Here is a 107,245-nt window from a genome sequence, read left to right as displayed (position 1 = left end):
GGTGGCCCGTCCGTTCCACGGAGTACCGTCTCGAACGGCTCCTCCCAGTCAAGCAACTCGGCGGCCTCGCGCCAGCAACCGGGCCACTTCCGTTCGAAGCGGTCGTAGACAGCCGGATCCGTCACGTTCGCCTGTTCAACGAACCAGTCCGGTGGTTCGACTGTCTCTCGCCCCGTCTGGGACTGGCCCCGATCCGGTTCGTCACCCCGTGTCATCAGTTGACAGTACATCGCCGCACTCAAAAAATATCCTATCTAATTGTGTACGACTTCGCTGCGAGAGCCCTACCGGTGCGGCCGGCCGTTCTCACTTTCGACATTGGCGACGGAACTTATATTGAGTCCTGTGGACAACGAGTGTACAAGAGGCCGGTACGGGGTATGAGCGACACCGAAAAGAAGATCGCCGATACGAAGGGGCAGTTCCTTCTGGCGGTCTCACAGGGCCAGCGGCTGACTGACGCCGAGTGGCGAAACTGTCGCATCGTCCTCACTACCGAGCGGGTCGCCCTGCTGGGCGACGACAAGCGACAGATTTCACTGACCGATATCGACCGTATCGCCGACCGGTTCGACGTGAACCAGCAGAGTGCCGGGGTCTCCGACTACGTCGCACTCTACGTCGGCGAAGACGTTATCCTCGTGTCGGCATCGGACCACGGGACGTTCGAGACCGACTTCTACCGGGCGAGTCTCGACGGCGCAATCGTGCTGGTTCAACACCCGGCACTGAAAGGCGGCGTCGTCCAGTCCGCCGAGTGGACGAAAGGCCGACTTAAAGTGACCGACGAGGCGCTGAAACTCGCGATGGCCGACGGGCAAGCCGTCGTCATTGACCGCGCCGACATCGGTGACCTCGCTGTCGAAGAGAAGCAGGTCAGCGGCGAGGAGCGGACTGTCATTCAGGTCGAGCACAGCGAGGAGGATATCAGCGTCGAAACACACCTCGCGGGCGAGGAGTTTCACGCGACTGTCCTCCGGACGATGCTCGAAGAGAGCGCCGAACAGAACCAGGCTGATCTGGACCTGAGCTCGACGGAGAAACGGGTCATCATGGCGCTGCACTCCGGCGTATCGCCGTTCGACATCCCCAATTTTGTCGGTATCGACGTCGAGAAAACCGAGGAGATCTTCGACCGACTGATCGAACTCGACGTGATAAGCGTGCTCCGGGAACGGACCGAAGTGAACCTGACGACGAAGGGCCGTCGGGTCGCTGGCGAGCGGATGGGCGAGCAGTAGTCCGTACCCGGAACTAGCGAAGCGTCGCGAGGTCCGAATATCTCGGGTTCCTGATTCGTTTGGTTTCGACGTCACAAACTGGATATGTGTGGCGAGTAAACACCGACCAATCTCGGTAAGGCCGCCATATTGAAGCCCCTCCTCCGTCTGCAATATGTATGCACATCGATACGGCTGTAGTCCTCGCTGCGGGTGAAGGGACTCGCCTCCGGCCGTTGACGCGAAACCGGCCAAAACCAATGTTACCGGCCGCGAACCGTCCGATCCTCGAACACGTCTTCGACGCGCTGGTCGAGGCAGGCATCGAGAAACTCGTCGTCGTCGTCGGCTACAAGCGCGACCGCGTTCAGGACCACTTCGGCCCAACGTACCGTGGCGTTCCTATTTCCTATGTGAGCCAGACGAAACAGCTCGGTAGCGGGCACGCACTCCTCCAGGCACGGCGCGTCGTCGACGGCCCGGTTCTGGTGATGAACGGTGACCGTCTCGTCGACGCGGCCACTATCGAGGCGGTAGATACCTCCTACGCGGAGACTGGGCACACGAGCATCGCTGTCATCGAACGACAGGACACCAGTCGGTACGGTGCCGTCAAGGTACAGGACGGCGATATCGTCGATATCGTCGAAAAGCCACAACACGACGATTTCAGGCTCATCAACGGCGGCGTGTACGCCTTCGACGGCGACATCTTCGAGGCTATCGACGAAACGACGCGGCACGCCGGCGAGCTGGCGCTGACCGACACTATCGAACTCCTGCTCGAATCTGATCGCATTCAGGCAGTCGAGGTCGACGGAATGTGGGTTGACGCGACCTACCCGTGGGACCTGCTGACCGTCGCCCGAGAGGTGCTGGCGCGGGGACGGGTCGTCGAATCGGCCCGAGACGAACAGGTCTGGGTCGACAACTCCGCACGCGTCCACGACGAGGCGACCCTCCAGTCGCCGGTCGTCATTGGCCCGGACTGTGAAATCGGACCGGACGCTGTCATCGGTCCGAACGTCGCGCTCGGACGCAACGTCACTGTCGGGGCCAACAGCGTCATCCAGCACACTGTCCTCGACGCTGACACGCGTGTCGACCCCAGTTCGACCCTCGTCGACACTGTCACCGGCCAAGACGTGAACCTGGGCGTCAATACGGTCGTCCCCGGCGGCCCGGCCGACGTGCAGGTCGGCACGGAAGTGTTTGAGGACCAGCGGCTCGGTGCCGTTATTGCCGACCGCGCCGTCGCGCTCGGGGACGTGAGCTTCGTCTCCGGGTCGCTCGTGGGCCCCAACGCTCAGCTCGCCACTGGCGTGACAGTCGATGGAACCGTCCGCGAGGGCGCGGAGGTGGTCCGCTGATGTGTGGTATCATCGGCTGTGTCGGCCGCGGCGACGAGACGCTCGACACGCTCGTCCACGGCCTTTCGAAACTGGAGTACCGCGGGTACGACTCTGCCGGCGTTGCGCTTGCGAACAGCCACATCGACCTGTGCAAACACTCCGGAAAAATCGCCGACTTGCGCGAGGCGCTGTCGGAACGGACGCTCTCGGGCTCGGTCGGCATTGGCCACACCCGCTGGAGCACACACGGCCCGCCGACTGACGAGAACGCTCACCCCCATCAGGACTGCACCGGTGATGTCGCAGTCGTCCACAACGGTATCATCGAGAACTACCAGTCCCTGCGAGACGAACTCGTGAGCGCCGGCCACACATTCACGTCTGACACCGATACCGAGGTCGTCCCCCACCTCATTGAGGACGCGCTAGAGGCGGGAGCTGACCCTGAAGACGCTGTCAGAGAGACGGTCGACCGACTTGAGGGAAGCTACGCCGTCGCTGTCGTCGTTGCCGGCTGTGACTCGGTATTTGCTGCGCGAAACGACTCGCCGCTCGTGCTAGGCATCGACGACGACGCGACGTATCTGGCCAGTGATGTGCCCGCCTTCCGGGACTTCACTGACAAGGTCATCTATCTCGCTGACGGCGAGTTCGCTCGACTCAACGGTGATGGATGGACCGTCACTGACACCGACGGCAATGTCGTCGAGAAAGACATCGACACTGTCCAGTGGGACCCAGAAGAGACCGGCAAAAGCGGCTACGACCACTTCATGCTCAAAGAGATTCACGAGCAACCTCGCGCGCTCCGGCAGTGTCTGCGGGGCCGGGTCGACGAACTCGCCGGCACGGTCGATATCGGCGACCTCGGTGGACTCTCCCCGACCGGCGTCCAGTTCGTCGCCTGCGGGACCTCCTACCACGCTGCCCTGCATGGCGCGCAACTGTTCCGCGAAGCGGGCATCCCCGCCCAGGCATTCCTCGCCAGCGAATACGCCACGGCTACGCCACCTATCGGCGACGCGCTCGTCGTCGGCGTCACGCAGAGCGGCGAAACCGCAGACACGCTTTCGGCACTTCGGGCGGCCCGCCGCCGCGGCGCGCGGACGCTGGCCGTGACCAACGTTGTCGGCTCTACCGCAGCCCGCGAGTGCGACCACGCGCTGTACATCCGTGCCGGGCCGGAAATCGGCGTCGCCGCGACCAAGACCTTCGCCTCACAGCTGGCCGCGCTGAACCTGCTCGCGCTTGGAACGTCCACCACCGGCGACGCCCGGCAGGTCATCAGTGCACTCCGTGACCTCCCCGGCCACGTTCAGGAGGTTCTCGACGAATCTGCCGCTCAGGAGGTCGCCGAGTTGTATCAGGACGCCAACGCCTACTTCTTCATCGGCCGGGGCTATCAGAATCCCGTGGCGCTTGAAGGCGCGCTGAAAATGAAGGAGATCACCTACAAGCACGCCGAGGGCTTCGCTGCGGGTGAGCTAAAACACGGCCCGCTGGCGCTGGTGACCGAGAACACGCCGGTGTTCGCTATCGTGACCGGTGACGACGAACGCGCCCGCAAGACGATCGGGAACGTCAAAGAGGTCGAGGCACGGGACGCGCCGGTGGTCGCGATTACGGATGGACAGAGCGACGTTGAACGATACGCAGACCACGTGCTCAAGATTCCGGAGACCCATCCGCGAGCCGCCGCGGTGCTGGCGAACACGCATTTGCAACTGGTGTCGTATCACACGGCTGCGCTGCTGGAGCGGAACATCGATAAGCCACGCAACTTGGCAAAAAGCGTCACGGTCGAGTGAGAATAGCGAGTAATTGACCGGCAGTGTGTGTTTCGCGTGGGCCGGTGACAATGACCGCTGATCTCGACGCTACTGTGAGCCACAACTTTCCGCTGCCCTGTTACCTTGCCGCTATGACTGTCTCTACACCGTTTACCGAAACCCGAGATAGCAGCGTCGCAGTGTGGCGATCGTGGTTCTCACGTTTAGTGCCGCACTACTCCCATGCTGGAACGTTTGCTTGATACCCAGCGGCTCTCTACGAACGATGGACTGTGGTCGAATACTTGGCAGATAATATTCAACCAACCAACAGTTTTCAGGAGTCCTTGGATGCGTTTATGATATCAACAACAACGCCCCAGACCTGCCTCGAAACGAGTTTCATATCGTAGCTAAACGACTGGTCACGCACGTATTCGAGGTCGTATCGCAGCTTTTCGCTCGGCTCTTTTCCAGTCACATGATTAATCTGGGCAGGCCCGGTCAGGCCTGGCTTGACGAACCATCGTTTCTGCCAGTCAACGACACCGCTCTGGATATCCGAGTCCAGTTCCGGCCGTTCGGGTCGTGGGCCAACGACGCTCATATCACCCCGTAGTATCGACCAGAGCTGTGGGATCTCATCCAGATGCGTCTGTCGCAGCACTCGACCAACCGATGTCACGCGTGGATCGACCCCACCCGCATCCTCGTCACTGATTTTCACGCCGGTCTCGTCTTCGGCGTTCTCGATCATCGACCGGAACTTGTAGATGGAGAAGGTTTCACCGAAAACTGCTGTTCGGTCTTGTCGGTACAGTATTGAGCCACCGTCTTCTGCTTTTATTGCGACTATAATCCCAATAATCAGGGGCGATAGCGCGACCAGCCCAGCCGATGCAAACGTGATATCGAACGCACGCTTGAGAATATAGTCCTGTATGTCCCATGGCTCTACCTCCACGTCGATCAGGGTTCCGACGCCACCGCTGGCGGTCAACACAGAGTCTGTATGGTCGCGATGGACTTTCGCGTTGACACCATACTCGTAACAGGCGTCGAGAGCGCCGAAGAACTCCGCCCGGTCGGCATGTTCAAACGCCAGCACAACAGTGTCGATATCATACTCGACGAGTACGTCCTCGATTCGCGAGAGGCCACCCAGCCGTTCCAACCCACTGGTGTTAGTTCCGCCGTCAGCGATGGCTTCGGTCCGTTCGACTGTCGTAATGACACTCGTCGGACAGAGATAGCCCAGGAGCGTTCCGTCGACTTCACTTGCCACTTCTTCTATCACCTTGAGGTCGTCCCCAACGACGATGGTTCGTTCGCCGTTCGACGACGGCTGCTTGCGAATCCACACGAACCACGCGGGCAGTACGACCAGTAACAAGGGAGTCAATAACACGACAGTCAAGCGCGGCAATCGGTACGTGTAGTCGAAGTAGCCGATTGTCGCCAAGACAAGAACTGCTACGAGCACCCGCTTCTGGGCCAGTGCTATAGCGTCGAGAATTCTTCGTGGGCGGGGTTTGTACAGTGGGAGGAACACACTAACGACGACTGCGATTGTGACCAACAGTTCAAACGTGAACTCCGACCCAGTTGGGGGGTCAGTCGGTAGCCGATTGAACACCGGGATAGTTGTCGCTATCGACTGGAGGGTAGCGTTGTTAACAAGTGCGACGGCGGCCGCTGTCAGTACGACGACGCCGGCTACACTTGCGACCCGGTACCGCCAGCCACTATCCATTATCAGTGTGATTGCCGAGTTCCGGCATAAGTCCTGCGTCCGGGGACTCAAATACTGAAGCTACTGTGCGTGGACACGCAGTCCAACCGCCCTGAAGGGCTGTTGTGCTATTGAGAGGAAGTGCTTCACGAGAGGTATTCGTGAGCCGATGTATCCACAGCGAACGTACCAGCGCAGTCGTGTCGGGTATCGCAACGGTGCTCCAACTCGCGTTGTGCCTGTTCCGTTTGGCGCTGTACGATGGATATCGTCTCACGGTGGTGGTCTGCCCTTTCGATTGAAATGTTGTACAACTGTGCGACCTACGTGACCGTGTGGTTACACTAGTTACTGGCGAGACGACCCGGTTTAGTCTCTCACTCGCTTGCAGCGATGTTCTCGGCGGCTATCTCCGGGTCAATCTCGCCCTGTAGCCGTTTCTCGGCCTGATCTCGGTCCTCGGGATAGCCGATATCGTTCCGCCAGCCATCCATGCGGATCGCATCGATCGTTCGCCCGGAGTGTAACAGGAGGTCAATCGCATCACTGATTTCGTACTCGCCGCGATTGGAGGGCTGCACCAGGTGGCAGGCGTGGAAGATAGCTGGCGTGAACGTGTAGAACCCAGTCATCACAAGGTTCGACGGCGGCTCTTCCGGTTTCTCGACGACTTCGGTGATCTCGCCGTACTTGTTGGTGTCACAGACACCGTACCGCCCGGCCTCTTCCCACGGGACTTCCTCAACGAGGAAGGCGGCGTCGGCACGTTCCTCCGCCTGACGGTTGACGACGTCCTGGAGGTTCGCTTCGAAGATATTGTCGCCGAGCATCAGCATGAAGTCGTCGTCAACGTGTTCTTCGACGGTCAGGAGTGCGTGGGCAAGGCCGTTCTGTTCGCGTTGGTGGGTGTAGGTAATCGGGACGCCATCGAACTCGTCCTCGTAGTGATTAATGATGGCCTGCTTCTTGTAGCCGACAACTACCAGCAGTTCGTCAGCACCCAGTTCGATCAGTTGCTCGAAGCAGTGGGTCAGAATCGGCTTCCCCGCGACCTCTACCATCCCTTTTGGCTTGTCTTCAGTCAGCGGACGGAGACGTGTCCCCTCACCAGCGGCGAGTACGACAGCTTTCATATATCTCAATTCGTTGGCCGTCCGATAAAACTCTTGTCGAATTATAATATCCGAATTATAATATCCGCCCCTCGACTACTGCCGCCCGATGAACGTCAGTATTGTCGGAAGCGGATACGTCGGGACAACGGTCGCCGCGTGTCTTGCGGATCTCGGACACGAAGTGGTAACGATAGACATCGACGAGGACATCGTCGACGCGGTCAACGACGGCCGGTCGCCGATACACGAACCTGGGCTTGACGAACTTGTCGCCGAACACGGTGGTGGGCGACTCCGGGCAAGTACCGACTACGAGGAAATACTCGATACTGAGCTGACGATGCTGGCGCTCCCGACGCCTTCGAACGACGACGGGAGCATCGACCTCCAGTTCATGGAAGCCGGTGCGGCATCCGTCGGCGAGGCACTGGCCGGCGCTGAGAACGCGGCAGCGGACCCACACCTCGTCGTCACGAAGTCGACTGTCGTCCCGAATACGACCGAAGATCGGCTCGCCCCACGTCTCGCCGACGCTGGTCTCGAACGCGGGACGGACTTCCTCGTCGCGTCTAATCCCGAGTTCCAGCGCGAGGGGACGGCTGTCGCGGACTTCCTGAATCCCGACAAACTCGTCTTCGGGACGGACGACGACCGCGCAACGGAGCTTCTCCACGACCTCTATGCGCCGCTGCGCGAAGCCGCTGACGGTGACGTGCCGGTCGTCGAAACCGGTATCCCCGAGGCCGAGATGATAAAGTACGCCAACAACACGTTCCTCGCGACGAAAGTCAGCCTCATCAACGACATCGGGAACATCTGCAAGGAGTTCGGCGTCGACGCCTACGAGGTGGCCGATGCCATTGGACTCGACGACCGTATCGGCGAGCAGTTCCTCCGGAGCGGCGTCGGCTGGGGCGGCAGTTGTTTCCCGAAGGACACGGACGCCATCATCGCCGCGGCGCGGGAGCAGGGATACGACCCCGCAGTCCTTTCGGCGGCCGTGGAGCTGAACGATGCCCAGCCCGAGCGCCTCCTCGCTCTCCTCGACGATCACATCGATGTGTCCGGGAAACGCGTCGCCGTTCTCGGGCTTGCGTTCAAATCTGGCACGGACGACATCCGGAACACGCGAGCGGTACCGGTCATCGAGGGGCTGCAGGAACGCGGCGCAGACATCGTCGCCTATGACCCGGTCGCGACCGAGAATATGCGCGAACGCTACCCCGATATCGAGTATGCCGACTCGGCCACGGCCGCTCTTGCGGGGGCATCAGGCGCCGTTGTCGTCACTGATTGGGACGAGTTCGCGGCGCTCGACGCTGCATTCGACGACATGGCCGACCCTATCGTCGTCGACGGCCGACGCATCATTGAGCGGCGCGACGGCATCACCTACGAGGGATTGACCTGGTGACGAAGTCAGTTACGTGCTCGCATCCGTCTGTCGAGGACGGCTACCGTGCCGGCAGCGAGTAGCGCCACAACGAGCACGGTCGGGTCCGAAGACACGTACAGGCTCGGCGTCGGCGGCCGCCAGTTCGTGAACGGATACAGCCAGGCACTCGCTCGTCCGTCGGCGTACACTCGCATCCCATCGAGCAGAAGCGACGTGAGGCCGCCGAACGCCACGAGGCTGAACACACGCCGCCAGTGGCGGCTACTGAATGCGACGGTGATGACTCCAGCGAGCAACAGGACTCCCCCAAGTGTCGACAGGGGCGCGTATGTGAACGGAACGCCGAGAAGTGCTTCGACTACCCTCTCGTCTAGCACGATTCCGACCTTTACCAGATCGGGAATCGCCGCACCACCCATCCCAACGACGACCCAGCGTTGATCGAGCCAGCCGACACGCCAACTCGCGACCGTGAGAAGGATATATGGGACGAGCAGGTGTGTTAGCAGGTCAGCCATCGCGGGCCTCCAGCGTCCACGTCTCCCGGTCAATTCGCCAATACCGGAAGAACAGCAGCAGGAATCCCAGTGCGCCGATAGCCGAGGCACCGTACTTGTAGAACTCGGCCCACCGACTGCTGTTGACGACCTCGACGCGCTCGGCCGCTATCGTCTGCGCTGGTTCGAGCGTCCCGTACACCTGAACGACGCCACCGGGTTCGACGGCTGTTCTCGTCTCAGTGACCCTGAGTGTGATTGCCGTCCCATCGTTTTCGGCCCTGATTCGCATCTCGCCTTCGCTGGTCTCTGTCACCGTGCCAAACACCATGAGCTGCTGCCCGACGTACGACTCGTACCCGGTCGAAAGGTCCGCCGCGTCTGGATACGGTGATCGTTTGTCCTCTGTTATCTCCGCGTGAACGAACAGTCCCCCGAGTGTCAGACACAGCACGAGCACGATGACGATACGAACCCAGACGCGCACATCCTCTGTTCTTTCGGTGGGTGCAATGGTCGTTTCGCTTCAGAACTACGGCGTACCAGTCTGCGGAAATCACTCGACGGTGACGTTACCGCCGTCGTACACTGTCTGTTCTGTGACTTCGACAGTCGTTTCACTGCCGTCATCGGTCGTCACGGTGTACGTCCCGGGGTTTGCGACGGTAACAGTGAACGCACCGTTCCGGTTGGCTGTCGTCTGGCGCTCGTAGTCGACCTCTCTGTCCGAGACAGTGACTGTCGTTACGACCGAGACGGTCGAATTCGGGGCTGCAGTCCCCCGGATCTCTCCACCGGGAACGACCGCGAACGCCTTGTGGCTCCCGTCTTCGCTCGTGAAGAGCGGTCGGTAGTGAGCCAGCCCGTCTACATCACTGCTCCGGCTTCCGAAGTGCTGGTGTAATCGAGTGTACATCGTGTTCGGTTCATCCAGTTCCCTCTCTGTCGTTACGACGTATCCGACTCGACCAGAAATCCGATTGTGGGCTTCATCAGGACCTGTCGATGCGATGAACGGCCCGTACGTCTGGCGGGCGTAGCCGTAGCTCTGTGACTCACCGTTGACGAAGTAGTTGTACACGCGGTTCTGTCCCCAGCGACTGAGCACGTAGTCCTCGGGGTATTCGAGCCCGCGATCGGCGGCGTCTGCCTCGATTGCAGTCGCCGCACCGTAGGTCCCGTCCTCGACGAGCACTTGACTCGTTTTGACTGGAACCTGCACCATTCCGAGGGCCCCGAACAACAGAAACAACACGATCAGCGACGCAACTGCCCGGCTGTCGGGAACGAGTACGTCTCGAAGGTCGCTGTCGCCAGTCGTCAGCACCGGTCGGGCGAGATCGACCCACGAGGCGACCCAGACGAACGCGAGGCCGGCGAACAGCGCGAGAAACGGGGCCAGTTCGCCGACGAAACGGACCTGAATCACAGCAAGGGCAAACAGTATCCAGGCGTAGCTACTGGCGACGAGCCAGCCGCTCCGGTCACTCCGAGCGAGGTCGACGCCCCACACCATTGCTGGGAGCGCCAGGAACAGCGTCAGGCCGAGCAGGAACAGGAAGCCAAATGCGTCTGCGTTGAACAGTCCGTACGTCTCAGCGATCGCATCGGACCGAAACAGCAAGTCGAGCCGGCTACTGAACGTGCTCCACTGTTCTGTGAAGCCAAAGCGAAAGACAAGGAGACCGACGACGCCGAGACCGATGTCGGCCGCGGCCAGTTGCCCGGTAGTGCCACCGAAGCGCCTGGCTACTTCTGCTGTCGCGATGACGACGACAGTGCCCAGCGTTAGCAGTGCTGGCGCACTAGCGACAAGCGCAGTTTGCCAGCCGGTGACAGTATGGACACCGCCAGCGAGTATCGCACCGAGGCTGACGCCGGCAAGAACTGGTGCGTTTTTGACCAGTGCCGATCGGTCGTTTGAGACATCCAGCAGTGTCTGTCCCAGCACCACCAGACTGGCTGGCAGGACAAGCAACGGTCCGGCCTCCCACGCAAGCACCTGGCCGGCGATCCCGACCCCGATACCGACCGCGGCAATCCACGGCTGTGGTCGACGAAGCGATGTTCGATTCGTGGCCGTCGTTAGCGCAACCACGAGTGCAAGGGCGGTGAGCCCCAGCCAGGGGTAGTCGAAGGCGTGGTGGTCTGCGAACCCGAGGCTCGTCCGGAAGGCGTGGCCGGGAATAAACGCCAGAAAGAGGACCGATGCAAGACCGACGCGCCGGTCGCTAGACACCCGAACTGCGAGTAGATAGAGCAGGACGCCCGTGACGAGTGCCGACACGACCGGATACCAGGCGAGAACGTGGCCGATGACTTCCTTGCTCCCGCCGAAAAGGCTGGCGACCCACCAGAGCGTCGCAATCGTGAGTGGCTCCCCGTTGGTTATTCCACCTGGGAGCACGGAGAGCGCCCCGAAATCGGCTGCACTGGCGGCGTTCGCCGCGACCTGTTCGATGTGGTATCTATAGTAGTAGGGGTCGTTACTTGATAGAACGATGTCGCCGCCGCGATATATCGACCCGATGACGTACGTTCGGGCGACGAACACGACCGCTAGGGCGGCAACAAACAGGCCAGTTGCTCGTGCGTCGAAATCAAACCGTAGCGCGTCACGGAAAGCCGTCTCGTGCCCGCTGTCGCGACCGACTTCGGAGTCCCCGCTGAGCGCGGCCCGCACAGCGTCGGGATCAGCGACGCGGTACTCGTCACCGTCTTTCTCGACGATGCCCGTGGAGACGAGTTCACCGAACTGGCCCGAATCGATGGGAATGTCGTCGAACGTCCAGCCGTCCTGTTCGTCGTCGACGGCCAGAACCGCCGCTGTCGCGTCTCGTAGCTCGGGCCGGTCATCGAGTACCGCTCCCGCCCCGGGCGTATCGCTCATGTGTCCTCTCTTTCCGGTCTGGCGAATAAATCCATCGGGACTTGCCGTCTACGTGTTTGCCGACTCTAGCGCCGCTCGAATCGCTGATTCCACGTCGTGTTCCGGCGTCCAGCCCAGTACGTCGGTCGTCCGGTCGGTGTCGACCGGGAACGAATCGACCAGCGTCTCGTCGTCGCCCCGCGGGTTCTCGACCAGTTCCACGTCGACATCGATGTCGGCGGCCGAGGCGGCGATATCCTTGACGAGTTTGGCGACGGTGTGAACCCCCGGGTCTTCATCGCTGGCGATTTCGTACTTCTCGACGCCGGTCTCGCCGCGGTCCAGTTGCTCCAACAGCCGTTCGCAACTGTCGACGTACGCCCGGGCCACGTCCTTGACGTGGATGAAGTTCCGGGACTGCGTCCCGGGCTCGTAGACCGTCAGCGTCTCGCCGGCAAGCGCGCGGTTCACGAAGAAGTTGATGACGGTCTCCTTCGAGACGGTCTGGCCGTCTATCTCGTGACTGCCGTAGAGGTTCGAAATCATGAACTGGTGGGCCGGGAACGCGCCGTCGGCGTACGTCTCGATATCGCGCTCGTTGAGTAGTTTCGTCCGCCCATACCAGTTCAGCGGGTCCCGCGGGTGGTCGACCGTGATGGGGAACTCTCGCGGGTCGCCGATGACGGCCATCGAGAACGGGAAGATCAGCGCTGCGCCGGTCTTGCGGCAGAACCAGGCGACGTTGTCGGTTCCCTGCACGTTGACCTCGTAGGCCAGATCCTGCTTTTCCTCGCAGTCGTCGACGCCGGAGATCGCGGCGAGGTGCATCACGACGTCAGCTCCGTCTAGCGCCGCTTCCAGACGGTCCCGGTTCCGGATGTCGACGTGTTCGATGTCGACATCGCCGACGGACCGCACGGTACCGAGATAGAAGTTGTCGATAGCGGTAATCTCCCAGTCGGGGTGGGCCTGCTGTAGCTCGTAGATGACGCGGCTGCCGATGTAGCCCGCACCGCCGGTGACGGCGATGTGGGGCGTGTTGTCTGTGGGTTCTGTCTCAGGCATTGGTGGTGAATTTCTCCGCGAGGTCGCGGACGCCCTCGCGGAGCGTCCACGACGGTTCGAAGCCGGTCCCGCTCAGTCGGTCGAAGTTGACGTGATACGACGGGCCAGGATGCTCGTCTTCGAGGTAGGTCACGTCGACCGGGGCGACCTCGTCAGCGACGATGTCGGCAATCTCCGAGATCTGGTAGTTCGCGTCCATCGACCCGACGTTGTACACCGGTTCGTCCCAGGACTCGGGATCGCACGCCGCTTCCGCGTAGGCGCGGGCGGCGTCCCGGACGTGAATGAACGGCCGCCAGTTCGAACCGTCGCCGTAGACGGTGAGCGGGCGGCCCGTGAGTGCGCGGAACACGAAGTAGTTCACGACGAGGTTGAACCGGATGCCCGGCGAATGGCCGAAGTTGGTGGCCATCCGAAGGGCGGTACCTGTCATATCGAACTCCTCGCAGTACTCCTGCAGCAGCGTTTCGGACTCCAGTTTCGTCTCCGCGTAGGGGTTGATCGGGTCCGGATCGACTGTCTCGTCGATGTCGGTGCTGGTCGCGCGGCCGTAGACGTTACACGAGGAGGCAAAGACCACGTGGTCGACGCCGAGTTTACCGGCCGCAGTCAGGACGTTCTCGGTGCCGTCGTAGTTGATAGCGAACGTCTCGTCGCGACGCTCGTGCGTGCTCGACGCGCCGGTGATGGCCGCGAGGTGGATGACGCGGTCGACGCCGCGCATGGCGCTCTCCACGTCGCCGTACTCGCGGACGTCGCCCCGGCGAAATTCGAGGCCGTCCCCCAGCGTTCCCAGCAGCGCCCGCGGCGACCCCGAGGAGAGGTCGTCGAAGACGACGACATCGTCCACGCGGTCGTCCGCCCGGAGCAACGGTAGCAGCGCGCTGCCGATGTAGCCACAGGCCCCGGTGACCAGCACGTCCATCGTCAGTCCTCGCTCAGGACGCCCGGGAGGAACCGGTCCTCGTGGGCTTCGATGGTGTCGGCGTAGCGGGTCAGCGTCTCGAAGATGTCGCCGACGCCGTCCTCGAAGGACTGGGACTGGCCGCCGATGAGGTCGTCGTAGCGGTCGTTTTCGATCTCCATCTTGTGGGTCTCGTCCTCGTCGCGGGGGTTCTCGAAGTGCTCGACGGCAACATCGAGGTCGTACTCGCTGCCCACATCTGCAATCGTCTCGGCGATCTCGACGATGCTAATGGCGCGTGTGACCTGGTTGTACACCGTCAGTCCCTCGGGGCGCTCGTCGGGGTCGGTCAGGGCCACTTCGGCCAGCCCTTCGACGGCGTCTTCGAGCGAGACGAACGGCTTGCGCTGCTCGCCCTTGCCATAGACGGTGACGGGATAGCCTGCGACGGCCTGCGCACAGAAGCGGTGGGTAACCGTTCCGAAGTAGTAGTCGAAGTCGAAGCGAGTCTTGAGACGGTCGTCAGCGCGGGTTTCTTCGGTCTCGGTCCCGTAGACGATGGCCGTTCGCACGTCCGAAATCGGGATGTCGAACTGCGTGTGGGCCAGGCGCATATTCTGTGCGTCGAAGCCCTTCGTCGCGTGATACCAGCTTCCGCCCATGTTGGGGAAGGGCACGTCGTCACGCTCGCCCTGGTTCTCCATCGTCGCGCCGCCCTCGGGAATCGGGAACTCCGGCGCGCCGTAGACGCCCGTCGTCGTCGTCTCGACGAAGTGGGTGTCTGTGAGGTCGTGTTCTTCGAGACCCCACAGGAGGTTCCGCGTCGCCTGGAGGTTGTTGTGCTGGGTGTAGTTCGCCCGTTCGCCGTTGATCTGGGAGTACGGCGCGGACGGCTGTGCGGCGGTGTGGACCACGACCTCGGGCTCGTGAACCGTCAGCAGTTCGTCGACGAAGGCCTTCTCTGCGAGGTCGCCCTCGACGAAGGAGAGGTTCGTCAGGCCGTGGACCTCGCGGGCCGCGTCGAGGCGCTCGTCGATGCTTGCGACCGGTGTCGCGCTCGTCGCGCCGACGTCCTCGACCCACTCTCTTCGGGCGAAGTTATCGACAAGCAGCACTCGCTCGTCCGTTCGGTCCGCGATCCGCAGTGCGGCCGGCCACCCGACGTAGCCGTCGCCGCCAGTGATGAGGATAGTCATAGTTACTCAGTTAGTGAGTAACTACGATGCGTAATCAATCTTCTGGTCAGTTACCTGCTAGTCTCGGACAGCCTGACTGCTCATGAGACACGCATTCGGCCTCAAAACAACAATTTTCACCCGCTACTGGCCGATATCGAATCGGTCGAAGTACTCCAAGACGTATCGGTTCGCATCTGCCGGTGGCTCCGTGACAACGCGATAGGCGTCGTGCTGGTCGTCGAGTGTAATTCTCGCCCCGTCGTCGGGGACGACTCGGTAGACGATCGGTACTGTGTGTCGAGAGTCGACGCCGTCGACCGACGACGTGTCCCAGAAGTGTTCGCTGACGCCAAGCCGTTCCGTTTCAACCGACGTGAGGCCGAGTTCCTCCGCGGCGATGCGTAGTACTGCGTCGTCCAGTCGTTCGCCCTTGTAGAGGCGGCTCCCCGGCCAGAACCACTCGCCTTTGGCTGGCTCGTTCTGTCGTCGTGTGAGTACGACGCCGCCCTCGTACTCGACAACGAGGTCGACACAGGGTTGGGGCATGTTTTCGAGACAGGTCGCGAACGTCGCTGTCGGAATGCGTTCGTCGTGGACATCCATGTCTTCGGCTTGCGGGCCGCCGATGAAAGCACTCCCTATCTCGCCGTTTCGCAACCGTTAAAACTGACCCTGTCTTCTATCCGATTGCTATCGCACGGGCCGGTGGGGTAGCCTGGTATCCTTCGGCCTTCGGGTGGCCGTAACCGCGATTCGAATTCGCGCCGGCCCATACCATACAAACCCTTTTTCCCGGGTTTCCTAACAGTTAGCGCCCGCTCTACGGGGTGGTCGCTGTGAGTATTCAGCGGGCTCACGAGCTGTCCATCTGCGACTACTGCGGCGGCTACATCGAATCACCGCGACAGCCGTGTCCGGCGCTAGACGAGGGGGTGTGTCGTCCATGAGCCGAGCCAGTCGGAGCTGGCAGTCGAGCGACGATCTGCCCCAGTCAATCGGTGGTCCGTCGACGCTGTCGATGCCCGACGACTGGACGCTGTCGACGGCGTGGCGGCGCGCACAGTCCGAGAACGACCGTGGTGGCGCTATCAACGACGCCGAGCGTGTGGTCTACCTGAGCGACGGCGACAGCACTCATCGCGTGCTGTGGGCGCTACAGGGCCGCACACTCGTCGCAGACTGCGACTGCGCCGGCTACCAGTACCACGGCGGCTGGTGTGCCCACGTCGCTTCGCTGTGGTGGCAGTGGGTCCGCGGGCAGATCGTTGTCGCACATCTCGACACGGGCCGCAAGTATCCATCACCACCAGCATGGCTCCGCCTCGACGACGAACCGACCGCTTTCAACCAACTCACTCCTGCCGAACTCGACGCTTACCTGACCTGTGACCTCGGAAGCCTCGGGGTTCGGGAGTACGCCCGACTCTCCGGTCGCTCGCCCGGAACCATCGGGAACCTACTCCGCTCTGCCCGTGACGAGATGGAGGGCCGCCGATGACACAGGCGCGCACGCCCGCCCTAGCGCGTGACCTTCTGGCGACCCCGTGGGGGGCTGTCCTACACGTACCAACATCGGCGTCCGTCACCGCGCCGTATGGGGATTCGTCCCCGTCTTACGAGGAGGTGGCTAGTCAGACATGACTGGTGGAAGCCAACTTCACGAAGAAGATGGGAGTGACAAAATCACCTTCCGTCTGTCGACCACGCTGAAAGAACAGTACAAGGAACAGGTCGACAACATGAGTGCCGATCTAGAGGAATACGTTCGTCAGCGCGTTTCGGAGCCGGAGACTGATGGCGGCCTTGAACCATATGCTGACCCGGACAATCGAGAGCTTGCCATTGCCTACCGGACGCTCTGCGAGAAGCGCACTGATAACGGCATTGTCCGAGGAGAAAGCGCGAAGCGTGCACTTGCTCAGGCTGTCGATAGTATCGACCAACAAGACGCACAGCGCCTTCTTGCCCGACTTGAGAAACGCGGGTATGTCCACCTTCAGAACGGGATACCACCAAGCGACTACACCGCTGTCCACGTCCGGCCGTTCTCACGTAAGGGTGGAACTCAGAACCAAACTGCCGATGCGTGATTTCCGTCTTGCTTAGTTAATTATTAACTAAGCAACAGGTTTTATTTTGTATATCGTCCCATCAAAGACTATGACTCGAAATACAACCGGTGTATCGATGCCCGAGTCAATGGTCGAAAACATAGACGAGAACTACGTAGCAGCCGGATATCACAGCCGATCCGATTTGATCAGAGATGCGGTTCGTGACAAGTTGTCTCAGATTGAACGCCAGTCAAAGTAACCTGCTTCTCTATTCTCTGCTGTTGACAACAAGCGAGAACCCTTGGTAGTAGTGCCACTATCGCCGGCCGCATGGCCGCCAGCGAGGAAACAGACAGCTCCCAACCCGCGGACCCTTCTACAGTAGCGGAATTAGAGGCGCTACCGTACAGCGAGAAACAGCGTCTCGCTGGGGAACACGGGTACGGGCGAATTGTCGGTGTAGAGGAGGCAGAATTAGAGAATTTTCTCACAGATACACTCGCACTCAGTGAGAGCGAGAACGTCGATAGTGGCAACGATAGTGAACCGGAGGGAGGAACCCAGACAGTGACAAACTCAGAGAGTACGAGCGCCAGCACAGAGACACAGACAGACGCCATCTCCGTCGGTCACGAGGGGAAAGAGAAGCTATCCCCTGAAGGAGCGCCAGACGACGAAGGAACAGCAGTAGAACCACCCAGCGGTGTCGACTTAGACGGGCTGTCACCAGACGACCTCGAACCGAGTGAGTCGGAGTCACCAGCGAACCAGAGCGAGAATAGCGAACACGCTGAGAAACCAGAACAGCAGGAGCAGAACGACAGTAGCGAGAACAGCGAGGATAGCGGTGGCTTGTTGGACCGGATACGCGGCAATAGCGACCGTTCAACAGACGAAATCGTAGCGGAAGCAGATAGCGAGGGAGAACGACAGCGCCGCGAGGAAGTCCGTGAGACGTTTGCTGATGCCTTCGGGGAAGAGTCAGGAGAGAGCGGCGATAGTGCCGAGGAACAACCCGACTCCGGCGGTGACCACTCACCAGCGGGAACCCAGCAGGCCAGCGGCATGGTAGTTGATGAGACGGTCGTGAAGCACCTCATTGGAATGCCCTTCTCGATGACCGCGACGATGACTGACTGGGAGGGCTGGGAACTCTCTGAACAGGAGAAAGCGGCCAACGCAGAGCTGTTCATCGCCATGTGCGACGAGCACGATGTCGATGTCGGCCCGACAGCGATGTTCGCTCTATCGATGCTGGGAACCGCTGGGGGCCGAGCGATGCGCTATCGTCGCCATCGAGATACTGACCCGGTTGAGACTGACCGGAAACAGAGCGAAGACGCTCCTGAATTCAACGACGACGTGACAGCGGTACGCGGTCAGGACGGCCGCCGAGATCGCCGCGACACTCGCGCCGAACACAGAGCAGAACAGAGCGAGAACAGCGCAGAAAGCGAATTCGATTTTGAAGACAGCAGTACCTGGTAATCATGCAGGAAATCATTCAGCAGCTCGCGTTAGTAGCGAGTCAGGCAGATGAATCGCCCGAAGAACGAACGCAGCGACTCAAACAAGTTGCCGACGACAGTGGTGCAACGGCCCGGACACTCTACGAGGTGGAGGAAGATCTTCGCGGACTGGGATGGTCCGCTCTTGTCGACAATGAGGAAACAGTCGACCAGATCGAGGCGAAGCTACAGGGGTTCGCTCCGATGTTTGGCCTCGACCCACAACGCGCGGAGGACCAGTTTGGTCCTGAGACATTCATCCATCTCTTCTCGCAGTACGCGCTTGCGAGGCCGGAGGCGACAGCCTACGCTATCGCTACGCTTGACGACGTACTCACCCGGCGTGGGCTGTACGATGAGCTTGACGTCGACGTACCGGAACCCGGCGAGTACAGCGGCAGCGAGGGGCAGTAGCAAGCGATGGATATTGACCTGAGCGAAATCTCGGTCATCCTCGGCCAGAAGAACTCGGGGAAGTCAGTGCTCTTCGAGCACCTGCTGACCCAGACAGAGCGCTACATTTGTATCGATCCGAACGCCGAGCATGGGCCACCGGGTGCGGTGTTTCCCGATAATCCCGGTGACGTGCTCGACCACTGGATGCGCGGCAACACTCAGCAGGTGATTCGAGAGAACCCGTTCACCGAAGATGTCCTCGACGAGTACCTTCGAGCGTTCGGCCAGCTCAAGCGGTGTTACCTCTATCTCGATGAGGCACACAACTGGATGTCCGCACATCATATTCCCGAAGTCCTTCAACACCTCGTGAAGTGGCACGTCACCCACGCTAACTGTGGATTAGTACTCGCCGCTCACAAGGCGAAAGAAGTCCACGATCAGATATGGACACAGACGGACAACTACCTGATTTTCGCCTACGGAGACCACGAAGACAGCAAGTTCAGCAAGGTGAGTATCCCCGACAAGCACCGGGTGACCGAAATGGACCCGAACGCGTACCAGTTCCTCACGTACAAAGATGTGGCTGGAGCATCATCGACTATCCGAGGGCCGGTTGAGATTCCGGCGCACCTACGATAGCGTAAAATAGCGCGTACAGACTTCTAGCGGCCATTCGCTATCGGTGTTGTCAACAAACAAATACTGAATCAGCCCTCGCGGCAACTACTGGTCGCATGGTTTCGACCAGCACAAGCGGAAACTCGGAGTCGGGTGGGTCACCCAGTAGCTCCGGGTCTAATGGTATCGTCGAGTTCCTGAAAACGCCCATCGGAATGGCTGCTGTGGGCGGGTTCGGGGCTGCAATCATCGCGGGCTACTTCATCATCTGAATCATGGCACTACAAGTCTCTGAACGGAACGCTGCTATCGGTGCCAGCGCGGCGGCAGGGCTTCCCGTTCTGATGTCGGCAGGAGGTATCAACATCGAGGATCGACTGGTGGACGTATCGAATGCAGTGTTTGAGGGTGACCTCGGCTCTGCATCGATGGTGACCGGCGGGGCCTTCTCGCTCATCGGGCTCGGGCTCATCGCGGCAGCATGGGTCGGCCCGCTTCGGGGCTCGCTCGGGATGCTCGCCATCGGTATCGGAATCGGCTTCGCTATGCTGGGTGTCCAGAGCTTCGACGCTGCACGGAGGGCCAACTGATGACCGACGAAACACTCAGCACGGAACTCCAGTACGCGACAGTCTCCGAGAACGTCGCGGGTACGCCGACGCCGATCACGACCTGGGACGTGCCGGAGGGAATCGCTATCTCTATCGCACAGGGATCGCCAGCGATTCTCGACGTTGAAGCCAAGGACGGCGGCAACGTCTCGCGCTCGACGAAGATCGGCTTCGGCTATCGGGAACCGAACGACCCGCTGGATTCGTGGACGGTCATCAGCGAGTTCGCCGTCTCACCGTTCAACACACTGTCGCTGAAGGACCAGCAGTCCGGCGAGAACGCACAGCGCCGCCGGGTTCGGTTCCTCCGTGACCGAGTTCCGAATGGGCGGCTGACGCTGGAAGACGCTGACGAGCTGGCGCTTCTGGTGAACGGCCCCGACGTGGTCGACCCGGCAACGCTGTTCTTCAACTACCCCATGCAGGTGGACAACCGGTAGACCATGAGCGGAGCCAACGCACGGCCGGGGAAGACGGTCTACCTCGGTTCCGAGATGTTCGATTTCAAGAGCTACCAGCCCGGCTCAGAGGGAATCGTCGCGACGACGAAGGTCCCGAGCACGCAGGTCTGGAAGGTTCCAGTCGGGATGCCGTTGGTGGTAGCACTCGTCGGCAAACAGACAGCGACGGCAGCAGGGGGTGACACTACCACGGTCGATCTCACTCCCGAGGCCCCGATCGTCGACTACATGGACGACGTGACTGCCGGCGAGTACACGACTGACGCCTCGCTCGTCGGCTACTTCGACAGCGACGGTGACGGTGACCCGGATACGCTCATTACTGACAGCACAGACACGCAGTACACTGGCACGTTCGGGACTGACGGCGATTTCGTTGCGTCGGCAGAGCTGAAAGAGACGACCGGAAACGGCGATGTCTCAGTCGCCTTCTACGCGGTGATGCGCCACGGGCTGACGAAGATACAGAAGCGCAACAGTGGGAAGGGCAACGTCTCGCAGGAACTTCAGAGCGAAGACAGTATCACATGGGCGTTCTCGAACCCGGATTCGCCGGAGACGGACCGCCAGATCACATGGGACGGACGCAACAGCGGGATGCGCGGTGTGCTCCCGCCGAAGTTCAACATGGACCTGCTGTTCTTCGACACAGAGTTCGCTACGGCCGTCGAGGCAGCCGACGCGGAGAACGTCGAGGTGAGTATCCCGGTGAATCAGCGGCCCCTTCGACCGGATGAAGAGGCTGCTGAACTCCGGCGAAAGGTGACTCAGACCATGGTGGCCTAACGGGCCACCGTTCCAACACATGGTGATTTTACACGACACTGACGACCCAGATAGCAGCAGTACCGATACTGGCTGCCCGTGTGACAGCGGCGGGAACGTGCTTGCAGGGCTTGCGGAGAAGGCCCGGGTAGTAGCCGACCTGATAGCGCCGTTCTCGTCGCTGTTGACCTCGCTGGTGCAGGCTGCGACTGTTCTGGCACTGATTCGGGGGCAGTCGATATGAGCGGGTATGGACTCATCGGAGCAGATACGCCGATAGACGATCTGCTTGAACAGTACTTCCCCGGCGCACCGAGGAACGTGCTGTACGAGGCTTTCGAAGACGAAACGAACGCGCTGCTGGCGGCCCTGCTGATGGAGATGCGGGGCGACGACATCGACCAGAACGTTTCGGGCAACTCGGAAGCGGTGTACTACAGCGAACCCGGCGTTCCGGTTGACGATACCGACGAAGAGACGGTTTCGTGGGACTTCGCCGCGGATACCGTCGTCGTCTACGGATTTGACTCCCCGATAGTTGTCGCGTTCAAGGCGACAAATAAGGCTGACCGGTTCATCCCCCTGACCCCGTCGGACGCGCCGTTCTCTCTGTCCCCGCCGGGCGGGCTGGGTGCCTCAAAGCTGTGGTATCGGAAGATGACCGAGGGAGACGCCAGTACCTCCCTGAACGTGCTGGCACTCAAGTAAAATGACGTTTACAGGACCAAACGCAGTTACCTGGGGCGAAGCGCTCGCGGCACTCCGCGACAACATAGACAGTATCAGTGGCTGGAGTATCATCGACACATCAGCCAACGGCGGTGCGACTCCGCTCACTACGGGTGAGTGGTTCGTGCTGGAGACGCCGAACGGCGAGAACCACCGTCTCAAAATCCGAGATAACAGATACAGCAGTGGCATAACCATGGAATCCGGTCCCTCGTGGGATACCGCGAACACGACATGGGAAGACCGCTACGCCAACGATATCGCACAGAAGACTGGAAGCGACGGATACGGCGATCCGATGGCGTACGCCCCCGACGACCGTGGTGGTGAGCGTATGTCCATGTCTCACTCTGTGAGCTACTATCTGGACTACACAGACTCGGGATGGGTGTTCTACGCGGAACGGAACGAGGGTGACGGTAACGACGAAGATCTCGCCATCGGAATGGCTGAACTCTCGAAGACATGGGACTTCGACTCTGCGGCCAACCGCGAAAGTAACTACGCGACTCTATGGCACGCACAGGCGTTCAACGCCGACTACGATAATAGAGAAAAAAGGCAGTGGACAAACTTCCTCCCGGCGATGAGCGGCACGCAGTCGGGAAGCACACACCACGGCCGCGGGATGGTGAATCCCGACAACAACTACGCAAACTACACCACGACCGACAATGTCGTTGCCAGTTCGCAGTATCGGAACAACCGCAACAACGATGCAATCATTGGGACCCATGACCTGTGGATTCGGGAGGAAAGCGGTCAGGACGCAAGTCACGAGGACACGATACAGGACAGCGGGGCGAACAACCTGTACAAACTCCTGAAGGCCCACAACGTCGCGCAGGTCGGTATCGGGATGAGGTAATCCGATGGCGACGTACACTGAAGCACCGGCCGGGACAACCGCAGGAAGCCAGACGCGCCCAATCCCGGCGAGGACGGGAACCGCTGCTGACGGGGAAACACTGAGTACGGAGCGTCCAGCTCCGCAACGGGCGGCGGCTGTCGCAGCTGGTGCGACGACCGACACGATACGGTCCCGTCCACGTCGGCCCGGTGACCGAGCGGATACGGTCACCGTCTCCCTCGACCGGCCACGGGTCACCCGTTCCCGGGACCACGCCACCAGCACCGACCGAAGCGGGGTACTTATTCCCGCAGCGTTTCGGCCGGTGAGAGTTTCGGTGGTGGACCCGGACGGGAATCCACTACCCGAAGTTGAATGGGTGATGTCGGCTGGCGTGTTCCCGACAGCGGCTACTATCGACGGTAGCGCACAGGGTGACCTCCCGTGTCTTGCTACGACGTACAGCCATTTTATGGGCGTAGCGCGCCGTGACGGTGGTCCTAACGGAGTTCAGTACACATGGTTCTCACCGGCTATCGATGCCGATGGGAACCCACTACAGGAGCCTATCGGCCCGCTTGATGACAGCGCTGAGATCGTTCTCGATCCGGTCGAGATCAAGGGTCTGTACGCTGGGACCGGGGCAGACTTCGGAGGGATGTTAGGATAATGGTGAACCTGAATATCGACCAATCAGAGCCGTATATCGACAGTATAGACGTACCGAGCGAGGCCCGCCCAGATGAGTCGTTCACCGTGACGGTCACAGTCGGAAACGAGAGTTCGATTATTGCCCCGCAGGATGGGACGTGTCAGAGCGGGATACTCCAGTTCAACACTGGATGGCGGACGCCGGTCATCATCTACGTCGACGGGCAAGAAGTCCATCGAGAAACGAAGTGCCTCGACGGCAATAGCGCCCCGAAGACGGTGACCAAGCGAGTAACGCTGGGTAGTGGAGAACACAGCGTCACCGCGGAAGTGCTGAAAGTACCGAATGACACGGTTGCAGAAGAGCGGGCGGCGGAGGTAACCGTTCACTCTGATGCACAGGACCCGGCCCTGCCGACGACAGGTGACCGACTGACAGAGATGATTAGCGATATCGCAGATGCGCTTGGCGGAACGACCCAGCAGGTGATGCTGGGGTTCGCTCTAGCCGTCGTGCTGCTGGTGGTGATCTGAATGGTGACGTTCGCTGGCGGTATTCCAGACGGCGGGCTCGTACTGGAATCAGTCGGAACGACCTCGTTCGCTGTGTACAGTCCCGACGATCCGCGTGTCGACCGGCGGCAGGAATACGAGCCACAGCTACAGGCCGAAGTGACGAACACCTCTTTCGAGGAACGAGAGGCAGCGGTCATCTGGACATTCGATGATACCCATGTCCAGAGTCAGACTGAGACGATTGAAGCCGGACAGACGGCTACAATCTCGAATCGGGTTCCGTGGGAGAGGCTACAGGAGAACTTCGACCTGATTCCGGGCGACTACGAACTCGGTGTGCAGCTGCTTGGCGGCCCGTCGTGGGACAAGCAGACGACGACGTACGGAACGATGCACGTCTACGAGAAGCGTGTACCCGACTCCGGTGATAAGCCGAACGACGAACCCACGTACCCACCCATCAGTGACGGCGATCCGCCTGACGGAAGCAGTGACCCGCCGCCTGAGAACACCGGGCCAGAGTCTCCGCCTGCCCTGCTACCTGACGGGTTCCCGACGCTGCCGGCGGTCGGGCCGTTGACTGCCCCACAGACAACGCTCGCGGCCCTCGCGGTCGTTGCGGTGGTGGTGCTTCGATGACGGCTGCACGGCTACTGGGACAGGTATTCGGTGTGTTGACCGGTACACTTGGCGTACCCGGAACGCTGCTACTCATCGCCATTGTCGTTGGCGGCGTGGCAATCTGGAGGGATGCTGATGGTTGAACCGTACACCGCAGCGGCATGGGCGGTCAGCGTCTCATCGATGCTCGTGGTCGGTATCACGGGCTGGGTCGGCCGCCGCGTGGTCGGCTACGTTGAGGAGACGCGCAACGAGGCGCAAGCGGCCCACGAAACCGCAGAGAAAGCCGTCCGTGTTCTCCGAGGTGAGGAAGGAATCGACGACGCCGGGCTCGTCGAGGATGTCCGGTCACACCGCCGGGCGCTCGTCGACGAAGGTATCTACCCACCGAAGGCAACGGACGGAGGTGAGAGCGATGCCTGACCTGACGTGGGTACAGCTTGGCGCTCTCATCTGGTTCTGTGTCACGCTGGCGGTCACCGACGGTGCGGCGCTCTCCCGGCTGGGAATCGCGTGGCTGGCGAAGCGGTTAGGACTACAGCCAGCCGAGATAGTGCGCTTCGAGGCGGCGGCTGGCGGTGGTGACGAGTGACGGAAGTCCTCGATATCCGGTCGCTCCCTCGGACTCGACAGGAGCGGTTGCAACGGTCGAAGTCGTTTGGCGATGTTGCCGAGGAGATCGTGGCTGAGGTGTACGGCTTGGAGGGCCTATCGCTTGACCCGGACTGGTGGGACCTCAGACATCCCAGCAGGGCGACGAAATACCAGGTCAAATCGACATCAACGACAGTCGGCAACAGGTATCCCGGCGATGGTCGCTTTCGCGTCTGGGAAGGACAGACGCGCTCTCTCATCGCGTCGGACGCACAGGCGACGGCGTGGTACGCGTTCGTGTTCCTCGATGAGACGGACGGCGTACTCCGAACCACGCGCATGAAGCCGTCGACGGTGAACAACCTCGTCCAAGAGCGGGGCGGATGGAACCGCTCGGGTCATTCGATGGGGAAGCAGCACAAAATCCCGTGGGACGAGGTTTTCTGAGTGTCCGGTTCTGCACTGAGAGTCGGACATCCTCGTGCCTGCGAATCCTGCGCTTTGAACAGGTCAGTTAGTGCTAGAGAAATGAACGCCCGAGCTCGCAGAAAGGTAAACTCGGAATTCATCTCCCTCTTCGATAACGTCATCCACGTAGTCAATATCCATTATATCGCCAATCTCCACCCCTGTGCTAGGAATGTATACATCGATTGTCTTGCTCCCACTTGCGTCAGGGCTTTCACGCATATCAGAAAATTCAGCTTCAATCCTCGATTTGGCTTTTTGACTAGACATACAGGCAAGAAGATGGTGCTCTTTATATATCAATCTTGCTTGATCGAGAATCAAATAGTTCTGATCCAATAATATATATTATTGGGTCACAGTGTAATTCGTGTATTTATGATACCGTGGGGAACTATCGGGATTGGTGCGCTTGGGGCCGTGATCGGCGGCACGATTGTCACGCTTTTTGCACCGGTGTTGCAACCGCTGGCAAGCTACCTGAATAAGAAGATCTGGATGGTATCAGGCCGTTTTGATTCACCAGCACCGAAAACTTATACATTAACTGACACTGGATACAGGCCTGGGGATGACATAGCTAATTTTCCACAGACTTGGAAAAACTCGTATAAGATAATTGACTTTCATTTGCAGAACACATCAGATAGGCCTCTAATTGACTTAAAGTGTTTTCTATCATTCGATGGTGTTGTCGTTGAATCAACAGTTATGCCCTCAAGTTATCGGGGTGTAGAAGTCACGCCAACAAGTGATGGAGAGATCCGTTTTAACGATGGTTCCAAGACAGTCCATGAATCAGCGAGCCATGGGGCTATGGATGTGTTTTTAGATCGCTTACCACCGGGCCGGTCTGTTCGTGCTAAGTTCCTCATCAACTCGGATACATCCAGAGCGACAAGCGTCGTTCACCCAGACCAAGAGGATTCTACCGCAAAGTATCGCTGGGAATTCCATGATGTAACGTATACTGATTCTCAACTAATTAAAGATGAATCCAATAACACCTAGTTTTCCTATTACAGCAGTGCAAGTATATCGTCTGCACTGATTAGTGCGCGGTACCACAAAATCTGGTGCCCGGGAACCCGGCATTCTGGTGCAATCTCGCCAAATCTGGCCCCTGTTATCCCCCGAGTTGACCGAAAAAACTAGATGTTTTGCAATAGAACTGGGGAACGAGTGCATGAGGCTGAAGGACTACGACAACGACGACGGGAAACGGGTGTGGCTGTCGGACGACGAACTAACGAGATTCATCGAGCAGGCTGAGACACCACACCAGCGGCTTGCCTTCCTGCTCGCCGGTCGGGTCGGACTCCGGCGCTCGGAAATCATCGAGGTATGTCCGCAAGACCTCGTCGACGGACCGACTGGCGATCACATCCGAGTCTGGGAGAGCTACGCGAAGCGGGACAAGTACCGAGAGCCACCAGTCCCGCAGGAAGTCGTTACCATCGCGGAGACGCTGGCGTACCAGCAGGACGACGACGAGCCGCTGCTGGACGTGGCTGGGTCAACTGTGTACCGCTGGGTCCGGCGTGCAGCTGACGCACTGGAAGAGGAAACCGGCGACAGGGGTTGGCAGTTCCTCGACGTTCACGATCTCCGGCGGACGTGGGGCACGTACCTACTGGAACAGGGTGTGATCCCGTCGGTCGTGATGTCCTTCGGGGGTTGGGAGGACTGGGACACGTTCAGGAAGCACTACCTCGGAGAGTTCAGCCCGGAGGCGATTCGTCGAGAGCGCGGCAAGGTCGACTTCCTCGAGGGCGGTGATGAGGAGTCTGAAGTAGTTCATCCAGGGACTAAACACTCGATTACCGAAGAAAAACCGATTGCCCAGCTAGTTGAGACTCCTGAGTGAATTTGCTAGCTCGTTTCTTTAGATGAAGAGCCTCAATACTACGTATTGAGGCTCTTCATCCGGAGAAATTTGGCTAGGGTACGCCCTTCTACTATGTAGAAGGGCGTACCCAAAACACTAAATCAATCACTCACTAGGTTACCACTATAATGGGCATGAACTGGGATGCGGAACGGGAGATGTCCCGTGACGTTAAAGAAAACAAGGAACTGTACGAAGCCTTCGCAGCCTCGCCAGAAGACGACGAATAAGCAGATTACTGTTTTCAGCCGGTCGGGCTTCTGAGAACACGCTTGAAGTATAATAGCCACACAAGAAACAGTCTATCCCGGTTGTAGAGTGTATTGAGTCGTACATCCTCAATCTCTTGTCGGATTTCATGAGAGCGAATAACGGTCTGTTGTGAAACGTCTAGTGGCCATTTACCCGGTGTAATCCCATTATCTCGAAGTAGCTTTCTCAAGAGTGCCAATGCTGTTCTGTGGTTGGCATCAGGGAAAAAATGACGACCAGCGACCGCGTGCATCCAGCCTGCACACTGTTCACACAAAGTGTGGTTAATAGGAAATCTCCGCAGCAGTTTACGAAGGTCGCCATTCCGAACGTTCCAGATTCGGTGACGGAGTCGCTCACGCGACTGAATATCCAGCATATCATATTCTGCATCCGTCATCAAGAATGCGGTATTCCGGAATTTAAAGTTCTCTGCCCCTATAGATGAAAGATCAGTAATACGTGGTTGGTCACTTGGTGGAATTCGATTCATGTCTCTATAGACGAATGCGAAATTTCACACCGGATTCGATCCAGCCGGGCGGTGTCGCGTACCGATCCTCAAAGACCTTGCTTGGTGTCGGTCTCGGGCAATGTCTCGCATTGAGCTCACCCTTTAGGTACAGAATCCCTTCGCTTGTCAGGTCGTACAAATCTCCGCTAACGGGTGAAAGTAAACCGGCATACTGAAGCCACTTACATCGATCTCGGATATGGCCGGAAGAGAGGTTGAATCCACGCTCCCGGGATAGGATTCCTGGTGAGGCAAAGCCGTTCTCACGAATCCACTCCATGATGCGCTCATCTACCTGAATCATCCAAGGTGCGGGCTTTCGTGGTGTCATTCACGCCTGTTCGTGATTCTCGCTTGCGCTGGGGCCGTCGTCGCTATGCGACTCAATTTCATCAGGTGCATTTTCGGAAGTGTCAATCTCACCAACTAGGTACTTCTCTCCCCGTTCTGTGATTCGATAGACACCGTTCCCAAGGTCCTTCACAAGACCGTGTTCAGCCAACTTGTTCAAGCGGTTAGACACCTGTTGTCGACTCCGTACGATGAAATCCTGCTCGGATAGCTCCTTAGCGGTAGTTGTTTCAGTGCCCTCCAAATGTTCCAATATCCTATCATCAAGCAATACCATCCACTCGCCGCTGTATCTCATATTGATAACTAACTAATCGACGTGCTAATATTCCTGTGGATAGCAAATCAGTTAGTACTTACCAATTAAGTTAGCTTGCGTAAAATATATTTGCTGTTGGTTAATTAGTTGCTAACGCAATGGCACAGAGAAGCCTGTCAGTGTCCATTTCGATGCCGGTAGAAATGGATGAAGACATCCAGAGAGAGGCAGAGAAGCACGATATGGGGTATTCAGAGTACGTTCGCCACGTTATCCGTCAGGCAACGGACTCACCATTTGAGTGCCCAGACGCAGTGCTGTGTAAGGACGAGAATCACGAAAAGGGGGCCGCGTAAATGCCTGGCAGCAATTCCCGGGGCCCCGATTTTTCTGAGGATACCTGCGACGAAAAGACTGACGACGATGAGGTGGACGGCCCATGAACGGCGATAAGATTGACCCTGAAGACCTGCCACTACACCCGGAGTACACGCCGGCGATGGTCCAGATTCAGGGTCAAGGTGTCGTCTACGTCGCAGACTACCAGACACTCGAAAGCGGCTGGGTACGTCTCACCGAGTGGCGTGACCGCCGCGTCAAACTCCCGCCGCACAAGATCGAGGCGATTCGAGAGGTGCGGACGGAGTACTACGACGCCGGTACAGACGGCGAGTACGTGAAGGCGAAGCGCGTGGCTCACGATGAGCAGCGAGAGGAGGCCAGCGCCGACGATTCTGGCGGCAAGGTGGTGGTTGCCGGTGACTGACGCCTATAGCCTCACAGTCGAACTCACGCGGGGCGGTGATAGCAACAACCGCGACAAGATGAAGGCGAAGGTCTCAGCTGACAGCGTCGACGAACTACGTGAGAAGGTCGAAGCGGTTCGTGGCGAGATGCAGGAGTGGGCCGACGACTTCCGTAACATCCAGCCGCAGGTTCGCCGCCAGCTCCCGGACGACCAGAGCGAACTGAGTGAGTTAGAGGCATGACTCGCGGCGGTAGACGGCGGGGCGACCCTACAGAGCTATCTCCCCGCGAGGCTTGCCAGCGCTACCTTCGACGCCGTCGGTCAGACTCGACAGAGAAGAGCGTTCACGGCTGGGAGTACCGGCTGAAGCTCTTCGTTGAGTGGTGCGATTCCGTCGGTATAGAGACGGTCGGGGAACTGCGTGGCTACGATCTCGACGAGTACTACGAAATGCGGAGCGCGGAGATCGCGCCGGCCACGCTCGAAGGCGAGATGTGGACGCTGAAGATGCTCTTCGAGTTCCTCGAAGATCTTGAAGCGGTCGACCAAGGTCTATCAGACAAAATCCGCATTCCTGACCTTGACCCAGAGGACCGGTCAAACGATACGAAACTTGCTGCCGACAAAGCAGCCGCACTGCTGTCCTATTACCGTGAGAGCGACAGAGACTACGGAACTCGGCAACACGCGTTCCTTGAACTCGCGTGGAACACTGGCGCTCGACAGGGCGGCCTGCGGGCCCTGGACCTGCGGGACACGGAGCTGGGAAGTAGCCCCTACGTCGAGTTTCGCCACCGACCGGAGACGGACACCCCGCTGAAGAACAAGCGCCGCGGTGAGCGTCCGGTGGCGCTTCCGAGAGAGACGGCCGACGCGCTGGAGGCGTACATCAACGGCCGTCGGTACGATGTACGGGACGAGCATGGCCGTCAGCCGCTGCTGGCGAGCGCGAGTGGACGGCCGACGACCAACACCATTCGAGTGTGGAGCTACCTCGCCACGCTCCCGTGCAGCTACGGGATGTGCCCTCACGAGAAGGACATCGAGAAGTGCGACTGGAACGAGTACGCCCACGCCAGCAAGTGCCCGTCGAGCCGGTCCCCGCATCAGATTCGGACGGGTTCGATTACGTGGCACCTGAACCGAGGATGGCCGCCGGAGGACGTAGCGGAGCGCGTCAATTCCTCGGTGAGTACCATCGAGGACCACTACGACAAGGCAGACCCTGAACAGCGGCGGCGACGGCTTCGCAACCGGATGGAGGACCGCCGCCGACCACTGATCAACGAACTGGAGTTCACCCAATGACACCAACTGACCCATCAGCGACGAACCGACAGCGAACCGAGTATGAGCATCCTACGAAACCGGTTAGTTCCGCGTCGCGCCGGCCCACTTTTCCAATTCAAACCGGTGAGCGACATTTCTCGGTTTACAGGTGGCTGTATCGCGTCCCCGTGAGCGACGAAACTGGGCGCTCGCGATGCTTTGCTCCGCGGCGGTTCGAATTCGGCCTGATTCCCGCTTTCAATTACGGAGCCGAGACGAAACAAGACCGCTCTCAGCGCCGATTATCAGCCTGTGTTCCGACCCCGAGCAGTCTTGTAGGCCTGTCCGCGGAACCGGAACCGACGACTGTTCGAATCGTAGCCGAGCACGCCGTCCACAGCTCGCTCGTCGGTCCGGACAACGACATGACGCACATCGTCGGTCAGGAACGGGAGGGCGTTGCGAAGTCCACCCTCGTACGTGGCGAACCGACCGCTTGCCATGACCTGTTCGGCAATGACCCGCTCGCTCGCGCTGCTGGTGCGAGTCAGCGAGAACGTCGCGTCGGCAGGATGCTCCCCATCGCCGTGGCGGCTAGTCGTCACCGTGAGCGTGTCGCCGTCACGCGCTGTCGAGACGCCGTCGGTTGGCGTCACGGCAGCCCGGTCGCCGACCAGTTCGACCAGCGCACCGCTGTTGGCCGTCGCGTGGCCGTAGCCGGCGACGACGGCGTACTCGCCGTCGCCGAGGTAGCCCTGCGTGAGGCCGTCACAATGGCAGTCGCCGGTGCTGCACCCGACCGACTGTCGGTTAAACGCCCGGAAGCCCCACTGTTCTCGACCGCCTGGCGACAGAAGCCGACAGTCCGCGGTGTGGCCCATCGGCGCGATGTGGAACCACTCGCCGTCGACCAGTTTGTAAAGGTCCCAGTGGCCACACTGTAATCGCTTGTGGCTGTTGTTGACCACCTCGAAGCCGATCTGTGCGTCCAGTTGTACTCGCTCGGCGGTCGGGCGAACGAAGGCTGGGGTCGCCCGCTCTGCTTCGTGGAACCACTGGACACCACCGTCACCGGGAAATGACGGGAGCGAGCGGCCGGCGAACCGGGATTCCGTCTCCGGGCCGGGATGCTGTGTGTCCCAGACTGTGACTGAGAGCGTTTCGTCCTGGCCGCGGAACTCGTAGGTCCCGGTCGGCCGCCCGGACTGGCCCGGCTCGCCGACAAGCGTGTACTCCAGCTGGAGCCATTCACCGGGGGCCAGCCGGCGGGTGTCGGGCATCCACGGGCCGACGTCGTCGACGCGCCAGTATCCCTCGTCTGTTCTGCTGAGTGAGGGGACTTCGTCGGCGAGTTCGTTGTTGGCCGTGGGTGCGAGATGGAGGCGTGCTTCGTGGTCGTAGCCACTGGGCTGGCGGCTGTATATCTGTCCGATGCCTGGAATCGCCTCAATTCTGAACGTGTTCTCGAACTCGTTGCTATTCTGGAGCCAACCACGAAGCGTAGCCGGGTGGTCGTCGGTCGCCGTCCGGTCGAACCAGAGCCCGATTCGCGCCCTGTCGTCGGTGTGGAGTCCTGCCGAACTGAGGGCGTAGGTTCGCGGCCCGGTTTCCAGTTCGACGACGGTCGTCGGATTCTCGGGTCGGGGCGGGTCGCCGGTGTCTGTCGGCGTCGCTGTCCCGCTGTCGTTCGCGTCGGTCGCTGACTTCGTCGGGCGCGGAGCGGGCGTTACGTCGGCAGTCTCGTCTGAGTTGAGGGTACCGACCGAACAGCCGGCGAGCCCGGCCAGCGCACCCGGAACCGACGCGAGGAGGGCACGTCTGCGCATAGTCAGCGATTTGTCGCTCCAAATAAACCCTTTCTGGACGCTTAGACGGCGTTTGTAGCGTCTTTCGTATCGAGACTCGACAGCAGTCGACGGACGTAAATCGCCGTGGAGTGACGACTCAGTATGCGCCAGTTCGTCATCATCGGTCACGACGCCCCGACGACGCCGGAGTTCTCGCTCGACGACCTGGCCGGCGCTGCCGGCCGGCTCGACGTGCTCTGTCGGTGTGTCACCAGCGCGTTCTTCCTGAGCCACGCCATCCGGGAGGACGTTCGGGTCCACCTCGTTCTATCGGACGAGTACACCGTCACGTTCGAGGGGAGCGACCTCCGCCGGCTGAACCCGGACGAACGGTCCACGGCGGCGCTGATCCGCAAGGCGCTGGAAGAACGCGAGGAAGCTATCGGGCACATTCCGGTCGAAACCTCGCCGGGCGTGTCGCTCACGCGACGGGGGTTCGAGGGGACGCTGGACGACGTGGCCCGCCGCGGAACCGTCGTCAAGTTGCACGAGGACGGCGACCCCATCGTCGGCCTTGCACCCCCGTCGGACCCGGTGTTCGTCCTCTCGGATCATCACGACTTCCGAGACGAGGAAGCGGCGCTGCTGGCCGACCGTGCGGACGAGCGCGTCTCGCTTGGGCCGAAGGCCCTCCACGCAGACCATTCGATCACGGTCGCGCACAATTATCTGGACACGGCGGGGTTCGAACGGTACTGACGGGGCACGCTGGGGGACTGCCAGAAGGGTTTTCCTCCGCGGTTCGCTGAAATGGTGTATGGAATTATTGGGCTCGGAGACAGCGACGGGTCGCGCTGTCCGACGACGTATCGAAGCGACGAGGGACCGATGACCGACCGGGAAAGCCTGTCTCGTCGTGCGGTTCTGCAGACGGTCGCCGGGGCGGGTCTCGCGTCTGTCGCCGGCTGTTCGGCCTTTGAAGGCGAAAGCGACGACGCGGCTTCGACAGTCGAGGGCGAGCGAGCCGAAGAACTCGCCCGACGGTTCGCACCGACGCTGTACTTCGACCGGGCGGAGCCGTGGTTCCCGACGGACCCGCGGCCGTACACAAGCGAGCAGGACGGGGACACCGTCGTCGATGGGTTCGACGCCTTCGACGGGTATCACGAGCGAATGACTGACGGGGAGCCGCCGGACCCGACGGCGTTCTACAACGTGGTCGAGTACGAGAACTCGCCGCTCGCCGTCGTCCAGTTCTGGCTCTATTCAGCGTTCGACCAGTTCACGACGAACTTTCACTGGCACGACTGGGAGGTCCTGCACGTGTTCGTCGACACGGAGACGGGCGACCCCCAGTTGTACGTCGCCAGCTCCCACTCCCGGAAGGTGCCCAACAACGAGTTCCTTGACCCCGACCCGGAGATGGTGCCACGCATCCTCTCGGAACTGGGCTCACACTCCAGCGCGCTGTCGGTCAACGACGCTCGCGACCGGTTTACTCGGCTGCCGGAGGGCGACCGGTTCGCGGATATCACGAACAGCGCGGTCGAAACCATCGAGGACCTCGCGGAGATTCCCGTCGCCTATGGGCTCCCGCGCGACGAGGGCTCGCGACTTCCCTATCTCGTCCCGGAGTATGAGGGCGCACCGCTGTACGAACACGAGCGACTCCCATCAGTCAGCCGTGAGGACCTCATCTCGGGGTCGCTCACCGTCCGCTCGTTCGATAGCCTCACCGAACCGCCGTCGGACCTGCCGACGCGGGAGACGGGGCTCGTTTTCCAGCACACCGACCGGGGCGACGGTGACCCAGACATCGAGTACGACCTCGTGCCGAGCAGCGAACTGGAACATATCGCCGATTTCACCGGCCCGCAGTTGAGCTTCGAGTTCGCCGTGCCCGAGTTCGCCGAGGACGCCGTCTCAGGCCATATCACGACGACTGGTGCGCCCTGGAACCAGCCCCGCTACGAGAATCCCGCCGCGGATATCTCCGAACCGAACCACCGGGCGGCGCTGGCCGAGCGCTACGACGCTATCGGCGCGCCGGCGGAGATACGGACCATCGTTGCCAGCCTCTCGGAAGCTGTCTCGAACGACGACGCGCCCGAGGACGAAGGGCTCACGACCGAGGACACGACCGTCGAGTCCGTCGCCCTACTGGAGAGCGACCCCGAGGCCGTCCCGACCTTTTCAGGTCTGGCTGTCGTTCAGGACGTGCCAGCGGGCGAACACCGGTTCACCGTCAACGGGGCCGGCGTCGCGCCACACAGCGAGACGGTGTCGGTCCCTGAAACGAGCGAGACTGGGGGGCCAACCAGAGCCGGTGTCGGCGGTGAGGTCCCGCTCGTCGCTCGGAAAAACGCCACCCGTCTCGAAGTCGACCCCTCGGGAGCCGATAGTGACCTCACCGACCTCGCCGTTGAGGACGACTTCGCTGGTCGACTGTACGACGCCCCGCTCGCCGAACCCGACGCTGTGTACGTCCACGGCGGCGGCGCGTATACGACGGAGGTCCGGGACCGCGACGACGAGGTCGGAGCGTTCCGAGTGAACCCGGACCCTGAGGCAGACACTGCCGCAACAATCGACGAGCCCCGAACTGGCAAGGCATCGCTGGCGTCGTTCCTCGCCGACATCGCCGAGGAGACGCGCCAATCGGTGCTCGACGAGATGGACGATGACGGCGATTCTGATGATGACGACGGCACTCCCGGGAGCAGCGGCGGCTCCGAGAACGCTATTCAGGGCCTCGAACGAGCGCTCGCCGCTGTCGTTGCGGCCGCCGAGCGAGCAACGGAACGCGCCGAGGCCGGTGACCGCGGAAACGCTGACAAGCAACTCCAGGCCGTCGCTGACCGGCTCCAGCGCGTCGCGACCAGAATCGAGGCCGCAAGCGACGCCCTCTCGGACCCGCTGTCGAACGCGGCCCGACGACGCCTCGAACAGGCAGATCGGCGGACCGAGCAGGCACAGGCCGCTGACAAGCTGTGAGTGCGCGTGCTCTCGTCAGAGCCCGCCCCACCGGGCCAACCCGCCGGCGACGAGGACCAGTCCCCCGGCGATGAACGTTCCGGGGACCGGGAGGACGAACAATGCAATACCGAGCAGGATGACGATTGTCGATACTCTCATTCCATCTATACAGAGTGCGCCATCTCGTATCCGTCCGGTGCCTGCATTTGCGTGGACCCGTGCTGACTTTGCCGGTGGGGACCACACTCCCAGTATGGACGAGGAACTCGCCTGGGAGACGCTTGATGCAGAGACCGCATACGCCTGTCCGGGGTTTGATGTCGTCCGTGAGGATGTCCGCTTCCCTGACGGCACGGAGGGAGCGTTCGATTACGTGCAGCACGGTGAGAGCGTCATCGTGCTCCCGTTTACCGCCGACGGCGACGTGGTCGTTATCGAGGAGTGGCGACAGCCAGTCCGTCGAATCAACTACGGTCTGCCTGCCGGAACGATGGAAGACGAGGACGATGACCCAACCGTCGCCGCCGCCCGCGAACTCCGCGAGGAGACGGGCTACGAGGCCGATACGTTCGACCATCTCTACACGGGCGAACCGGCCAACGGCAACACCGATTACGTGTTCCATTACTACGTCGCACGCGGCTGCGAGGCGGCGGCCGACCAGAACCTCGACCACAACGAATCGATTCGGGTCGATACTGCCGACTTCGATTCGCTGGTCCAGTCGGTACGCGACGGCACGCTCCGTGACAGTCGGTCTGCCGTCGGTATCATGTACTATGCCCTGTTCGAGCGCTGAACTGACGACAGCTTGAAATCATGTGGGGTGGTACCAGCAAACATATGGCCTCGATTGCACTCGACGAACAGACGGAACGCCGGCTCGATAAACTGCGCGCGGCTGTCCGTCGCCGGACCGGTCAGCCGATTTCGCAGGCGGAACTGCTCGAACGGCTTGTCGAGGACGCCTACGGGTCCCGCGACGAGGTGGTTGCGATGTTCCGAACGTCACAGGCGTACGTCGCCGACGAGGACTCCGGGACCGTCCACCGACCCAAGCGAAAACTGGTCCCTGGCGGAGCGGAACAGCCCGACGAATAGCGGCGCTGTGCCGGCCGGCGCGTCGTTCGGCCCCACCGTCGTTCTCGGCTTCCGCCAGCGACGAACGGCCAGCCACGGGGGAACACAACCCTTAGGCGCGCCCACCGACGACGACGTGTAATGACGAATTTCGAGGTCCGCCAGTACGACGCCGCGGGCCGGCTGGGCGAGCTAACGGTGCCACGGGCCGGCGTCACCGTTGAGACGCCGACTATCCTGCCGGTGGTCAATCCCCACGTCCAGACGGTTGCACCGGCAACGTTGGCGTCGGAGTTCGGGGCGGAGATACTCATCACGAACAGCTACATCCTGCACGGCTCCGATGACCTCCGTGAGCCTGTGTTAGAGCAAGGCCTCCACGACCTGCTTGGGTTCGACGGGGCTATCATGACCGACTCCGGGTCCTTCCAGCTCGCCGAGTACGGCGACATCGACGTGACAACCGAGGAGATTCTGGAGTTCCAACACGAGATTGGCTCGGATATCGGCACGCCGGTGGACATCCCGACGCCGCCCGACGTAGACCGCGAGCGAGCGACCGAGGAACTCAAAACGACACAGGAACGGCTCGAACATGCTGCTACCGTCGACACCGGCGAGATGCTCGTCAGCGCGCCGGTCCAGGGAGCCACTTACCCGGACCTGCGGGAGCGCGCCGCTGCAGATGCCGTCTCCACGGGACTTGACGTGTTCCCACTGGGAGCCGTCGTCCCGCTGATGAACGAGTACCGCTATGCCGACCTTGCGGATGTTGTTGCGGCCTGTAAGCGCGGGCTGGGGGAGGTCGGTCCGGTCCACCTATTCGGTGCGGGCCACCCGATGATGTTCGCGATGGCGGCGGCGCTGGGCTGTGACCTGTTCGATTCGGCGGCGTACGCGCTGTACGCCCGCGACGACCGGTACCTCACGGTGCAGGGGACGGAACTGCTCGACGAACTGAGCTACTTCCCGTGTCACTGTCCGGTCTGTACCGACCACACGCCGGCGGAACTCGATGCGATGGACCCCGACCAGCGCGAGGAGTTGCTCGCGCGACACAACCTCCACGTCACCTACGGCGAAATCCGGACGGTCAAGCAGGCGATTCGCTCGGGCAATCTCATGGAACTGGTCGACAGCCGCGCCCGTGGTCATCCGGAGATGCTCGACGGCTACCGCGCCTTGCTCGACCACGCCGAGCAACTCGAACGCACTGACCCGGTCTCGAAGGACGCGTTCTTCTACACCTCGACTGAAAGCGCTCGCCGGCCCGAGGTCCGACGCCATCAGGACCGGCTCGAACGCCTCCCGGTCGAGGGCGAGGAGGTGCTGCTGACCGAAGGCAGTTCCAGTGCACAGTACGACGAGAGCTGGGGCGTCCTGCCCCCGTTCGGTCCGTATCCGCGCGAACTCGCCGACACCTATCCGCTGACCGCGGAAACGCCGGCCCGGACCGACCGGGCTGCCTACGAGGCCGCGGCCACAGGGGTCCGACGGCTGGTCGAACTCCATCCCGACGTGTCCTTTACCTTAGTCCACGACGACTGGCCGGCGACAGCGCTCAATCGCGTGCCGGATAGGGTCCGCCTGCGCGACCTGCACGCCCGCGACTGATTCGTTTTAATCTTCTCGCCGCCGTCAGACTGTCGGCACGTCCACGTCCGCATCGGCAGCCTCACGCCACGAACGGGTCGGCTCCCAGTCCAGCATCGCTGTGGCTTTGGCTGTCGAGTACGCCGCGGCGTCCCCCTCGACCGTGCAATCGTCCGGCACACGGCCGTAGTGGTCCCGCATGAGTTCGACCAGCGGCCGGCCCAGTGCGTTGTCGGGGCCGACGCAGTTGAACGCCTCATGCCCCGTGACATCTGCGGTGAGCGCGGCCTCAACGAGGCCGGCTACGTCTCGGACGTCAACGTACGACCAGTAGTTGCCCGCGCCGGCCGCGAGGTCGTCGACGTAGTCCTCGGACCGACAGGGGTACTCACCCGGAATCTGTATCCACGAGGGGCGAATCGACGCCACCGAGACGCCATCCCGACGGGCGATTGTCTTCCCGATCTCCTCGGTCACAACCTTCGAGAGCCCGTAGTCGTCCTCGGGCCTGCGTGCGTGCCTTTCCGTAATCGGGAGTTCATCCGGCACGGGGGTCTCCTCGGCGAAAAAGAACCCGTACGCGCCATCGGATGAGCCTTGCACCACGTCAGCGCCGACGCGGCCGGCCGCCGAGAGGACGTTGTGTGCCGCCAGCGTATTGTTCTGGAACAGATCTACACCGGGATGGTTCCCAGCTACCGGAATCGCCGCCCAGTGGACCACTGCATCCGGGTTGATGGCGGTGAGTGTGTCGAAGACGCTCCCGGCGTCTGTCAGATCGAGCGCACGGTACCCGACAGCCGGATGGCCCTCGTCGTCGGGGAGTCGACGATCAAGGACTGTTACGTTGTGCGGTCCAGCGAGCAGCTCGACGATCCAGCGTCCGGAACTCCCCCGGCCGCCGGTCACGACAACGTTCATACCGGACTTGGAGCCGCTGGCATCCAAAACGTGGCGGTGTGACTGCGTCTCCGCAAACGACGCTGTTACAGGTCAAGCCGGAACCGCTCGCCGTGCGTGAACGTCGTCCAGCCAAGGATGCGCTCGTCGCGATGCGGTCGGTCGGGGTCGTCGATTGCCGCCTGCTGGGCCGAGACGTACGTCGGGACGTTCTTCACCGGCTGTCCGCTCTGTTTGAGCGCTTTCAGGTACGTGTCTTTCTCGTAGTACGAGTAGGCCACCTCGTACAGTGAGGACGCAGATTCCTGCTTTCTGGCGGGGAAGCCGTCACTGTTGACAAACCGGTCGGGGTCCCCCTCGCCCATCGCTTCCCAGGCCTCCGGGTCAGCCACGTACGGCGCGTGGGCATCGAGAATACGTTCGATAGCACTCCTGTCACCGTCGAACTTCCGGTACTCGTACAGTGTGGGCCCGTCGAGTTTGTCGGCGTAGAGTCGACTGAGTTCCGCGGCGGTGACCAGCGCCTTCGCCGCGTACAGCGAGTACGCCAGACTCGAGGCACGAGTGATCTCGTTTTCCAGCAGGCCGTCCTCGCGGAGTTGGTTGAAGCCGGTCTCACGGTTCCGTTGCATGGCCTTCCGGAACCAGTCCCAGTCCCGGAGATACACGGCACCGGCGGCGTGAGTCATCTCCTGCCAGTTGAAGATGTTCTGTTGCCCCATCTCGGTCGGAATACCGTGGCCCACGTCGTCCAGGAACGTCCGTATCCACTCCTGCAGGTCAGCCTCCGTGCCGACGCTGTCGTCGTTCCACGCCTCGTGGCCGCGAACGAGTTCCGCACCCCACCACATTTTCGGGAGCGTGATGAACTGCTCGATGCTGTTCGTTTTTACTGGTGCCATATGGGTCTCCGACCGCAGGAACCAGTGGTCCAGCAGTTCGGTGGCTTTCTCGGCGTACTGATCCGCGTCGGTGTACTGGTAGGCGAGGCCCAGATCCCGTATTCTGTCTCCGGTTCTGATGGCGGCAACGTAGTCCTTGCGTGCTTCGGGGTCCTCGGGGCCTTTCGTTTTGAACTCGTGGCCGTCGCCGTTGTCCGTGACGCTCTCGGGATCCGCTGCCATCGCATCGCGGACATCACTCATGAAGGCCTCGTGGGCCCCCGTCCACGGGCTGTCGCCGTTCTCGACACGGGACTGTATCGCGGCCAGCGTATCGAGATGGACGAACATTGCGGGCCGGCTTTCACTTGGTGGCTCCGATACCTGTTCTGTTGATGACCCCGATACCTGTTCTGTCGGTGTCGGTTCCGTCTCATCTGACGCGGCCCTCGCACCCGAGTCTCCCGAGGAGAGGCCGGTCGAACAGCCCCCCAGCGCTACGGCTGTCCCCGAGAGGGCGAGCAACACGTCTCGTCGTGTCTGTCGCTGCACGAGTCATCTGTCACCCCCGATAGATTTAGTTAGGACCCAGCTAATCAGTGGACAGCACCCCGGTTGGGGTAATCATGGTCACACAACTGCCGATCAGGGTGGCGTCTGCTGGATTTGAGCGGCTCTTCGGTCACGGGGCCGTGCCGGCCCAAAGGCAAGATAGTTGGTCGCGCGTGGCTGACGCCATTGCATGACCGACTACTTCGAGGTCCACGAGCGCGACAGCGCCGCGCGAGTGGGTGAGCTGCGCCTCGCCGACTCCGTGACGACGCCGGCGCTGGTCGACGACGTGGACACTGAGACGCCGGGCGACTGTCGACACGTCCTTGCTGACGCCGGAAGCCGCTGGTCCACCGAGCGAGACGCCCCCGACGGCGACGACTCGCTGCTCACTGTCTTGCCCCACCGCGGACTCCCCGCCGGCACGCCCGACGAAGTCGCCGAGGCTTTCGCCGTCGACTATCCGGATGTCGAGTTCCCGAGCGCGGCCGTTGTTTCCCCTGATACCGCGACCAACCACGGCAGCGACGCCTACGTTCTCGCTGGTGCGCCCGGCTATGTCGGGCACGCGTCGGCGTTCGTCGATGCCGTTACGACCGTCCGTGAGACAATCCCCGCGGACACCGCGCTCTACCTGCCCGGCGTCGCCACGCCGCGAAACGTCGCGACTCTCGTCTACGCCGGTGTCGACCTCGTGGACCCCGACCGCGCCGTCATCCGTGGGACTGAGGGCCGGTATCTCACGACCGACGAGGCGTACTTCCTCGAAGATCTCGACGAACTCCCGTGTGCCTGTCCAGCCTGCCAGAAACCACGCGACGAGTTCGACCGCGAGGACTGCGCCGAACACAACGTCAACGCGCTCGCCGCGGAACTCCGACGCGTCCGCCGCCGGATTCGTGACGGTCGTCTCCGAGACTACGTTGAGGGACAGGCCAGACAGGACAACTGGCTCACCGCGACGTTCCGACGACTGGACCAGGGGTACGGCTATCTGGAGGAGCGAACGCCGCTCATCCGGCGGGCCGACCTCTCGGCGGCCAGTGACGACTCGCTCCGGCGGGTCGAAATCCAGCGCTTCGCCGAGCGCGTCACCGACCGCTACGTACCACGGTTCGATGACCGCCCGCTCGTGCTGGTCCCGTGCTCGGCACGGAAACCCTACAGCGACTCCCAGAGCCACAAGCAGTACCACGACGCCATCAAGTGGCGCGCCCACGTCGTCTCGATGACTTCGCCTATCGGTGTCGTTCCGCAAGAACTCGAACTCACCTACCCCGCACAGCACTACGACTCCGTGGTCACGGGCGACTGGACCGCCACTGAAATCGAGTTCGTCAGCCGCGTGCTCGAACGCTATTTAGAAGGCACTGACTACCCGGAGATTATTGCCCACGTTCCCGGCGAAGGCTACCGCGACATCTGCGAGCGCGTGGCCGATTCGCTGGACCGGGAGTTCACCTACACGGTCACCGACCACCCAACGACGGCGGATTCGCTGGGGAACCTCGCCGCCGAACTGGAAGGCTGGGACCGCTACCCGAAACGAGAACGCGAACACAACACTATCCGCGCTGTCGCTGACTACCAGTTCGGCGACGGCGCGGGCGACGAACTGTTCGACGACCTCTCGACACAGGGCCGGTACCCGCAACTGCGCGCCGACGACGCCGACGGGGAGCAACTGGCGGCGCTCGCCCAGCAGTACGGCGTCCTCTCGCTCACGACCGCCGGGGCGCGCCGCTGGGTCGAGAGCGACGTTCCGACGAAAACCGTCGAGATAGAACCGTTCGTCCCCCACGGCTCGGTGCTTGCGCCGGGGATTACGGACGCCAGCGACGACATCCGCGTCGGCGATGACGTGGTGATTCAGGGTGATGCGGCCTTCGGTGTCGGTCGCGCCCAGATGAGCGGCCCGGAGATGCGGTCCTCGACGCGCGGTATTGCCGTCCAGATGCGACACGTTGACGAGCGGTGACAGGGTCCGCTGGACTTCGTTCCGAATCGGCTACCGGCTTCCCTGACCGTCCGACTTATCTGCGCACCGGGAAAACCGCCAGTATGGACGTGTCGGGGTTCCGCCGTTACCTCCCTGCAGTCGGGTTTTCCCTGTTGGTACTGGTCACATCGCTGCTTCCGGTTCCAGAAGGGACGGGCGAGCAGGTCCCCGCACTCCTCGGTTTCGCGCTGGATAAGTGGGTGCACGCGGCGAGTTACGGCACGTTGGCGGTGCTGCTCGCGTGGGGCCGACAGGCCCGCGATGTGGCTACGGTTGCAGCACTCGTGGCAGTCTCCGTCTGCTACGGGGCCGGAGTCGAACTTCTGCAGGCGCTTGTCCCGTCACGCGGTGTAAGTGGCGCTGACTTCGTAGCGAACGCTGTCGGGGCTGTTCTGGCCGGACTGGCGTGGCTCGTGGCCCGCCGCTCCGGCGCACTGTCCGAACAAACCGACCCACAATCCCGGCAGTAACGAAGCGGCTTTACGCGCTCATCGGCTACCTCGCCCCAATGAGCAAGCCCAGTCCTGAAGTCTACGAGGAGGGCAAGGGCATGGACGCCCACAACTCCGTGATGCGTGACATCCGGTCGCGTAACGACTCGACCTACGACCCTCGCGAGCCGACCCGCGTGTGGCTCGACGAGGACAACACACCCGATGGTGTCTACCAGAGCCTGACTATCATCCTGAACACCGGCGGCTGTCGGTGGGCGCGCGCCGGCGGCTGTACGATGTGTGGCTACGTCGCCGAAAGCGTCGAGGGGGGCAGCGTCGCCCACGAGGACCTCATGGCACAGATTCAACACTGTCTGGACCACGAGAGCGAGAACAGCGACGAACAGAGCGGCCTCATCAAGATTTACACCTCCGGGAGCTTCCTCGACGAGCGCGAAGTCCCGGCGGAAACGCGTCAGGCTATCGCCGAAACCTTCGCCGACCGTGAGCGCATCGTCGTCGAATCACTGCCGGACTTCATCGACGAGGAGACCGTCGGCGACTTCGTCGACGTGGGTCTGGAGACAGATGTGGCGGTCGGACTCGAAACCGCCACCGACCGCGTCCGACACGATTGCGTGAACAAGTACTTCGACTTCGCCGACTTCGAGGAAGCCTCCAAGGCAGCACAGGCCGCCGGTGCTGGCGTCAAGGCGTACCTGCTGATGAAGCCGCCGTTCCTCTCCGAAGCCGAGGCCGTCGAAGACATGAAGCGGTCGGTGCGACGCTGTGCGGCCGTCGACGGCTGTCACACCGTCTCGATGAACCCCTGCAACGTCCAGCGCTACACGATGGTTGAGGAACTGTATCACGACGGCGGCTACCGGCCGCCGTGGCTCTGGTCGGTCGCCGACGTGCTGGAGTCGACCGCCGACGAGGACGTCATCGTCGTTTCGGACCCGGTCGGCCACGGCAGCGACCGCGGCCCGCACAACTGCGGCGAGTGTGACGACAAGGTCCAGCGCGCCATCAAGGACTTCGACCTCCGGCAGGACCCGTCGGTGTTCGAGCAGGTGGAGTGCGAGTGCGAGGCGACGTGGGATGCCGTCATTGAGCGCGAGCGCAGCTACTCGCTCCCGCTCGCTCGATAAGCACTTCGAGCGATAGAAACCGTGTGACGGTCTGTCGACCAACGTTTATCCGTCTTTCGCGCATAATACTGTTCGATATGACCCCGAACGGTGACCAGAACAGCCGAAATTTCAATAAACGCGGGACGGTCACGGAGTGTGACCTGTGCGGTGAACAGCGACAGTGTATCGCCGACGATGGGATGGTCGCCTGCAGTGCCTGCCAATCCGACCTGTTGCCGTCCGGCTGGGGTCTCTGAGGCTACTTCTGGTGCCACCTCGTGCCACTTGCTTACGATGACTCATCCGGCCCCGACTGTTCGATAGCGGGAATGACGCCGACGGTTGCGGTTGCTTTGAACGAGGCGACAAGCTCTGCGCCTGTGGTGATGTCGAGTGTATCGAGGCTCGTGTCAGTCACCAGCGCCGACAGCGTCATGTCCGGGTCGACTGCCAGTGCGACCAGCGCGATAGAGGTCCCCTTCTCGATACGCTCGACGCTGCCTACGAACTGATTTCTCGCACTCGTCCCCGCTGGTTCGGGAGCCTCGTGCGGCGCGTTCAGCGTCACCGTATCGGCGCGGATGCCGACTTCCACCGCGTCGCCGGGACCCGCCTCGGTGTCGACAATGGCCCGGACCGTCCCCGGCGGCGTCTCGACGGTCGCCAGTTCGCCGTCCCGGTCCACGACCGTCCCCTGGAGGACTGTCTCCGCTGTCGTTGCCACCCCGTCGAACTCGGCTTGCAGTCGCTGAAACCGGGCCAGCAGTTGCTCGGCAGCGGTCGTCAGTTCGCTGCCGCCGCCCCCGCTACCACCGCGACTACGGTCGACCAGCGGACCGAATGCGTCTTCGAGTTCCACGATGCGGCGCTGGGCGTGGGCGTACGACCGACCCAGCGCGTCAGCGGCGGCGTTCAGTGACCCGTGGGCGGCGACCGCCTGCAGGAGCGTCCGGTCGCGGGCGGTCAGCGCCACGTCGCCCTGCTCCAGTTGCACTTCGACGTCCGCAGTCGCGTCCATATCTCGACAATGTCGTCCCCTGACAAAGGTATTGCCGCCGACCACCGGTGATCGGAGTGGGGTATGAAGCGGTCAGTAGACCAGTTCTCCGGAGATGAACTTCTGGGTGCGGTGGTCCGATGGGTTCTGGAAAATCACTTCTGTCGGGGCTATTTCAGTTATTTGCTCGTCGAGTAGCACTGCAACCCGGTCTGCGACCCGCTCCGCCTGATGCATGTCGTGTGTCGCCACCACGACACCGATACCCCGGTTCCGGGCCTCGGCAATCGCGTCCTCGATAACGGCAGTGTTCCGTGGGTCCAGATCCGATGTCGGTTCGTCGAGTAACAGCAGGTCCGGGTCGTAGGCCAGCGCGCGGGCGAACGACACCCGCTGGGCCTCGCCGCCCGAGAGCGAGTCCGCGTGCTGGTCCATCTTCTCGGTCAGCCCGACAACGTCGAGGGCCTCGTGAACGGCCTCCGCGGTGCCGTTCGAGCGAACTATGGACTGTAGTTCGCGCTGCAGTCTGGCTGTCCACGACCTGCGGATTCGAAGCCCGTATTCGACGTTGCGAGCGACCGGCGCGTCGAACAGACTCGCTTCCTGAAACACCATGCCGATACGCCGACGCAGCGAGAGCCGTGTCGCTTCGTCGACGGCCCACACGTCCGTGTCGTCGAAGGCGATGGTTCCCTCGTCCGGTTCCAGTGAGAACGCAAGCAGTCGGAGCAGCGTCGTCTTCCCGACGCCGGACGGGCCGATGACGGCAACGACCTCGCCGGGTTCGATCCCGATTGAGAGGTCCCGGAACACGTCGTCATCTCCGTAGGCGTGTGATACGGCCGTGACATCGAGCATTATCGCTGCACCCCCTGGTCGCCCAGTCGGATGACGATAGCGTTGACCGTCAACACGAGCGTGACCAGCACGGCCCCGAGAATCATCGCCGTCTCGTACTGTCCCTGTCGGGCTTCGAGTTGAATCGCGGTCGTTAGCGTCCGCGTCTTCGAGATGCCGCGTGCGCTCGTGATGTTCCCGCCGACGATGAGCACGGACCCGACTTCGCTGATGGCACGGCCAAAGCCCGCAAGCACCGCTGTCGCGATGCCGTATCGGGCTTCTTTGAGCACGACTAGCGCCACGTCGAGGCGTGTTCCACCGAGGACGTGCGCGGCGTCTTGGACGTTGTCGTCGACGCCACTGATAGCCGCGAGACTGATCGCCGTAATCGGCGGTGTTGCCAGGACGAACTGAGACATGATCATCGCCTCCTTGGTGAATATCAGCTCTAGGTCCCCCAGCGGTCCCTGGTTCGAGACGGTAAACAGGACGAGAAGACCGACGACCACGCTTGGAAACCCCATCCCAGTGTTGATGACTGACTTCACGAACTGCTTGCCGGGAAAGTCAGAAAACCCCATCACCACGGCGATCGGGAGGCTGAACAGCGTGCTCAGTGTCACGGCGATGACGCTCACGTACAGCGAAACGTAAATGATGCTCGACACGTAGCCGTCCCGGAACGGAAGGTCGACGACGGCCATCGGCAGGTGTCCGACTGACTCGACGGGCACGCTTACTCGTCCGAGTCGCTACTCCACCCTTCCGGAACGTACTGCTGGAAGTCGGGGTTTTCGGAGACGGCTTCCGGGAAGAACAGCTGTTCCCCGTTGACCTGATAGTTCGCAATCGCGTCCTGGGTGCCGGGGCTGGTGATCCAGCCGATGTATGCCATCGCCAGGTCGTAGTTCGCGTTGTCGTGGACGCCGGGATTGACCGCCATAATCCCGTAGGGGTTCGCGAGGATTTCCGGCCCGTCCTCTATCGGCCCCTGCACCAGAATGACGAGGTCGATCTCCGAGCGCTGGGAGATGTACGTCCCGCGGTCCGAGAGCGTGTACGCGCCCTGCTGGTTGGCGATGTTCAGTGCCTCGCCCATGCCGGTCCCGGTCTCCTGATACCAGTCGCCGCCCGGCTCGGTTCCCGCGGCCTCCCAGAGGTTGAGTTCCTTGGTGTGGGTGCCGGAGTTGTCCCCGCGTGAGACGAACTGGGCCTCCGACTCGGCGATAGTTGTCAGTGCATCGGTCGCCGAACCCATGCCCTGAATCCCTGCCGGGTCGTCTTCGGGGCCGACGATGACGAAGTCGTTGAACATCAGGTCCCGGCGGTTGACGCCGTATCCGTTGCGCATGAACTCGTCTTCGAGGCCGCGGGCGTGGACCATCACGATGTCCGAGTCACCGTTGCGGGCTGATTCGAGGGCTGCACCGGTCCCCTGTGCGACTGCGTCGACCGACACGCCGTACATATCCTCGAAGTCGGGGTGGATCTCGTCTAGCAGGCCTGTGTCGTACGTACTCGTCGTTGTCGTAAGCGTCAGAGTTTCGCCGGCCACCCCTGGCTGACCGCCGCCCCCCGTTTCCGTTCCCGCTTCGGTCTGGCCGCTACCTTCCCCGGACTGCGCACACCCGGCGGTAGTTGCTAACGCGCTTGTCCCTATCGCCGCAATGAACTCTCGTCGTTGTATCGGCATAGATACATCGTTGACCTAATAGCAAATATAATTTATCATGGATAAACCAACGTATCTATTCTGTTAGGTCTGTATGGGCGACAGCGATGGCGGACACCCTCGCGGCTCGTTATCCTGAGAAGAACTAGCGACAGCGTAGCCACTCGTGGTAGACACGAAACGAGGGGGAAGAGGGCTCCCCCGTCAGCGATGACTCGCTGCCGAGAGCAAATGCGAGTGGCTGATGCACTCTATCGCCATCAGACGCAGCCAAATGCTTTGTACTCCTCGATTTCACTTCCACTCCGGTACGCGTGTATTTATACGGCTTGACCGCCAAGGCCAATATAGGGACCGCCGGACTATGTCACACGCTCCGCTGGTCCCTTCCCCTTTGAGACAAACCCGGATAGCCCCGCGGCTGTTCGGATGTATTCCAGTCGGTTATAAAATTGCCGCAGTGACAGTCTGATCTGCAAGCGTTAGTCAGCGAAGCCCGTGAGAACGCCGCGGCCGTCGGTCCGACCGAGGTCCGACAGTGTCGCCCGCTCCGGGTGGGGCATCATGACGGCGACGTGTTCGTCTTCGCCGATGACGCCGGCCACGCTGTGCTTTGAGCCGTTCGGGTTCGCCTCGGGTGTGACAGTCCCGTCCTCGTCACAGTACTTGAACAGGATCCGGTCCTCGGCTTCGAGTTCGTCCAGACGCTCGTCAGTGATCTCGTAGCGACCCTCGCCGTGAGCGATCGGGAGTTCGACGACCTCGCCGTCCTCGTACTGGCTGGTCCAGGGCGTGTCGGCGTTCTCGACGCGCAGGTGGACGTGCTCACACTGGAAGCGGGCGCTCTCGTTGGTCGTGAACGCGCCGGGAGTCAGCGACGACTCACAGCCGATCTGTGCGCCGTTGCAGATGCCGAGTACCGGCGTTCCCTCGCTCGCGGCTTCGCGGATTTCGGCCATGATTGGCGAGCGGGCGGCCATCGCGCCGGCACGGAGGTAATCGCCGTAGGAGAAGCCGCCGGGGAGGACGACGCCCTCGATATTTTTGGGAAGTCCGTCCTCGTGCCAGACGAGTTCGGCGTCGAAGTCCAGTGATTCCAGGGCCTGGACGGCGTCCCGGTCGCAGTTCGACCCGCCGAACTGGATGACGGCAATCGTCACAGAGACCACCCTGTGTGGGAACAGGCTACTGCCGTCCGTTTCGGGGCGCTGGTCATTCTGTCTCGGTCACCTCGACGTCGTAGTCGTGGATGGTCGGGTTCGCCAGAAGCCGCTCGGCCATCTCCTCGGCGCGCTCGGCCGCGTCGTCGGCGCTGTCGGCGTCGAGATCCAGCTCGAACACGTCTGCCGAGCGGAGATCGTTCAGATCGAAACCGAGCCGTTCTAGTGAGCGCTGTGTCGTCTCGGCCTCGGGGTCGAGGACGCCCCGCTTGAGCCGGACGGTGACGGTCGCGGTAAAGGCAGTCATTACTGGCAAGCGAGCGGGCAGCGGAGAAAACGCTTGTGTTCTCCCGACAGGTCACGTCCCGACCGGCGTCCAGTTGGTCGGCTGGTCGCGCAGGCCGGCCACCCGGAGATCGAGGGCACCCTGGTCGGCGCGAACGTCGACCCGCCCGTCGAAAAACTGTGCCACGCTTTCGACGACCTGCTCCTCGTGGGCGTTCGGGTCGAGCACGCAGATACCCAGCCCGTCTGCAGTTCCGACCCGGCCGGTGATTGTGTTGAGGAACCGGTACACTGCCCTGACGTCGTCGCTGTAGACGAGCAACGGCGTCAGCGTGATGATGCCGGTGCGGACTCGCGTGTAGCCGCTGGCGTACGTCGATTCGTACTGGCCGGAGTACTCGATACCGATACCGGTCAGGTCCCCCGGCGTGTTGACTGCCGACACGCTGTCCTCCGGCAGGTCGCCGCTTTCCTGTGCGCAATCGATGACGCGGACCCGCTCGCGGTCGAGCGCACCGCCGTGGCGCTCGAAGTCTGCCAATATCGTCGTGGCGTCGCTGTCTGTCGCAACGAGGACGGTCCCGCCGTCGGTATCGGGACTACAGAGCAGTCGCAGTCCCATCTCCCGCGCTCCGCTCAGAACAGGGCCGGTCACGAGCAGGCTCGTCCCCGGTTCGACCGGATTCAGCGGCAGGCCGTCGAACGTGTATCGGTCGTCTCGTCGCTGTGACATCAGTGATCCCCCTGCAGCCGGCGTCGCAACAGCAGTTGTTCCTCGACCTCGTCAGCGAACCGCTGAAGGTCGTCTAGTTCGGTCTGCGTGTAACGCCGCGGTCCGCCGTCGGTGCAACAGACGGCACCGATCGCATTCCCTTGCTTGTCCGTGATTCGGACGCCGGCGTAGGACCTGATATTGAGCCGTTTCAGTGCATCGACCTCGGCGAAGCGGGGGTCTTCGTGGGTGTCTTCGACGACCATCGTCTCGTCCGAGAGAATCGTATGGGTGCAGATGGTGTCCTCGCGGGCGAGGGTCCGCCAGTTGGCTCCTTCACACGCCACGAACCGCTCCTCGTGTTCGTCCATGAGGCCGACAAAGGCCACGTCGATGTCGAAGTGACTGGCCATCAGCGCCGTCAGCCGGCCGAACGCGTCGATTGCCGCCAACTGGTCGACATCGTACCGCTGGACTGCGGCCAGCCGCTCCGTCTCGGTCTCCGGAACCGGGTAGGCCGCCTGCGTTACCTCGGCGGCAGCCATGGCAGCCACATCTGCAAGCCGCTCCCGGGACTCTGGAACCGTCCGCGGCACGTATTCGACGACCTGTTCGGGCCCGCCGCGGGGGAGGTCCGACGGTGCGTGTTCCGTATAGAGAGTCACAACACAGGCCGGGTTCACTGCACGGACCGTGTCTACCACGTCGAACCCGTCCCCGTCTGGAAGATCGAAGGCCGTCACAACGCAGTCGACCGACCGGTCAAGTGCTGCGGTCAACGTATCGAGGGACCCAACTCCCTCGACAGCCAGTCCGGCGTCGGCAAGCGCGCCGGCTGTCTCGGCGCGCTCGTCGGCGTCCGACTGGACACAGAGAACGGTCGGCGAATCACTCATTACGACCAGACGTTCACGGACTAACACACAAATGGTTGGCGGCCACGCTCGGTGGAAAACGAAGGCTTTTGCCGTGGGACTGCCGACTCTGCGTCAAATGAATCACGACGCTGTCCGGAGGTGGGTATCGTGACTCGCGGTTTGACCGAGATTACGGTCGTCGGTGAGGACGACACGGGCCTCATCGCCGAAGTGACCTCGCTCCTGTTCGAGCGTAGCATCAACATCGAAGACCTCGATCAGGCTGTCCGAGAGGGGGTCTTCCGGATGACCATGCGCGTCGACACGTCCGGGATGGTGACGACGGAGGAGAAACTCCGCGAAGACCTCACTGAACTCGGCGACGAACTCGGCGTCGACGTGCAAGTCCGGTTCCCCGCCGACCGCGAGACCCAGACCATCGCCGTCCTCGTCACGAAGGAGTCACACTGTCTGGAGGCGCTGTTCGAGGCGTGGGCCAACGGCGACCTCGGGGCCGACATCGAGGTGGTCATCGGGAACCACGACGACCTCGAACCGCTGGCGGCCAAATACGACGTTCCGTTCCACGACATCGGCGACGAGAAGGGGACGCCGGACGAGGACCAACTGCTCGATCTGCTCGCACAGTACGACGCTGACCTCATCGCGCTGGCCCGGTATATGCGCATCCTCTCGCCCGATGTCGTCTTCCGGTACGAGAGCCGGATCATCAACGTCCACCCGAGCCTGCTGCCCGCCTTCCCCGGCGCGTCGGCGTATATGCAGGCTATCGAGGAGGGCGTCCGCATCGCCGGCGTCACCGCCCACTACGTGACGACGGATCTGGATCAGGGACCGATCATCACCCAGCGCGCGTTCAACGTCCCCGACGATGCCACCGAAGAAGAACTCCAGCAGATCGGCCAGCCGCTCGAAGCCGAGGCACTCATCGAGGCTATCAAGCTCCACCTCAACGACGAGGTGAACGTCCATCGTGGCCGGACGAAACTGCGGGACCCCGAGGAGACCTCGGCCCAGCTTGGTGCACCGGAGAAACTCGACCAGCTGAACCCCGACCGCCCGATCGACGGCCTCGGCGAGTTCGTCGCCGAGGACGATGGTGAAATAGAAGCTGACGACTGAAAACGCGCTGTACTTTTAAATATCTCAGAGTTCGCTCGCGGCGTCAACGGCGTCGTCGAGTGACGGCGCGTCGAACACGTCGCCGCCGACGTAGGCGTTCGTGCCGGCACAGTAGAGGTCGCGAGCGACCTGGATTACGTCATCGTCGAGCGGCTGCGGCGACTCGTCACAGAGTGCTTTCCAGTCAGCGACGCCCTCCGCGTCAGCCTCGTTTTTGGCCTGGCTTACGGCCTCGACCCACGCGGACTGGGTGCGCTTGTGGTACTGGCGGATGACCTCCTTCGAGACCTGCTGGCCCTCGTAGGAGAAGCGATTTTCGTCGAACGTGCCGACCACGTCGGCCACGCGGATCTCCCCGTCGTAGTACAGACACTCGATCTTCCCGTCCTCGTGGACGAGGTCAGCCTCGGCAGCTTGCTCGGTGACGATGTGGTTGACCGCCCGAGCCAGTTCTTCGAGGCGGTCGATGCTGGCCGTGCCGGCGATCCGGTCGGCTGCCTCCCGGTCGAGGTAGCGGTCTTGCTCCTCGTATTTCGTCGAGAACTCCACGATGGGGTCGTCGAGGTCGACGACGTCCTCGGGCCAGGTGTCGTAGTCGAGCCCGTGGTCTGCAGGCTCGGTCCGGGAACGAAGTGACGACCCGACGCCGACGCGGTTGCGGAACACGATTTCCAGGGGAATGAGGTAGTTCGAATCCGCTCCCTCGTGGTAGGCGTCGTAGTCGTAGCTCCCGTCTTCGAAGGGGAGGTCCGGGACCTGCGTGAGTTCGATGACCATCTCCTCGGGAGCGGCGTCGGCCGACAGCGCCTCGCCGAGGTCACGCACCTCGTCGCTGTCGGGGAGTCTGACGCCCTCGTAGTGAGTCGGGACGTGGTTCTCCTCGAGCAACTGGAAGTTGTACGCGCCCATCGTACACAGCGACGCGCCCTTGTCGGGGATCTGGTCCGGCATTTTGCCCCAGTCGAACACGGAGTAGTCGTCCGTGAACACGAACGCGCCGCGGCCGAGGGCCTCGGCCGTCGCCGGTTCGTCCACGCGGAATTCCTTGACGCTCGTCATTGTGCCCGCCTTTCGGGCCGGGGACAAAGACGTTTCTCATACTGTTGGCTGTAACTATTGTGAGATGTTCGCGGTGGCGAAATTCGTTACAGACAGTATCACTTGCGCTCGGAAGGCAACGTTTTCTGTCGGGCTTTCGACTGACCGCCTGATGGCTTCCAGTCTGTTGGTTGAGGCTGCGATCATCGTCGCAGCGACGGTCGCGATCTGGAAAGGGAGCGACTGGCTCGAATCATCGAGCGAGCGGCTCGCGACGTACTACGGCCTCCCAGAGGTCGTGCAGGGAGCGATTATCGTTGCCGTCGGGTCGAGTTTCCCGGAGGTCGCGACCGTCGTCGTCGCGGCGCTTGGCGGGTCAATGCCGCTTGGTGTCGGCGCAATCGTCGGATCGGCAATCTTCAACATTCTCATTATCCCCGCAGCCGCGGGCATCGCCACGGACGACGAACTCGAATCGAGCCGGACACTCGTCTACAAGGAGGCGCAGTTCTACATGCTCGCCGTCTCAGTCTTGCTCATCACGATGGCGCTTGCGGTCATCTACTACCCTGGCGAGGCCACGCTCACCGGCGTCATCACGCGACCGCTGGCGGCGATCCCGCTCGCGCTCTACGGGCTGTACGTTTTCATCCAGTACCAGGATACGGCCGACCACGACCCCGAAGAGGACTGGACTGCCGACATCTCGGTCGGGCGGGAGTGGCTCTTTCTTTTACTTGGTCTGGCTGTCATCCTCGTGGCCGTGGAGAACCTCGTCCACGCCGTCAGCGTCATCGGTCGGGCCGCCGGCGTTCAGGAGTTTCTGCTCGGTGTGACGATTCTCGCGGCGGCGACGAGTCTCCCCGACACACTTGTCAGTGTTAGAGCAGCCCGCGACGACCGCGGGGTCACGTCGCTCGCAAACGTTCTCGGCTCGAACACGTTCGACCTACTCGTCGCTATCCCGCTTGGCGTTCTCATTGCTGGCACGTGGACCGTCGACTTCGCGATGGCCGTGCCGATGTTCGGCGTCCTGACCGGGGCGACGATTCTCCTGTTCACTGTCCTCCGGACCGACCTCGTGTTGAGCGAAGGTGAATCGTACGCGCTGTTGGGTGCTTATGCAGCCTTCGTCGCATGGGTTATCATCGAGACCGGGGGCTGGATTGGCGGCGTATTGCCGACCTGATGCAGCGCTCCCGGAACTGCAGCCGCTTGTCTCCCGGAACACGGGGTCCTGTCGACCTTGTGGACCATGTGCGTACCCATACGTTTTTGACCGTTCTTTCCCTCCTGTCCAGCAATGCCGGACGTCCCAGAGACCGTCGGTACTCCGGACGGCTCCACCGAGTTCGAGCACCGTCCGACGACTGACCAGTCGTTCGAGAACGCCCTCGCCAAGGCGAGAAACGGGACGCGACTGACAGTCGACGACGCCGTCGAACTCTTTACGACGGGCACCGACCGGGACGGTATCGACCACGACCGGAAAGAGCAGGTGCTCGAAGCGGCTGACCGCCGCCGGGCCGAGGTTGTCGGCGACGAGGTCACCTTCGTCGCGAACCTCAACAACAACGTCACGACGGCCTGCAACACCGGCTGTCTGTTCTGTAACTTCAAGGACCGCTCTGAGCAGTTCCGCAGCGATTATCAGGAGGACCACGGCGGCTTCACGAAGACGCCGAGCGAATCCCGCGAAATCGTACGGGATGCCCTCGACCGCGGCATCTACGAGGTCTGCTCGGTGTCTGGACTCCATCCCGCGCTCGCCCTGGACGACGAACACCGGGAGATACTGGAGACGAGCGACCGCGGGGACCTGAACTACCGCTCGCCCGACGAGTACGAGACGGACCCGGCCACCTACTGTGAACAGATCCGGGCGATGAACGTCGGCGGTGTCCACGTCCACTCGATGACGCCGGAGGAAGCCTATCACGCCCGCCGCGGCACCGACTGGTCCTACGAGGAGGTGTACGGTCGCCTTCAAGACGCTGGCCTCGACAGCGTGCCCGGCACCGCCGCCGAAATCCTCGTCGACGAGGTCCGCGACGTTATCTGTCCGGGGAAGATCCGTACTGACGAGTGGCTCGAAGCGATGGAGGCGGCCGCGTCAGTCGGCCTCGATATGACCTCGACAATGATGTACGGCCACGTCGAGAACGAGCGCCACCGCGCGCTGCACCTGAAGCGCATCCGTGACTTGCAGGACCGGACCGGCGCAATCACGGAGTTCGTCCCGCTATCCTTTGTCCACGAGGAGACGCCGCTGTACGAACGTGGCATGGTCGACGGCGGCGCGACGGTCGACGAGGACGAACTGATGATCGCCGTCTCACGGCTTTTCCTCGACAACGTCGACCACATTCAGGCCTCGTGGGTCAAATACGGTGACACGCAGGGCTTGAAGATGCTCACCTGCGGCGCGGACGACTTCATGGGGACGATTCTCTCCGAAGAGATCACCAAGCGCGCCGGCGGCGACTACGGCGAGTTCCGGTCGTTCCAGGAGTACGCCGACATGATTACCGCCATCGGCCGGACGCCCGTTGAGCGCTCGACGGACTACGAGCAGCGCCGCGTTATCGACCCCGACGCCGACGTGCTCGGCCCACAACTCGGACCACGGGCTGACGGAACGTCATTACTCGACTGAATTAGTGGACCACGGCTGGGCACTGGCCGTGGCCGGTGTGGTAGAGTATTCCGCCTGGAACTGCTGTCAGAGGCACCCCAGGCATGATATATATTGGTGCGCCAGCGTTTGTGTAGATATCGCCTAGACTGCTAGGTGATTGCTGTCCAGTGTCTGTCCTGGCCGTTGTGACCGTTCACCTGCAGACTGGCCGCCGGAGTCACAGCGTCACTGGATTCACACCCCGGTCCAGTATCGACCGGAACCGGTCGCCGGCGTCATTATCGGCCTCGATAGCCGCCTCGATGGGCTCAGAGAGCCAGCCGTCGTCGACGAAGTGGTCGTAGACCGGCAACCGCTCGCTCAGTGGCACCTCGGCGGTCTCGGCGACGGCTGTCAGTTCCTGCAGCGCGGGCCACTCGTACTCGGGGTTGATGTGGTCGACTGTGACCGGGGAGACGCCGCCCAGGTCGTCGATGCCACAGTCGGTCAGGTCGCGGGCGGGCGCGAGGTTCGGAGGGACCTGGACGGACACTTCTTCGGGGAGGGCCGCGCGGGCCATTGCTGTCACCCGGCGCATTGTCGCTAGGTCGGGGGAACCGCCCTGCCAGCGCTCGTTCTCGACGACGGGCTGGATGATGACCTCCTGAATATGGCCGTAGCGTTCGTGCATCTCGCGGATGGCGAGCAAGCTCTCGGCGCGGTGTCGCCAGTCCTCGCCGATGCCGACGAGGATACCCGTCGTGAACGGGACACCGAGTTCGCCGGCCACCCGGAGGGTGTTGAGTCGCTGGCCGGGACTTTTCGCTCGCGGGCCGCCGTGGGCCTGCACCTCGGTGGTCGTCTCCAGCATCACGCCCATCGAGGCGTTCAGGTCGGCGACGTGGGCCATCTGCTCGCGTGTCTGGTCGCCAGGGTTGGCGTGCGGGAGCAACCCCTCCTCCAGCGCGATTTCGCAGGCTTCCCGGAGGTACTCGTGGATGGAGTCGTGGCCCCACTCGGCGAGCTGGTCGTGGACCGCGGTGTAGCGGTCGTCCGGGCCGTCGCCGAAGGTAAACAGCGCCTCGGTACAGCCGGCATCGGCCCCGCGGCGGCAGGTCTCCCGGATCTCTTCGCGGTCCATCAGCTCCGCCTGCCCCGGCGGGTCGTAGTACGTGCAGTAGGTGCAGGTGTAGCGGCAGGCAGTCGTCAGGGGTAAGAACACGTTCCGGCAGTAGGACAGCGCCGACGCGGCCGCGACGTCCTCGGGCATCACCGACAGCAGTCGCTCGATGTCGGCGTCCGGGATCTCGATACCGACGTCATACGTGTCCGTGCCGGGTATCACGTCCCGGGGTGTGCACCCCACGAACAAAAACCTTCACTCGCGGCTCACGGTGACACGGCCGTCTGTGAGCGACAGACTGAAATCGGCGTCAGTGAGCCAGTCCGCGGCCGCGCCGTCGCTGTGTAACAGTACCTCAGCGAGGTCGCCCGGTTCGTCGATGTCGGTCGCAAGCCGCCGTGAGTCAACTTCGGTCACGCTGGCTCCCACGTCCCGGGCAATCCGCCGGTGGTCACGTATCGACGCGCCGTGGTAGTCCACCCTGAACTCGGGGTGGCGACAGACGAAGGCGTTCGTCCCGCCACCTAGACCTGGAGCCAGCACGATGTCGGCGTCGGGGGCGAGCAGTCGCTCGATGCTTTTCGGCGTTACGAGCGGCAGATCTGCCATCACGACGGCGAGTTCTCCCCTGTCATCGGCCACTGTCGACGCGAGCAGGTCGTTGACGAGCGGGTCGAGCCTGCGGTCGTCGACAGTGACCGGCACGGCACAGTCGAGTGGTGCTGTCGAGATGACTTCGGGTTCGTGGCCTGCCGCTGTCACCGCGTCGACGACGTCTGCAAGCATCGCTTCGGTAAAATCACGGCGCTCGTCGGGAGAAAGAACGGATGCAAGTCGCGTTTTGGGGTCAGACCCCGAGACGGGGACGGCGAGACGCATTACAGCTTGGAGTACTCGTCCTCACTCATCTGGGTGTACGCGTAGTAGCCGCCACCGACCAGCAACAGGAGGACGATAAGTCCGCCGCCGACCAACAGGAGCGTTTGCTGAGTCTGGGCGCTCTGCTGGGCCTGCTGTGCCTTATTCTCGGCCTGTCCGGCGAGATCCTGGGCGTTCTGGAAGTTCCCGTTCTCGTATGAGGAGATGGCGCTACTGACTAGCTCCTCGGCGTTTTCGTTCCCACCGGCTTCGTCGATTGCGGCCTGCGCGTCGTCGATTGCCTGTCTCGCTGACTGGCTCTCTTCAGTGTAGTGGCGGGCAGTGTCGTTCCGGAACTCGTCCTCGTTGCTCCCACTGATACGACTGAGCGAGGCGACCTGATAGTTCTGTGCCGGGTCGTACGTGTAGTTCGAGATGGCCGGCGTCGTGCCGACGAGTTCGACTTGAACCTGGTCTCCGTTATTGTCGATCTCTAGGTCCTGCTCGAAGGACTGGTCACCGTAGGTTTCCTGGCTCACCTGGCTACCCGCACGCAACACAGTGACCGTCCAGCTAACGTTCTGGAGTTCGGTCGAACCGGCGAGCGTCCACTCGTTCGGTGCGTCGGTGAACGGGTCGTCAATCGTGTACGTCACCGACACCTCTTCCTCGACGGCCGTCTCGCTCGGGACTCCCTCGGCAGAGACAGAGAACGCACTCGCTGTGCCGGCGGTCGCGAGCAGCGCGACAACACAGAGGAGTGCGGCGGTCTTGTTAGAACAGCGGATCAAGTTCATCTTCGTCGTCTTCGACTAAGTCCTCTAAGTTATCTTCGCTTTGGTTACGGATATCGTCGATGTTGTCCTGTGCCTCGATGGCGACCTGCTGGAGTTCCTTGATGCGGGGAACGTTGTGAACGCCGGCCAACAGGATGGACGCGGCCACTTTCGGGGCGTTGGTCGGATAGTCGCCACCGCGGACCTCCATCGAACCGGTCTGCTCCTCGAGCCACTTCCGGCCGCGCTCTATTCCCTTCCGGTTCAGGTGCTCCGGCGGCCCTGCCATCACGAGCAGGGCACGCTCTGCACCCTCGATCTCACAGGGAAGCGTCAGCCGGCCGAGCGCGGCTTTCCGGACGAGCGAGGTGATCCGGTTCGTCGTGTTCGCCGTATCCATTCCATCGTCTGACGAGTCGTCGCCCTTGAACCGTGAGAGCAGGCCGCCGCCGCCAGAGGATACCTCGACGTCCTCGGAGGCGTACCCGACGGTGGACACGCCGCCGCCGTCGAGCGTGTTGATGATCTCGGAGGAGTCGACGACGCTCTCGGCGACGTTGTCGCCGGCTTCGATCTCGCCGGCCCCGAACAGCACGCCGAAGCGCCGGACGATCTCCTCGTTGATGTGGTCGTAGCCACCCTCGACGGACTCGCCGGTCTGTCGCCAGGCGTCGTTATCGAACACCATCAGGTTGTCCACCTCGCGCACGAACGTCTGGAACGAGCGAGCGGCGTTGAGGGTGTAGATGCCACCCTCGTCGCTGCCCGGCAGGACGCCCAGCCCGTATACCGGTTCGGTGTAGATGCGTTTGAGGTGTTTCGCGACGACCGGCGATCCGCCCGACCCCGTCCCGCCGCCGAGCCCGGCGACGATGAGGAAGGCGTCGACTTCGTGGACAGGGATATTGTCAATTGCACCCTGCACCTCGTCGATATCCTCTTCGGCGATTTCCGCGCCGAGTTCGTTGTCCGCGCCCACCCCGTGGCCCTTGACGCGGGCCTGGCCAATGAGCACTCGATTCTCTTCCGGAATGTGTTCTAGCCCAAGCAGGTCTGCTTTCGCTGTATTGACCGCAACAGCCGAGCGGACGATTCCCGAGCCGGTTTCCTTGTCGTACTCGAGGAATTTGTCCACAATTTTGCCACCGGCCTGCCCGAAGCCGATCATCGCCAGTTTCATTATATAGTTCTCCGCTTAAAGGGTCAAAGAGCGATAGCGAGTATAAGTGTTTTGCCCGGCTCTCAACCTTGAAAGCCTGGCTTGAAAACAAATCCTAGCTTACACAAACCCCTATAGGTGGTGACTACTGCCAGTCCTTATCGGTGGAGGTATCCGCTGAGCGTCGTTAAAGAGTCACTACTGGCGCCGAACGCGTCGATTTCGTTCGTCGCCGGAGTGTTATCGAATTTGAGCGAGCGGTACTGGTCGGCACCCATCGGGAACCCGACGCTCCCCAAGACAGAGAGACCGACCTTCGCGAGCGGCATCGGAAGGGGGACGATGCTTACCGACGACGCCTCGGCATCATACACCTGGCTTGTCACCTCTCTGAGCGACAGCACTTCCGGCCCGCCGATTTCGTACGCCTCGCCGACGTGCTCGTCGGACTCGATACTGTCGACGAGCATCGGCACGAGGTCACCGACCCAGATAGGCTGGAACTTCGTCTGTCTGCCGCCGCCGGGGAGCGGATACAGCGGGACGCCCGGCGCGAACATCCCCTTGAGGCGCTTCGTGAAGGAGACGAACTCCCCACCCTCGCCGAAGACAACCGACGGCCGGAAGATAGTCCAGTCCAGCGTGGACTCCGTAACGACCTGCTCGGCCCGGCCCTTCGACCGGATGTAATGCGTGTCGCCATTGGGGTCTGCACCCAGTGCGCTCAGCTGGACGAACCGTTCGACGTCGTGCTCCTCTGCGGCCTGCACGCTGTTTTCTGTCCCGCCGAGATGGATGCGTTCGTGCATCTTGTCCCCGCCATCCGGCTTGAACAGGGGCGACAGTGCGACCAGGAAATACACCGCGTCCTGATCTTCGAACGCGCTCTCGATGCTGTCGTACTCCGTGACATCCCCGGCGACGGTTTCGACGCCGTCTGGTAGCGTCGCGTCCTCCGGTGACCGGGACAGCGCAGTGACGGTGTGTCCTCGCTCATCGAGTTCGCGGCACAGGTGTTGTCCGATGAAGCCAGTCCCGCCGACGACAAGTACATCCATAGGCTCCAGTACGGTCGGTAGAACCGTAAAGGTGGGCGTATTTGTTCGTCTTGTCGGCCCGCAGTCCGGTCACTTGTGTCAGCTTACGGATGCACTGTCCAGGTCGGGGCGCTTACGTCCCCCCACACGGATTGTGAGGTATGCTCGTCACGCTCGAAGGATTGGACGGGAGCGGCAAGACGACCGTGTGGGAACGGCTCCGAAGCGACGACACGGTCCCAGATGACGCCGTCTTCACGCGCGAACCGACCGACACCTGGTACGGAGACGCCGTCCAGCGCTCCATCGACGACGACGACGCGGACTCGCTGGCCGAACTGTTCCTCTACACGGCCGACCACGCCGCGCATCTCTCGAACACGGTCCGACCGGCGCTCAACGAGGACCGGCTTGTCGTCTCCGACCGCTACAGCGACTCGCGGTACGCCTATCAGGGTGCGACACTCGAAGCTAGTGAGACGTTCGACGATCCGCTGTCGTACGTCCGAGAAGTCCATGCCCCCTGGACCCGCCCGCCGGACCGGACCGTGTATCTCGACCTCGATCCCGAAACCGCCGCACGGCGAAGCGGCGCAACGAACAAGTTCGAGACCGCTGACTATCTTTCAACGGTTCGGGACAACTACGAGCGACTCATTGACGCCGACACGGAGCGGTTCGTACGCGTCGACGCGACCGCCGATCCGGACACCGTGTACGAACGCGTCCGAGCGGCGATTCTCGATTAATCCATCGACGCCGGCAGTTCGACCTCGTCGGGGGCAGGCATCCAGAAGTAATCGAACGTAATCCCGGTAGCGAGCGGAATAACGACAGTCACGAGGAGGACAGCCGCCTGACTCCCGAGGTTCGGACCGAGACTGAACACGCCACTCAACACCAGCAGGATGACGACCATGACTACCGGACAGAGGAGCAGTGAGTAAACGAGGCTTCCCCACCGCGTGTGCAAACGGACGCGGAAAAAGCGCGTCATGAGCGCCGTCACAGCACTGTTGACCAGCACGATGACGAGCAGGCCGATAATACCGGCGACACTGACCATGTTCGACGTAGGGCGGCAAGTCCCTTTGCCGTGTCGGAACAACGCGGGGCGCTCACTCCAAACAGATGTACGTGCGCGTGTCAGCGACGCCGTTGAGGTCGCGGACGTGACCTGAGACCGACTGCATGATATCGTACACCTCCGTACCCGTTGCTTCCCCGATGATGTCGTACTGCCCGGCGACGATATGTGCTTCGGTGATGCCCTCGGCGTCGCGAACCGCCGCAAGAAGTTCTTCTGATTTGCCGGCAGCGGTCTTGATCATAATGAACGCGCTAACCATATTGTGGTGTGTCGTATCATAGCACGAAAAAGCTTCCGTCAGGGAGAAACAACCCCTTTGTTGTTTGGTGATGTGGTCAAGGCGTCCGGTGATTCTACCGGGTGGGTACTTTTATTCACCCCCGCCCCATAGGAGCGTGTATGCGATTCGTTATCGTGGGTGCAGGCCGTGTCGGACTGCGGACGGCTCGCGTCCTGCAAGAGAGTGGCCACGAAGTTGTCCTCATCGAGCGCGATGAGAACGCAGTCGAGCGCGCGCGAACGGCTGGTTTCGAGGTAATCGCGGGTGACGGCGCTATTGAGGAGACGCTCGGCAACGCCGACCTCGAAGCCGCCGACGCACTCGGCGCGCTCACCGGCGACCTGAACGACAACTTCGTCGCCTGCATGATCGCCAAGGAACACGGCTGTCGAACCGTTATGCGTATCGACGAGGACTACCGTGAGGAGATTTACCGACGCTATGCTTCCGATGTCGACGAGGTCATCTACCCCGAACGGCTGGGCGCTATCGCCGCGAAGAACGCGCTGCTGGGCGGGAATATCCGCGCAGTCGCTGACATCGCACAGAACCTCCAGCTCGTGGAGTTTACTATCCAGCGGCAGTCGCCGATGGAAGGGTACACGCTGTCGGAACTGGAGCTTCCGTCGGATTCCCGGCTGATGGCGCACGGGAAAGGTGAGGACCCGCTCGCTATTCCCGACCCGGACGAAACGCTAGAGGCCGGTGACCGAGTCGTGATACTGGCCGACTTTGGGACGCTCTCTGATGTCCGTAGTATCGTTGTCGGTGAATCAGAACGCGCGACTGCGCTTGGAGGTGCCTGAATATGGTCATTGCCTACGTGATGGTCAAAGCCCACACCGGTGACGCGGACCGTCTCAAAAGTGATATCGAAGCCGTCGACGGCGTCGTCGAGGCCCACATCGTCGCCGGCGACGTCGACTTTATCGCAAAAGTAAACGTGGAGACGCCCGCCGAAGTCAAGGATGTCGCAGCGACACATATTCAGGAAATCCAGGGCGTCGAAACGACACAGACCTATATCGCGATGGATTGAGACGGAGCGCTCTCTCTGTTTCCGTGCCTGGAACCGTACAGCTACAGCGGCGTCCCGCCACGAGAGCCCTCGCTCCCGCCGGTACTCGCAGAGTTGAGTAAGTCAGCCACGACGCCGACGTAGTCGTAGCCGGGAATGACGCCCTCCACGTACGTCCCCTCGACGTACTCGACGAAGGTCTTGGCGACGTCCGCGGCCTGCCGTTCGCCACCCATCGTGTACTCGAACGTGACTACGACCTGCTCGCCGTCCTCAACGACGCTGTAATCGTCCAGTTCGACGGCAGTTCGGGTCGCTTTCGGCGCGTCTTCCAGCCGTCGTTCCAGCGTTTCGAGCCAGCCGTCGACGACGGCATCACCGACTTCGTCGCTTGTCGCGGCCTGTAGCGACGGCGCTCTGACCGTCACCTCGTAGTTCGTCCGCCACTCCTCGCCCTCGGTCGCAGTCACGCGGCCGTCGAAGTTCGTCGTCTCGACGGCATAACTGTCCCCGGCCGGAACGAGTGCATCGTGTCGGTCGAACGCCTCGGCAACGTCGTCTGGCACATCAGTCATTACGTCGGTATAGGCCACAGACGTGCAAAAACGCGTCGTGTCCGGTCCGTCTCCGTTCGAATTGCTAGCCACTCGACGCTACTGTCTGAGCGTCACACCCGAATCTGTGACCGACGCATCTGGGCCACATCTGAGCCAAGTCCGGCTGTAAAGTGTGACACAGATTAGCGGTCAGGACTGTCTCTTGTGGGCTACTGTGGCGAACATCCCAGGCACCGGCGTCCGGTGAGCGGCGATTCACACCACGCTGGCATCGCCTCTCGTGTCCACTCGTCGCGAATGCGAGCGCTTGCATCGAGTTCGAATCCCACTACGACATTCGCTGCTCACGGATTGTTCGCAACAGAATGCGAGGGATGGGATTCGAACCCACGGACCCCTACGGGAGCGGGTCTTAAGCCCACCGCCTTTGGCCAAGCTCGGCTACCCTCGCGCAGATTGAACTCTGCGGGGGCTAGTGAATGGTCCTTTCGGTCTTGGACTGCGAGGTGGGCACCGCCTCCCATCACAGTTACGTCGGGGAGACCCGACAGCGACCGTGTCACACCGATTCGACTGTCACCCCCTCTGACATCGGTCCCTACTCTTCGACCGGGAGTCTATCGGTCGGAAGGAACTTCGTCCGGTCCGCGTGGTCGAACGTCGCGACCGGTGTCCCGTCCAGCTTTCTGAGCATCGTCTGGAACGTCGCGCCGTCGTTCGCAGCGCGAACCGCGTTCCCGGCATCTCGGAGTTCGTACGCGCCAGCGATGAACAGCGACGCGGCGTCCGGATCGAAGTACTCGACGGCCAGAAACACCTGTTCTCCGACCGTCCGCCGGTACACGTCGTACGCTTCGAGGGGGTTCGATTCGACCAGGCGCGTCACTTCCTCGGCCTTGTTGCCCGGAATGACGAACACGAGTTCGAGTCCGTCACCGTCGTCGACTGTCTGCAGGCCCGCGTCCCCGGCCGGGACGACGACGGCCTCGCGGCCGTTAGAACGCCGCTGATCCGCCAGTGCCTGTGTCTCTTCTAACGTCTGTTTCCACGATGCCTTGCGGTCGTCCGAACCGGCGGCAAGCCGTTCGAGGTCGTCCGTCCCCTCGCCACCTGTCTTTACCATATCCTGTTGTTACGCCCGCGGGAGGTAAATGGTGGTGTCACTGGACGCCGAAGACGACCTCCATGCTCAGGGAGAGCCCGAGGACGAACAGACTCGCAACGAAGAGCTTCACCGGCGGCGAGAGTCGATCTTTGGGCGGGGCGAGCGTATCGAGCGGCGGGGCGACACGGGCCAGCGCTGACTCGAACGGCGTCCGCTCGCGCGCTGACACGCCGAACGACACGTCGGACCCGTCTGGCTCGTCGGAATCGAGAGAGGGCGCACGCCACAGTGTGATCGAGGCGTAGCCAAACAGCGCGAAGCCGATAAAAAACAGCACGAACTTCACCGTCACCCAGCCACCGCCACGGAGCGGCGAGAGCACGCCGCCGATAAGCGTCGCTGTGAGCGTTACACCGAGGGCGTACCACAGCAGATCGAGTACCTTTCCCGCCAGGTTATCCATCGTGCGTGTCGTAGCCACGTTGGCGGAGTTCGTCGCCAGGGGAGACGTGCTCCTGTGCATGCCGGTGACAGAAGCTCATCTGCCTGTCGTCAACATCGTAGTACTGCGGCGTTTCGGTGTCACACTGACCGCCGAACACTTCTCTGAGGTACGCCCGTGCGGCGTCGGGGTCGCCATCACTGAGATACGTCGCCGCCTGCTCGACGTGCTCCTGTACGTCTGGCGGAAGGGTCACGTCGTCGAACTCCTCTTCGACGATCTCCTCGCTGTCGGCCAGCGCGGTGTCGAACCCGAGCCGTTCCTTGAGCCGCTCACCGATCGACTGCTCCGCGCGGGACCGCTCGCGAATGACGTCACGGAACTCTCGGATCCGGTCCCACACCGCATCGCTAGCGTCTATGTCCTCTGGCCGAATCCGAACGGGACACCGCGTTGCGAAGGGACACCCTTCCGGTGGGTCCCGTGGACTCGGTGGTGATCCCGGCAGGGTAATCCGGTCCACCTGAACCGTGGGGTCCGGTTCCGGAATCGCCGACAGCAATGCGCGCGTGTAGGGGTTTTCCGGGCTCTGGAACAACTGCTCCGTCGGCCCGACCTCCATGAGGTTCCCGAGATACATCACCCCGACGCGGTCACAGATGTGCCGGACCACGCTCAGGTCGTGCGCGATGAAGAGGTACGTGAGACCGAACTCCTCCTGAAGTTCCTCTAGCAGATTGAGTATCTGGGCCTGAACGGACACGTCGAGTGCCGAAACGGGCTCGTCGAGGACGACGAACTCCGGTTCGAGTGCGAGTGCGCGAGCAATGCCGATTCGCTGTCGCTGCCCGCCGGAGAACTGGTGGGGATACCGGTAGTAGTGCTCCGGCATGAGCCCGACCTGGTCGAGCAGTGTCCGCACCTTCTCCCGACGCTCGCGGGCCGTGCCCTGTTCGTGAACGTCCAGCGGTTCGCGGATGATCTCGCCGACAGTCATCCGGTCGTTGAGGCTCGACTCGGGGTCCTGAAACACCATTTGGGCGTTGCGGCGCCACTGCTTGAGGTCGCCGCCGCTGAGTTCGGTTATATCCGTTCCATCGAAGGAGACCGCCCCGGACGTGGCCGTCTCCAGTTGGATGAGCGTCCGACCGAGAGTCGTCTTGCCACAGCCGGATTCACCGACCAGCCCGAACGTCTCGCCGCGTGCAATCTCGAAGTTCACGCCGTCGACGGCTTTTACGGGATCGCTTCCAAGCAGCCCGCCGTCTTCGTAGTACGTCTTCAGATCCTGCACATCGACCAACGTCTCGCCGGTCTGGTGGGACACAGTGTCGACGACTGATTCACTCATCTGAGCCACCCCCCTCACTGTGTCCGCCGGTGTCACCGGCACTGTGGCCGTGGCCGCCATCGGCCCGTGCGTCGCTGTCTTCGGGACCAGTATCCTCACTAGCTTTTCGGCGCTCAGCCGGCCAGTCGTCCGCCGACAGTGCTTCGTCTGCTTCGACGCCTGTCTGGTCCGCGTTCTCTTCGTGCTGTGTCACAGTGTCGTCGGTAGGCATATCTTCGGGGTACAGGAGACACGCGGCAGTGTGGTCTGCTGATTCGCCGACCTCGACGTGGGCGGGATGGACCCGCTCACATTCGTCGAAGCCCTTCGGGCACCGGCTGACGAACCGGCAGTACGACGCCGATTCGTGCGGCGTCGGCACGTCTCCTTCGATAGTGGGCAGCCGATCCGTACTGGGGTTCCGGCCAGGAATGCTCTGCAGGAGTCCCTGCGTGTATGGGTGGTGTGGGTTCGCGAACAGTTCCTCGACAGGTGCTTGCTCGACGACCTCGCCGGCGTACATCACGGCGACGCGGTCAGCAACTTCCGCGATGACGCCCATGTCGTGCGTAATGAACATGATGCCGATATCACGCTCCGTCTGAATTTCCTGCAACAGGTCCAGAATCTGGGCCTGAATAGTGACATCGAGCGCTGTCGTCGGCTCATCACAGATGAGCAGATCTGGGTCACAGGCCAGTGCCATCGCGATGACGGCTCGCTGACGCATCCCGCCGGAGAACTCGTGTGGGAACTCATCGACACGCCGTGCCGCGTCGGGGATGCCGACTGCACGCAGCAGTTCGATGGCCTCCGACTTGGCCTCAGCGCCCTCCATATCTCGGTGGAGCTCCAGCGCCTCGATGATCTGGTTCCCGACAGTGTACACGGGGTTGAGTGAGCTCAGCGGGTCCTGAAACACCATCGCGATGTCCCCGCCACGAACTGACCGGTATTGCTTCTCCGAAAGCGTCGTCAGCTCTCGCCCGTCTAACCGTATGGACGACTCTTCGCGGATTTCGCCTGGACTGTCGACCAGTCCCATTATCGAGCGTGCGGTGACGCTCTTGCCTGAACCGGATTCGCCGACGATACCGAGCGTCTCGCCACGGGCGATTTCGAAGGAAACCCCGTCGACAGCGCGGATCTCCTCTTTATCACTGTGGAACACGGTCCGGAGGTTATCAACGGCCAGCAGCGGCTCGCCGTCTTCGGTGTGGCTCATCCGCCACCACCTCCGGCGGCCGCGCCAGCTGCACCGCCTTCAGCACCCTCGCTCTGTGGGTCAATAGCGTCACGGATTCCGTCGCTCAACGCGTTGAATCCGGTGACAACCAGCGTAATCAGGAGCCCCGGAATGAGCGAGATGTGCCAGGACTGACTGGCGACGTACTGCTGCCCGATGTTGATCGCCCGCCCCCACTCAGGAGTCGGGGCGTTAATCCCGAGTCCGATGAACGAGAGGGCAGAGACGGAAATAATGACGCCACCGAGCGTCAGGGAGGCGTAAACCAGGAGATAGCCGAGGATATACGGAGCCATATGTTTCCGCATAATCACAGTGGGTCGCTGGCCGTAACTCTTTGCCGCGTCGACCCACTCCTGTTCGCCGACCTGTAACGCAGGGCCACGTACCGCTCGCCACAGCCCTGGCCAGCGTATCAGCGCAAACAGGAGGATGAACAGCATCGCTCCGTTGTACAGCTCCGCTATCCAGTGGTTCTTGAACACCACTGTCGCAAGAATCACCAGCAGTAATGCTGGCATTGCCTGCACGGAGTCACTGGTCAGTACCACGATGAGATCGGCCACCCCCTTGTAGTAGGCGGTAACTAATGCCAGCGTCGTCGCGATAAAGCCTGCAATCGCCATCGACCCGAGGCCGATGAACAGTGACACCCGTGCGCCAAAGGCGAGGAAGGTGAACAGATCCTTACCGCTGACGAGCGTTCCGACAGGGTGGAACCGCCCGAAGTCGTCGTAACTCCAGACGCCGACATTGCTGTCCCCGCTACCACGGGAAGCGGAACCGAGGTTCGCTTCGCCAATAGTAATCGTTTCGACCGTCTCCGTGTCTTCGTTGTAGTACTGCATATCGTAGGAGTACGGTCCTTCAATATTCTCTTCGGCCGTCGTTGGGCCGACAACGGGTGCGAACGCGGCCATCGTAACGAAGAAGACGACGACAGCGAGTCCGAACAGACCCCAGTAGTGGGTTCGGAGTCGGTCGATGACGTCGTCAGTCGGTGTCCAGTCAGCAGCGCGGTAGTGCCGACGGAAGAGCACGTAGCCGTACCACAGCCAGCCCAGCAAGACTGCAACATAGACATATACCAACAGGAAGCGAATGAGCCATGCGTACTTCGGCTCAAGGCCGAGGAACGTGCCTTGCCAAGCGCTCCCGTCGTAGTACCCACGGTTGGGTATCAGTTCTCGGCTCAGCAGATGTGGTAGTTCGCTGAAGAAGGCTGATGCACTGGCGAACGCCTCGGCGCCGGGCGATCCAGGGAGCAGCGCGAGTCCGTAGCCTATCGCACCGAGCAGCCCATCGAGGTACGTTGGTCCCTCAAGCAGTAACAGGACACAGAGCACAGCACCCCACAGCAGTGCCGGCCCGGGATGCGCCTTGAGCCGGTCCCGCAACGGCTGATCGATGTCTTCGGTGGGTTCTGTCTCCATCATGCGTCGTACCCCACGCGTGGATCGATAATTGTGTACGCGAAGTCCTGTACGATATTCAGCCCGACGATAAGGAGGATGAACAGATACATCAGTGTTCCAACAAGCGGCAGATCACCCTGTTTTGCCGCCTTGACGAACAGCAGGCCGATGCCATTAATCGAGAAGACAGTCTCGACAAGCACTGACCCGCCGATCAGGATGAACGCCTCCGCAGTGATTACCGGCACGAGCGGAATCAGCGCGTTCCGGAAGATATGTTTCCAGACCAGCGCCCGCGGTGAGACGCCTTTGGCCTTTGCCGTCTCAACGTACTTCGAGTTGATAGTTTCGAGCACGGCAGTTCGGCCGATACGCATCTCTGTACCCATCGATGCGGACCCGAGTACTAGCGCGGGCGGCAGTATCTGTTTTGTCGCTTTTGCGAGGTTGGTCCATGCCTGTCCCGGGTCCGTTATGAGTCTTGTAGGACTCCTCAGCACGGCGAGGTTCGGCGAGGTCACGACGTTAGTCTCGACGATAAAGCTGGTCCAGCTGAACCCGAACAGCTGTTCCGACTGCGAAAGCACCGTCACCAGAATGACCGCGAGCCAGAAGTTCGGCATCGCTCGCCAGACAATCCCGCCGAAGGAGGCGAAGTAGTCCGAGAACGTATTGGGATTCAGGCCGGCGTAGAAGCCGAGCGGAATGCCGATTCCGATGGCGATCACGACCGCCCAGAATCCGAGCCAGATCGTCCGCGGTGCGTAGCTAACAATAAGGTCGACGGCCGGCGTGCCGGAGTTGATCACCCACGACTGGCCCAGATCGAACAGGAACAGATTACCCATGAAATCGAAGTATTGTTCCCAGAGCGGCTCGTTCAATCCCAACCGTTGCTCGATCTGTCGAATCGCGCGTGCGTCACCTTGCGGGCCGAGGATCGCCGCTGCAGGACTGAGCGGCCCCAGCCGGATAATTGCGAACGTTACTGTCGTCCCAAATATAATAACAGGGATTGACAGTACCAAGCGCTTGAGCATATACGTAGCGCGGCTCATGGCTTAGCTTGTCTCCGTTGTACGGGTACTTGTGAGTTCATAATCTCTGAGGGCTGCGAAGTTGTTCCCGTCACCAACTGCGACGGGGACGATTACGCCAGCAGGGACGCGATTACTCTCTGTCTCCGAGCGACACAGTGTCCATCTTCTGTCGGCTTGGCCCCATCCCGGCTGGCGGCGTAAAGTCGACATGGTCGTACCAGAACAACTCCCGCAGCTCGTGATACACCGGCAGCATTGCGACGTCTTCCCAGTTGGCATTCTCAAGCTGGATGTACGCGTCGTTCCGGGCGGCCTGGTCCTCTTCTGTCGGTGCTGGGTTCTCGCCGATTGACTGATACGCCTCCTCAGCCTGCTGTGCAGCGTCGCCGTTCTCCGGCTGCCAGTTGACGTAGGAAATCGGGAAATCGAGGCTCGTATCGGTCTGTGGCGGGTTCAGCAGCTGGAGGAAGTTGTCCGGGGCGGGCCAGTCGGCGATCCAGCCAAGCGAGTACATCTCTAGTTCGCCGTTGCGACCACGTTCGAGGAGCGTGTTGAACGGCGCTCGATTGACTTCGAGGTCGATGAAGACACTCTCAAGCTGGTCCCGAAGGATGCTTGCGGTTTCGCTCCAGACACCGGACTCGTAGATTGTCAGCTCCATGGCGAAACGCTCGTTTTCGCCGTAGCCAGCCTCTTCCATCACTGAGCGGGCCTCTCCGAGCTGGCTGTCGTCGTAGCCGTACGGGTACTCGTTTTCGGCGCGGTCGTTGTAGTTCTGGGGGCCGCCGGGGAAGATGGATTTCGGCGTGAAGTTGTAGGCAGGCTCGCCGCGCTGTTTGAAGACCTGCTCGACAACGGTGTGCTGGTTCATCGCGTACGCGACCGCCTGGCGGACCGGCTTGGGCACGCTGGCCATATTAAAGCCGAGATAGAACACCCCGATGCTCGACACAGCGGAGTAATTGGCCGTGGCGCCGTTACGCAACTCGCCGTAGGTCCCGTTCTGACGTCCCTGGTCGTCTTCCTCCTCGACAGATACCTTCCCGGGGTCGTACTGCGCTGTGGGGAGCTCGAAGATATCGGCATTGCGGTTCATCGCGTAGTTGTAATTGGCTGAATCGCTCTCGATGACCGCAAAGTGGACGCCGTCGACGTTTGGGCTCTCGCCGTAATAGTCGTCGTACGCGCTGACCCTGGCCTCAGTGCCGGAGTCCCATGTATCGAACTCGAAGGGCCCGTTGCCGACCGGGCTCGAACTGGAGAACTCGGCCTGTGTGACCTCGCCCTCGTACCCTTCGATGTCGCCGATCATGCCCTCAGGAACCGGTGCGAAGGAGGAATACGCAAGCATCTCCAGCGTGGAGGCAAACGGTGACTCCAACTGGATTTCGAGCGTCGTTTCGTCGACAGCTTCGACGCCAAGCGTCCCCGGCTTGTACACTTCCTGCTCCTCGCCGTCGACCGTCTCGGTCGTCGTTTCGTGTGTCACGCCCAGCGAGTCCAGAACGAAATAGGCACGACTGGAGTTGTCAGATGCCGTCAGCCGCTCGAACGCGTAGACAAAGTCGCTGGCGGTTACGGTGTCCCCGTTGTGGAAGGTCGCATCCTTCAACTGGAACGTGTAGGTTGTGAAGTCCTCAGATACTTCGTAGTCCGCAGCCATAAGCCCCTCTACAGCGGGCTGCGCGTCGGGATAGTTCATCAGCGGATCGAACATCTGCTGGATGACGATCCCCGACGAGGTGTCTGTCGCCTCGATCGGGTCCATCGTCGTCATCGTGCCCGTGTTGACCCGCCAGAGGTCCCCCTCTTGTTTCAGGTCGGTCCCGACATCGCCCCCACTGCCGTCTGTCGAGTCCATACCGCCGCCAGTCCCCTCCTCTGTTCCCTCAGTCTCGTCGCTATCACTGGAACATCCTGCCAGCGCTGCGGCCGCCGCAGCACTGCCCGTTGCTTTCAGAAACGATCGCCGTTCCATGCTACTTGAACGTGGCATATTGATACCCAAATTGCCCCCTACAAATAGAAGTTATGTCATACAGTAGCTTGAAATATTAAACTGCTCGCATGAAGAAATTCAGTTTATTATCTATAGTAATCTTACATGATATATCCTGTAGTGGTTGTTTCCTGCATACAGATATTCTACCCAGCAGAACTGAATTACTGGTATCATTGACCGCGCGCACCGGTCTCTACGTGGATTGATAGGTGGGAGTAACAGCTGCCGCTGTCGGAAACTGCGCTACCAGTCGACGGAGAGTGACCCGTCGCCGTTCGGGTCCGGGGCGATTTCTTCGTTCGTTCGCCGATCGATGACGTGGATGATGCCCCTGTCTTTCTTCGCCGGGCAGGCCTCTGCGGCCGCGATATTGTGATCGAGGTCTGATTCGTCGATGAAGTACGCCTCGGGCTTGGCGATGCCGGTGTCCAGGTCGAGCGTCCAGTTGCGCGACTTCTCGGCGCACTTGCCCGCGCCGAAGCACTTGTTGGCCTCGAAGATGATCTTGTACGGTTTCTCTTCGATTGGGGGACCGTCCTGTTCGCCGAATTCGCTCGGGTCGACGTGGTCGTCCGCGTCTGCCATTACACTCTGTTCGGGGCGGACCGCCTTTCGATTGTCGGTCTCGCTGCCGTTCCTTCACGACGTTTCGACTGCCGGCACGACCTCGACAGCGTCTCCGACGGCAAGGTCCGAACCGCGGTCGGCCTTGGGAACGCGGGCAATGAGCATCAGGGTGTAGAAGTGATCGAAGGCGTCCCGGTCGGCCCACTCCGGAAACGTCTCTTGCCGGCGTTCGATGAACTGTTCCCGGAACCCCGGGGTTTCCTCGCCGGTATCGGGGTCCCGCTGGGGGACCACACAGCGACCACAGGGTGTCACTCCTTCAAAGCGAACGCCGCCGGCCTGGAATGCGGGAGCCTCCGCGCCGACGAAGCGGTCCTCCCAAAACGCCGGGACGCCGCCGATTTCGACGTTCGCGCGAAGTCGCCGTCGCAGTCCGTCGACGGTCACGTCGTCGAACCACGATGCCACAGTTTCCAGCGTCGCGGTGCTGATGACCGACGGCCCCATCTCCCGCCGGTCGACGTAGCCAAGCGTCTCGTCGCGCTCGACGGTCAGGTCCACATCGAAAAATTCGCTGAGCCAGTCGGCCGCTCGGATGCGCTCACCTGCATCCCGGAGTTCGAACGATGCACTGTCGGCTTCGCTGGTAACCGATAGCGTTCCCGTTTCGGGATCGTAGCCGGTGTCAATGTCGTGGACGCGGTCGGTCCGCTTCCCGTTGACCACGCCGCCGTCGCCGTCGAACATGGCGAACTCGCGGTCGTGCGCCAGCGTCCCGCCCGGGCGGATCGATACTGAGTTGCAGTCCATGCCGTCCAGTGCCTTGACGGGGTAGACGGTGAGTCGCTCGACGTGTGCCACTACCGGGTGCTCGGCCGGAACGACGAAAACGTTGTGTGGTTACCGGTGAACTTCGACCGATTCCAGTAGCATCTCCTCGGTCGGCGCGTCGTTGCGGTCGGTGTCGACGCTGCCGATAGACTCGACAACGTCCATCCCGTCGATGACCTTCCCGAAGACGGCGTGCTTGCCGTCGAGGTGGGGCTGGGCGTCGAGGGTGATGAAGAACTGTGAGCCGTTGGTGTTCGGGCCGCTGTTGGCCATGCTGAGGACGCCCGGGCCGTCGTGGCTGAGCTCGTCGTGGAACTCGTCGTCGAAGGAGTAGCCGGGGCCGCCGCGACCGGTGCCGGTCGGGTCGCCCATCTGGATCATGAAGTTCTCGATGATTCGGTGGATGTCGATATCAGTGTACAGCGGGTCGATGCGCTTCTCGCTGGATTCAGGGTCTTCCCACGCGCCAGTCCCCGGACCGACTTCGGTCCCGTCGTAGTCGTCGGCCCCTTCGGCCAGGCCGACGAAGTTCTCGACGGTCGTCGGCACGCGCTCGTCGTACAGTTCGACTTCGATCTCGCCCTCTGTCGTGTGGAGGGTCGCAGTCAGGTCACTCATATTCAATCGGAGGGAAGCCCGGCAGAAAAGCTTGCCCACTGACCGAGAGTTCAAGTACCGAAACGAGGCCATCGCTGCTATGGTCTGAGTAGCCGTCGTGTGGCGGGTCGCGGGAGTCCGACACGTCGCCACGCGAGCGGGAGTGTCGGCTGTTCGCTGCGCCGGGCTACGGTAGGTGTGACAGCAGTAGCTCTGACACCTGCTCGGGGGCGTCGAACTGGACCCAGTGGCTCGCCGCCGGGAGCCGCTCGACTCGACAGTCCGGGACCCATTCTTCGAGGTCCTGGGTCAGGTCGAGCGAGAGCGCATCGTCCTGAACCCCCCAGATAAGGAGCGTTGACGCTGTCACTGGACGGTTGCCGACGCCGCCCGCTGTGAGCGTCAGCTTTGCGTTCCGCCGGACGAGTGCCCGGTAGTAGTTGACCGCGGCCGTACGTGCACCCGGTTGCCCGAGCGCCCGCTTGTACCGCGTCACGTCGGTATCGGTGAAGGCGTCGGGGCGGGTCGGCCCGTCAGCGAGGATGCGCTCTAACATGGTGAAATCCTTCCAGCGGAGGCTGGCCTCGGGAAGGACCGGGAGCTGAAAGAACAGCACGTACCAGGACCGCAGGCGCTGGTCGGCCGAGCGGCGGAGCTCCCGTTCGAACGCCGACGGGTGGGGTGCATTCAGGACCGCGAGCTGGTCGACGACATCGGGACGGTCGATGGCGGTCTGCCAGGCGATTACGCCGCCCCAGTCGTGCCCAACAACGTGGGCCTGTTCGCGGTCGTGCGCCGAAACGAGGCCCGCGACATCAGCGACCAGTTCGTCGATGTGATACGCGGCGACGCCGTCGGGCTTGTCGGAGTGATTGTACCCCCGGAGGTCGGGTGCAACCACGCGGTAGCCGGCGTCGGCGAGTCGCGGAATCTGGTGTTTCCAGGCGTACCAGAACTCCGGAAAGCCATGCAACAGGACGACGAGGTCGCCGTCTGGCGGCCCGGCGGTCACGGTATGGAGCCTGATACCGTTGGTGTCGACCAGCTCGTGGATTCCGGGTGTTTCCGATGCGGGTACTGTCCACGCAGTGCTGTCACGAGCGCTGGCGTGTTGTCCCATCAGAATGCCTTCGCCCGCTCGGTAAAAATGGGTTCCGCTCCGTGCTTCGTCGCCGGATTAGAAGGCCCGGAGATCGTCGAGTGTCGCCGCTGCGCTGCCGTCGGCAATCGCTTCACGGGCCTGTTCGAGGCCGCCCTGAATACTGTCGGCGTCCTCACGGGCATAGATGCGGAGGGCGGCGTTGAGCGCGACAGCATCGGCAAAGCCGTCTTCGCGCTCGCCGGCCAGCACAGCCTCGGTTATCGCCGCCGACTCTTCGGCCACGTCATCGACCTGCAGGTCCTCGCTCTCGATGTCCATCCCGTACTCGCCGGTGCGGATTTCGAAGTCCGCGATGTCCTCGTCGTCGGACTCCTCGCCGGTGACGGGCCATTCGGCCACGATTGTCTCGCCGGGGCGAACGTCGTCGTAGCCTTCCATTCCCTGGAAGAACAGGGCACGCTCGACGTTGCTGGTTTCGGACTGGGCGAGCGTTCGGACCATCTTCTTTGCGAAGGCCAGGTGGTAGAAGCTGCCGAGATGCACACTGGCGTTGGCGGGGTTCGCAAGCGTCTCGACAGTGTTGACGAACGTCCGGACGCCCATGTTGTCGCGGCGCTCGAACAGGGCGTCGATGCCGGGGTTGAACTCGGGCTGGTAGTAGTAGCCGAAGCCGACCTCGTCGACCATATCGGCACTTTCGCTCGGCTCGATTTCGGTTCGGACGCCCAGTTCGTCCAGCACGTGCTTGTAGGCGTCCTGTTTCTGCGTCGGGACGCGGTCGCCGGAGTGGACGACAACGGGCGTCCCGGCGGCGGCGGCGACGACACCTGCGCCGACGCCGAGAATCGCGGACCGGCCCTTGCCGTCGTAGTTGGCCCCGCAGTCGACTGGGTCGGCGTCCGGCGTGGCTGTCTCGACCGATTCCTCGGACATCACGTCGACGTACGCACCCAGTTCCTCGGGACTGTTGCGTTTCCACCGGTTGGCGAGCCAGAACGCGCCGAGCGTCGTGTGGTCGGGTTCGTCGCCGAGGATGCGTCGGAACGCCTCCCGGGCCTGTGTGCGTGACATATCGTCGGCCGATTTGTGACCGGAGCCGACGACTTCCGTCATGAGTCGTTTGAGCGGCCATTCGCCGTACTCCCGGGTCGCTTGCGCCATGGAAACGTGTTCGGGCCAGAGTTCAAAAGCCCCTGCGTTTCGTTCTCAATTTGTGGGAACTTACCGTCTTCCCGAAAGGGATACACGACTACACTCCTAACCGGATACAATGAGTCTCCAGTCGGGCGAGTGGCGCGAGCAGATCGATGAGGTAGACGCTGCGCTCATCGACGAGTTCCAGAGTGACTTCCCGATTCAGGAACGTCCCTTCGAGGCTGTCGGTGAAGCGCTGGGGGTCTCAGCAGAGACAGCACTCGACCGGGTCAAAACACTTCGTGATGACGGCGTCTTCCGCCGGTTCGGTCCAGTTCTCAATCCACCGGTGATCGGCTCTTCGACGCTGGCTGCTGTCAGTGCCCCCGAGGACCGGTTCGACGAGGTCGCCGAGATAATCAACGGGTACCGGCAGGTGAACCACAACTACGCTCGCGACCACGAGTGGAATATGTGGTTTGTTGTCACTGCAGGCTCCAGACAGCGACGCGACGAGATTCTGGCCGAGATTGAGGAGCGAACTGGCTGTTCGGTACTCGTCTTGCCGATGCTGACCGACTACTACATTGATCTGGAGTTCCCGGTTGTCAACGGCGACCGGTTCGCCCGTGAGAGTCTGGAAACGACCGAGGCCACTGCTACCCGAATAAGCGAAGACGCCGCCGCGGACCTCTCGGAACTGGACCGGCGGTTGTTGCTCGAAATCCAGACTGGCTTCCCACTTGTCGCAACGCCATACCGGGACGTGGCGGACGCTGTCGATGCCGACGTGTCCGAAGTACTCTCGGCTATCAAGCGACTCCAGCGAACCGGCTGTATCAAGCGCATCGGCTGTGTCGTGAATCACATCGTCACCGGGTTCGACAACAACTGTATGGTCGTCTGGGACGTGCCGGACGACGCCCTCGACGAGCGCGGACAGGCAGTCGGCGAACTCCCCTACGTTACGCTCTGCTACCACCGGCCTCGCCGGCCGGAGCAGGACTGGCAGTACAACCTCTTTACGATGATTCATGGGCGCGAAGCGGACATCGTGGACGAGAAGATAGACGAACTCGCGACCGACCACCTCCCGTACGACCACGACCGACTGTACTCGACGGAGACGCTCAAACAGACTGGGGCACGATACGACGATATCGTCGGTCAGTAGGCCTTGGTGAATAAGGCAGCTTGATTTGAGACGGCCGGAATCCTTTTGCAATCCTGTCGTAAATATGCTAGCTAATGACAAAGGGTCGGCGAGCGGCAATCCTCGTTGTCGACGACGAGCCAGCGGTGGCCGATGTGTACGCGGACCAGTTAGGGGATCGGTACACAGTCGAGACGGCATACAGTGGTGAGGCCGCCCTTTCGAAGCTGGATTCAACAGTCGACGTTGTCCTGTTAGACCGGCGGATGCCGGACCTCTCCGGCGACGAGGTGCTGTCGGCTATCCGTGAGCAACGCTACGACACGCGCGTGGCGATGGTGACCGCAGTGGACCCCGATTTCGATATCATCGAGATGCCCTTCGATGATTACGTCCTGAAACCGGTGTCGAAAGAGGACCTCTTTCAGACGATCGAACAGTTGCTTCTGTACGCCGATTACGAGGAACGCCTGCGTGAGTGCTACTCGCTCACGGCGAAATACGCTGCACTGGAATCGTCGAAACCACAGGCTGTCCTCGATGAGAGTGAGGAGTTTACTGCACTGGAGGCTGAACTCGCGGAGGTCCGGGCGGAGCTTGACGAACTCACGGATTCGTTCGACGCCACGGACTTCGAGTTGCTGTTTCGGAACTTTGAGACGGGGGACTCAATGCCGGACAGCACACAGCTTTGACCCGGCTCGGAGCAGATAGTTTCCGCGGTGGCGATGCTCACGGCTACCCGCTCACCCTTTCGAAAACACTAACCGATTCTCTTCCATAGGGAGGGCAATGAGTCAACAACTCCCGGACGTGCAGGCGTCGAGTCCGGACGTAACGGTCGGTCTCAATCGCGTCGGTGTGACGGGCGTCGAGAAACTCGTCAAACTGGGGCGTCGTGACCGCGACCCCATCGTACTCATGGCGGAGTTCGAAGTGTTCGTGGATCTGCCGTCCTGGCGAAAGGGTGCCGATATGTCCCGCAATATGGAGGTTATCGACGAGACGTTGGAAACCGCCGTGTCGGAGGAAGCCTACCGGGTCGAGGACGTCTGTGGCGACGCCGCCGAACTCCTGCTTGAGAAGCACGATTACACGACGAAGGCAGAAGTTCGGATGGAAGCGGAGTACGTCACCCACGAATCCACGCCGGCGTCTGAAATGGCGACACAGTCGACCGCCGATATCATCGCCTCGGCGACAGCAACTGAAGACGGGACGAGCGAGGAAATCGGTGCTCGTGTCACCGGGATGACCGTCTGTCCGTGCTCACAGGGGATGTCGGCTTCCCGCGCCCGCGAGACGCTCCAGCAGCTAAACGTCGAAGAGGATGTCATCGAGGAGTTCCTCGAAACCAACCCACAGGCCGGCCACTCACAGCGGGGCCACGCCACGCTCACCGTCCAGAGCGACGGCGCGCCCGAGGTCGACCTGAACGAACTCATCGAAGTCGCCCGTGATTCGATGAGCGCCCGCATCTACAATCTCGCGAAACGGCCCGACGAGGACCACATGACCTACGAGGCCCACAAGGATGCCAAGTTCGTCGAGGACTGCGTTCGCGCGCTCGCCGAGGGCGTCGTCGAGACGTTCCCGGACCTGTCGGACGATGCCGTCGTGACGATGAAACAATCCAACGACGAGTCCATCCACCAGCACAACGCCCACGCCGAACGCGTGGCGCAGTTGGGCGATCTGCGGCAGGAAGTCAGCGAGGACTGAGCGCAGCGAAGTCCTCGAAACCGCGGAAGCTTTTGAGCGCAGCGAAGCCTTCAAAACCGTGAGTGGAGAGCGCGGTGTCCCACGAGAGTACGGACGCCGTTTGCGCCTCGATTTTTCATCGCCTTTCCGGTCCAACTACGGCGGCCCGACTGGTTTCGCCTCGGCCCAGTGTTCTTCGAACGCCTGGCTGATATCGGCAGTGAAATCGGAGTCTTTCATGTCGATAACGCCGAAGGTTTCCTCGCGGCCCAGCGGGTGTGGGACCTCGATACAGACCTCAACGCCGTCGAGTAGCTCGAACGTGGTCCTGATGTTCGGACTGGCGCGGGCGCTGTAGTTGTCGTAGTGGAAGAGCCGCTCGTAGTACTCGCGGTTGGCCTTCTCAGGGAGACTCTCGAACAGGTCGGGTCGGACGAGCAGGGATACTTCGACGCCCCGTTCTAGCGCCGCTTCGAGTTCATCGACGATCCGCTCGGTGCCGGAGAGGATATCGACCTGCCGAGCGGGTGCCGACCCGACCATGATAATCTCATCGTCGGCGGCAGCCAGCCGCTCAAGCAACAGGTCAAGCGAGTTGTCGGGACCGACGGCGGCCGTCCAGAACGGCTCCTCGACGGGGTCTGCCGACTCCAGCTGTGACGAGAGGTCATCGACGATTTCCTCGTACTGGCCGACCTTTTCCTGAAGCTCGCGCTTCTTGTCTTCGAGCAGGCGGTCGAGGGCCGTGTCGGGCTCGACGGCAACGTATTTTTTCGGTCTGCTGGCGGTCTGGCTACGGACGAGATTGTACGTTTCGAGGCTGTTGAGCACGTCGTAGATGCGGCCCATTGGGACGTCGCTGGCCCGTGACAGCTCTTTGGCCGTTGTCGGTCCCGTTTCCAGCAGTGACCGGTATGCTCTAGCTTCATATTCGGAAAGTCCGAGATCTCTGAGACTGGACATACCCATACATCAGGGTACGTGTGCAAAAACTTGTCGGGGGTTTACCGTTTGTCCACGTTTGCTGTCGTTGTTCGTGTCAGCGGTCGCCCGTTAGTGAGGCTTCGAGTTCGGCCGGCGTCGTCCCCTCGGCGACGATTGCGTCCCCGTCGAGGAGTCGCGCCGTGCCGTCGCCGTCCGGCTCCGGGACGACAGTGGTCTCGTGGTCGGCCAGCCGAAGCGCCGCGCGGTGGAGGTCCGTTCCCGCTTCGGCCCCGACGGTGAGCGTCTGGGGTTGCTGAAGGCGGGCCGCGACGCCGGCGTAGCCGGCCACCTCAACGCCCATCCGTTCTGCCGCGCCGGCAAAGGACTCGACGGCTGAAAGCGCCGCGTTGCGGTATCGGTCCTCGCCGGTGAGTGCCGCGAGGTCGACAAGGGCGTCAGCCAGTTCCACTGTCGCGTCGAGCGGATGGAGCGAGCGGGTACACAGCCCTGCGCCGCTGTCGGGACCGTCCCGGAACGCGCCGTCGTCCTGCTGGCGGTTTTCGATGGTCCAGTCGGCGATAGCGCTGGCCGGTCCCGGTTCACCGAGGACCTGCCAGCTCGTCGTTAGACCCTGGAGGAGCTGTGCCTGGTCCAGCAGCAGGCCGGTGTCGCTGTCCGCGCTGTCGTAGTGGGCGACCTCGCCGCCGTCGACAAGCGACTCACAGACAGCGTCCCGGGCGCGACTGGCATACTGCTGGGCGCGCTCGTCGTCAGTGTAGGCAGCGACCCACAGCAGGGCATCGATGGCGAGCCCGTTCCGGTCGGCGAACACCGTCTCATCGACGTTCGGGGACACCGTCCCTTCGCGCTCGGCCGGCTCCAGCCGGTAGTACTCGTCCGACCCGGCCTGACTCGCGGCGAACGCGTCGCCGGCCCACAGCGTCGTCGTGAGGTAGTCGACGGTCCGCTGGGCGGCGTCCCGGTACGCCTCAGTCCCGGTGTACCGGTAGCCGTGAGCGAAGGCCCGGACCAGCGCGGCGTTCTCGTCTAGCAGTTTCTCACGCCGGGGGTTCCCCCAGCTGCGCTCCGTCGAGTACCGGAAGAAGCCGCCGTCGTAGGTGTCGAGCAGGTGTGTCCGAATCGCTTCGAGTGTCCGGGTGGCCTGGTCCCGCGCCCGGACAAGGGCGAACTCTACGGTCCGCGGGAGCGGGAACTTCACGTCGGTTCCCCAGCCGCCGAACTCGTCGTCGAACGCGCCAAGCAACTGTTCGACCATGTGTTCCTCGATGCGTGGCCGGAGTTCGCCAGCCGGCGGCGACTCGTCCTGCAATTGCCGGGGAATCGAGCCCGCCGCCGCGCCCTGGGCGTCCCACGATTCCCGAACAGAGTCTAGAATACCGCGAAACCCGTCCGGCCCGAGGAACGTCGCGCCCGTGATAACCTCGCCTTCAGGAGTCAGGAACACCGTCGATGGGAACCCACCCATCGTGTACCGCTCCCGGACGCGCGGGTTCCGGTCGGCGTCAACGCGGACCGGGACGAACCCGTCGTTGATGTTGGCCGCGATGCGGGGCTCACCGAACGTACCGCGGTCCATCGCTCGGCATTCGGCGCTCCACGGGACTGTCAGCGCCAGCAGCACTGGCTTCCCCGACTCGGCGGCGTCCTCGAACGGGGCTGTGCCCCATTCGCGCCACTCGACCTTGGTGTCGCGTGCGTATTCGTCCATACCAGGTCTGGGCGGTGGGCGTACAAAGGCCCTCTCACTCCCGGCGAAAGACCGATTGGCGGGGCGGCCCAAGCGTTGACGATGGATGCCCAGCAGGCGATTCACGAAACACCGGAACCGGTCACGCCGGGCGACCGGCCGCCCCGTCTCGGCCGTGTCCCGTTCATCGATAACACCGCCGCGATGTTGCGTGACCCGCTCGGGTTCTATGACCGCGCCGGTGCTCACGAGGCCGACGTGGTGGGGTATAGCGTCGCCGGGACGACGGGCTGTTTCGTCTGCCATCCCGATCTCGTCGAGCAGGTGCTGGTGACCGACGCCGATGTATACGAGAAGGGACAACTGCTTCAGGATACCCTCGGCCAGTTTATCGGCGAGGGGCTGTTCCTGCTGGAGGGTGAGGAATGGCAGCGCCAGCGGACGGCGCTCCAGCCGGCGTTCTACCGGGAACGCATCGCCGCCTACGGCGACACGATGACCGAGTTCGCCGATCGGACGGCGGCGGGCTGGAGCGCCGGCCAGCGTCTCGACGTACTCCCACATATGCAGTCGCTGACGCTGAACATTCTCGGCAAGACACTGTTAGACGTGGACATCGAGACCACTGCGGATGCGCTGGAACCGCTGCTCGACGCGTTGCGCAAGCGACTGGACCCGCGGTCGCTGTCGGCGTACCTCCCGCTGTGGGTCCCGACGGCGACGAACCGCGCTGTCAACAGCTCGCTGGCCGAGTTCCAGTCCACGCTTGACGATGTTATCGCTGCCCGCCAGCGCGAAGACGAGAACGATCGCGAGGCGCGCAACGACGTACTCTCCCTGCTGCTCTCGCTCGACGACGAGACGATGGACCGCGAGCGACTGGGTCACCAACTCCTGACGTTTCTTGTCGCCGGCCACGACACGACGGCGCTGACGCTCACCTACGCTTGGTTCTTGCTGGCGAATAATCCGAAGCGCCAGGAGCGCATCCATGATGAACTCGACGCGACGCTGGGGGACAGCCAGCCGACGCCCGAGGACCTGTTCGAATTGCCGTATCTCGATGCCGTGCTGAACGAGGTGTTACGGCTGTACCCGCCCGCGTTCACGGTGTTTCGACAACCGACGGAGCCGGTTACCCTCGGCGGATACGAACTCTCAACGGACGCCCAGCTCACTCTCCCGCAGTGGCTCGTCCACCGGGACGAACGGTGGTACGACGCGCCCGACGCGTTCCGCCCTGAACGGTGGGATGACGACCTCGAAGCGTCCCTCCCGGACTACGCCTACTACCCCTTCGGTGGCGGCCCGCGCCACTGCATCGGAATGCGTTTTGCCCGGATGGAGGCCAAACTCGCCCTGGCAACCATCGCCCAACAGTACGCCGTCGAAGCAGTCACTGAACCGCCGCTCTCGCTGGCGATGCAGATTACGCTGAGTCCCACAGAACCGATCGAAGTCCGACTGCGGGAACGCTGACCCGCTCCTTCGGCGATCGATAGCCCGGTCCCGCTCTCGAAAGGCGTTTGGGGGCGGGCCTGCAAGCAGTCGTATGCTCCGGGTCATCGGGCTATTGCTGCTCATCCCGCTGTTCGACATCGTGTTGCTGGTGACGGTCGCGATACCGTTCCTCGGCTCGCTCGTGACAGTCGCCCTCGTCGTCCTGACGGCGCTGGTCGGTATGCTGCTGGTCCGCGCCGAAGGCCGTGCGACGCTTCGGAAGATACAACAGCGGCTCGCCGTCGGCGAACTCCCGACCGACGAACTCATCGACGGCGGCCTCCTCATCGCCGCCGGCGCGTTCTTCCTCACCCCCGGCCTGGTGACGGACTTCGTCGGCCTCCTACTCGCGGTACCGTTCACCCGGTACCCCGTCCGCGCCGCCACGCGCCGCTGGGTCGTCCGGCCCTACATCGACGCCAAGACCGGCGGTTTCGCCAGCGGGCAGGTGTACATCGGCGGCTTCCCTGACGACGAGAACGGCCCAGCAGGCCCCGGCCCGACCGGTCCAGAGGGTGGCCCTAGTTCGGGCTCTGGTTCCGGTCCCGGCACTTCCTTCGACCCAGACGAAGCCACTGACGTCGACTTCGACGACAGCGACGAAAACTGAAGCCCTGACGCGGTTTCACATCCCCAACCGGCCGCGAAACGTTACCCTTTTCAATACCCCTCGGGTACAAAAGAATGCGTTGGGCCAATAGCTCAATCAGGTTGAGCGCTCGGCTGATAACCGGGAGGTTCGCGGTTCAAATCCGCGTTGGCCCACTCCCTTTCCGGGCTGTTTCCAGCCCACTCGAATCTGTTTTCACAACGTCTGAGAGGCTTCTTTTCGGCATCTCAGAAGTACATCCATAAGGGTCGTTCTGAGCAATTCACAAGCAACCTTTGCGGCTCCCTCCGCTGTCTGGCGATTAGTCTTAGCCAAGGCGAACTGACGGTTCGCCGGGATGGTACTGATGAGTGACTCGGGTCGGTCCGAGACTCAGCAGTATCACCTCGGCGACGACGGCCATGAAATGGAATCGACCGCTGGCGCGTATCTCGGGAAGTACCTGAGTGCGACGTTCGGCTCGCTGCTTGACGCGACAGAGTCCTTCGAGCAGGGCGACGACGACCGAGAGACGTACGCTGACAAAGCGGCGACGTGGAAGCTCGCGCTGTACTGGGCGACGAACCGTCGCTTCTGGTCTTGCTCGGAGTCGATTACGGAAGGAATCGATCCGAACGACCACCTGCAAGACCCAGATGTCCGTGAAGCCGTGCGCTGGTGTTCGCTCGACTCAGTGCAAGCTGCGAGCGAGTCCGAGATACGCGACGACCTCGCCCGTCGGCAGTGGGACGACCTTGACAATCTCGACGCTTCCGTAGAGCGGGCGATCTCCGATGTGGAACAGCCGCAGGTACGTTCGACGTTGCCCAAAGAGGCCACATTTCGGTGTATCGTGGATTACATCGGTGCATATGCGTACTGGGACCTTCCCAGTAGCGAGTTAGCCGATAGTCCGTGTAATTTCGAAACAGCTGAAGACTGTGTTCCCGATACCGATGGTCTACCAGCGGTTGACCGTGAGAACGACCCGCCGATAGCTGATGTTTGGTCGTAGCAATGGTCAGTACAGACCAAATGTTGATCACTCGAACCCTATCAAATGGCTCGAAGACATGCTCCTGTCCTATACTTCCAACTATTTCCGGTGGCGTGATTGACGGCCGAAAACATATATCGTAACCAGCAGAACTCCGACTGAATGCCCTCTGATCAAAGATTACTCACACCTCTGTTCTGGATGCTTCTTGGATGCTTTTTCATTGGCGGGAGCGCCGTCGTATTCTCAATGATTCCTGTCACGGAGTACACAACCACCGTCGAACCAGCTACTGCAGAAGAGGTCGATCAGATAGACGGACATGACCACTATTACACATTTTCGAATCTCTCTGATAGGGCTCAATCGCTATTCTTGACAGCAAAGAATACCACAAAAGTGACCACCACTAACACGAGTCGCCTCCCACCAGAGTTTGAATATTACGATGATACAACATGGGACACATACGTTCAGCATGATGGCAAATACTACTTAGTGTGGACGTACAGATCTGACTGCCTTGGCTGTCCCATTGCTCAACTCGGAGGCGCACTCATCGGCCTCATCGGTGCCGGGTTTGTTCTGCTCGGACTAATACTTAGATTATTGGGGAGAAAAGCGTAGATTGCTTGGTTCGCACGCACACCAAACAGGTGTTGCAGTATCTAACTGCTGAAATTATGTAAATTAGTGCCACCTACGCCGATAGTCCTGCTTATTTTGACATTTATGTCTGAGAATTCGTTCCTCAAACGAGTCCCCGATGGGAGAGCGACAAGATAAGCTCGGTCCAGAAAACTTTCCTTCCGGTTGTCTGTCAGTAGCTGTATGCGACGACGCCAGTTCCTTGCGAGCGGAACAGCCCTCCTCTCGGTCGCTGTCGCCGGCTGCGGTCATCCCTCAGTCGTGCTGGACATGGACGACGCGACAGCGGCCGACATCGTCGACGAAGTTTCGATGTCGCCCGATCCCGAGTCGACGGAGTACACGGTCGCCTCGGAGGCCATCGAAAACGGCTCTGCGACGCGCCGAGGGCGACACGAGCTGTTCGACCAGATTGATACCGTCCGGATCGACGATGCCTTCTACGAAGTTTCGGAGACGGCACTTGAGAGCAACGAAGTGACGGTGTACGAGGTACGAATCGATTTCGACCCGGATGATTCGACGGCTGAGATCGGCGAAATCGCCTACGAGGACCTGCCGGCCACGGACCGCCAGCGCCTTGACCCGATTATTTCAGACGACAACCAGCCCAGCGGGGACGGATACGACGTGGGTATCGGATACGGAACCGCCGCGGAAGTGGGTGACGGGTCGGTGTTCGTTCCGGAGCGCCAGTACGATATTATCGTCCACGACGGCGACCGCTATCGGGTGACGGTCAGCACACGAACGACAACAGAGACGAAATACCGGTACGAAGCGACGGAAGTTGCGTCGGGTGTCGACTCGTTTGCTGACCAGATTCGAGACCAGTACCTGTTCACCCTTACGGGCCTTTCCGAAGCCGAGCGAGAAGTCGTTGCAGAGGCGATCGACGGCGGGTACTTCCAGAATGACGAGGCCTTTCGGTCGGTCACTGACCGCATTCGGGAGCACGAGGGAATCGAGGTCACGGATAGCTACGGGACGTGGCTACTGGAGTACGAACAGGTCGAGTATCTCACGTACGTCGAGTGGTAGCTATCCGGTGTACTCGTCGAACAGGTCGGCGACACGCTCTTCGATCTCATCTCGGATTTCCCGGACCTGCTCGATCGGCCGTCTGTGTGGGTCCTCTAGCGCCCAGTCGCGCACTGCGACATCGGCGTCGAGTTCGAGCGTCGAACACCCCATTGTCGCAACGACAGTACACTCGTTGAGTTCGTCGTCCGAAATTGCTTGTGGGACCCGGTCAGAGAGGTCGATGCCGAGTTCATCCATCGCATCGACGACTCCCGGATGCACTTCGTCCGCGGGGTCTGTGCCGCCCGTCAGGATTTCGACCGTATCTTCGAGTCCGCGACGGGTGCGTTCCCGCTCGGCAAACGCTGCGGACATCTGGCTCCGGCCCGCGTTCTGGACGCAGACGAACCCGAACTTCAGCGGCGTATCAGTCATCGTGTAATCGTACCGAGCGAGTGGAATAATCCTTCCTAAGACAGCTATTGTGGGCTATATATCTGAGATCCTCCATCGTACGGCAGTAGCGGTTGGCGAGCTGACCCGCGAGCGGGACGCTCCCACGTACGTATAGCCCCTCCACATTGAGGGGGCAGTTCCTTCGGCTATCCAAGTCCGTGGCTGAATACATGCCGGAGTACCGCTTCACATGCCCGAACTGTGGTGCGTGTGCAACGGTCGACGATGGCGTCCGGGAGCGCCTGTTGGTCGTTGGATGCCCGGTTTGTGCCGAAGAAGTCGATGCCCCGGCGTTTGTCGAGGTTCCGCCACACAGCACCGATCGAACCTGATCCACGCCGTTGCCCGTACTGAACTGGTCCAAGAACTGGGATGTCTGGCTCGTTTTCAATTATGACACAACTTATTTGAACCTATCTTAAGACTGACTGAACATGATAGAGGACGCACTTCGCTATCAGACACAGGGCGATGACTGGGCCAAACGCGTCGCACTCGGTGGGGTTGTACTGTTTTTCGGCTTTTTGCTCGTTCCATTGTTCACGTTCCAGGGATATATGCTCGAAGTAATGCGCCGTGTCCTCAGGGGTGAGACTGACACGCCGCCAGCCTGGGACGAACTGGATCTGGTCGACATAACCGTTGACGGAGTCCGACATACGGTCGTTGTTATGGGGTACGGCCTGCTGCTCACACTCGTGCTTGCCATCCCGGGCCTGCTGGTGCTCGGCGGTGGACTCGGCGGCTCGGAGGGATTGCTGCTCGTCGGCTTGCTCGTTGCTGCTTTGCTCTACTTTATCGGAGTTCTTGCAATGGCAGTGGTACTGCCCGTTGCGACGGGGAACTTCGTCCGGACGGACAGTATCGCTGCGGGCTTTGACCGTGATGTTCTCTCGTCTGTTGGGACGAACCGAACGATGCTGATGGCCGTGGTGATGGCGTTTGCGGTCAACATCCTCGTCTCCGTTGGAGCGACCGTCCTGGGGTTCACCATTATTGGCTACCTCGTAGTTCCGTTCCTCGCGTTCGTCGGCCAGTCCGCGATCATGTATATCTGGGGGCGTGGCTTCGCGGACGCATACGAGGAGGAGTACGGCGAACCGCCGCTCGTATCCACCACTTCGACTGGCGGGACACATGGGTCCGGCCCATCCACGGCAGGGACCACCTCGGATGTGAACGATCCGGTGGGTGATAGTTACGCCGACGATTCGGGCAGGAGCGACGACACCGACGAGAGCGGATTCGGCACTTCAGCCTGGGATGACGTCGGTGACGGTGACAGCGGGCGACACCGATAACGGTTGCTGGATATGGGTCGTTCACCGCAACGCGAAGCGCTGTTAGAAATCGCTTAACTGCGACTGGAGCCCGGCAACAAGTTCGGACTTGCGTCGTAACTGCCCGAGAGTGACGGGGAGCTGGTCGGCGATGGCCGTCAGCGTCTCCCGGAAGGACTGGGCAGTCCCGGGCTCGCCGTCGAACGCATTGCGGACGCCCTCGCGCACCTGCCAGACGCCGACCGGCGCCCAGTAGTCGTCGGTGATCTCCCGTAGTACCAGACACTTCGCCTGTCTGTCGCGCTCCTGCAGGTGTTCGAGGACGCCGAGTCGTGCCGCGTAGTACGCTCCGGCGGTCTCCTCAACGTAGGCGGTCCGTCCCTCGTAGCCCTCGTGAGCACTGGACATGTAGTAGCCTGTCTCGGGGCGTGGGTTCCAGACGCTCTGGGGGGCTTTCATCTCGACGAGTTCGAACTCCCAGCGACCGGGCGCAAGCACGACCCAGTAGCGGTTCCCCATGTACTCGTTGTACCACAGCTCCGGCTTGTCGATGGTGTCAGCGTTGCGAAGCGTGCCGCGGACGTACTGCCCGACCGTGTCGTCGACGGCGGTGATCGACCACCGTGTCGGCACCAGCGACCGCTCGCTGGCCTGTCCGAGCGCGCCCGCCGAGAGGATGGTGTTGATGTCGTACACGTCGAATCCCCGGCGGTACAGGTACGCCATTGCGCCCTCCGCGCGCCAGTCGTCGTCCGACAACGTCTTTTCGACGGGTCGGGGAACGTGGGGATTCTCTGCCAGGTCGGCACCGGTCGCGTGGGCTCGCGGCCCCGTCGGTGTCCCGACGTCGTCAAAGCTCACATCCATCTCGGGAGTGCCGTCGAGACCCACCTCCACGTCGACGGGATGGTCAGCGATGGCGACCTCGCGCTGAACGCCGACGAACCCGTTCCAGACGTCGTGGACTCCGCCACCGCCCCGCCCGCCACTGGCGCTGACGGAATCGACTGATGTCGTCTGGGTGGAGTTCACCATGCCGGTCCGGCGCTGGAGGACGTCCTCGATACCCAGTCCCTCCTGGTACCAGTCGCCGCTGGTCGCGAACCCGGAAGCAGCGGCGTCGGTATCAACCGGGGAGAGCAGGCCCGTCGAGACGTTGGGGTACCCCGACCGGCCGACGAAGATTTCCGGGGCTGTCGACCCGAACAGCGAATCCCCTTGCACTGCGGCCTCGAACTGCCGCTCGACGTCTTCGAGGTGGTCCGTGATGGCGTAGGACTTCTCCGCTGCGAGGCGGCGCCGCTGTGCGGCTTCGTCCTCCTCGAACCCCTCGATGAACTCGTCGAGTTGCATCTGTCACGCCTTCGGTCCTCCCCGATAAGAACCTTTCCGGCGGTCTGTGGGTGAGCAACTCTTACAGGGTTGGATTGAGTAACAACAGGTGATATAAATTATGGTAGATGCCACGAAGTGGTTCATGCTCGGCGCAACGCTGGTCAGCATGGTTGTCGTATTCGTCTCTGCTGTCATTCCGGTCGCGTACCAGCAGGCGCTCGTCAACCTTCTCGTCGGGGAACTCGCGGCCCTCACACTCGCACACTCCACCTACCGCGTCTCGTCAGGGAAACAGGTAAGCCCCGTTGCAGCGGCGATAGCTATACTGTCCGGGATTGTCCTGTTTCTCTCACCCATCCTCATCGAGCCTGTCGACCCAATCCTGTCGATCATGTTCGCCACCGGAGCCGTTGTCACCGTTGGCGGGCTGGTCGGTGTTCTAGGTCGGTTCTTGGGCGGCGAAGAGGGCCGACAGACCGGTGCCGAGCGACTCAGCAGAAACGCCGGCAACTGACGGGCCGACCACAACGTCTATACCGACGGGTCAGCCACCCTCGGACAATGCCGGTCATCGAATGCGACGAGACGACGGCCCGCGAGCAGCTGGCGGATGCGGGACTCGACATTCAACAAGGAAACACCGACCACGAGCGCTGGCGCGTCGAATACGGCGGCTCGACGGCGGTCGCCTATGAGGGAAAAGTCGTTGTGCAGGGCGAGGAGACCGCACGACTTGAGGCCCTGCTGCGCGGCAATGACGGCGGGCGCGTCCATGCGTATTTTGATGGCGCATCGCGTGGCAATCCGGGGCCGGCCTCGGTCGGATATGTGCTGGTGGACGACAGCGGAATCGTCACCGAGGGCGGGGAGACGATCGGAACGGCGACGAACAACCAGGCGGAATACAGAGCGCTCATCCGCGCGACCGAAGTCGCACGCGATTACGGATTCGACGATGTTCATATCCGAGGTGATTCAGAGCTTATCGTCAAACAGGTCCGCGGTGAGTGGGATACGAACGACCCAGAACTGCGCGAAAACCGCGTCCGCGTGCGTGAACTGCTGACCGACTTTGACGACTGGCAGATAGAGCACGTTCCGCGGGAAATAAACGACCGTGCGGACCAACTAGCTAATGACGCACTCGACGATGACTGACCTGCCGACAGACGTGACCGAACAGGCCGAACGGCTGACCAGACTCGCTCGCGAGGCGGTCGATGATGCCGAGGCCGACGCCTACAGGACCGAACGCGACGAAACCCTCGCCGAGTACGACTACACTGCCCGCATCAGGAACGACGAGACGGGTGACGTGCTCGTCTGCCATCCCGTCGAATGGGTCGATGACGGCGTCATCCGTCCGGAGCGGGTCGACGACATCGACCGTGGCGTCGAGATACGGCTTTCGGGTCCCGGTGACCCTGACGAGTGGGCGGAAATCGACACTGCAAACCGAGCCGTCGTCGAAGCTGTGACCGAAGCACACGGTGAGACACACGGCGCTAACGCGGAGCTGCTCGCCGATTTCATGGGTAATCACTACGCGAAACCTATCTCGGAGGCGACACCGGACGAAATACAGGAGTTTCGGGACGACTACGTCCGACGGAACGCCTGGCCAACTGCGGAACAACAGTCGGTCCTCGACCAGTCGATCCGTCTCACTGTGGAAGAAGCCGGTGGCCGCGTCCCCGACGCGTAACTGTTTGGTATACCCGTCGGTAGTCAGCGTTTGTTTCGCGTTAAGAATTGATTAACAGTAGTTCGCAGGTGCCCAGATGCGAGTCTACTGCTGTGCCGTGATCAGATCACGGAGTTCGTCGGCTCGACCGTCGTCGGAGATGAACTTCCCGAACACCCATCCGAGCTGGTCGAGGACTGCGTCCTTGCCCGACTCTGTCAGGGAGTACTGGTTCGTTCGCTTGTCGAGTTCGCTCTTCTCGACGAGTCCCATCTCGACGAGGTCGTCGAGGTTCGGGTACAGGCGACCGTGGTTGACTTCGTCGTTGTAGTATTCTTCCAGTTCGCGCTTGATAGCGAGACCATACCGCGGCTCTTCAGCGAGTATTACTAGGATATTCTGCTGAAAAGCGGTGAGTTCTTTTGCGATGCCCGGACTGTCAGTAACTGTTTGTGCCTCTGACATAGTTGAGTAAATGTCAGCAAGCTATTTAACACTTGTTAACTCTGGCGCACAACGCCTGCTGTGGGGCATTAACCACCACACAACTAGCAGCTACAATAGTATCGGAAAGATTATATTATGTGCCCTCAGTTGAACTGAGTTTCCGATTAATTTGCTTTCAGATTGTCGTTTACAGGTGGTAAGTGTAATCTAAGAATATATCTATAGTTAGATATTATTGGGTTATATAGGGCATAATACCGAATAGCTGCGGCTATTACGAAAGGACTTTTTGACGGCGTCGCGCAGTCGCCGGTGATGACGAACCTCTGGGAAGACCTCGAAACCGGACCGAACCCCCCCGAAGAAATCTACGCCGTTGTTGAGTGCCTGAAAGGCGAGCGTAACAAGTACGAGTACGAGAAGGACATCCCCGGTGTCGTCCTCGACCGTGTCCTTCACTCGAACGTTCACTACCCGTCCGACTACGGCTTCATTCCGCAGTCGTACTACGACGACGAGGACCCGTTCGACGTGCTCGTCCTCGTCGAAGACCAGACGTTCCCCGGCTGTGTCATTGAGGCCCGCCCCGTCGCCCTGATGAAGATGGACGACGACGGCGAGCAGGACGACAAGGTCATCGCAGTCCCGATTGAGGACCCGCGCTATGACCACATCGAAGACCTCGACGACATCCCACAGCAGACCCTCGACGAGATTGACGAGTTCTTCTCGACTTACAAGAACCTCGAAGAGGGCAAAGAAGTCGAGACGCTGGGCTGGGAAGACAAAGAAGCCGCAAAGGACGCTATCGTCCACGCGCAGGAACTCTACGACGAAGAGTTCAACTGACGCGTCCGGGACCACCTTTTGCGGTTTTTGTTCCGTTGGCGGTGTATTTCCAGAAGTAATACCGGCAGGTGTCTCCGATTATGTATGAGCATGGGTAATCTTTTGTCCGTGTAACTGCTATCTGTACGCGTATGGCTACTGATGACACCGACGCGGCGCTTGACCACACGACTGTCGTTCCGCGAGCCGAACGACGGTCGACACCCGGAATCGCACATCTAACTGTGGTTCCGGAGAACGCGGACCAGTCGTCCTGACCGCTGGGCTGTGTCGATTATTTTGCCGCTTTCGGTGACGCGGCGCCGAAAAGAAGTTTCTTGTTCCTGACCTGACTAACGGGTCGTATGGGATTATTCGACCGATTGAAGGGCGACGACGCACCGCGTGTTGCCTTCTTCGGTATTGACGGCGTACCGTTTAGCCTCATCGACGAGCACCCTGACGTGTTCCCGAACCTAACGGAGATGGCGTCGGACGGAAGCGCCGGCCCCATCGACAGCATCGTCCCCCCCGAGTCTAGCGCCTGCTGGCCGGCGCTGACGACCGGTGTTAACCCCGGACAAACGGGCGTCTATGGTTTCCAGGACCGCGAGGTCGGGTCATACGATACCTACGTCCCGATGGGACGTGACGTGCAGGCGACGCGCCTCTGGGACCGCGTCACCGACGATGGCCGCAATGCCACGGTTCTGAATGTGCCGGTCACCTTCCCGCCACAGCGGAACGTCCAGCGGATGGTGTCGGGCTTTCTCTCACCGGGCGTGGACAAGGCCGCCTACCCGGACGAACTCCGGGACCACCTTCAGGACAGCGACTACCGGATCGACGTCAACGCCAAACTCGGCCACGACGACGACAAGAGCGATTTCGTCGAGGACGCCCACAAGACGCTCGAAAAACGCTACGAAGCGTTCAAACACTACGTCGAGCAGGACGACTGGGACCTGTTTTTCGGCGTGTTCATGACCACTGACCGGGTCAACCACTTCCTGTTCAAGGACTACGAGCGCGACGGCGAGAACCAGGAGGCGTTCTTCGAGTTCTACAAGCAGGTCGACGCCTATCTCGGCGACCTGCGCGACCGACTGCCCGACGACGTGACGATGGTCGTCGCCTCGGACCACGGCTTCACCTCTCTCGACTACGAGGTCCACTTCAACGAGTGGCTCCAGCAGGAGGGGTGGCTCGACTACGCGACCGACGACCACTCCGAACTCGGCGATATCAGCGAGGACACGAAGGCCTATTCGCTCATTCCCGGACGGTTCTACATCAACTTAGAGGGCCGGGAGCCGAACGGCAGCGTTCCCGAATCCGAGTACGAGTCCGTCCGTGGGGACCTCAAGGAGAAACTCGAATCGCTGGAAGGCCCGGACGGCAAGAAGGTCGCCGACCGTGTCGTGACCAAGGAAGACGCCTTCCGCGGCGACCACGCCGACATCGCGCCGGACCTCACTGTTGTTCCGAACCACGGCTTCGACCTGAAGGCCGGATTCAAGGGCTCCGAGGACGTGTTCGGCGTCGGGCCGCGAAACGGTATGCACAGCTTCGACAACGCGACGCTCCTAGTCGACGATCCGGACGTTCGCATCGAAGACGCCGACCTCTACGATATCGCGCCGACCGTTCTCGACCTGCTCGACCACGACTTCGACCGCGCGAAGTTCGACGGTAGCAGTCTCGCCTGAGGCTGCCGTCCCAGTCGAGCGATTCCGGAATCTGCGCCGAAAACCGTTTAGAACAGCCCGTCCAGTTTGTCGTTTGTGAACTCGTCCGGATCGGTCGTCCCGCCTTGGGAGTCGGCCGCCTCGCGGGCGCGCTTCATGAACGCGTCGACCCGTTCGGACCGTTCGACGCCCGAAAGAACGATGAGCGACGCGATTTTGTCGGAGCCAAGCGGGAAGTCCCCGCCCCGGACTTCCATGCTCCCGGTCTGGTCTTCCACCCAGCGGCGCGCTCGTTCGACGCCCTTCCGCGAGAGGCGTTCGGGGTCACCCGCGACGACGAGGAGGGCCGAGTCGGCCTTGACCGCGTTGGGCAGGCTCATGCTCGTAAGGAGGGCTTTCCGGGTGACGCTAGTGATAGTGTTGACGTTCTCGCCGGCGTCCTCGCTGGCCTCGGCGCTGGCGTAGCCGATAGAGGCGATGCCGCCGCCTCTGAGCGTGTTGATGATCTCCGAGGAGTCGACGACGCTCTCACCGACTCCCTCGACAGCCTCGCCGGAGGCAAACAGCAGACCGACCCGCTGGGAGATGGCGTCGTTTACGCGTTCGAAACCGGCGGCGACGCTGTCACCGCTGCCCCGCCAGGCGTCGTTGTCGACGAGCAGGAGGGAGTCCGCCTCGCGGGCAGCGGTCTTGAGTGAGCGACCGGCGTTGGCCTGGTAGAGGCCGCCTTCATCCCGGCCGGGGAGAATGCCGAGGACGTACACCGGCTTCTCGTAGATGCGCTTGAGTTCACGGGCGAGCATCGGTGCGCCGCCGGAGCCGGTGCCGCCGCCGAGTCCGGCGACGACGACGATGGCCTCGGCTTCGGTCGTGATCCGACCGTCGAGTTCGTCGAGCACCTCGGTGGCGTTCTCCTGCATAACCTGCGCCCCGAGCTCGTTGTCACCGCCGACGCCGTGACCTTTCACGCGGTCCTGTCCGATGAGGGCCGTGTCGATATCGAGATTCTGGAGGTCGGCTCGCGCCGTATTAACGGCGAGGGCCCCCCGGACAGCGTCGAACCCCATGTCGTAATCGAACTGGGCAAGCGACTGGGTTACTTTCCCGCCAGCCTGCCCGACACCAATCAGGACGACTTTCATACCAGATGTCTTGTGAGGCTGACTAATCAACGTTGTCCTCACACTGTCAACGGGCGACAAGGAGAGGTAAAACAGCTCTAGGCGCGGAATGAAGGGTGCGGCTACTCAACCCGGAGTGTGTAGATCCGTTTGCGCGCGTCGGCGAACGAGAACCGGGAGTCGATGACGCCGACATCTTCGAGGCGGGAGAGGGCGTACCGGACTGTCCGCGGTGGCAGCAGCGTCTCCTCGGCGAGCTGGCTCTGGGTCAGGGTCTCGTTGTACTCTAAGACTTTCGCAACGAGTTTCGCGCTTGGCGGGAGATCGCGGACGGCTTCCCATCCACTCCCCTCGTGCTCGCTGTCGGTATCAGCGGACTGGATATCGGATGCACTCATGGTACTTCCACTATATCCAATACAGGGTGATAATATTTTCTGTTCATTATTATGCTCTGTGGAAATGTTTCGGCAAAAAACGCGGCCACAGTCGGGGTTCGATGCCCGAAAGTTTACCTTCGGTACATCCGGTGTCACAGACGTGGACGAAGTCGAGGTCAGCACGGTCGTGTACGTCCCACCCGAAGAGGTGTACGAGTTTCTGCTGGACTTTCCGGGCTACGCGCGATATTCCGAATATCTCGACCGCGTGGTACAGGACGGCGACGGCTCACCGGGGACGAACTACGACCTCGTATTCTCGTGGTGGAAGCTCTCCTACACCGCTCGGTCGGAGGTAACTGACGTTTCGCCGCCGACGCGCATCGACTGGCAGATCGTCAAAGACATCGACGCCGAAGGGTACTGGGCGGTCGAGCCTGACCCGGACGGCGTCCCGGCGGACGTGGAGGCGGCGTCACGAGTGCGGTTTCACGTCGCGTTCGACCCCGGGTCGGCCTCAGACAGTGCCGTCGACCTCCCCCGACTCGTTTCGATGGACTGGGTTATCGAGAAAGTCAAACCGCTCATCCGCAAGGAGGCGACCAAAATCGTCGAACGTGTCGTCGAGGATCTCGAAGGGCAGGAACGTGACGTTGATCTGAGAATTCACGCCGGTCCGGATTCGGTGTAACGCGGTGACGGAGCGTTACTCGGGCGTCTCGTAGTCGCCGCCGTACCGGATGAAGAAGTATGCAAGTCCGAGTGTCGCGACCATCACGAACGAGGTTGCGACGCCGAGCGTTTTCGCGCTGTTTGGCACTTCCGGCGGGCCGGCGCTCTCGCCACCGCCGCCACCAGAGGATTTCGTCGGGTAGTCCGACCCGACGACGACAGCCCCCTTCATCCCGAGGCTTTCGTGTGGCACGCAGACGTAGGGGTAGATGCCGTCCTCCTCGAAGGTGTGCTCGTAGTTGACGCCGGCGCTAGAGACGGCGCTCCCGGAGTCAAGCGGACCCTCACCGTCCGAGACGACGTTGTGGCCGCCACCGTTGCCCGTCCACTCGAACTGGACCGTTGCACCGTTGTCAACGTGGATCGCGGGTGGGCCGAAGCCGAACGCCCCGCCGTTTGCCTGCACGCCGACCTCTACCGTCGCCGTGTCCTGTCCGGTCGCATCGGCGACCGAGCCGTCGAAGTTCCCTACCTGGTCCAGGAAACCGCCGAAATCCGGCGGCCCACCGCCTCCCCCGCCGTCGCCGCCTTCGGTGCCTTCCTGTGCGGTCGCGGTGCCTGCTGCGGCCGACGCAGCCGTGGCCCCTGCCGCTGTCCGCAGGAAGCCCCGACGGGACACGTCCGCTCTACCGTCTGTCATACCTGACTGTTTGTGACTCCCCGTCCTGAATATGTCGGTTTCGGATCGGGGCAGTACTCTTCACAGCGATATCACAACAGCCACGGCTGCCGTGAAACATTTAACGCCGGTAGGACGAAACCACCGGTATGTCTACCGGAAGCCAGGGGGTCGTCGGCGGGGTCCGTATCGACCTCAATAGATTACACGAAACGTGGATGGAACTCGTGTATCCACGTCAGCGAAACGCTAACGACACCGTCCTCGGGACGTGGACACCGGACTCCTCGGTCGGGTTGGCCCTCTATCGCCTCTGGTCTGCGCTCGGGGTCCCAGTCATCGCGCTGGTGTATCCGCTGGTCCTGTGTGGCGTCGTCCTGCGGTACCAGACCCGTCGCATCGACGGCACGGCGACCCGTCTGGGCGTGGTCGGCGTCGTTCTCCTCTCCTTGGTCGTCTGGGGTGGCTTGGCGGCGCTCGCTCGACTTGAACCGGGGAGTATCGACCTCGTGTCGGGTGGGTTCACCGCCGTCGCTGTCGCCGGCGGCGTTGCGACGCTGTCGGCCGCACTGGCTGTCACGTTCCGGCGGGTCGGCGGCCGTGGAACAACGGTCGCGCTAGCGTATCCGTTCGCCATGACGGCCATCTTCCTGCCGCCGGTCGTCGCAGCGCTGTACTCGACGACGGTCGCCTCGGTCGTCATTCCCGCGAGCGACTCGCTGTCCCGGTGGTTTCTCTACGAGGTGCTGGCCGCTGTCGGTGTTGCGGAGTTCTTCATCGAGAACTTCGACCGGGAAGGCATCGCCTACGTTATTATCTGGCTCGGCGTCTCCATCCCGCTGGGGTGGGTGCTCGGTGTGCTGGTGACACTTGCGGACTTCGTCCGCCCGACAGAGTAACCGCAATTCGACGACTCCGGCTCCGGCGACAGACCTATCCTGAATCCGACGGGGGACTCACGAACACGGTCAATTTGTCGTTTGACAGAATGACCTCACACACAGCCGAACCAGCCGACATACAGCCGTGCCGGTAACCAAGTGGACTTGAAATAAGAGTAATTTAGCGTAGTGGTTCCGTGAACATGCAGACCGTGTGACCGAGAGATTGTTACGGACTGGTGCGGAACTCGCCGTGTTTCATCCCGAAGAAGAACGCAACGACGGAGAACGCGATCATCGATGGCAGCACCATCATGAACACTATCGAGCGACCCATTATATTCATAGATATGAATGCCACCGTCGCGACGGCGACAATTACAACGAGTGGGGCTACCGCGGTCTTGAAGTCAAAATCCATACTTTTCTTTGTAGCCGGACAAATAAATTCTTTAAGAAAGCAACAGCGTCCATCAGCTGACTGACCAGCGATTCCGCTTTGCATCCGCACCAACACGGCGACTACTGCGTACCCGCCACGCACATCGATGACAGATGTCTATCCGGTCGCTACGACGGCGTCGCATCTTCCGGCCGAACGACAGTTTCTTCGAGAACATCCCCGTCAGCAACAGCGATATCCGCAGCCTCGTCGCCGCCGAACACGACCGTCGCACCGGTCCGCATCGGTGCAAGCAGGCCGGCGACGACCGCGCCCGCAGTTGTCATCGGTGCCCGGAGCGCGACGGTCGTCTCCGTGTCGATATCGTAATCGGCGACGACACGGCCGCTCTCAGCCATGAGTTCGCCGTGCGTGTATGTTCTGTCCGCTGCCAGCACGTCGTCCTCGGGCGAAACTTCGCCCGGCGGCTGGAGCGGGTTCTCGCTCCACAGTTCCCGCTCGAACTGGGCGATGGTGGGGTCATCGACCGGGCCACCGTAGGCCAGCCCCTTCGTTCCCGGTCCCTGCGTGTAGCGGTCGAGCCACGCCGCTGGCGCGACGAGCGCCGTCGCGTCGACCGCATTCGGCGGGTCCATATCCACGACTGCGCCGTCGAGCGCCGCCGCGAGGAAGGCAAGCAGTGCGTCCGGGGCGTCCCGGAGGTAGCCCGGTCGGTCCTCGTCGGTCGGCTCTTTGGGACCGACGACGACGGCGACCCGCGTTCCGTGTCGGACGCCGTAATGTCGCAGCAGATTCCCGCCTTTCCAGGCGTTTGTGGCGAAATCGGAGTAACTGTACGGCGTCGACCGCTCGGGCGAACGAAAGAGAACGCCGTCGCGGTCGCGGGCCTGCGCGACAAGGTCACCGAGTACCTGCATACGTCGTCGTTCGGCCCCACCGATGAAAAACAGCGCGGCCACAAAGCCGATGTAGGTGGCTATCCCCACGCTCTAGAAATGAAACGACAACAACAGGTTGCCGACGTACTCAGACACAGCGACATCGACACGCCGCCCGCCTACCAATTGCTCGATGTGGTGTCTGAACTCGGCAACATCGCGGCACAGGTCAATGAAACGACCGGCTACGGCACCGACTCGACGGCGCTATCGATACCGGAGGACGAACTCGGCGACGCCTTGTTCGCACTGCTCGCGCTGTGTGAAGAACTCGATGTCGACGCTGATGCTGCACTCTCAACGGCACTGGCGAAATACGAGGGACGATCAGGCACAAGCGGGACGCCGGCGAGTGGCGACTGATTACAGCGAGTTCTTCAGTTTCTCGAAGAAGCCTTCCTCGACGTCGACTTCCTCGCCGCCGGCCTCCGCGAACTGTTCGAGAGCCTCTTTCTGTTCGGCGTTGAGGCTGTCGGGCGTGACGACCTGTACCTGAACGTAGAGATCACCCTTGCCGCGTCGGCGGAGTCGGGGCATTCCCTTCCCCTCTAAGCGGAACACCTCGCCGCTCTGGGTACCGCTTGGCACGTCGACCTCGACCTCGCCGTCCAGCGTCGGGACGGTGATGGTGTCGCCAAAGACGGCCTGCGGGAACGAGATGGCCTGCTGGTGTTGCAGGTCGTCGCCGTCGCGCTCGAAGTCCGGATGGTCGCGGACGCTCACCTCGATGAGCAGGTCGCCGTTCGGGCCGCCGTTCTCGCCGGGCGCGCCCTCGCGTTCCATCCGGAGCGTCTGCCCGTTGGCGATGCCGGCCGGGATCTCGACTTCGAGGCTCGCGTCGTTCTGGACGACGCCGTTGCCCCGACAGGTCGAACATGTTTCGTCGTACAGCGTCCCCTCGCCGTCACATCGGCGGCAGGTCGTCGTTTGCTGGACCCGGCCCATCGGCGTCTGCTGGACCTGTGTCGTCTGGCCCTGCCCGTTACACTCCGGGCAGGTCTCCGAGTCGGCCCCCGGCGGATGCCCGGCCCCGTCACAGTCGTCGCAGGCCTCCGGCCGGGTGACGTTCAGTTGCTTCGTCGCGCCGTTGTAGGCCTCTTCGAGGTTGATTTCCAGTCGCGTCTGGAGGTCCTGGCCCTGTCGCCGTCGGCTGCCGCCGCGCCCACCGCGGCCGCCGCCACCGAAGAACTGGTCGAAGATATCCTGCATATCGAAGCCGCCGGCGCCGCCGCCGAACGGGTCCCCGCCCATGCCGCCGCGGCCGCCGCCACCGCCAGCGCCGCCGCGCTTTTCGGCCTGCTCGAAGCGCTCGTGGCCCATCTGGTCGTACATCTGGCGCTTCTCCTCGTCGGTGAGGACCTCTTTGGCCTTCTTGGCCTGCTTGAACTTCTCTTCGGCGTCGGGGTCGTCGCTCACGTCCGGGTGATATTCCCGGGCTTTCTCCCGATAGGCCTCCTTGATTTCGTCTTCGGAGGCGTCTCGAGAGACACCCAGTATCTCGTAGAAATCCTGACTCATTCGTTGTACGAGGCTTAGACGATTGAGCTACTTCAAAAGAACGGGTTGCCGACTAGTCGTGTTCGACCCGTACCGGGGCGCTTATTTTCGTGCCGGGGGAGGATTCGGGCAATGAGTCCTGAGTCGTCGCGTGGTCACCGGGGTCTCGTCACGGTCGAGCGAGTCGCAGTCTGGGGACTCGCGGCACTGGCCGTCGTCGGGCTGGTCGCACTCGTCGTCGGCCCCGGCGCGGACCTTCGGACGGCGTCGCCGTCGGTCACCATCGACGGCCAGTTCGACGCTGAGACAGGGACGGTCACGCTTACCCACGCCGGCGGGGACAGACTCACGGACACCAGCACGCACGCGCTGGCGCTCGTCGTCACCGACGCCGACCGAAACCGCTCGACCACACTGACGTGGGCCGAGGCGGACCAGCTGCCTGTCGAATCTGACGATACAATCGTTCTTGACGACCCACGCGTGGATTCTGACGGTGACGGTAACTACCTCGACGGCGACGTCTCCGTCGGCTTCTTCCTCGACAGCGGCGATACCATTGCGGTTCGCTGGACCGGCCGCCCACTCGGTGCGCCGGGCGAGCGGACCACGACGCTCGATACCGTAACGCTCGGTAACAAGACTGGCTGACTGTCTACCCGTTACAGTGGGTTTACTAGAGCGCCTCCGGGAAGCGTCCACGGCCGTTTGTGTCGGTGCTCTTGCTTCGCGTATAGTCACGGATGAACGGGTCCGGTGTGGACATACACGTCTCCGGTTCCGGTCACAGTCACTCTGTAGTCACCCAACTGAAACGAGAGCGAGACGGCGCTGTCCGACTCTGACGAATGGCTGAATAGCTGGTCAAGCGCGTCCGGATCGAGCGTCTCGATGAGGGGTGATAGCTCTATGGCCTCTTGATCAGCTGCGATTGCGACCGTTTGTACGATTGCCACTGATGGTGAGACTGTGCTCCAGTCGAACTCCGCGTGGAGCGTGTCCGGGTCATCAGATGTCCGGTCGGGCCGCCTGTCGGACCCACTCATTACTAGAGATGTGTTAATCAAACATATTAATTCTACTGTCAATTTATCACTCGGAATAATGATGTATGAAAGGACTATCTAATTGCCGAGTAAACCACGGTAACGAGTTTTTATCACCGGATATAGCCCATCTTTTGTGACTGTAAGTTGATATAGTAGCTGTCTGTTAAACGTGTATTTTAATCCAGACTGTTTCCGCCAAGAAGTAGCACTGCAGGCGAAGTACGGGCAGTGAAACAACCGCTGTCGTGTATCTGCTACAATTATTCCCGGCGGCGTTTCACTCCAGACGTACTAGTTGAAGCCTGTATGGGCAGTTTTCGTGAAAGTGGCACGCAGCAGATGTGGTTGGGACACATAAGATGCTGCGTGCCAACTAACTCTACTCCGGACCGATGTATAACAGTTGTGTGATTAACTGAGTAAACAAGGCTATGCACCGAAGCGACCGACCATGTACCAACACTTGCGACAGCTGGAGTCCGGACTGTCGCAATACGCTCCGAGCCCGCACTGAGCAGCGCTAACTTGGATGAGAGCCGACACTGTGACAGTAACAACGTCTTTTACCTGTGGGCATCATCTTTCTACATATCCTCGGCTTCCACCGAGATGAAGGTTGGGACACATGACATCTGATGCAACACACGAAGAAGCGGTAAGTTTACTGCAGGAGTTGGGCTTGAAAGAGTACGAGGCGAAGTGTTTTGTGGGACTTTCTCGGATGTCCAGCGGTACGGCCAAAGGATTGAGCGAGGTAACTGAAGTCCCGAGAACGCGCGTCTACGACGCCGTCCGGATTCTCGAAGCGAAGGGGCTGGTCGAGGTCCAGCATTCGAGCCCCCAGCAGTTTCGGGCGGTCCCGCTTTCCGAGGCTACCGAAACGCTCCGTGCGCAGTACGAGGAGCGTGTCGAACGCCTCCAGTCCGCACTGCACGAAATGGGGAGCATCGAATCCGATGATGACGAGGCCGAGCTACAGGAGGTCTGGTCGCTTTCCGACTCCGATGCTATCGAGAACCGTGCCGCGGCAATCATCGGGAACACGACCGATGAAGTGGTCCTCGTCATCGGCTCCGAAGCGGTCCTCACTGATCCGCTGATCGAGCAACTCAATTCGCTTGACTCGGGCATCGACCTCATCGTCGGAACCGGGTCCACTTCGATACGGGATCGTGTGGAACGGGAAATCCCACGCGCTACCGCGTTCCTGTCGGAACTTGACTGGCTCCGCGGTGAGATGATACCGCAGGAGGACGCAGCCGTCGGGCGGCTCCTGCTTGTCGACCGGTCAGCGATGCTCGTCAGCTCAATCGACCCACAGACTGGCGATGAACAGGCCATCTTCGCGACCGGACTCAGAAACGGACTCATCGTCATCGCGCGCCGCCTCCTCTCGCAGGGCGTCGTAGAAATGACCCCGCTAGAACAGGATTAGCGGGTCATACGCACGGGCTGTCACCACCCACTGTTCTCACTCGTCGTGATACTCGGAGAGGAACGCAAGTAGCGGTCGAAGCCGCTGGTACTCCGGGCCGCGTGTTACCCAGTGGGTCTCCCGGTCCCATTCGATGAGCCCCATCTCTGCCAACATCGGGAGATGCTGATGATAGAGTGCTGCCGGAATGGCCGGTGCCCCGATGAGTGATCCGTCACTATCGAAATCCGAGGCGGATGGCTGCCACCGCTCCGTGTCGCGTAACGCGAACAGTATCTGCCGACGGTCCGCGTGTCTCACCGCGTCCAGCTGTGCGCTCAGACGCTGTGGCCTGACCTGTTTCTGATCGCTCATTGTCTGACTACACGCTTGACTATCTGATATATATATATGCATTATTTTCATTATCTTATACTGTTTTGATTATCAGGGTAACCTGACTGAGACAGATCTATCCAGTGACGGACCGCTGTTGCGAGCACAGCGGCAGAGCAATGCACCCACCGCTGCCTACTGTCGCCTGAAAATGATGGTAATCAGTAGCGTGGTGCGCAGGCGCTGCCGCTGCCTTGGCCGTCTTGCAGTGCTGACACCGGACCGGCATCACCGAGTCAGCCAGTCATAGTCCGGAGATGGCCTGCCCGCAGGTCGGCTTTCGCTGCCGTTGTACCGACGGAAGTGACGTGACTCGCGTTATTCGTCTTCGTCAAACTTGAGAAGCTCACTTCGTTCGCTTCCCAAGACACCGATAGACTCGCTAACGCTCGTCTATCAAGCCGAGGAAAGCTCCTCGAACTCGTTTCACTCGTCTTCGTCGCTTTCCTCGACGTCTTCGAAGTCGGCGTCGACGTACTCCTCGCCCTGCTCGGCTGCGCCGCCCGCTGCGCCGCCTGGACCGGCAGCACCGCCGGGGCCGGCCCCGGCTGCGCCGCCCGGACCAGCGCCCGCGGCGCCGCCTGCGGCCTGCTGGGCCTGATCCTGATACATCTGCTTGCCGATCTCCTGCAGTTCCTCGCTCAGAGTTTCGGTGACCTCTTCGTAGTCCTCTTTCGTGGCGTCCTCGTCTTCGAGAACTTCCTCGACGTCTTCGATCTTCGCGTCGATGTCAGACTGGAGGTCTTCGTCGATTTCTTCCTCGTTTTCGTCGAGGAGCGTCTCGGCGCGGCGGACGGAGGCCTCGGCCTCGTTGCGGGCTTCGATGCGCTCGCGGCGCTGCTCGTCTTCTTCGGCGTGCTGTTCGGCCTCCTGTTGCATCTCCTCGATCTGGTCGTCGGAGAGGCCAGCACCGCCTTCGATGGTGATGTCCTCCTTGTTGCCCGAGCCCTTATCCTCGGCTTCGACGTTGACGATGCCGTTCTCGTCGATGTTGAACGACACCTCGATCTGGGGCGTGCCTGCGGGGGCCGGTGGGATGCCCGAAAGCGCGAACGCGCCGAGCAGTTCGTTCTCCTCGGCGATTTCACGCTCGCCCTGGAAGACGCGGATCTGGACCTGCGTCTGGTTGTCCTGCGCGGTCGTGAAGATCTTCGATTCCTCGGTCGGAATGGTGGTGTTCTTGTCGATGAGTCGCTCGAACAGGCCGCCCTTGACCTCAACACCCAGCGACAGCGGCGTCACGTCAAGCAGGACGATGTCGTCTACATCGCCCGAAAGGACGCCAGCCTGAATGGCCGCGCCCAGCGCGACGGCTTCGTCGGGGTTGACGTTCTTTTTTGGTTCCTGCCCGGTCATCTCTTCGACCTGGTCCTGCACCTGCGGCATCCGCGTCGAGCCACCGACGAGGATGACCTCGTCGATGTCGCTTTTGGTGTAGTCCGCGTCGGCAAGCGCCTGTTCCGTCGGGCCGACGGTGCGCTCGATGAGATCCTCTGTGAGGGACTCGAACTTCGCGCGCGTGATCTTTTGTTCGAGGTCCAGCGGACCGTCGTCGGTGGTCGCGATGAACGGGAGGTTGATTCGGGTCTCCTTGCGCGAGGAAAGCTCGATCTTGGCTTCCTCGGCAGCCTCGGTCAGGCGCTGGAGCGCCTGCCGGTCGTCGCGGAGGTCGATGCCGTGTTCGGCCTCGAACTCGTCAGCGAGGTAGTCGATGATGGCGTGGTCCCAGTCGTCGCCACCGAGGTCGTTGTCCCCGTTGGTTGCGACAACTTCGTAGACGCCCCCACCGAGGTCGAGGATGGAGACATCGAAGGTGCCGCCCCCGAGGTCGTACACGAGGACGGTCTGGTCGGATTCATCATCGAGCCCGTAGGCCATCGCGGCCGCCGTCGGCTCGTTGACGATTCGTTCGACCTCGAAACCGGCAATCTCGCCGGCGTCCTTGGTCGCCTGGCGCTGTCGGTCGTTGAAGTACGCCGGGACCGTAATAACGGCCTTCTCAATCTCGTCGCCGAGGTACTCCTCAGCGTCGTGTTTGATCTTCTGGAGGATCATCGCCGAGACCTGCTCGGGTGTGTACTCCTCCCCGTCCAGTTCGACCGAGTAGTCGTCTTCGCCCATATGGCGCTTGATCGACTGGATGGTCTCGTCGGGGTTCTTTACCGCCTGATTCTTCGCCGGTTTCCCGACAAGCCGCTCACCGTCGTCGAACGCAACGACAGAGGGTGTCGTCCGCTCGCCTTCGCCGTTGACAATGATTTCAGGGTCGCCACCTTCCATGACCGCGAACGCGCTGTTCGTGGTCCCAAGGTCGATACCCAGAATCTTGTTGCTCGCCATCTTACCCGCTCATAGCGGATTGGGCCGGTTAAAAGTTGCTAGATGTACTGATTGGAAAAGCGGCCAAAGGGCCCTCCTCCGGGCGGTTTTATACTCGGTGGACTTCCCTGACCGGTGATTATTTAATGTACCGCAATACGACCGCTATACCGTCAGAGTTGCCCGCTACTCCTCGCTCTCGCTGACGGTGACCTGTGCCTCGCGCAGCACTTTGTCGGCCATCTCGTAGCCCGGCCGGTGGACATCGGCGATTGCCCCGTCCGGCTGGTCGCTGTCGACGCGGGCGAGCACCTGATGCTGTGTCGGGTCGACGTCTCCACCGGGGTCGGGGTCGATGACTTCGACGTTCTCGGCATCGAGGACGTCGTCTAGCTGGCGAAGCGTGGACTCGACCCCACCTCTGATATCGGAGTCCTCGTCCTGTTCAAGCGCACGCTCCAGATTGTCCCGGACGTCGAACAGGCGCGTCACGAGGTCCTCGGTGGCACGCTTCTGTTCCTGTTCGCGGCGCTTGTCCATCCGCTTCTTGTAGTTCTGGAACTCCGCTTGCTTGCGCTTGAGCTTCTCCTCTAGCTCCTCGATGTCATCGTCCTGCTGTTCGACCTGCGATTCGAGACTGTCTACGCGCGTCCGCAGCGCGGAGAGTTCCCGAGCGATGTCTTCAGGGTCCGATTCAGTGACCCGGTCGACCAGATCGTCGTCAACGTCGAACTCGCCCAGGTCAACCTCGTCCGTGGTGACGTCCTCGGGGGCGTCTTCGAAATCCGCGTCGCCGTCCGCTTGCGCCTCGCTCGCGGTCGACTCCTCCGTCGCGGCCGTGTCGTCGGCTGCGTCCTGCTCGGTCATACCCGATAGAAGTCGTCACGTGGATAAAAGGATTCAGAAACGGTGTGGCGGTGACACTACCAACCGAAGCCGGCATC

126 protein-coding genes and 3 tRNA genes (1 of these 129 cut by a window edge) are annotated in these 107,245 nt (G+C 61.6%); 68 read left to right on the top strand and 61 right to left on the bottom strand.

Features of this window, described 5'->3' with window-relative positions; genetic code table 11:
• Window positions 1–215: the start of an acetate--CoA ligase gene (gene acs / locus AV059_RS05185; protein ID WP_058992767.1), read on the bottom strand. The gene continues 1,729 nt to the left of window position 1, outside the view; the window shows 215 of its 1,944 coding nt (coding positions 1–215); the start codon lies at window positions 213–215; the stop codon falls past the left edge of the window.
• A gap of 165 nt (window positions 216–380) precedes the next feature.
• Between acs and AV059_RS05180 the strand changes: the two genes are divergently transcribed.
• The 3 genes from AV059_RS05180 to glmS all read left to right on the top strand — a co-directional run bounded on the left by AV059_RS05180 (window position 381) and on the right by glmS (window position 4,380).
• Entirely contained in the window at window positions 381–1,241 is an 861-nt protein-coding gene (locus tag AV059_RS05180) for a CheF family chemotaxis protein (protein ID WP_058992765.1), read from the top strand.
• Between the two features lie 158 nt (window positions 1,242–1,399).
• Window positions 1,400–2,590: a bifunctional sugar-1-phosphate nucleotidylyltransferase/acetyltransferase gene (gene glmU / locus AV059_RS05175; RefSeq protein ID WP_058992763.1), complete on the top strand. Its 1,191-nt coding sequence runs from the start codon at window positions 1,400–1,402 to the stop codon at window positions 2,588–2,590.
• Window positions 2,590–4,380, top strand: coding sequence for a glutamine--fructose-6-phosphate transaminase (isomerizing) (glmS, locus tag AV059_RS05170; RefSeq protein WP_058992760.1), 1,791 nt, complete (start codon window positions 2,590–2,592; stop codon window positions 4,378–4,380). The genes glmU and glmS overlap by 1 nt, the downstream gene beginning before the upstream one ends.
• Window positions 4,381–4,678: 298 nt before the next feature.
• On the opposite strand, the gene AV059_RS05165 is transcribed toward glmS, so the two are convergent.
• Window positions 4,679–6,094, bottom strand: a complete 1,416-nt coding sequence (locus AV059_RS05165) for a sugar transferase (RefSeq protein WP_058992758.1) — start codon at window positions 6,092–6,094, stop codon at window positions 4,679–4,681.
• Window positions 6,095–6,450: 356 nt separating this feature from the next.
• Window positions 6,451–7,206 (bottom strand): UTP--glucose-1-phosphate uridylyltransferase AglF, encoded by a 756-nt coding sequence (gene aglF, locus AV059_RS05160; protein WP_058992757.1) that lies wholly within the window; start codon window positions 7,204–7,206, stop codon window positions 6,451–6,453.
• Window positions 7,207–7,294: 88 nt separating this feature from the next.
• Between aglF and aglM the strand changes: the two genes are divergently transcribed.
• On the top strand, window positions 7,295–8,602 hold the full coding sequence (gene aglM / locus AV059_RS05155) for a UDP-glucose 6-dehydrogenase AglM (protein ID WP_058992755.1): 1,308 nt from the start codon (window positions 7,295–7,297) through the stop codon (window positions 8,600–8,602).
• Between the two features lie 5 nt (window positions 8,603–8,607).
• On the opposite strand, the gene AV059_RS05150 is transcribed toward aglM, so the two are convergent.
• The 7 genes from AV059_RS05150 to AV059_RS05120 form a co-directional block, all read right to left on the bottom strand.
• Window positions 8,608–9,102: a hypothetical protein gene (locus AV059_RS05150; protein WP_058992753.1), complete on the bottom strand. Its 495-nt coding sequence runs from the start codon at window positions 9,100–9,102 to the stop codon at window positions 8,608–8,610.
• Entirely contained in the window at window positions 9,095–9,568 is a 474-nt protein-coding gene (locus AV059_RS05145; RefSeq protein ID WP_058992751.1) for a hypothetical protein, read from the bottom strand. Before AV059_RS05145 ends, AV059_RS05150 begins: the two co-directional genes overlap by 8 nt.
• A gap of 69 nt (window positions 9,569–9,637) precedes the next feature.
• A complete protein-coding gene (locus tag AV059_RS05140; RefSeq protein ID WP_058992749.1) occupies window positions 9,638–11,971 on the bottom strand; it encodes an STT3 domain-containing protein in 2,334 nt (777 codons plus the stop codon).
• A 48-nt stretch (window positions 11,972–12,019) separates the two neighbouring features.
• Window positions 12,020–13,015: an NAD(P)-dependent oxidoreductase gene (locus AV059_RS05135; protein WP_058992746.1), complete on the bottom strand. Its 996-nt coding sequence runs from the start codon at window positions 13,013–13,015 to the stop codon at window positions 12,020–12,022.
• Entirely contained in the window at window positions 13,008–13,940 is a 933-nt protein-coding gene (locus tag AV059_RS05130) for an NAD(P)-dependent oxidoreductase (protein WP_058992744.1), read from the bottom strand. Before AV059_RS05130 ends, AV059_RS05135 begins: the two co-directional genes overlap by 8 nt.
• A gap of 2 nt (window positions 13,941–13,942) precedes the next feature.
• A complete protein-coding gene (locus tag AV059_RS05125) occupies window positions 13,943–15,115 on the bottom strand; it encodes an NAD-dependent epimerase/dehydratase family protein (protein ID WP_058992742.1) in 1,173 nt (390 codons plus the stop codon).
• A 123-nt stretch (window positions 15,116–15,238) separates the two neighbouring features.
• The gene (locus AV059_RS05120; RefSeq protein WP_058992739.1) at window positions 15,239–15,700 is read right to left on the bottom strand and encodes a GDP-mannose mannosyl hydrolase; all 462 of its coding nucleotides are present in this window, start codon (window positions 15,698–15,700) and stop codon (window positions 15,239–15,241) included.
• A 96-nt stretch (window positions 15,701–15,796) separates the two neighbouring features.
• Between AV059_RS05120 and AV059_RS05115 the strand changes: the two genes are divergently transcribed.
• From AV059_RS05115 to AV059_RS05040, 21 genes are all read left to right on the top strand, one after another.
• Window positions 15,797–15,869: transfer RNA gene (locus AV059_RS05115), tRNA-Pro, on the top strand.
• Between the two features lie 171 nt (window positions 15,870–16,040).
• Entirely contained in the window at window positions 16,041–16,595 is a 555-nt protein-coding gene (locus tag AV059_RS05110) for an SWIM zinc finger family protein (protein ID WP_058992737.1), read from the top strand.
• 139 nt (window positions 16,596–16,734) lie between these two features.
• Window positions 16,735–17,187 carry a hypothetical protein gene (locus AV059_RS05105; protein ID WP_058992735.1) on the top strand — a complete coding sequence of 151 codons (453 nt, stop codon included), beginning with the start codon at window positions 16,735–16,737 and terminating at the stop codon, window positions 17,185–17,187.
• A gap of 70 nt (window positions 17,188–17,257) precedes the next feature.
• Window positions 17,258–17,410 carry a ribbon-helix-helix domain-containing protein gene (locus AV059_RS23160; RefSeq protein WP_079990730.1) on the top strand — a complete coding sequence of 51 codons (153 nt, stop codon included), beginning with the start codon at window positions 17,258–17,260 and terminating at the stop codon, window positions 17,408–17,410.
• Between the two features lie 71 nt (window positions 17,411–17,481).
• Entirely contained in the window at window positions 17,482–18,639 is a 1,158-nt protein-coding gene (locus tag AV059_RS05100; protein ID WP_058992732.1) for a hypothetical protein, read from the top strand.
• Window positions 18,640–18,641: 2 nt separating this feature from the next.
• Window positions 18,642–19,073 carry a hypothetical protein gene (locus tag AV059_RS05095; RefSeq protein ID WP_058992730.1) on the top strand — a complete coding sequence of 144 codons (432 nt, stop codon included), beginning with the start codon at window positions 18,642–18,644 and terminating at the stop codon, window positions 19,071–19,073.
• Between the two features lie 6 nt (window positions 19,074–19,079).
• Window positions 19,080–19,700 carry a hypothetical protein gene (locus AV059_RS05090; RefSeq protein ID WP_058992728.1) on the top strand — a complete coding sequence of 207 codons (621 nt, stop codon included), beginning with the start codon at window positions 19,080–19,082 and terminating at the stop codon, window positions 19,698–19,700.
• A gap of 95 nt (window positions 19,701–19,795) precedes the next feature.
• Window positions 19,796–19,951, top strand: coding sequence for a hypothetical protein (locus AV059_RS21990; RefSeq protein ID WP_154021006.1), 156 nt, complete (start codon window positions 19,796–19,798; stop codon window positions 19,949–19,951).
• A gap of 3 nt (window positions 19,952–19,954) precedes the next feature.
• Complete coding sequence (locus AV059_RS05085) at window positions 19,955–20,269, top strand: hypothetical protein (RefSeq protein WP_058992725.1); 315 nt, start codon at window positions 19,955–19,957, stop codon at window positions 20,267–20,269.
• Window positions 20,269–20,730: a hypothetical protein gene (locus tag AV059_RS05080; protein ID WP_058992723.1), complete on the top strand. Its 462-nt coding sequence runs from the start codon at window positions 20,269–20,271 to the stop codon at window positions 20,728–20,730. Before AV059_RS05085 ends, AV059_RS05080 begins: the two co-directional genes overlap by 1 nt.
• 3 nt (window positions 20,731–20,733) lie before the next feature.
• A complete protein-coding gene (locus tag AV059_RS05075) occupies window positions 20,734–21,537 on the top strand; it encodes a hypothetical protein (RefSeq protein ID WP_058992721.1) in 804 nt (267 codons plus the stop codon).
• A gap of 19 nt (window positions 21,538–21,556) precedes the next feature.
• The gene (locus tag AV059_RS21985; protein ID WP_129756001.1) at window positions 21,557–21,760 is read left to right on the top strand and encodes a hypothetical protein; all 204 of its coding nucleotides are present in this window, start codon (window positions 21,557–21,559) and stop codon (window positions 21,758–21,760) included.
• On the top strand, window positions 21,757–22,224 hold the full coding sequence (locus AV059_RS05070) for a hypothetical protein (RefSeq protein WP_058992720.1): 468 nt from the start codon (window positions 21,757–21,759) through the stop codon (window positions 22,222–22,224). The genes AV059_RS21985 and AV059_RS05070 overlap by 4 nt, the downstream gene beginning before the upstream one ends.
• 1 nt (window position 22,225) lies before the next feature.
• On the top strand, window positions 22,226–23,113 hold the full coding sequence (locus AV059_RS05065; RefSeq protein ID WP_058992718.1) for a hypothetical protein: 888 nt from the start codon (window positions 22,226–22,228) through the stop codon (window positions 23,111–23,113).
• A gap of 4 nt (window positions 23,114–23,117) precedes the next feature.
• Complete coding sequence (locus AV059_RS05060; RefSeq protein ID WP_058992716.1) at window positions 23,118–23,765, top strand: hypothetical protein; 648 nt, start codon at window positions 23,118–23,120, stop codon at window positions 23,763–23,765.
• A complete protein-coding gene (locus tag AV059_RS05055; RefSeq protein ID WP_058992714.1) occupies window positions 23,765–24,280 on the top strand; it encodes a hypothetical protein in 516 nt (171 codons plus the stop codon). The genes AV059_RS05060 and AV059_RS05055 overlap by 1 nt, the downstream gene beginning before the upstream one ends.
• A complete protein-coding gene (locus AV059_RS05050) occupies window positions 24,281–24,901 on the top strand; it encodes a hypothetical protein (protein WP_058992712.1) in 621 nt (206 codons plus the stop codon).
• Entirely contained in the window at window positions 24,898–25,026 is a 129-nt protein-coding gene (locus tag AV059_RS22940) for a hypothetical protein (protein WP_255356104.1), read from the top strand. Before AV059_RS05050 ends, AV059_RS22940 begins: the two co-directional genes overlap by 4 nt.
• Entirely contained in the window at window positions 25,019–25,306 is a 288-nt protein-coding gene (locus tag AV059_RS05045) for a hypothetical protein (RefSeq protein WP_064287529.1), read from the top strand. Before AV059_RS22940 ends, AV059_RS05045 begins: the two co-directional genes overlap by 8 nt.
• Window positions 25,299–25,475: a hypothetical protein gene (locus tag AV059_RS21980; protein ID WP_154021005.1), complete on the top strand. Its 177-nt coding sequence runs from the start codon at window positions 25,299–25,301 to the stop codon at window positions 25,473–25,475. The genes AV059_RS05045 and AV059_RS21980 overlap by 8 nt, the downstream gene beginning before the upstream one ends.
• Window positions 25,472–25,924: a hypothetical protein gene (locus AV059_RS05040; protein WP_058992709.1), complete on the top strand. Its 453-nt coding sequence runs from the start codon at window positions 25,472–25,474 to the stop codon at window positions 25,922–25,924. The genes AV059_RS21980 and AV059_RS05040 overlap by 4 nt, the downstream gene beginning before the upstream one ends.
• A 63-nt stretch (window positions 25,925–25,987) precedes the next feature.
• Here AV059_RS05040 and AV059_RS05035 read toward each other — a convergent pair whose 3' ends face one another.
• Window positions 25,988–26,215, bottom strand: a complete 228-nt coding sequence (locus AV059_RS05035) for a hypothetical protein (RefSeq protein ID WP_195156623.1) — start codon at window positions 26,213–26,215, stop codon at window positions 25,988–25,990.
• 108 nt (window positions 26,216–26,323) lie between these two features.
• On the opposite strand from AV059_RS05035, the gene AV059_RS21975 reads away from it, so the two are divergent.
• Together AV059_RS21975 and AV059_RS05030 are read left to right on the top strand one after the other, a co-directional pair.
• Window positions 26,324–26,956 (top strand): hypothetical protein, encoded by a 633-nt coding sequence (locus AV059_RS21975; protein ID WP_154021004.1) that lies wholly within the window; start codon window positions 26,324–26,326, stop codon window positions 26,954–26,956.
• 175 nt (window positions 26,957–27,131) lie between these two features.
• Window positions 27,132–27,812 carry a site-specific integrase gene (locus AV059_RS05030; RefSeq protein ID WP_058992707.1) on the top strand — a complete coding sequence of 227 codons (681 nt, stop codon included), beginning with the start codon at window positions 27,132–27,134 and terminating at the stop codon, window positions 27,810–27,812.
• A 1,118-nt stretch (window positions 27,813–28,930) separates the two neighbouring features.
• Here AV059_RS05030 and AV059_RS05025 read toward each other — a convergent pair.
• Complete coding sequence (locus tag AV059_RS05025) at window positions 28,931–29,248, bottom strand: helix-turn-helix domain-containing protein (protein ID WP_058992703.1); 318 nt, start codon at window positions 29,246–29,248, stop codon at window positions 28,931–28,933.
• 119 nt (window positions 29,249–29,367) lie between these two features.
• Here AV059_RS05025 and AV059_RS05020 point away from each other — a divergent pair, with 119 nt between their 5' ends.
• The 4 genes from AV059_RS05020 to AV059_RS05005 all read left to right on the top strand — a co-directional run bounded on the left by AV059_RS05020 (window position 29,368) and on the right by AV059_RS05005 (window position 31,265).
• Window positions 29,368–29,565: a hypothetical protein gene (locus AV059_RS05020; RefSeq protein WP_058992702.1), complete on the top strand. Its 198-nt coding sequence runs from the start codon at window positions 29,368–29,370 to the stop codon at window positions 29,563–29,565.
• Window positions 29,566–29,648: 83 nt separating this feature from the next.
• Window positions 29,649–29,975 (top strand): hypothetical protein, encoded by a 327-nt coding sequence (locus tag AV059_RS05015; RefSeq protein WP_058992700.1) that lies wholly within the window; start codon window positions 29,649–29,651, stop codon window positions 29,973–29,975.
• A complete protein-coding gene (locus AV059_RS05010; protein ID WP_058992698.1) occupies window positions 29,968–30,198 on the top strand; it encodes a hypothetical protein in 231 nt (76 codons plus the stop codon). The genes AV059_RS05015 and AV059_RS05010 overlap by 8 nt, the downstream gene beginning before the upstream one ends.
• Window positions 30,195–31,265 carry a tyrosine-type recombinase/integrase gene (locus AV059_RS05005; protein WP_058992696.1) on the top strand — a complete coding sequence of 357 codons (1,071 nt, stop codon included), beginning with the start codon at window positions 30,195–30,197 and terminating at the stop codon, window positions 31,263–31,265. The genes AV059_RS05010 and AV059_RS05005 overlap by 4 nt, the downstream gene beginning before the upstream one ends.
• A 266-nt stretch (window positions 31,266–31,531) precedes the next feature.
• Here the strand turns inward: AV059_RS05005 and AV059_RS05000 are convergent, their stop codons facing one another.
• Window positions 31,532–33,052, bottom strand: coding sequence for a hypothetical protein (locus tag AV059_RS05000; protein ID WP_058992694.1), 1,521 nt, complete (start codon window positions 33,050–33,052; stop codon window positions 31,532–31,534).
• A gap of 123 nt (window positions 33,053–33,175) precedes the next feature.
• Between AV059_RS05000 and trmY the strand changes: the two genes are divergently transcribed.
• Together trmY and AV059_RS04990 are read left to right on the top strand one after the other, a co-directional pair.
• Window positions 33,176–33,772, top strand: coding sequence for a tRNA (pseudouridine(54)-N(1))-methyltransferase TrmY (gene trmY, locus AV059_RS04995; RefSeq protein WP_058992693.1), 597 nt, complete (start codon window positions 33,176–33,178; stop codon window positions 33,770–33,772).
• Between the two features lie 51 nt (window positions 33,773–33,823).
• Complete coding sequence (locus tag AV059_RS04990) at window positions 33,824–36,007, top strand: hypothetical protein (protein WP_058992691.1); 2,184 nt, start codon at window positions 33,824–33,826, stop codon at window positions 36,005–36,007.
• Window positions 36,008–36,022: 15 nt separating this feature from the next.
• Here AV059_RS04990 and AV059_RS22935 read toward each other — a convergent pair whose 3' ends face one another.
• On the bottom strand, window positions 36,023–36,148 hold the full coding sequence (locus tag AV059_RS22935) for a transporter (RefSeq protein ID WP_195156622.1): 126 nt from the start codon (window positions 36,146–36,148) through the stop codon (window positions 36,023–36,025).
• A gap of 94 nt (window positions 36,149–36,242) precedes the next feature.
• Between AV059_RS22935 and AV059_RS04985 the strand changes: the two genes are divergently transcribed.
• The 3 genes from AV059_RS04985 (at window position 36,243) to tgtA (ending at window position 38,683) form a co-directional block, all read left to right on the top strand.
• The gene (locus AV059_RS04985; RefSeq protein ID WP_058992688.1) at window positions 36,243–36,788 is read left to right on the top strand and encodes an NUDIX hydrolase; all 546 of its coding nucleotides are present in this window, start codon (window positions 36,243–36,245) and stop codon (window positions 36,786–36,788) included.
• A gap of 44 nt (window positions 36,789–36,832) precedes the next feature.
• Entirely contained in the window at window positions 36,833–37,090 is a 258-nt protein-coding gene (locus AV059_RS04980; RefSeq protein ID WP_058992686.1) for a hypothetical protein, read from the top strand.
• 120 nt (window positions 37,091–37,210) lie between these two features.
• A complete protein-coding gene (tgtA, locus tag AV059_RS04975) occupies window positions 37,211–38,683 on the top strand; it encodes a tRNA guanosine(15) transglycosylase TgtA (protein WP_058992684.1) in 1,473 nt (490 codons plus the stop codon).
• A gap of 24 nt (window positions 38,684–38,707) precedes the next feature.
• On the opposite strand, the gene AV059_RS04970 is transcribed toward tgtA, so the two are convergent.
• Together AV059_RS04970 and AV059_RS04965 are read right to left on the bottom strand one after the other, a co-directional pair.
• Entirely contained in the window at window positions 38,708–39,583 is an 876-nt protein-coding gene (locus tag AV059_RS04970; RefSeq protein WP_058992682.1) for an NAD(P)-dependent oxidoreductase, read from the bottom strand.
• Between the two features lie 65 nt (window positions 39,584–39,648).
• On the bottom strand, window positions 39,649–40,794 hold the full coding sequence (locus AV059_RS04965) for an alginate lyase family protein (RefSeq protein WP_195156687.1): 1,146 nt from the start codon (window positions 40,792–40,794) through the stop codon (window positions 39,649–39,651).
• 391 nt (window positions 40,795–41,185) lie between these two features.
• Here AV059_RS04965 and arcS point away from each other — a divergent pair, with 391 nt between their 5' ends.
• From arcS to AV059_RS22270, 4 genes are all read left to right on the top strand, one after another.
• The gene (gene arcS, locus AV059_RS04960) at window positions 41,186–42,973 is read left to right on the top strand and encodes an archaeosine synthase subunit alpha (RefSeq protein WP_058992678.1); all 1,788 of its coding nucleotides are present in this window, start codon (window positions 41,186–41,188) and stop codon (window positions 42,971–42,973) included.
• A gap of 83 nt (window positions 42,974–43,056) precedes the next feature.
• On the top strand, window positions 43,057–43,464 hold the full coding sequence (locus AV059_RS04955; RefSeq protein WP_058992677.1) for a VanZ family protein: 408 nt from the start codon (window positions 43,057–43,059) through the stop codon (window positions 43,462–43,464).
• Between the two features lie 38 nt (window positions 43,465–43,502).
• Window positions 43,503–44,579, top strand: coding sequence for an archaeosine biosynthesis radical SAM protein RaSEA (locus AV059_RS04950; RefSeq protein WP_058992675.1), 1,077 nt, complete (start codon window positions 43,503–43,505; stop codon window positions 44,577–44,579).
• Window positions 44,580–44,656: 77 nt separating this feature from the next.
• A complete protein-coding gene (locus AV059_RS22270; RefSeq protein WP_195156621.1) occupies window positions 44,657–44,818 on the top strand; it encodes a hypothetical protein in 162 nt (53 codons plus the stop codon).
• 32 nt (window positions 44,819–44,850) lie between these two features.
• On the opposite strand, the gene AV059_RS04945 is transcribed toward AV059_RS22270, so the two are convergent.
• From AV059_RS04945 to AV059_RS04910, 8 genes are all read right to left on the bottom strand, one after another.
• Window positions 44,851–45,579, bottom strand: coding sequence for a TOBE domain-containing protein (locus AV059_RS04945; RefSeq protein WP_058992674.1), 729 nt, complete (start codon window positions 45,577–45,579; stop codon window positions 44,851–44,853).
• A gap of 72 nt (window positions 45,580–45,651) precedes the next feature.
• Window positions 45,652–46,416, bottom strand: a complete 765-nt coding sequence (locus AV059_RS04940) for a phosphate ABC transporter ATP-binding protein (RefSeq protein ID WP_058992671.1) — start codon at window positions 46,414–46,416, stop codon at window positions 45,652–45,654.
• The gene (locus AV059_RS04935) at window positions 46,416–47,102 is read right to left on the bottom strand and encodes an ABC transporter permease (protein ID WP_058997454.1); all 687 of its coding nucleotides are present in this window, start codon (window positions 47,100–47,102) and stop codon (window positions 46,416–46,418) included. Before AV059_RS04935 ends, AV059_RS04940 begins: the two co-directional genes overlap by 1 nt.
• 32 nt (window positions 47,103–47,134) lie before the next feature.
• A complete protein-coding gene (locus AV059_RS04930) occupies window positions 47,135–48,091 on the bottom strand; it encodes a substrate-binding domain-containing protein (RefSeq protein WP_058992670.1) in 957 nt (318 codons plus the stop codon).
• A 461-nt stretch (window positions 48,092–48,552) separates the two neighbouring features.
• On the bottom strand, window positions 48,553–49,230 hold the full coding sequence (purQ, locus tag AV059_RS04925) for a phosphoribosylformylglycinamidine synthase I (protein ID WP_058992668.1): 678 nt from the start codon (window positions 49,228–49,230) through the stop codon (window positions 48,553–48,555).
• 52 nt (window positions 49,231–49,282) lie between these two features.
• Window positions 49,283–49,537, bottom strand: a complete 255-nt coding sequence (gene purS, locus AV059_RS04920; protein ID WP_004964181.1) for a phosphoribosylformylglycinamidine synthase subunit PurS — start codon at window positions 49,535–49,537, stop codon at window positions 49,283–49,285.
• Between the two features lie 51 nt (window positions 49,538–49,588).
• Window positions 49,589–50,248: a hypothetical protein gene (locus AV059_RS04915; RefSeq protein WP_058992665.1), complete on the bottom strand. Its 660-nt coding sequence runs from the start codon at window positions 50,246–50,248 to the stop codon at window positions 49,589–49,591.
• Window positions 50,248–51,123, bottom strand: coding sequence for a GAF domain-containing protein (locus AV059_RS04910; protein ID WP_058992664.1), 876 nt, complete (start codon window positions 51,121–51,123; stop codon window positions 50,248–50,250). The genes AV059_RS04915 and AV059_RS04910 overlap by 1 nt, the downstream gene beginning before the upstream one ends.
• A 120-nt stretch (window positions 51,124–51,243) precedes the next feature.
• Between AV059_RS04910 and AV059_RS04905 the strand changes: the two genes are divergently transcribed.
• A complete protein-coding gene (locus AV059_RS04905; protein ID WP_079990727.1) occupies window positions 51,244–52,227 on the top strand; it encodes a formyltetrahydrofolate deformylase in 984 nt (327 codons plus the stop codon).
• 24 nt (window positions 52,228–52,251) lie between these two features.
• Here AV059_RS04905 and AV059_RS04900 read toward each other — a convergent pair whose 3' ends face one another.
• On the bottom strand, window positions 52,252–53,286 hold the full coding sequence (locus AV059_RS04900; protein ID WP_058992662.1) for a phosphoribosylaminoimidazolesuccinocarboxamide synthase: 1,035 nt from the start codon (window positions 53,284–53,286) through the stop codon (window positions 52,252–52,254).
• A gap of 151 nt (window positions 53,287–53,437) precedes the next feature.
• Between AV059_RS04900 and AV059_RS04895 the strand changes: the two genes are divergently transcribed.
• Together AV059_RS04895 and cofH are read left to right on the top strand one after the other, a co-directional pair.
• Window positions 53,438–54,454, top strand: a complete 1,017-nt coding sequence (locus AV059_RS04895) for a sodium:calcium antiporter (protein WP_058992660.1) — start codon at window positions 53,438–53,440, stop codon at window positions 54,452–54,454.
• Between the two features lie 114 nt (window positions 54,455–54,568).
• Window positions 54,569–55,921, top strand: coding sequence for a 7,8-didemethyl-8-hydroxy-5-deazariboflavin synthase subunit CofH (cofH, locus tag AV059_RS04890; protein ID WP_058992658.1), 1,353 nt, complete (start codon window positions 54,569–54,571; stop codon window positions 55,919–55,921).
• A 199-nt stretch (window positions 55,922–56,120) separates the two neighbouring features.
• On the opposite strand, the gene cofG is transcribed toward cofH, so the two are convergent.
• The 5 genes from cofG to AV059_RS04865 all read right to left on the bottom strand — a co-directional run bounded on the left by cofG (window position 56,121) and on the right by AV059_RS04865 (window position 60,856).
• A complete protein-coding gene (gene cofG, locus AV059_RS04885; RefSeq protein WP_058992656.1) occupies window positions 56,121–57,227 on the bottom strand; it encodes a 7,8-didemethyl-8-hydroxy-5-deazariboflavin synthase subunit CofG in 1,107 nt (368 codons plus the stop codon).
• Between the two features lie 33 nt (window positions 57,228–57,260).
• On the bottom strand, window positions 57,261–57,884 hold the full coding sequence (gene cofC, locus AV059_RS04880) for a 2-phospho-L-lactate guanylyltransferase (protein ID WP_058992654.1): 624 nt from the start codon (window positions 57,882–57,884) through the stop codon (window positions 57,261–57,263).
• Window positions 57,884–58,660: a hypothetical protein gene (locus AV059_RS04875; protein ID WP_058992652.1), complete on the bottom strand. Its 777-nt coding sequence runs from the start codon at window positions 58,658–58,660 to the stop codon at window positions 57,884–57,886. The genes cofC and AV059_RS04875 overlap by 1 nt, the downstream gene beginning before the upstream one ends.
• The gene (locus tag AV059_RS04870) at window positions 58,638–59,819 is read right to left on the bottom strand and encodes a tubulin/FtsZ family protein (RefSeq protein WP_005536054.1); all 1,182 of its coding nucleotides are present in this window, start codon (window positions 59,817–59,819) and stop codon (window positions 58,638–58,640) included. The genes AV059_RS04875 and AV059_RS04870 overlap by 23 nt, the downstream gene beginning before the upstream one ends.
• Before the next feature lie 137 nt (window positions 59,820–59,956).
• On the bottom strand, window positions 59,957–60,856 hold the full coding sequence (locus tag AV059_RS04865) for a complex I NDUFA9 subunit family protein (protein WP_058992650.1): 900 nt from the start codon (window positions 60,854–60,856) through the stop codon (window positions 59,957–59,959).
• Window positions 60,857–60,996: 140 nt separating this feature from the next.
• On the opposite strand from AV059_RS04865, the gene tmk reads away from it, so the two are divergent.
• On the top strand, window positions 60,997–61,584 hold the full coding sequence (gene tmk / locus AV059_RS04860) for a dTMP kinase (RefSeq protein WP_058992648.1): 588 nt from the start codon (window positions 60,997–60,999) through the stop codon (window positions 61,582–61,584).
• Here the strand turns inward: tmk and AV059_RS04855 are convergent.
• Complete coding sequence (locus AV059_RS04855) at window positions 61,581–61,901, bottom strand: hypothetical protein (RefSeq protein ID WP_058992646.1); 321 nt, start codon at window positions 61,899–61,901, stop codon at window positions 61,581–61,583. The two genes, tmk and AV059_RS04855, sit on opposite strands and share 4 nt — an antisense overlap.
• Before the next feature lie 52 nt (window positions 61,902–61,953).
• Window positions 61,954–62,184 (bottom strand): Lrp/AsnC ligand binding domain-containing protein, encoded by a 231-nt coding sequence (locus tag AV059_RS04850; RefSeq protein ID WP_058992644.1) that lies wholly within the window; start codon window positions 62,182–62,184, stop codon window positions 61,954–61,956.
• 140 nt (window positions 62,185–62,324) lie between these two features.
• Here AV059_RS04850 and AV059_RS04845 point away from each other — a divergent pair, with 140 nt between their 5' ends.
• On the top strand, window positions 62,325–63,011 hold the full coding sequence (locus tag AV059_RS04845) for a TrkA family potassium uptake protein (protein ID WP_005536044.1): 687 nt from the start codon (window positions 62,325–62,327) through the stop codon (window positions 63,009–63,011).
• Between the two features lie 2 nt (window positions 63,012–63,013).
• Window positions 63,014–63,244 (top strand): Lrp/AsnC family transcriptional regulator, encoded by a 231-nt coding sequence (locus tag AV059_RS04840; RefSeq protein WP_014039505.1) that lies wholly within the window; start codon window positions 63,014–63,016, stop codon window positions 63,242–63,244.
• 41 nt (window positions 63,245–63,285) lie between these two features.
• Here AV059_RS04840 and AV059_RS04835 read toward each other — a convergent pair whose 3' ends face one another.
• The 14 genes from AV059_RS04835 to AV059_RS04770 form a co-directional block, all read right to left on the bottom strand.
• Window positions 63,286–63,798: a DUF5813 family protein gene (locus tag AV059_RS04835; protein WP_058992641.1), complete on the bottom strand. Its 513-nt coding sequence runs from the start codon at window positions 63,796–63,798 to the stop codon at window positions 63,286–63,288.
• A 348-nt stretch (window positions 63,799–64,146) separates the two neighbouring features.
• Window positions 64,147–64,231 (bottom strand) — tRNA-Leu (locus AV059_RS04830).
• 147 nt (window positions 64,232–64,378) lie between these two features.
• Window positions 64,379–64,903 (bottom strand): hypothetical protein, encoded by a 525-nt coding sequence (locus tag AV059_RS04825; protein ID WP_058992640.1) that lies wholly within the window; start codon window positions 64,901–64,903, stop codon window positions 64,379–64,381.
• A 37-nt stretch (window positions 64,904–64,940) separates the two neighbouring features.
• Window positions 64,941–65,348, bottom strand: coding sequence for a hypothetical protein (locus AV059_RS04820; protein WP_058992638.1), 408 nt, complete (start codon window positions 65,346–65,348; stop codon window positions 64,941–64,943).
• Complete coding sequence (locus AV059_RS04815; RefSeq protein WP_058992636.1) at window positions 65,341–66,678, bottom strand: ABC transporter ATP-binding protein; 1,338 nt, start codon at window positions 66,676–66,678, stop codon at window positions 65,341–65,343. The genes AV059_RS04820 and AV059_RS04815 overlap by 8 nt, the downstream gene beginning before the upstream one ends.
• Window positions 66,671–67,882 carry an ABC transporter ATP-binding protein gene (locus AV059_RS04810; RefSeq protein WP_058992634.1) on the bottom strand — a complete coding sequence of 404 codons (1,212 nt, stop codon included), beginning with the start codon at window positions 67,880–67,882 and terminating at the stop codon, window positions 66,671–66,673. The genes AV059_RS04815 and AV059_RS04810 overlap by 8 nt, the downstream gene beginning before the upstream one ends.
• Complete coding sequence (locus tag AV059_RS04805; protein ID WP_079990726.1) at window positions 67,879–69,336, bottom strand: ABC transporter permease; 1,458 nt, start codon at window positions 69,334–69,336, stop codon at window positions 67,879–67,881. Before AV059_RS04805 ends, AV059_RS04810 begins: the two co-directional genes overlap by 4 nt.
• Window positions 69,336–70,376, bottom strand: coding sequence for an ABC transporter permease (locus AV059_RS04800; protein ID WP_058992630.1), 1,041 nt, complete (start codon window positions 70,374–70,376; stop codon window positions 69,336–69,338). The genes AV059_RS04805 and AV059_RS04800 overlap by 1 nt, the downstream gene beginning before the upstream one ends.
• 112 nt (window positions 70,377–70,488) lie before the next feature.
• Window positions 70,489–72,336, bottom strand: coding sequence for an ABC transporter substrate-binding protein (locus AV059_RS04795; RefSeq protein WP_058992628.1), 1,848 nt, complete (start codon window positions 72,334–72,336; stop codon window positions 70,489–70,491).
• 267 nt (window positions 72,337–72,603) lie between these two features.
• Complete coding sequence (locus AV059_RS04790; protein ID WP_004518518.1) at window positions 72,604–72,945, bottom strand: hypothetical protein; 342 nt, start codon at window positions 72,943–72,945, stop codon at window positions 72,604–72,606.
• Window positions 72,946–72,999: 54 nt separating this feature from the next.
• Window positions 73,000–73,788, bottom strand: a complete 789-nt coding sequence (locus AV059_RS04785; RefSeq protein ID WP_058992626.1) for an MOSC domain-containing protein — start codon at window positions 73,786–73,788, stop codon at window positions 73,000–73,002.
• Between the two features lie 39 nt (window positions 73,789–73,827).
• Window positions 73,828–74,376, bottom strand: coding sequence for a peptidylprolyl isomerase (locus AV059_RS04780; RefSeq protein ID WP_058992624.1), 549 nt, complete (start codon window positions 74,374–74,376; stop codon window positions 73,828–73,830).
• 166 nt (window positions 74,377–74,542) lie between these two features.
• A complete protein-coding gene (locus AV059_RS04775; RefSeq protein WP_058992623.1) occupies window positions 74,543–75,475 on the bottom strand; it encodes an alpha/beta fold hydrolase in 933 nt (310 codons plus the stop codon).
• A 57-nt stretch (window positions 75,476–75,532) separates the two neighbouring features.
• Window positions 75,533–76,618 (bottom strand): anthranilate phosphoribosyltransferase, encoded by a 1,086-nt coding sequence (locus AV059_RS04770; protein ID WP_058992621.1) that lies wholly within the window; start codon window positions 76,616–76,618, stop codon window positions 75,533–75,535.
• A 109-nt stretch (window positions 76,619–76,727) separates the two neighbouring features.
• Between AV059_RS04770 and AV059_RS04765 the strand changes: the two genes are divergently transcribed.
• The 3 genes from AV059_RS04765 to mptA all read left to right on the top strand — a co-directional run bounded on the left by AV059_RS04765 (window position 76,728) and on the right by mptA (window position 79,466).
• A complete protein-coding gene (locus tag AV059_RS04765) occupies window positions 76,728–77,765 on the top strand; it encodes an AsnC family transcriptional regulator (RefSeq protein ID WP_058992619.1) in 1,038 nt (345 codons plus the stop codon).
• A 74-nt stretch (window positions 77,766–77,839) separates the two neighbouring features.
• Window positions 77,840–78,439 carry a response regulator gene (locus tag AV059_RS04760; RefSeq protein ID WP_058992617.1) on the top strand — a complete coding sequence of 200 codons (600 nt, stop codon included), beginning with the start codon at window positions 77,840–77,842 and terminating at the stop codon, window positions 78,437–78,439.
• Window positions 78,440–78,536: 97 nt separating this feature from the next.
• On the top strand, window positions 78,537–79,466 hold the full coding sequence (gene mptA, locus AV059_RS04755; protein ID WP_058992615.1) for a GTP cyclohydrolase MptA: 930 nt from the start codon (window positions 78,537–78,539) through the stop codon (window positions 79,464–79,466).
• A gap of 135 nt (window positions 79,467–79,601) precedes the next feature.
• Here mptA and AV059_RS04750 read toward each other — a convergent pair whose 3' ends face one another.
• Both AV059_RS04750 and AV059_RS04745 read right to left on the bottom strand, forming a co-directional pair.
• Window positions 79,602–80,408: a TrmB family transcriptional regulator gene (locus tag AV059_RS04750; RefSeq protein WP_058992613.1), complete on the bottom strand. Its 807-nt coding sequence runs from the start codon at window positions 80,406–80,408 to the stop codon at window positions 79,602–79,604.
• Between the two features lie 76 nt (window positions 80,409–80,484).
• On the bottom strand, window positions 80,485–82,098 hold the full coding sequence (locus AV059_RS04745) for a DUF255 domain-containing protein (protein WP_058992611.1): 1,614 nt from the start codon (window positions 82,096–82,098) through the stop codon (window positions 80,485–80,487).
• 81 nt (window positions 82,099–82,179) lie between these two features.
• Between AV059_RS04745 and AV059_RS04740 the strand changes: the two genes are divergently transcribed.
• From AV059_RS04740 to AV059_RS04715, 6 genes are all read left to right on the top strand, one after another.
• Window positions 82,180–83,556, top strand: a complete 1,377-nt coding sequence (locus AV059_RS04740) for a cytochrome P450 (protein WP_058992609.1) — start codon at window positions 82,180–82,182, stop codon at window positions 83,554–83,556.
• A 73-nt stretch (window positions 83,557–83,629) separates the two neighbouring features.
• The gene (locus AV059_RS04735; RefSeq protein ID WP_058992607.1) at window positions 83,630–84,187 is read left to right on the top strand and encodes an FxsA family protein; all 558 of its coding nucleotides are present in this window, start codon (window positions 83,630–83,632) and stop codon (window positions 84,185–84,187) included.
• A gap of 81 nt (window positions 84,188–84,268) precedes the next feature.
• A tRNA-Ile gene (locus AV059_RS04730) sits at window positions 84,269–84,342 on the top strand.
• Between the two features lie 191 nt (window positions 84,343–84,533).
• Complete coding sequence (locus tag AV059_RS04725) at window positions 84,534–85,181, top strand: hypothetical protein (RefSeq protein WP_228841748.1); 648 nt, start codon at window positions 84,534–84,536, stop codon at window positions 85,179–85,181.
• 144 nt (window positions 85,182–85,325) lie between these two features.
• A complete protein-coding gene (locus tag AV059_RS04720) occupies window positions 85,326–85,790 on the top strand; it encodes a hypothetical protein (protein ID WP_058992604.1) in 465 nt (154 codons plus the stop codon).
• Between the two features lie 204 nt (window positions 85,791–85,994).
• Entirely contained in the window at window positions 85,995–86,852 is an 858-nt protein-coding gene (locus AV059_RS04715) for a hypothetical protein (RefSeq protein WP_058992602.1), read from the top strand.
• On the opposite strand, the gene AV059_RS04710 is transcribed toward AV059_RS04715, so the two are convergent.
• The gene (locus AV059_RS04710) at window positions 86,853–87,269 is read right to left on the bottom strand and encodes a low molecular weight phosphatase family protein (protein WP_058992600.1); all 417 of its coding nucleotides are present in this window, start codon (window positions 87,267–87,269) and stop codon (window positions 86,853–86,855) included.
• Between the two features lie 191 nt (window positions 87,270–87,460).
• On the opposite strand from AV059_RS04710, the gene AV059_RS21970 reads away from it, so the two are divergent.
• Both AV059_RS21970 and AV059_RS04705 read left to right on the top strand, forming a co-directional pair.
• The gene (locus AV059_RS21970; RefSeq protein ID WP_154021003.1) at window positions 87,461–87,622 is read left to right on the top strand and encodes a zinc ribbon domain-containing protein; all 162 of its coding nucleotides are present in this window, start codon (window positions 87,461–87,463) and stop codon (window positions 87,620–87,622) included.
• Window positions 87,623–87,724: 102 nt separating this feature from the next.
• Window positions 87,725–88,591 carry a DUF4013 domain-containing protein gene (locus AV059_RS04705; RefSeq protein WP_058992598.1) on the top strand — a complete coding sequence of 289 codons (867 nt, stop codon included), beginning with the start codon at window positions 87,725–87,727 and terminating at the stop codon, window positions 88,589–88,591.
• Window positions 88,592–88,633: 42 nt separating this feature from the next.
• Here AV059_RS04705 and nreA read toward each other — a convergent pair whose 3' ends face one another.
• A complete protein-coding gene (gene nreA, locus AV059_RS04700) occupies window positions 88,634–89,923 on the bottom strand; it encodes a DNA repair protein NreA (RefSeq protein ID WP_058992596.1) in 1,290 nt (429 codons plus the stop codon).
• Window positions 89,924–90,023: 100 nt separating this feature from the next.
• Here nreA and AV059_RS04695 point away from each other — a divergent pair, with 100 nt between their 5' ends.
• Genes AV059_RS04695 through AV059_RS04685 form a run of 3 tightly spaced genes read left to right on the top strand, consistent with a single transcriptional unit; the run spans window position 90,024 to window position 91,610 of the window.
• Window positions 90,024–90,419 (top strand): hypothetical protein, encoded by a 396-nt coding sequence (locus AV059_RS04695; protein ID WP_058992594.1) that lies wholly within the window; start codon window positions 90,024–90,026, stop codon window positions 90,417–90,419.
• 47 nt (window positions 90,420–90,466) lie between these two features.
• Window positions 90,467–91,063, top strand: a complete 597-nt coding sequence (rnhA, locus tag AV059_RS04690) for a ribonuclease HI (protein WP_058992592.1) — start codon at window positions 90,467–90,469, stop codon at window positions 91,061–91,063.
• Window positions 91,056–91,610, top strand: a complete 555-nt coding sequence (locus tag AV059_RS04685; protein ID WP_058997450.1) for a hypothetical protein — start codon at window positions 91,056–91,058, stop codon at window positions 91,608–91,610. The genes rnhA and AV059_RS04685 overlap by 8 nt, the downstream gene beginning before the upstream one ends.
• 84 nt (window positions 91,611–91,694) lie before the next feature.
• Here AV059_RS04685 and AV059_RS04680 read toward each other — a convergent pair whose 3' ends face one another.
• Window positions 91,695–92,054 (bottom strand): PadR family transcriptional regulator, encoded by a 360-nt coding sequence (locus AV059_RS04680; protein ID WP_058992591.1) that lies wholly within the window; start codon window positions 92,052–92,054, stop codon window positions 91,695–91,697.
• A 297-nt stretch (window positions 92,055–92,351) separates the two neighbouring features.
• Here AV059_RS04680 and AV059_RS04675 point away from each other — a divergent pair, with 297 nt between their 5' ends.
• The 3 genes from AV059_RS04675 (at window position 92,352) to AV059_RS04670 (ending at window position 94,573) form a co-directional block, all read left to right on the top strand.
• Complete coding sequence (locus tag AV059_RS04675; protein ID WP_004593839.1) at window positions 92,352–92,885, top strand: inorganic diphosphatase; 534 nt, start codon at window positions 92,352–92,354, stop codon at window positions 92,883–92,885.
• 131 nt (window positions 92,886–93,016) lie between these two features.
• Window positions 93,017–93,142: a hypothetical protein gene (locus AV059_RS22930; protein WP_005535999.1), complete on the top strand. Its 126-nt coding sequence runs from the start codon at window positions 93,017–93,019 to the stop codon at window positions 93,140–93,142.
• Window positions 93,143–93,229: 87 nt separating this feature from the next.
• Window positions 93,230–94,573, top strand: coding sequence for an alkaline phosphatase family protein (locus AV059_RS04670; protein WP_058992588.1), 1,344 nt, complete (start codon window positions 93,230–93,232; stop codon window positions 94,571–94,573).
• Window positions 94,574–94,620: 47 nt separating this feature from the next.
• On the opposite strand, the gene AV059_RS04665 is transcribed toward AV059_RS04670, so the two are convergent.
• Both AV059_RS04665 and AV059_RS04660 read right to left on the bottom strand, forming a co-directional pair.
• Window positions 94,621–95,694, bottom strand: coding sequence for a tubulin/FtsZ family protein (locus AV059_RS04665; RefSeq protein WP_058992586.1), 1,074 nt, complete (start codon window positions 95,692–95,694; stop codon window positions 94,621–94,623).
• A 101-nt stretch (window positions 95,695–95,795) separates the two neighbouring features.
• The gene (locus AV059_RS04660) at window positions 95,796–96,071 is read right to left on the bottom strand and encodes a helix-turn-helix domain-containing protein (protein WP_058992584.1); all 276 of its coding nucleotides are present in this window, start codon (window positions 96,069–96,071) and stop codon (window positions 95,796–95,798) included.
• Window positions 96,072–96,213: 142 nt separating this feature from the next.
• Here AV059_RS04660 and AV059_RS04655 point away from each other — a divergent pair, with 142 nt between their 5' ends.
• Complete coding sequence (locus AV059_RS04655; RefSeq protein WP_058997448.1) at window positions 96,214–96,744, top strand: type II toxin-antitoxin system RatA family toxin; 531 nt, start codon at window positions 96,214–96,216, stop codon at window positions 96,742–96,744.
• Window positions 96,745–96,759: 15 nt separating this feature from the next.
• On the opposite strand, the gene AV059_RS04650 is transcribed toward AV059_RS04655, so the two are convergent.
• Entirely contained in the window at window positions 96,760–97,425 is a 666-nt protein-coding gene (locus AV059_RS04650) for a halocyanin domain-containing protein (RefSeq protein WP_058992582.1), read from the bottom strand.
• Between the two features lie 128 nt (window positions 97,426–97,553).
• Here AV059_RS04650 and AV059_RS04645 point away from each other — a divergent pair, with 128 nt between their 5' ends.
• The gene (locus AV059_RS04645) at window positions 97,554–98,303 is read left to right on the top strand and encodes a hypothetical protein (protein WP_058992580.1); all 750 of its coding nucleotides are present in this window, start codon (window positions 97,554–97,556) and stop codon (window positions 98,301–98,303) included.
• 211 nt (window positions 98,304–98,514) lie between these two features.
• On the opposite strand, the gene AV059_RS04640 is transcribed toward AV059_RS04645, so the two are convergent.
• Together AV059_RS04640 and AV059_RS04635 are read right to left on the bottom strand one after the other, a co-directional pair.
• Window positions 98,515–98,706, bottom strand: a complete 192-nt coding sequence (locus AV059_RS04640) for a hypothetical protein (RefSeq protein ID WP_058992579.1) — start codon at window positions 98,704–98,706, stop codon at window positions 98,515–98,517.
• A 149-nt stretch (window positions 98,707–98,855) separates the two neighbouring features.
• Window positions 98,856–99,605, bottom strand: coding sequence for a hypothetical protein (locus tag AV059_RS04635; protein ID WP_058992577.1), 750 nt, complete (start codon window positions 99,603–99,605; stop codon window positions 98,856–98,858).
• Between the two features lie 78 nt (window positions 99,606–99,683).
• Between AV059_RS04635 and AV059_RS04630 the strand changes: the two genes are divergently transcribed.
• Window positions 99,684–99,989 carry a MazG nucleotide pyrophosphohydrolase domain-containing protein gene (locus tag AV059_RS04630; protein WP_058992575.1) on the top strand — a complete coding sequence of 102 codons (306 nt, stop codon included), beginning with the start codon at window positions 99,684–99,686 and terminating at the stop codon, window positions 99,987–99,989.
• On the opposite strand, the gene dnaJ is transcribed toward AV059_RS04630, so the two are convergent.
• A complete protein-coding gene (gene dnaJ, locus AV059_RS04625) occupies window positions 99,990–101,144 on the bottom strand; it encodes a molecular chaperone DnaJ (RefSeq protein WP_058992572.1) in 1,155 nt (384 codons plus the stop codon).
• Between the two features lie 111 nt (window positions 101,145–101,255).
• Between dnaJ and AV059_RS04620 the strand changes: the two genes are divergently transcribed.
• Window positions 101,256–101,774 (top strand): hypothetical protein, encoded by a 519-nt coding sequence (locus AV059_RS04620; protein ID WP_058992570.1) that lies wholly within the window; start codon window positions 101,256–101,258, stop codon window positions 101,772–101,774.
• Window positions 101,775–101,860: 86 nt separating this feature from the next.
• Here AV059_RS04620 and AV059_RS04615 read toward each other — a convergent pair whose 3' ends face one another.
• Window positions 101,861–102,169, bottom strand: coding sequence for a HalOD1 output domain-containing protein (locus AV059_RS04615; protein ID WP_058992568.1), 309 nt, complete (start codon window positions 102,167–102,169; stop codon window positions 101,861–101,863).
• A gap of 628 nt (window positions 102,170–102,797) precedes the next feature.
• On the opposite strand from AV059_RS04615, the gene AV059_RS04610 reads away from it, so the two are divergent.
• Window positions 102,798–103,607: a TrmB family transcriptional regulator gene (locus AV059_RS04610; protein ID WP_058992566.1), complete on the top strand. Its 810-nt coding sequence runs from the start codon at window positions 102,798–102,800 to the stop codon at window positions 103,605–103,607.
• 36 nt (window positions 103,608–103,643) lie between these two features.
• Here AV059_RS04610 and AV059_RS04605 read toward each other — a convergent pair whose 3' ends face one another.
• The 3 genes from AV059_RS04605 to AV059_RS04595 form a co-directional block, all read right to left on the bottom strand.
• Window positions 103,644–103,961, bottom strand: a complete 318-nt coding sequence (locus AV059_RS04605; protein ID WP_058992564.1) for a hypothetical protein — start codon at window positions 103,959–103,961, stop codon at window positions 103,644–103,646.
• Window positions 103,962–104,408: 447 nt separating this feature from the next.
• Complete coding sequence (dnaK, locus tag AV059_RS04600) at window positions 104,409–106,322, bottom strand: molecular chaperone DnaK (protein WP_058992562.1); 1,914 nt, start codon at window positions 106,320–106,322, stop codon at window positions 104,409–104,411.
• A 165-nt stretch (window positions 106,323–106,487) separates the two neighbouring features.
• Complete coding sequence (locus tag AV059_RS04595; protein ID WP_058992560.1) at window positions 106,488–107,168, bottom strand: nucleotide exchange factor GrpE; 681 nt, start codon at window positions 107,166–107,168, stop codon at window positions 106,488–106,490.
• Between the last annotated feature and the right edge of the window lie 77 nt (window positions 107,169–107,245).

The organism is Haloarcula sp. CBA1127 (assembly GCF_001485575.1).
GTDB lineage: Archaea > Halobacteriota > Halobacteria > Halobacteriales > Haloarculaceae > Haloarcula.
This window is presented reverse-complemented; position numbering and strand designations above follow the sequence as displayed.

What these genes read in the sequence shown, in the direction of transcription:
- AV059_RS05180 (WP_058992765.1), top strand. Translation starts at nt 381, where the DNA reads ATGAGCGACACCGAAAAGAAGATCGCCGATACGAAGGGGCAGTTCCTT.
- glmU (WP_058992763.1), top strand. Translation starts at nt 1,400, where the DNA reads ATGCACATCGATACGGCTGTAGTCCTCGCTGCGGGTGAAGGGACTCGC.
- glmS (WP_058992760.1), top strand. Translation starts at nt 2,590, where the DNA reads ATGTGTGGTATCATCGGCTGTGTCGGCCGCGGCGACGAGACGCTCGAC.
- AV059_RS05165 (WP_058992758.1), bottom strand. Translation starts at nt 6,094, where the DNA reads ATGGATAGTGGCTGGCGGTACCGGGTCGCAAGTGTAGCCGGCGTCGTC.
- aglF (WP_058992757.1), bottom strand. Translation starts at nt 7,206, where the DNA reads ATGAAAGCTGTCGTACTCGCCGCTGGTGAGGGGACACGTCTCCGTCCG.
- aglM (WP_058992755.1), top strand. Translation starts at nt 7,295, where the DNA reads ATGAACGTCAGTATTGTCGGAAGCGGATACGTCGGGACAACGGTCGCC.
- AV059_RS05150 (WP_058992753.1), bottom strand. Translation starts at nt 9,102, where the DNA reads ATGGCTGACCTGCTAACACACCTGCTCGTCCCATATATCCTTCTCACG.
- AV059_RS05140 (WP_058992749.1), bottom strand. Translation starts at nt 11,971, where the DNA reads ATGAGCGATACGCCCGGGGCGGGAGCGGTACTCGATGACCGGCCCGAG.
- AV059_RS05135 (WP_058992746.1), bottom strand. Translation starts at nt 13,015, where the DNA reads ATGCCTGAGACAGAACCCACAGACAACACGCCCCACATCGCCGTCACC.
- AV059_RS05130 (WP_058992744.1), bottom strand. Translation starts at nt 13,940, where the DNA reads ATGGACGTGCTGGTCACCGGGGCCTGTGGCTACATCGGCAGCGCGCTG.
- AV059_RS05125 (WP_058992742.1), bottom strand. Translation starts at nt 15,115, where the DNA reads ATGACTATCCTCATCACTGGCGGCGACGGCTACGTCGGGTGGCCGGCC.
- AV059_RS05120 (WP_058992739.1), bottom strand. Translation starts at nt 15,700, where the DNA reads ATGGATGTCCACGACGAACGCATTCCGACAGCGACGTTCGCGACCTGT.
- AV059_RS05110 (WP_058992737.1), top strand. Translation starts at nt 16,041, where the DNA reads ATGAGCCGAGCCAGTCGGAGCTGGCAGTCGAGCGACGATCTGCCCCAG.
- AV059_RS05105 (WP_058992735.1), top strand. Translation starts at nt 16,735, where the DNA reads ATGACTGGTGGAAGCCAACTTCACGAAGAAGATGGGAGTGACAAAATC.
- AV059_RS23160 (WP_079990730.1), top strand. Translation starts at nt 17,258, where the DNA reads ATGACTCGAAATACAACCGGTGTATCGATGCCCGAGTCAATGGTCGAA.
- AV059_RS05100 (WP_058992732.1), top strand. Translation starts at nt 17,482, where the DNA reads ATGGCCGCCAGCGAGGAAACAGACAGCTCCCAACCCGCGGACCCTTCT.
- AV059_RS05095 (WP_058992730.1), top strand. Translation starts at nt 18,642, where the DNA reads ATGCAGGAAATCATTCAGCAGCTCGCGTTAGTAGCGAGTCAGGCAGAT.
- AV059_RS05090 (WP_058992728.1), top strand. Translation starts at nt 19,080, where the DNA reads ATGGATATTGACCTGAGCGAAATCTCGGTCATCCTCGGCCAGAAGAAC.
- AV059_RS21990 (WP_154021006.1), top strand. Translation starts at nt 19,796, where the DNA reads ATGGTTTCGACCAGCACAAGCGGAAACTCGGAGTCGGGTGGGTCACCC.
- AV059_RS05085 (WP_058992725.1), top strand. Translation starts at nt 19,955, where the DNA reads ATGGCACTACAAGTCTCTGAACGGAACGCTGCTATCGGTGCCAGCGCG.
- AV059_RS05080 (WP_058992723.1), top strand. Translation starts at nt 20,269, where the DNA reads ATGACCGACGAAACACTCAGCACGGAACTCCAGTACGCGACAGTCTCC.
- AV059_RS05075 (WP_058992721.1), top strand. Translation starts at nt 20,734, where the DNA reads ATGAGCGGAGCCAACGCACGGCCGGGGAAGACGGTCTACCTCGGTTCC.
- AV059_RS21985 (WP_129756001.1), top strand. Translation starts at nt 21,557, where the DNA reads ATGGTGATTTTACACGACACTGACGACCCAGATAGCAGCAGTACCGAT.
- AV059_RS05070 (WP_058992720.1), top strand. Translation starts at nt 21,757, where the DNA reads ATGAGCGGGTATGGACTCATCGGAGCAGATACGCCGATAGACGATCTG.
- AV059_RS05065 (WP_058992718.1), top strand. Translation starts at nt 22,226, where the DNA reads ATGACGTTTACAGGACCAAACGCAGTTACCTGGGGCGAAGCGCTCGCG.
- AV059_RS05060 (WP_058992716.1), top strand. Translation starts at nt 23,118, where the DNA reads ATGGCGACGTACACTGAAGCACCGGCCGGGACAACCGCAGGAAGCCAG.
- AV059_RS05055 (WP_058992714.1), top strand. Translation starts at nt 23,765, where the DNA reads ATGGTGAACCTGAATATCGACCAATCAGAGCCGTATATCGACAGTATA.
- AV059_RS05050 (WP_058992712.1), top strand. Translation starts at nt 24,281, where the DNA reads ATGGTGACGTTCGCTGGCGGTATTCCAGACGGCGGGCTCGTACTGGAA.
- AV059_RS22940 (WP_255356104.1), top strand. Translation starts at nt 24,898, where the DNA reads ATGACGGCTGCACGGCTACTGGGACAGGTATTCGGTGTGTTGACCGGT.
- AV059_RS05045 (WP_064287529.1), top strand. Translation starts at nt 25,019, where the DNA reads ATGGTTGAACCGTACACCGCAGCGGCATGGGCGGTCAGCGTCTCATCG.
- AV059_RS21980 (WP_154021005.1), top strand. Translation starts at nt 25,299, where the DNA reads ATGCCTGACCTGACGTGGGTACAGCTTGGCGCTCTCATCTGGTTCTGT.
- AV059_RS05035 (WP_195156623.1), bottom strand. Translation starts at nt 26,215, where the DNA reads ATGTCTAGTCAAAAAGCCAAATCGAGGATTGAAGCTGAATTTTCTGAT.
- AV059_RS21975 (WP_154021004.1), top strand. Translation starts at nt 26,324, where the DNA reads ATGATACCGTGGGGAACTATCGGGATTGGTGCGCTTGGGGCCGTGATC.
- AV059_RS05030 (WP_058992707.1), top strand. Translation starts at nt 27,132, where the DNA reads ATGAGGCTGAAGGACTACGACAACGACGACGGGAAACGGGTGTGGCTG.
- AV059_RS05025 (WP_058992703.1), bottom strand. Translation starts at nt 29,248, where the DNA reads ATGAGATACAGCGGCGAGTGGATGGTATTGCTTGATGATAGGATATTG.
- AV059_RS05020 (WP_058992702.1), top strand. Translation starts at nt 29,368, where the DNA reads ATGGCACAGAGAAGCCTGTCAGTGTCCATTTCGATGCCGGTAGAAATG.
- AV059_RS05015 (WP_058992700.1), top strand. Translation starts at nt 29,649, where the DNA reads ATGAACGGCGATAAGATTGACCCTGAAGACCTGCCACTACACCCGGAG.
- AV059_RS05005 (WP_058992696.1), top strand. Translation starts at nt 30,195, where the DNA reads ATGACTCGCGGCGGTAGACGGCGGGGCGACCCTACAGAGCTATCTCCC.
- AV059_RS05000 (WP_058992694.1), bottom strand. Translation starts at nt 33,052, where the DNA reads ATGCGCAGACGTGCCCTCCTCGCGTCGGTTCCGGGTGCGCTGGCCGGG.
- trmY (WP_058992693.1), top strand. Translation starts at nt 33,176, where the DNA reads ATGCGCCAGTTCGTCATCATCGGTCACGACGCCCCGACGACGCCGGAG.
- AV059_RS04990 (WP_058992691.1), top strand. Translation starts at nt 33,824, where the DNA reads ATGGTGTATGGAATTATTGGGCTCGGAGACAGCGACGGGTCGCGCTGT.
- AV059_RS22935 (WP_195156622.1), bottom strand. Translation starts at nt 36,148, where the DNA reads ATGAGAGTATCGACAATCGTCATCCTGCTCGGTATTGCATTGTTCGTC.
- AV059_RS04985 (WP_058992688.1), top strand. Translation starts at nt 36,243, where the DNA reads ATGGACGAGGAACTCGCCTGGGAGACGCTTGATGCAGAGACCGCATAC.
- AV059_RS04980 (WP_058992686.1), top strand. Translation starts at nt 36,833, where the DNA reads ATGGCCTCGATTGCACTCGACGAACAGACGGAACGCCGGCTCGATAAA.
- tgtA (WP_058992684.1), top strand. Translation starts at nt 37,211, where the DNA reads ATGACGAATTTCGAGGTCCGCCAGTACGACGCCGCGGGCCGGCTGGGC.
- AV059_RS04970 (WP_058992682.1), bottom strand. Translation starts at nt 39,583, where the DNA reads ATGAACGTTGTCGTGACCGGCGGCCGGGGGAGTTCCGGACGCTGGATC.
- AV059_RS04965 (WP_195156687.1), bottom strand. Translation starts at nt 40,794, where the DNA reads ATGTTCGTCCATCTCGATACGCTGGCCGCGATACAGTCCCGTGTCGAG.
- arcS (WP_058992678.1), top strand. Translation starts at nt 41,186, where the DNA reads ATGACCGACTACTTCGAGGTCCACGAGCGCGACAGCGCCGCGCGAGTG.
- AV059_RS04955 (WP_058992677.1), top strand. Translation starts at nt 43,057, where the DNA reads ATGGACGTGTCGGGGTTCCGCCGTTACCTCCCTGCAGTCGGGTTTTCC.
- AV059_RS04950 (WP_058992675.1), top strand. Translation starts at nt 43,503, where the DNA reads ATGAGCAAGCCCAGTCCTGAAGTCTACGAGGAGGGCAAGGGCATGGAC.
- AV059_RS22270 (WP_195156621.1), top strand. Translation starts at nt 44,657, where the DNA reads ATGACCCCGAACGGTGACCAGAACAGCCGAAATTTCAATAAACGCGGG.
- AV059_RS04945 (WP_058992674.1), bottom strand. Translation starts at nt 45,579, where the DNA reads ATGGACGCGACTGCGGACGTCGAAGTGCAACTGGAGCAGGGCGACGTG.
- AV059_RS04940 (WP_058992671.1), bottom strand. Translation starts at nt 46,416, where the DNA reads ATGCTCGATGTCACGGCCGTATCACACGCCTACGGAGATGACGACGTG.
- AV059_RS04935 (WP_058997454.1), bottom strand. Translation starts at nt 47,102, where the DNA reads ATGGCCGTCGTCGACCTTCCGTTCCGGGACGGCTACGTGTCGAGCATC.
- AV059_RS04930 (WP_058992670.1), bottom strand. Translation starts at nt 48,091, where the DNA reads ATGCCGATACAACGACGAGAGTTCATTGCGGCGATAGGGACAAGCGCG.
- purS (WP_004964181.1), bottom strand. Translation starts at nt 49,537, where the DNA reads ATGACTGCCTTTACCGCGACCGTCACCGTCCGGCTCAAGCGGGGCGTC.
- AV059_RS04915 (WP_058992665.1), bottom strand. Translation starts at nt 50,248, where the DNA reads ATGTCACAGCGACGAGACGACCGATACACGTTCGACGGCCTGCCGCTG.
- AV059_RS04910 (WP_058992664.1), bottom strand. Translation starts at nt 51,123, where the DNA reads ATGAGTGATTCGCCGACCGTTCTCTGTGTCCAGTCGGACGCCGACGAG.
- AV059_RS04900 (WP_058992662.1), bottom strand. Translation starts at nt 53,286, where the DNA reads ATGACGAGCGTCAAGGAATTCCGCGTGGACGAACCGGCGACGGCCGAG.
- AV059_RS04895 (WP_058992660.1), top strand. Translation starts at nt 53,438, where the DNA reads ATGGCTTCCAGTCTGTTGGTTGAGGCTGCGATCATCGTCGCAGCGACG.
- cofH (WP_058992658.1), top strand. Translation starts at nt 54,569, where the DNA reads ATGCCGGACGTCCCAGAGACCGTCGGTACTCCGGACGGCTCCACCGAG.
- cofC (WP_058992654.1), bottom strand. Translation starts at nt 57,884, where the DNA reads ATGCGTCTCGCCGTCCCCGTCTCGGGGTCTGACCCCAAAACGCGACTT.
- AV059_RS04875 (WP_058992652.1), bottom strand. Translation starts at nt 58,660, where the DNA reads ATGAACTTGATCCGCTGTTCTAACAAGACCGCCGCACTCCTCTGTGTT.
- AV059_RS04870 (WP_005536054.1), bottom strand. Translation starts at nt 59,819, where the DNA reads ATGAAACTGGCGATGATCGGCTTCGGGCAGGCCGGTGGCAAAATTGTG.
- AV059_RS04865 (WP_058992650.1), bottom strand. Translation starts at nt 60,856, where the DNA reads ATGGATGTACTTGTCGTCGGCGGGACTGGCTTCATCGGACAACACCTG.
- tmk (WP_058992648.1), top strand. Translation starts at nt 60,997, where the DNA reads ATGCTCGTCACGCTCGAAGGATTGGACGGGAGCGGCAAGACGACCGTG.
- AV059_RS04855 (WP_058992646.1), bottom strand. Translation starts at nt 61,901, where the DNA reads ATGGTCAGTGTCGCCGGTATTATCGGCCTGCTCGTCATCGTGCTGGTC.
- AV059_RS04850 (WP_058992644.1), bottom strand. Translation starts at nt 62,184, where the DNA reads ATGGTTAGCGCGTTCATTATGATCAAGACCGCTGCCGGCAAATCAGAA.
- AV059_RS04845 (WP_005536044.1), top strand. Translation starts at nt 62,325, where the DNA reads ATGCGATTCGTTATCGTGGGTGCAGGCCGTGTCGGACTGCGGACGGCT.
- AV059_RS04840 (WP_014039505.1), top strand. Translation starts at nt 63,014, where the DNA reads ATGGTCATTGCCTACGTGATGGTCAAAGCCCACACCGGTGACGCGGAC.
- AV059_RS04835 (WP_058992641.1), bottom strand. Translation starts at nt 63,798, where the DNA reads ATGACTGATGTGCCAGACGACGTTGCCGAGGCGTTCGACCGACACGAT.
- AV059_RS04825 (WP_058992640.1), bottom strand. Translation starts at nt 64,903, where the DNA reads ATGGTAAAGACAGGTGGCGAGGGGACGGACGACCTCGAACGGCTTGCC.
- AV059_RS04820 (WP_058992638.1), bottom strand. Translation starts at nt 65,348, where the DNA reads ATGGATAACCTGGCGGGAAAGGTACTCGATCTGCTGTGGTACGCCCTC.
- AV059_RS04815 (WP_058992636.1), bottom strand. Translation starts at nt 66,678, where the DNA reads ATGAGTGAATCAGTCGTCGACACTGTGTCCCACCAGACCGGCGAGACG.
- AV059_RS04810 (WP_058992634.1), bottom strand. Translation starts at nt 67,882, where the DNA reads ATGAGCCACACCGAAGACGGCGAGCCGCTGCTGGCCGTTGATAACCTC.
- AV059_RS04805 (WP_079990726.1), bottom strand. Translation starts at nt 69,336, where the DNA reads ATGGAGACAGAACCCACCGAAGACATCGATCAGCCGTTGCGGGACCGG.
- AV059_RS04800 (WP_058992630.1), bottom strand. Translation starts at nt 70,376, where the DNA reads ATGAGCCGCGCTACGTATATGCTCAAGCGCTTGGTACTGTCAATCCCT.
- AV059_RS04795 (WP_058992628.1), bottom strand. Translation starts at nt 72,336, where the DNA reads ATGGAACGGCGATCGTTTCTGAAAGCAACGGGCAGTGCTGCGGCGGCC.
- AV059_RS04790 (WP_004518518.1), bottom strand. Translation starts at nt 72,945, where the DNA reads ATGGCAGACGCGGACGACCACGTCGACCCGAGCGAATTCGGCGAACAG.
- AV059_RS04780 (WP_058992624.1), bottom strand. Translation starts at nt 74,376, where the DNA reads ATGAGTGACCTGACTGCGACCCTCCACACGACAGAGGGCGAGATCGAA.
- AV059_RS04775 (WP_058992623.1), bottom strand. Translation starts at nt 75,475, where the DNA reads ATGGGACAACACGCCAGCGCTCGTGACAGCACTGCGTGGACAGTACCC.
- AV059_RS04770 (WP_058992621.1), bottom strand. Translation starts at nt 76,618, where the DNA reads ATGGCGCAAGCGACCCGGGAGTACGGCGAATGGCCGCTCAAACGACTC.
- AV059_RS04765 (WP_058992619.1), top strand. Translation starts at nt 76,728, where the DNA reads ATGAGTCTCCAGTCGGGCGAGTGGCGCGAGCAGATCGATGAGGTAGAC.
- AV059_RS04760 (WP_058992617.1), top strand. Translation starts at nt 77,840, where the DNA reads ATGACAAAGGGTCGGCGAGCGGCAATCCTCGTTGTCGACGACGAGCCA.
- mptA (WP_058992615.1), top strand. Translation starts at nt 78,537, where the DNA reads ATGAGTCAACAACTCCCGGACGTGCAGGCGTCGAGTCCGGACGTAACG.
- AV059_RS04750 (WP_058992613.1), bottom strand. Translation starts at nt 80,408, where the DNA reads ATGTCCAGTCTCAGAGATCTCGGACTTTCCGAATATGAAGCTAGAGCA.
- AV059_RS04745 (WP_058992611.1), bottom strand. Translation starts at nt 82,098, where the DNA reads ATGGACGAATACGCACGCGACACCAAGGTCGAGTGGCGCGAATGGGGC.
- AV059_RS04740 (WP_058992609.1), top strand. Translation starts at nt 82,180, where the DNA reads ATGGATGCCCAGCAGGCGATTCACGAAACACCGGAACCGGTCACGCCG.
- AV059_RS04735 (WP_058992607.1), top strand. Translation starts at nt 83,630, where the DNA reads ATGCTCCGGGTCATCGGGCTATTGCTGCTCATCCCGCTGTTCGACATC.
- AV059_RS04725 (WP_228841748.1), top strand. Translation starts at nt 84,534, where the DNA reads ATGAGTGACTCGGGTCGGTCCGAGACTCAGCAGTATCACCTCGGCGAC.
- AV059_RS04720 (WP_058992604.1), top strand. Translation starts at nt 85,326, where the DNA reads ATGCCCTCTGATCAAAGATTACTCACACCTCTGTTCTGGATGCTTCTT.
- AV059_RS04715 (WP_058992602.1), top strand. Translation starts at nt 85,995, where the DNA reads ATGCGACGACGCCAGTTCCTTGCGAGCGGAACAGCCCTCCTCTCGGTC.
- AV059_RS04710 (WP_058992600.1), bottom strand. Translation starts at nt 87,269, where the DNA reads ATGACTGATACGCCGCTGAAGTTCGGGTTCGTCTGCGTCCAGAACGCG.
- AV059_RS21970 (WP_154021003.1), top strand. Translation starts at nt 87,461, where the DNA reads ATGCCGGAGTACCGCTTCACATGCCCGAACTGTGGTGCGTGTGCAACG.
- AV059_RS04705 (WP_058992598.1), top strand. Translation starts at nt 87,725, where the DNA reads ATGATAGAGGACGCACTTCGCTATCAGACACAGGGCGATGACTGGGCC.
- nreA (WP_058992596.1), bottom strand. Translation starts at nt 89,923, where the DNA reads ATGCAACTCGACGAGTTCATCGAGGGGTTCGAGGAGGACGAAGCCGCA.
- AV059_RS04695 (WP_058992594.1), top strand. Translation starts at nt 90,024, where the DNA reads ATGGTAGATGCCACGAAGTGGTTCATGCTCGGCGCAACGCTGGTCAGC.
- rnhA (WP_058992592.1), top strand. Translation starts at nt 90,467, where the DNA reads ATGCCGGTCATCGAATGCGACGAGACGACGGCCCGCGAGCAGCTGGCG.
- AV059_RS04685 (WP_058997450.1), top strand. Translation starts at nt 91,056, where the DNA reads ATGACTGACCTGCCGACAGACGTGACCGAACAGGCCGAACGGCTGACC.
- AV059_RS04680 (WP_058992591.1), bottom strand. Translation starts at nt 92,054, where the DNA reads ATGTCAGAGGCACAAACAGTTACTGACAGTCCGGGCATCGCAAAAGAA.
- AV059_RS04675 (WP_004593839.1), top strand. Translation starts at nt 92,352, where the DNA reads ATGACGAACCTCTGGGAAGACCTCGAAACCGGACCGAACCCCCCCGAA.
- AV059_RS22930 (WP_005535999.1), top strand. Translation starts at nt 93,017, where the DNA reads ATGGCTACTGATGACACCGACGCGGCGCTTGACCACACGACTGTCGTT.
- AV059_RS04670 (WP_058992588.1), top strand. Translation starts at nt 93,230, where the DNA reads ATGGGATTATTCGACCGATTGAAGGGCGACGACGCACCGCGTGTTGCC.
- AV059_RS04665 (WP_058992586.1), bottom strand. Translation starts at nt 95,694, where the DNA reads ATGAAAGTCGTCCTGATTGGTGTCGGGCAGGCTGGCGGGAAAGTAACC.
- AV059_RS04660 (WP_058992584.1), bottom strand. Translation starts at nt 96,071, where the DNA reads ATGAGTGCATCCGATATCCAGTCCGCTGATACCGACAGCGAGCACGAG.
- AV059_RS04650 (WP_058992582.1), bottom strand. Translation starts at nt 97,425, where the DNA reads ATGACAGACGGTAGAGCGGACGTGTCCCGTCGGGGCTTCCTGCGGACA.
- AV059_RS04645 (WP_058992580.1), top strand. Translation starts at nt 97,554, where the DNA reads ATGTCTACCGGAAGCCAGGGGGTCGTCGGCGGGGTCCGTATCGACCTC.
- AV059_RS04640 (WP_058992579.1), bottom strand. Translation starts at nt 98,706, where the DNA reads ATGGATTTTGACTTCAAGACCGCGGTAGCCCCACTCGTTGTAATTGTC.
- AV059_RS04635 (WP_058992577.1), bottom strand. Translation starts at nt 99,605, where the DNA reads ATGCAGGTACTCGGTGACCTTGTCGCGCAGGCCCGCGACCGCGACGGC.
- AV059_RS04630 (WP_058992575.1), top strand. Translation starts at nt 99,684, where the DNA reads ATGAAACGACAACAACAGGTTGCCGACGTACTCAGACACAGCGACATC.
- dnaJ (WP_058992572.1), bottom strand. Translation starts at nt 101,144, where the DNA reads ATGAGTCAGGATTTCTACGAGATACTGGGTGTCTCTCGAGACGCCTCC.
- AV059_RS04620 (WP_058992570.1), top strand. Translation starts at nt 101,256, where the DNA reads ATGAGTCCTGAGTCGTCGCGTGGTCACCGGGGTCTCGTCACGGTCGAG.
- AV059_RS04615 (WP_058992568.1), bottom strand. Translation starts at nt 102,169, where the DNA reads ATGAGTGGGTCCGACAGGCGGCCCGACCGGACATCTGATGACCCGGAC.
- AV059_RS04610 (WP_058992566.1), top strand. Translation starts at nt 102,798, where the DNA reads ATGACATCTGATGCAACACACGAAGAAGCGGTAAGTTTACTGCAGGAG.
- AV059_RS04605 (WP_058992564.1), bottom strand. Translation starts at nt 103,961, where the DNA reads ATGAGCGATCAGAAACAGGTCAGGCCACAGCGTCTGAGCGCACAGCTG.
- dnaK (WP_058992562.1), bottom strand. Translation starts at nt 106,322, where the DNA reads ATGGCGAGCAACAAGATTCTGGGTATCGACCTTGGGACCACGAACAGC.
- AV059_RS04595 (WP_058992560.1), bottom strand. Translation starts at nt 107,168, where the DNA reads ATGACCGAGCAGGACGCAGCCGACGACACGGCCGCGACGGAGGAGTCG.